Annotated in this window: 112 protein-coding genes and 3 tRNA genes (2 of these 115 only partly in view); 38 read left to right on the top strand and 77 right to left on the bottom strand. The window is 71.3% G+C overall.

All coding sequences use genetic code 11. The annotated features are described in order from the left end of the window. The 3 genes in view from MTO99_RS16770 to MTO99_RS16760 are tightly spaced (at most 35 nt apart) and all read right to left on the bottom strand, a layout consistent with a single transcriptional unit that may run on beyond the window. Positions 1–636, bottom strand: partial view of a demethylmenaquinone methyltransferase gene (locus MTO99_RS16770; protein ID WP_243555033.1) — the 5' portion only. The gene continues 81 nt to the left of window position 1, outside the view; the window shows 636 of its 717 coding nt (coding positions 1–636); it begins with the start codon at positions 634–636; its stop codon lies beyond the left edge, outside the window. A 35-nt stretch (positions 637–671) separates the two neighbouring features. Then, on the bottom strand, positions 672–2480 hold the full coding sequence (locus MTO99_RS16765; protein ID WP_243555032.1) for a DUF4012 domain-containing protein: 1809 nt from the start codon (positions 2478–2480) through the stop codon (positions 672–674). A gap of 10 nt (positions 2481–2490) precedes the next feature. Continuing rightward, positions 2491–3150 (bottom strand): cell wall protein, encoded by a 660-nt coding sequence (locus tag MTO99_RS16760; protein ID WP_243555030.1) that lies wholly within the window; start codon positions 3148–3150, stop codon positions 2491–2493. Between the two features lie 160 nt (positions 3151–3310). Here MTO99_RS16760 and MTO99_RS16755 point away from each other — a divergent pair, with 160 nt between their 5' ends. Further along, on the top strand, positions 3311–4582 hold the full coding sequence (locus MTO99_RS16755) for an isochorismate synthase (RefSeq protein ID WP_243555028.1): 1272 nt from the start codon (positions 3311–3313) through the stop codon (positions 4580–4582). A 3-nt stretch (positions 4583–4585) separates the two neighbouring features. Here MTO99_RS16755 and MTO99_RS16750 read toward each other — a convergent pair whose 3' ends face one another. The 3 genes from MTO99_RS16750 to MTO99_RS16740 all read right to left on the bottom strand — a co-directional run bounded on the left by MTO99_RS16750 (position 4586) and on the right by MTO99_RS16740 (position 7912). Beyond that, positions 4586–5440: a polyphosphate kinase 2 family protein gene (locus tag MTO99_RS16750; protein WP_243555027.1), complete on the bottom strand. Its 855-nt coding sequence runs from the start codon at positions 5438–5440 to the stop codon at positions 4586–4588. Positions 5441–5556: 116 nt separating this feature from the next. After that, positions 5557–7482 (bottom strand): 2-succinyl-5-enolpyruvyl-6-hydroxy-3-cyclohexene-1-carboxylic-acid synthase, encoded by a 1926-nt coding sequence (menD, locus tag MTO99_RS16745; RefSeq protein ID WP_243555025.1) that lies wholly within the window; start codon positions 7480–7482, stop codon positions 5557–5559. Beyond that, entirely contained in the window at positions 7475–7912 is a 438-nt protein-coding gene (locus tag MTO99_RS16740; RefSeq protein WP_243555023.1) for a PLD nuclease N-terminal domain-containing protein, read from the bottom strand. Before MTO99_RS16740 ends, menD begins: the two co-directional genes overlap by 8 nt. 110 nt (positions 7913–8022) lie before the next feature. On the opposite strand from MTO99_RS16740, the gene MTO99_RS16735 reads away from it, so the two are divergent. Beyond that, entirely contained in the window at positions 8023–8361 is a 339-nt protein-coding gene (locus MTO99_RS16735) for a DUF4229 domain-containing protein (RefSeq protein WP_243555021.1), read from the top strand. A gap of 28 nt (positions 8362–8389) precedes the next feature. On the opposite strand, the gene MTO99_RS16730 is transcribed toward MTO99_RS16735, so the two are convergent. The 3 genes from MTO99_RS16730 to MTO99_RS16720 are packed head-to-tail and all read right to left on the bottom strand — an operon-like array spanning position 8390 to position 11463. Beyond that, on the bottom strand, positions 8390–9397 hold the full coding sequence (locus MTO99_RS16730) for a 1,4-dihydroxy-2-naphthoate polyprenyltransferase (protein ID WP_435520770.1): 1008 nt from the start codon (positions 9395–9397) through the stop codon (positions 8390–8392). 9 nt (positions 9398–9406) lie between these two features. After that, on the bottom strand, positions 9407–10546 hold the full coding sequence (locus tag MTO99_RS16725) for an AMP-binding protein (protein ID WP_243555019.1): 1140 nt from the start codon (positions 10544–10546) through the stop codon (positions 9407–9409). After that, positions 10543–11463, bottom strand: a complete 921-nt coding sequence (locus MTO99_RS16720) for a helix-turn-helix transcriptional regulator (protein WP_243555017.1) — start codon at positions 11461–11463, stop codon at positions 10543–10545. Before MTO99_RS16720 ends, MTO99_RS16725 begins: the two co-directional genes overlap by 4 nt. A 102-nt stretch (positions 11464–11565) precedes the next feature. Between MTO99_RS16720 and MTO99_RS16715 the strand changes: the two genes are divergently transcribed. Beyond that, positions 11566–12489 (top strand): oxidoreductase, encoded by a 924-nt coding sequence (locus tag MTO99_RS16715; protein ID WP_243555015.1) that lies wholly within the window; start codon positions 11566–11568, stop codon positions 12487–12489. A 52-nt stretch (positions 12490–12541) separates the two neighbouring features. Here MTO99_RS16715 and MTO99_RS16710 read toward each other — a convergent pair whose 3' ends face one another. Next, a complete protein-coding gene (locus tag MTO99_RS16710; protein ID WP_243555013.1) occupies positions 12542–13669 on the bottom strand; it encodes a 1,4-dihydroxy-2-naphthoyl-CoA synthase in 1128 nt (375 codons plus the stop codon). Between the two features lie 158 nt (positions 13670–13827). Between MTO99_RS16710 and MTO99_RS16705 the strand changes: the two genes are divergently transcribed. Together MTO99_RS16705 and MTO99_RS16700 are read left to right on the top strand one after the other, a co-directional pair. After that, positions 13828–14481: a hypothetical protein gene (locus MTO99_RS16705; protein WP_243555011.1), complete on the top strand. Its 654-nt coding sequence runs from the start codon at positions 13828–13830 to the stop codon at positions 14479–14481. Between the two features lie 53 nt (positions 14482–14534). Continuing rightward, complete coding sequence (locus tag MTO99_RS16700) at positions 14535–15551, top strand: o-succinylbenzoate synthase (protein ID WP_243555009.1); 1017 nt, start codon at positions 14535–14537, stop codon at positions 15549–15551. 72 nt (positions 15552–15623) lie between these two features. On the opposite strand, the gene pulA is transcribed toward MTO99_RS16700, so the two are convergent. Further along, complete coding sequence (gene pulA, locus MTO99_RS16695) at positions 15624–21917, bottom strand: pullulanase-type alpha-1,6-glucosidase (RefSeq protein WP_243555008.1); 6294 nt, start codon at positions 21915–21917, stop codon at positions 15624–15626. Between the two features lie 228 nt (positions 21918–22145). Further along, positions 22146–22628, bottom strand: a complete 483-nt coding sequence (locus tag MTO99_RS16690) for a DUF1772 domain-containing protein (protein WP_243555006.1) — start codon at positions 22626–22628, stop codon at positions 22146–22148. Between the two features lie 59 nt (positions 22629–22687). Here MTO99_RS16690 and MTO99_RS16685 point away from each other — a divergent pair, with 59 nt between their 5' ends. Continuing rightward, positions 22688–23260, top strand: coding sequence for a TetR/AcrR family transcriptional regulator (locus tag MTO99_RS16685; RefSeq protein WP_243555005.1), 573 nt, complete (start codon positions 22688–22690; stop codon positions 23258–23260). A 59-nt stretch (positions 23261–23319) separates the two neighbouring features. On the opposite strand, the gene ccsB is transcribed toward MTO99_RS16685, so the two are convergent. The 5 genes from ccsB to MTO99_RS16660 are packed head-to-tail and all read right to left on the bottom strand — an operon-like array spanning position 23320 to position 28396. Next, the gene (gene ccsB, locus MTO99_RS16680) at positions 23320–24381 is read right to left on the bottom strand and encodes a c-type cytochrome biogenesis protein CcsB (RefSeq protein WP_243555003.1); all 1062 of its coding nucleotides are present in this window, start codon (positions 24379–24381) and stop codon (positions 23320–23322) included. Continuing rightward, positions 24378–26255, bottom strand: a complete 1878-nt coding sequence (gene resB, locus MTO99_RS16675) for a cytochrome c biogenesis protein ResB (protein ID WP_243555001.1) — start codon at positions 26253–26255, stop codon at positions 24378–24380. The genes ccsB and resB overlap by 4 nt, the downstream gene beginning before the upstream one ends. Next, a complete protein-coding gene (locus MTO99_RS16670) occupies positions 26233–26985 on the bottom strand; it encodes a cytochrome c biogenesis CcdA family protein (RefSeq protein WP_243554999.1) in 753 nt (250 codons plus the stop codon). Before MTO99_RS16670 ends, resB begins: the two co-directional genes overlap by 23 nt. Beyond that, positions 26985–27596 carry a TlpA family protein disulfide reductase gene (locus tag MTO99_RS16665; protein ID WP_354002490.1) on the bottom strand — a complete coding sequence of 204 codons (612 nt, stop codon included), beginning with the start codon at positions 27594–27596 and terminating at the stop codon, positions 26985–26987. The genes MTO99_RS16670 and MTO99_RS16665 overlap by 1 nt, the downstream gene beginning before the upstream one ends. An 8-nt stretch (positions 27597–27604) precedes the next feature. Continuing rightward, positions 27605–28396 (bottom strand): histidine phosphatase family protein, encoded by a 792-nt coding sequence (locus tag MTO99_RS16660; protein WP_243554996.1) that lies wholly within the window; start codon positions 28394–28396, stop codon positions 27605–27607. Between the two features lie 71 nt (positions 28397–28467). Here MTO99_RS16660 and MTO99_RS16655 point away from each other — a divergent pair, with 71 nt between their 5' ends. The 3 genes from MTO99_RS16655 (at position 28468) to MTO99_RS16645 (ending at position 31607) form a co-directional block, all read left to right on the top strand. Further along, positions 28468–29151 carry an amino acid deaminase gene (locus MTO99_RS16655; RefSeq protein WP_243554994.1) on the top strand — a complete coding sequence of 228 codons (684 nt, stop codon included), beginning with the start codon at positions 28468–28470 and terminating at the stop codon, positions 29149–29151. Positions 29152–29244: 93 nt separating this feature from the next. Continuing rightward, positions 29245–30597: an aspartate--tRNA(Asn) ligase gene (gene aspS / locus MTO99_RS16650; protein WP_243554992.1), complete on the top strand. Its 1353-nt coding sequence runs from the start codon at positions 29245–29247 to the stop codon at positions 30595–30597. Positions 30598–30680: 83 nt separating this feature from the next. Continuing rightward, the gene (locus MTO99_RS16645) at positions 30681–31607 is read left to right on the top strand and encodes a formylglycine-generating enzyme family protein (protein WP_243554990.1); all 927 of its coding nucleotides are present in this window, start codon (positions 30681–30683) and stop codon (positions 31605–31607) included. Positions 31608–31640: 33 nt separating this feature from the next. On the opposite strand, the gene MTO99_RS16640 is transcribed toward MTO99_RS16645, so the two are convergent. Next, positions 31641–31910, bottom strand: a complete 270-nt coding sequence (locus tag MTO99_RS16640) for a glutaredoxin family protein (protein ID WP_243554988.1) — start codon at positions 31908–31910, stop codon at positions 31641–31643. A 121-nt stretch (positions 31911–32031) separates the two neighbouring features. Continuing rightward, positions 32032–32130 carry a 30S ribosomal protein bS22 gene (locus MTO99_RS16635; protein WP_003792170.1) on the bottom strand — a complete coding sequence of 33 codons (99 nt, stop codon included), beginning with the start codon at positions 32128–32130 and terminating at the stop codon, positions 32032–32034. 164 nt (positions 32131–32294) lie between these two features. On the opposite strand from MTO99_RS16635, the gene MTO99_RS16630 reads away from it, so the two are divergent. Beyond that, positions 32295–32804 carry a GNAT family N-acetyltransferase gene (locus tag MTO99_RS16630; RefSeq protein ID WP_243554986.1) on the top strand — a complete coding sequence of 170 codons (510 nt, stop codon included), beginning with the start codon at positions 32295–32297 and terminating at the stop codon, positions 32802–32804. Between the two features lie 38 nt (positions 32805–32842). Here the strand turns inward: MTO99_RS16630 and MTO99_RS16625 are convergent, their stop codons facing one another. Then, the gene (locus MTO99_RS16625; RefSeq protein ID WP_243554984.1) at positions 32843–33280 is read right to left on the bottom strand and encodes an ArsR/SmtB family transcription factor; all 438 of its coding nucleotides are present in this window, start codon (positions 33278–33280) and stop codon (positions 32843–32845) included. Between the two features lie 74 nt (positions 33281–33354). On the opposite strand from MTO99_RS16625, the gene MTO99_RS16620 reads away from it, so the two are divergent. The 5 genes from MTO99_RS16620 (at position 33355) to MTO99_RS16600 (ending at position 38781) form a co-directional block, all read left to right on the top strand. Beyond that, positions 33355–34797 (top strand): TrkH family potassium uptake protein, encoded by a 1443-nt coding sequence (locus MTO99_RS16620; protein WP_243554976.1) that lies wholly within the window; start codon positions 33355–33357, stop codon positions 34795–34797. Further along, a complete protein-coding gene (locus MTO99_RS16615) occupies positions 34790–35458 on the top strand; it encodes a potassium channel family protein (protein WP_243554975.1) in 669 nt (222 codons plus the stop codon). Before MTO99_RS16620 ends, MTO99_RS16615 begins: the two co-directional genes overlap by 8 nt. Positions 35459–35718: 260 nt before the next feature. After that, a complete protein-coding gene (locus MTO99_RS16610; RefSeq protein WP_243554973.1) occupies positions 35719–36672 on the top strand; it encodes an ABC transporter ATP-binding protein in 954 nt (317 codons plus the stop codon). Then, positions 36669–38291, top strand: a complete 1623-nt coding sequence (locus tag MTO99_RS16605) for an ABC transporter permease (protein ID WP_243554971.1) — start codon at positions 36669–36671, stop codon at positions 38289–38291. Before MTO99_RS16610 ends, MTO99_RS16605 begins: the two co-directional genes overlap by 4 nt. 13 nt (positions 38292–38304) lie before the next feature. Next, complete coding sequence (locus tag MTO99_RS16600) at positions 38305–38781, top strand: GbsR/MarR family transcriptional regulator (protein ID WP_243554969.1); 477 nt, start codon at positions 38305–38307, stop codon at positions 38779–38781. A 36-nt stretch (positions 38782–38817) separates the two neighbouring features. Here MTO99_RS16600 and MTO99_RS16595 read toward each other — a convergent pair whose 3' ends face one another. Together MTO99_RS16595 and MTO99_RS16590 are read right to left on the bottom strand one after the other, a co-directional pair. Beyond that, complete coding sequence (locus tag MTO99_RS16595; protein ID WP_243554968.1) at positions 38818–39216, bottom strand: hypothetical protein; 399 nt, start codon at positions 39214–39216, stop codon at positions 38818–38820. Between the two features lie 24 nt (positions 39217–39240). Further along, a complete protein-coding gene (locus MTO99_RS16590) occupies positions 39241–39819 on the bottom strand; it encodes a DUF402 domain-containing protein (protein ID WP_243554966.1) in 579 nt (192 codons plus the stop codon). 130 nt (positions 39820–39949) lie between these two features. Between MTO99_RS16590 and rlmC the strand changes: the two genes are divergently transcribed. After that, positions 39950–41083 (top strand): 23S rRNA (uracil(747)-C(5))-methyltransferase RlmC, encoded by a 1134-nt coding sequence (gene rlmC / locus MTO99_RS16585; RefSeq protein ID WP_243554963.1) that lies wholly within the window; start codon positions 39950–39952, stop codon positions 41081–41083. 57 nt (positions 41084–41140) lie between these two features. Here rlmC and MTO99_RS16580 read toward each other — a convergent pair whose 3' ends face one another. The 4 genes from MTO99_RS16580 to proC form a co-directional block, all read right to left on the bottom strand. Next, positions 41141–42448: a DUF6596 domain-containing protein gene (locus MTO99_RS16580; RefSeq protein ID WP_243554961.1), complete on the bottom strand. Its 1308-nt coding sequence runs from the start codon at positions 42446–42448 to the stop codon at positions 41141–41143. After that, positions 42445–42831: a YciI family protein gene (locus MTO99_RS16575; RefSeq protein WP_243554960.1), complete on the bottom strand. Its 387-nt coding sequence runs from the start codon at positions 42829–42831 to the stop codon at positions 42445–42447. The genes MTO99_RS16580 and MTO99_RS16575 overlap by 4 nt, the downstream gene beginning before the upstream one ends. A gap of 251 nt (positions 42832–43082) precedes the next feature. Further along, entirely contained in the window at positions 43083–44420 is a 1338-nt protein-coding gene (locus MTO99_RS16570; RefSeq protein WP_243554958.1) for a beta-N-acetylhexosaminidase, read from the bottom strand. 275 nt (positions 44421–44695) lie between these two features. Continuing rightward, complete coding sequence (gene proC, locus MTO99_RS16565) at positions 44696–45541, bottom strand: pyrroline-5-carboxylate reductase (RefSeq protein ID WP_243554956.1); 846 nt, start codon at positions 45539–45541, stop codon at positions 44696–44698. Between the two features lie 23 nt (positions 45542–45564). Between proC and MTO99_RS16560 the strand changes: the two genes are divergently transcribed. Both MTO99_RS16560 and MTO99_RS16555 read left to right on the top strand, forming a co-directional pair. Beyond that, positions 45565–46527 (top strand): cation diffusion facilitator family transporter, encoded by a 963-nt coding sequence (locus MTO99_RS16560; RefSeq protein ID WP_243554954.1) that lies wholly within the window; start codon positions 45565–45567, stop codon positions 46525–46527. Beyond that, positions 46524–47264, top strand: a complete 741-nt coding sequence (locus tag MTO99_RS16555; RefSeq protein WP_243554952.1) for a glutamine amidotransferase-related protein — start codon at positions 46524–46526, stop codon at positions 47262–47264. The genes MTO99_RS16560 and MTO99_RS16555 overlap by 4 nt, the downstream gene beginning before the upstream one ends. 144 nt (positions 47265–47408) lie before the next feature. On the opposite strand, the gene tadA is transcribed toward MTO99_RS16555, so the two are convergent. Continuing rightward, positions 47409–47870, bottom strand: coding sequence for a tRNA adenosine(34) deaminase TadA (gene tadA, locus MTO99_RS16550; protein WP_243554951.1), 462 nt, complete (start codon positions 47868–47870; stop codon positions 47409–47411). A gap of 43 nt (positions 47871–47913) precedes the next feature. Here tadA and upp point away from each other — a divergent pair, with 43 nt between their 5' ends. The 3 genes from upp (at position 47914) to MTO99_RS16535 (ending at position 50522) form a co-directional block, all read left to right on the top strand. Continuing rightward, positions 47914–48546: a uracil phosphoribosyltransferase gene (gene upp / locus MTO99_RS16545; protein ID WP_243554949.1), complete on the top strand. Its 633-nt coding sequence runs from the start codon at positions 47914–47916 to the stop codon at positions 48544–48546. Between the two features lie 507 nt (positions 48547–49053). Further along, entirely contained in the window at positions 49054–49827 is a 774-nt protein-coding gene (locus MTO99_RS16540; RefSeq protein ID WP_243554947.1) for a winged helix-turn-helix domain-containing protein, read from the top strand. 308 nt (positions 49828–50135) lie between these two features. Beyond that, a complete protein-coding gene (locus MTO99_RS16535) occupies positions 50136–50522 on the top strand; it encodes a MarR family winged helix-turn-helix transcriptional regulator (RefSeq protein ID WP_243559159.1) in 387 nt (128 codons plus the stop codon). 319 nt (positions 50523–50841) lie between these two features. Here MTO99_RS16535 and MTO99_RS16530 read toward each other — a convergent pair whose 3' ends face one another. Together MTO99_RS16530 and MTO99_RS16525 are read right to left on the bottom strand one after the other, a co-directional pair. Continuing rightward, entirely contained in the window at positions 50842–51135 is a 294-nt protein-coding gene (locus tag MTO99_RS16530; protein ID WP_243554945.1) for a GNAT family N-acetyltransferase, read from the bottom strand. A 44-nt stretch (positions 51136–51179) separates the two neighbouring features. Further along, entirely contained in the window at positions 51180–52430 is a 1251-nt protein-coding gene (locus tag MTO99_RS16525) for a DUF998 domain-containing protein (protein WP_243554943.1), read from the bottom strand. 651 nt (positions 52431–53081) lie between these two features. Here MTO99_RS16525 and MTO99_RS16520 point away from each other — a divergent pair. From MTO99_RS16520 to MTO99_RS16510, 3 genes are read left to right on the top strand one after another with little or no spacing between them, the layout of a single operon-like run. Next, positions 53082–53606 carry a hypothetical protein gene (locus MTO99_RS16520; RefSeq protein ID WP_243554941.1) on the top strand — a complete coding sequence of 175 codons (525 nt, stop codon included), beginning with the start codon at positions 53082–53084 and terminating at the stop codon, positions 53604–53606. 11 nt (positions 53607–53617) lie between these two features. Continuing rightward, positions 53618–54493: a tyrosine-type recombinase/integrase gene (locus MTO99_RS16515; protein WP_243554939.1), complete on the top strand. Its 876-nt coding sequence runs from the start codon at positions 53618–53620 to the stop codon at positions 54491–54493. Beyond that, on the top strand, positions 54493–54738 hold the full coding sequence (locus tag MTO99_RS16510) for an AsnC family protein (RefSeq protein ID WP_243554937.1): 246 nt from the start codon (positions 54493–54495) through the stop codon (positions 54736–54738). The genes MTO99_RS16515 and MTO99_RS16510 overlap by 1 nt, the downstream gene beginning before the upstream one ends. On the opposite strand, the gene MTO99_RS16505 is transcribed toward MTO99_RS16510, so the two are convergent. The 15 genes from MTO99_RS16505 to MTO99_RS16435 form a co-directional block, all read right to left on the bottom strand. Further along, positions 54739–55098 carry a hypothetical protein gene (locus MTO99_RS16505; RefSeq protein ID WP_243554936.1) on the bottom strand — a complete coding sequence of 120 codons (360 nt, stop codon included), beginning with the start codon at positions 55096–55098 and terminating at the stop codon, positions 54739–54741. Continuing rightward, on the bottom strand, positions 55095–55751 hold the full coding sequence (locus tag MTO99_RS16500) for a M23 family metallopeptidase (protein ID WP_243554934.1): 657 nt from the start codon (positions 55749–55751) through the stop codon (positions 55095–55097). The genes MTO99_RS16505 and MTO99_RS16500 overlap by 4 nt, the downstream gene beginning before the upstream one ends. After that, positions 55748–56509, bottom strand: coding sequence for a tail fiber domain-containing protein (locus tag MTO99_RS16495; RefSeq protein ID WP_243554932.1), 762 nt, complete (start codon positions 56507–56509; stop codon positions 55748–55750). The genes MTO99_RS16500 and MTO99_RS16495 overlap by 4 nt, the downstream gene beginning before the upstream one ends. Beyond that, positions 56506–58215 (bottom strand): hypothetical protein, encoded by a 1710-nt coding sequence (locus MTO99_RS16490; protein WP_243554930.1) that lies wholly within the window; start codon positions 58213–58215, stop codon positions 56506–56508. Before MTO99_RS16490 ends, MTO99_RS16495 begins: the two co-directional genes overlap by 4 nt. After that, a complete protein-coding gene (locus MTO99_RS16485; protein WP_243554929.1) occupies positions 58212–58565 on the bottom strand; it encodes a hypothetical protein in 354 nt (117 codons plus the stop codon). The genes MTO99_RS16490 and MTO99_RS16485 overlap by 4 nt, the downstream gene beginning before the upstream one ends. Beyond that, entirely contained in the window at positions 58565–59800 is a 1236-nt protein-coding gene (locus MTO99_RS16480; protein WP_243554927.1) for a hypothetical protein, read from the bottom strand. The genes MTO99_RS16485 and MTO99_RS16480 overlap by 1 nt, the downstream gene beginning before the upstream one ends. Beyond that, positions 59793–60311, bottom strand: a complete 519-nt coding sequence (locus tag MTO99_RS16475; RefSeq protein WP_243554925.1) for a hypothetical protein — start codon at positions 60309–60311, stop codon at positions 59793–59795. The genes MTO99_RS16480 and MTO99_RS16475 overlap by 8 nt, the downstream gene beginning before the upstream one ends. Then, positions 60311–60733, bottom strand: a complete 423-nt coding sequence (locus MTO99_RS16470; RefSeq protein WP_243554923.1) for a hypothetical protein — start codon at positions 60731–60733, stop codon at positions 60311–60313. The genes MTO99_RS16475 and MTO99_RS16470 overlap by 1 nt, the downstream gene beginning before the upstream one ends. A gap of 2 nt (positions 60734–60735) precedes the next feature. Next, positions 60736–61104 carry a hypothetical protein gene (locus MTO99_RS16465; protein WP_243554922.1) on the bottom strand — a complete coding sequence of 123 codons (369 nt, stop codon included), beginning with the start codon at positions 61102–61104 and terminating at the stop codon, positions 60736–60738. Then, a complete protein-coding gene (locus MTO99_RS16460; RefSeq protein WP_243554920.1) occupies positions 61101–61703 on the bottom strand; it encodes a hypothetical protein in 603 nt (200 codons plus the stop codon). The genes MTO99_RS16465 and MTO99_RS16460 overlap by 4 nt, the downstream gene beginning before the upstream one ends. Before the next feature lie 75 nt (positions 61704–61778). Then, positions 61779–63581: a hypothetical protein gene (locus tag MTO99_RS16455; protein WP_243554918.1), complete on the bottom strand. Its 1803-nt coding sequence runs from the start codon at positions 63579–63581 to the stop codon at positions 61779–61781. Between the two features lie 2 nt (positions 63582–63583). Further along, complete coding sequence (locus MTO99_RS16450; protein ID WP_243554916.1) at positions 63584–64648, bottom strand: phage portal protein; 1065 nt, start codon at positions 64646–64648, stop codon at positions 63584–63586. A gap of 31 nt (positions 64649–64679) precedes the next feature. Continuing rightward, a complete protein-coding gene (locus MTO99_RS16445) occupies positions 64680–64886 on the bottom strand; it encodes a hypothetical protein (protein WP_243554914.1) in 207 nt (68 codons plus the stop codon). Next, the gene (locus MTO99_RS16440; protein ID WP_243554913.1) at positions 64883–66568 is read right to left on the bottom strand and encodes a hypothetical protein; all 1686 of its coding nucleotides are present in this window, start codon (positions 66566–66568) and stop codon (positions 64883–64885) included. The genes MTO99_RS16445 and MTO99_RS16440 overlap by 4 nt, the downstream gene beginning before the upstream one ends. Beyond that, on the bottom strand, positions 66562–66858 hold the full coding sequence (locus MTO99_RS16435) for an HNH endonuclease signature motif containing protein (protein ID WP_243554911.1): 297 nt from the start codon (positions 66856–66858) through the stop codon (positions 66562–66564). Before MTO99_RS16435 ends, MTO99_RS16440 begins: the two co-directional genes overlap by 7 nt. Positions 66859–66875: 17 nt before the next feature. On the opposite strand from MTO99_RS16435, the gene MTO99_RS16430 reads away from it, so the two are divergent. Beyond that, positions 66876–67073 (top strand): hypothetical protein, encoded by a 198-nt coding sequence (locus MTO99_RS16430; protein WP_243554909.1) that lies wholly within the window; start codon positions 66876–66878, stop codon positions 67071–67073. 14 nt (positions 67074–67087) lie between these two features. On the opposite strand, the gene MTO99_RS16425 is transcribed toward MTO99_RS16430, so the two are convergent. The 5 genes from MTO99_RS16425 to MTO99_RS16405 form a co-directional block, all read right to left on the bottom strand. Further along, positions 67088–67432 carry a hypothetical protein gene (locus MTO99_RS16425; RefSeq protein WP_243554908.1) on the bottom strand — a complete coding sequence of 115 codons (345 nt, stop codon included), beginning with the start codon at positions 67430–67432 and terminating at the stop codon, positions 67088–67090. Next, positions 67432–67572: a hypothetical protein gene (locus MTO99_RS16420; protein WP_243554906.1), complete on the bottom strand. Its 141-nt coding sequence runs from the start codon at positions 67570–67572 to the stop codon at positions 67432–67434. The genes MTO99_RS16425 and MTO99_RS16420 overlap by 1 nt, the downstream gene beginning before the upstream one ends. Further along, positions 67569–68267, bottom strand: a complete 699-nt coding sequence (locus MTO99_RS16415; protein ID WP_243554904.1) for a hypothetical protein — start codon at positions 68265–68267, stop codon at positions 67569–67571. The genes MTO99_RS16420 and MTO99_RS16415 overlap by 4 nt, the downstream gene beginning before the upstream one ends. A gap of 62 nt (positions 68268–68329) precedes the next feature. Next, a complete protein-coding gene (locus tag MTO99_RS16410) occupies positions 68330–68599 on the bottom strand; it encodes a hypothetical protein (protein WP_243554902.1) in 270 nt (89 codons plus the stop codon). Continuing rightward, a complete protein-coding gene (locus MTO99_RS16405; protein WP_243554900.1) occupies positions 68575–68838 on the bottom strand; it encodes a hypothetical protein in 264 nt (87 codons plus the stop codon). Before MTO99_RS16405 ends, MTO99_RS16410 begins: the two co-directional genes overlap by 25 nt. Before the next feature lie 76 nt (positions 68839–68914). Between MTO99_RS16405 and MTO99_RS19200 the strand changes: the two genes are divergently transcribed. Continuing rightward, on the top strand, positions 68915–69256 hold the full coding sequence (locus MTO99_RS19200; RefSeq protein WP_354002536.1) for a helix-turn-helix domain-containing protein: 342 nt from the start codon (positions 68915–68917) through the stop codon (positions 69254–69256). Here MTO99_RS19200 and MTO99_RS16395 read toward each other — a convergent pair. From MTO99_RS16395 to MTO99_RS16370, 6 genes are all read right to left on the bottom strand, one after another. Further along, positions 69215–69287 (bottom strand) — tRNA-Arg (locus MTO99_RS16395). The two genes, MTO99_RS19200 and MTO99_RS16395, sit on opposite strands and share 42 nt — an antisense overlap. A 112-nt stretch (positions 69288–69399) precedes the next feature. Next, the gene (locus MTO99_RS16390; RefSeq protein ID WP_243554897.1) at positions 69400–70395 is read right to left on the bottom strand and encodes a carbohydrate ABC transporter permease; all 996 of its coding nucleotides are present in this window, start codon (positions 70393–70395) and stop codon (positions 69400–69402) included. Then, positions 70392–71372, bottom strand: coding sequence for a carbohydrate ABC transporter permease (locus MTO99_RS16385; RefSeq protein ID WP_243554895.1), 981 nt, complete (start codon positions 71370–71372; stop codon positions 70392–70394). The genes MTO99_RS16390 and MTO99_RS16385 overlap by 4 nt, the downstream gene beginning before the upstream one ends. A 127-nt stretch (positions 71373–71499) precedes the next feature. Continuing rightward, positions 71500–72867 carry an ABC transporter substrate-binding protein gene (locus MTO99_RS16380; RefSeq protein WP_243554893.1) on the bottom strand — a complete coding sequence of 456 codons (1368 nt, stop codon included), beginning with the start codon at positions 72865–72867 and terminating at the stop codon, positions 71500–71502. Between the two features lie 72 nt (positions 72868–72939). Further along, positions 72940–74619, bottom strand: a complete 1680-nt coding sequence (locus MTO99_RS16375; protein WP_243559158.1) for a glycoside hydrolase family 13 protein — start codon at positions 74617–74619, stop codon at positions 72940–72942. 386 nt (positions 74620–75005) lie between these two features. Continuing rightward, positions 75006–76013, bottom strand: a complete 1008-nt coding sequence (locus tag MTO99_RS16370) for a LacI family DNA-binding transcriptional regulator (protein WP_243554891.1) — start codon at positions 76011–76013, stop codon at positions 75006–75008. A gap of 108 nt (positions 76014–76121) precedes the next feature. On the opposite strand from MTO99_RS16370, the gene MTO99_RS16365 reads away from it, so the two are divergent. Continuing rightward, positions 76122–76445 carry a DUF7882 family protein gene (locus MTO99_RS16365; protein WP_243554889.1) on the top strand — a complete coding sequence of 108 codons (324 nt, stop codon included), beginning with the start codon at positions 76122–76124 and terminating at the stop codon, positions 76443–76445. A gap of 110 nt (positions 76446–76555) precedes the next feature. Here MTO99_RS16365 and MTO99_RS16360 read toward each other — a convergent pair whose 3' ends face one another. Further along, on the bottom strand, positions 76556–76723 hold the full coding sequence (locus MTO99_RS16360; protein ID WP_168209126.1) for a hypothetical protein: 168 nt from the start codon (positions 76721–76723) through the stop codon (positions 76556–76558). Positions 76724–76978: 255 nt separating this feature from the next. Between MTO99_RS16360 and MTO99_RS16355 the strand changes: the two genes are divergently transcribed. Genes MTO99_RS16355 through MTO99_RS16345 form a run of 3 tightly spaced genes read left to right on the top strand, consistent with a single transcriptional unit; the run spans position 76979 to position 79186 of the window. Further along, the gene (locus MTO99_RS16355; protein WP_243554887.1) at positions 76979–77863 is read left to right on the top strand and encodes an SDR family oxidoreductase; all 885 of its coding nucleotides are present in this window, start codon (positions 76979–76981) and stop codon (positions 77861–77863) included. A 49-nt stretch (positions 77864–77912) separates the two neighbouring features. Further along, complete coding sequence (locus MTO99_RS16350) at positions 77913–78179, top strand: DUF7218 family protein (RefSeq protein WP_243554882.1); 267 nt, start codon at positions 77913–77915, stop codon at positions 78177–78179. 5 nt (positions 78180–78184) lie between these two features. Next, entirely contained in the window at positions 78185–79186 is a 1002-nt protein-coding gene (locus MTO99_RS16345) for a DNA topoisomerase IB (RefSeq protein ID WP_243554880.1), read from the top strand. A 28-nt stretch (positions 79187–79214) separates the two neighbouring features. Here the strand turns inward: MTO99_RS16345 and MTO99_RS16340 are convergent, their stop codons facing one another. Further along, entirely contained in the window at positions 79215–79616 is a 402-nt protein-coding gene (locus tag MTO99_RS16340) for a DUF7882 family protein (protein ID WP_243554878.1), read from the bottom strand. A gap of 98 nt (positions 79617–79714) precedes the next feature. After that, positions 79715–82159: an ATP-dependent DNA ligase gene (locus tag MTO99_RS16335; protein WP_243554877.1), complete on the bottom strand. Its 2445-nt coding sequence runs from the start codon at positions 82157–82159 to the stop codon at positions 79715–79717. Between the two features lie 235 nt (positions 82160–82394). On the opposite strand from MTO99_RS16335, the gene ku reads away from it, so the two are divergent. After that, positions 82395–83360: a non-homologous end joining protein Ku gene (gene ku, locus MTO99_RS16330; protein ID WP_243554876.1), complete on the top strand. Its 966-nt coding sequence runs from the start codon at positions 82395–82397 to the stop codon at positions 83358–83360. 69 nt (positions 83361–83429) lie between these two features. Here ku and MTO99_RS16325 read toward each other — a convergent pair whose 3' ends face one another. Next, positions 83430–83864, bottom strand: coding sequence for a hypothetical protein (locus MTO99_RS16325; RefSeq protein WP_243554875.1), 435 nt, complete (start codon positions 83862–83864; stop codon positions 83430–83432). Positions 83865–84039: 175 nt separating this feature from the next. Here MTO99_RS16325 and MTO99_RS16320 point away from each other — a divergent pair, with 175 nt between their 5' ends. Together MTO99_RS16320 and MTO99_RS16315 are read left to right on the top strand one after the other, a co-directional pair. Next, on the top strand, positions 84040–85773 hold the full coding sequence (locus MTO99_RS16320) for a cation:proton antiporter (protein WP_243554874.1): 1734 nt from the start codon (positions 84040–84042) through the stop codon (positions 85771–85773). A 61-nt stretch (positions 85774–85834) separates the two neighbouring features. Then, on the top strand, positions 85835–86611 hold the full coding sequence (locus MTO99_RS16315; RefSeq protein WP_243554873.1) for an ABC transporter permease: 777 nt from the start codon (positions 85835–85837) through the stop codon (positions 86609–86611). Between the two features lie 72 nt (positions 86612–86683). Here the strand turns inward: MTO99_RS16315 and MTO99_RS16310 are convergent, their stop codons facing one another. Next, positions 86684–87400: an SDR family NAD(P)-dependent oxidoreductase gene (locus tag MTO99_RS16310; protein WP_243554872.1), complete on the bottom strand. Its 717-nt coding sequence runs from the start codon at positions 87398–87400 to the stop codon at positions 86684–86686. Positions 87401–87501: 101 nt separating this feature from the next. Here MTO99_RS16310 and MTO99_RS16305 point away from each other — a divergent pair, with 101 nt between their 5' ends. Continuing rightward, positions 87502–88422, top strand: a complete 921-nt coding sequence (locus MTO99_RS16305; RefSeq protein ID WP_243554871.1) for a helix-turn-helix transcriptional regulator — start codon at positions 87502–87504, stop codon at positions 88420–88422. A gap of 89 nt (positions 88423–88511) precedes the next feature. Here MTO99_RS16305 and MTO99_RS16300 read toward each other — a convergent pair. From MTO99_RS16300 to serS, 5 genes are all read right to left on the bottom strand, one after another. Continuing rightward, a tRNA-Ser gene (locus MTO99_RS16300) sits at positions 88512–88600 on the bottom strand. Positions 88601–88713: 113 nt separating this feature from the next. Then, complete coding sequence (locus MTO99_RS16295; RefSeq protein WP_243554870.1) at positions 88714–90009, bottom strand: LCP family protein; 1296 nt, start codon at positions 90007–90009, stop codon at positions 88714–88716. Positions 90010–90046: 37 nt separating this feature from the next. Further along, a tRNA-Ser gene (locus MTO99_RS16290) sits at positions 90047–90131 on the bottom strand. Positions 90132–90280: 149 nt separating this feature from the next. Further along, positions 90281–91099 carry an HAD family hydrolase gene (locus tag MTO99_RS16285; protein WP_243554869.1) on the bottom strand — a complete coding sequence of 273 codons (819 nt, stop codon included), beginning with the start codon at positions 91097–91099 and terminating at the stop codon, positions 90281–90283. Beyond that, positions 91096–92361 (bottom strand): serine--tRNA ligase, encoded by a 1266-nt coding sequence (gene serS / locus MTO99_RS16280; protein WP_243554868.1) that lies wholly within the window; start codon positions 92359–92361, stop codon positions 91096–91098. Before serS ends, MTO99_RS16285 begins: the two co-directional genes overlap by 4 nt. A gap of 31 nt (positions 92362–92392) precedes the next feature. On the opposite strand from serS, the gene MTO99_RS16275 reads away from it, so the two are divergent. Further along, positions 92393–93400 carry a diacylglycerol/lipid kinase family protein gene (locus tag MTO99_RS16275; RefSeq protein ID WP_243554867.1) on the top strand — a complete coding sequence of 336 codons (1008 nt, stop codon included), beginning with the start codon at positions 92393–92395 and terminating at the stop codon, positions 93398–93400. Here the strand turns inward: MTO99_RS16275 and MTO99_RS16270 are convergent. From MTO99_RS16270 to pheA, 8 genes are all read right to left on the bottom strand, one after another. Next, positions 93378–93761, bottom strand: a complete 384-nt coding sequence (locus MTO99_RS16270; RefSeq protein WP_243554866.1) for a hypothetical protein — start codon at positions 93759–93761, stop codon at positions 93378–93380. The two genes, MTO99_RS16275 and MTO99_RS16270, sit on opposite strands and share 23 nt — an antisense overlap. Beyond that, positions 93758–94468 (bottom strand): hypothetical protein, encoded by a 711-nt coding sequence (locus tag MTO99_RS16265; RefSeq protein ID WP_243554865.1) that lies wholly within the window; start codon positions 94466–94468, stop codon positions 93758–93760. Before MTO99_RS16265 ends, MTO99_RS16270 begins: the two co-directional genes overlap by 4 nt. Positions 94469–94519: 51 nt before the next feature. Next, a complete protein-coding gene (locus MTO99_RS16260; protein WP_243554864.1) occupies positions 94520–95644 on the bottom strand; it encodes an ROK family transcriptional regulator in 1125 nt (374 codons plus the stop codon). A gap of 59 nt (positions 95645–95703) precedes the next feature. Next, positions 95704–97407, bottom strand: coding sequence for a beta-N-acetylhexosaminidase (locus MTO99_RS16255; protein WP_243554863.1), 1704 nt, complete (start codon positions 97405–97407; stop codon positions 95704–95706). Between the two features lie 3 nt (positions 97408–97410). Next, positions 97411–98265, bottom strand: a complete 855-nt coding sequence (locus MTO99_RS16250; RefSeq protein WP_243554862.1) for a carbohydrate ABC transporter permease — start codon at positions 98263–98265, stop codon at positions 97411–97413. Further along, positions 98262–99329, bottom strand: coding sequence for a carbohydrate ABC transporter permease (locus MTO99_RS16245; protein WP_243554861.1), 1068 nt, complete (start codon positions 99327–99329; stop codon positions 98262–98264). Before MTO99_RS16245 ends, MTO99_RS16250 begins: the two co-directional genes overlap by 4 nt. Positions 99330–99333: 4 nt before the next feature. Continuing rightward, positions 99334–100656 (bottom strand): extracellular solute-binding protein, encoded by a 1323-nt coding sequence (locus tag MTO99_RS16240; protein ID WP_243554860.1) that lies wholly within the window; start codon positions 100654–100656, stop codon positions 99334–99336. A 418-nt stretch (positions 100657–101074) separates the two neighbouring features. Further along, positions 101075–102034 carry a prephenate dehydratase gene (gene pheA, locus MTO99_RS16235; RefSeq protein ID WP_243554859.1) on the bottom strand — a complete coding sequence of 320 codons (960 nt, stop codon included), beginning with the start codon at positions 102032–102034 and terminating at the stop codon, positions 101075–101077. Positions 102035–102084: 50 nt separating this feature from the next. Here pheA and MTO99_RS16230 point away from each other — a divergent pair, with 50 nt between their 5' ends. Next, on the top strand, positions 102085–103401 hold the full coding sequence (locus tag MTO99_RS16230) for a DUF445 domain-containing protein (protein WP_243554858.1): 1317 nt from the start codon (positions 102085–102087) through the stop codon (positions 103399–103401). 380 nt (positions 103402–103781) lie between these two features. On the opposite strand, the gene MTO99_RS16225 is transcribed toward MTO99_RS16230, so the two are convergent. Then, on the bottom strand, positions 103782–104252 hold the full coding sequence (locus tag MTO99_RS16225; protein ID WP_243554857.1) for a DIP1984 family protein: 471 nt from the start codon (positions 104250–104252) through the stop codon (positions 103782–103784). A 185-nt stretch (positions 104253–104437) separates the two neighbouring features. On the opposite strand from MTO99_RS16225, the gene pgm reads away from it, so the two are divergent. Continuing rightward, positions 104438–106066 carry a phosphoglucomutase (alpha-D-glucose-1,6-bisphosphate-dependent) gene (gene pgm / locus MTO99_RS16220; protein WP_243554856.1) on the top strand — a complete coding sequence of 543 codons (1629 nt, stop codon included), beginning with the start codon at positions 104438–104440 and terminating at the stop codon, positions 106064–106066. A 261-nt stretch (positions 106067–106327) separates the two neighbouring features. Here pgm and MTO99_RS16215 read toward each other — a convergent pair whose 3' ends face one another. The 3 genes from MTO99_RS16215 to MTO99_RS16205 all read right to left on the bottom strand — a co-directional run bounded on the left by MTO99_RS16215 (position 106328) and on the right by MTO99_RS16205 (position 110169). Further along, positions 106328–107791 carry an amidase domain-containing protein gene (locus MTO99_RS16215; RefSeq protein WP_243554855.1) on the bottom strand — a complete coding sequence of 488 codons (1464 nt, stop codon included), beginning with the start codon at positions 107789–107791 and terminating at the stop codon, positions 106328–106330. A 129-nt stretch (positions 107792–107920) separates the two neighbouring features. Further along, entirely contained in the window at positions 107921–109285 is a 1365-nt protein-coding gene (locus MTO99_RS16210) for an MFS transporter (protein WP_243554854.1), read from the bottom strand. 44 nt (positions 109286–109329) lie between these two features. Continuing rightward, positions 109330–110169, bottom strand: coding sequence for a M15 family metallopeptidase (locus tag MTO99_RS16205; protein WP_243554853.1), 840 nt, complete (start codon positions 110167–110169; stop codon positions 109330–109332). Between the two features lie 187 nt (positions 110170–110356). Between MTO99_RS16205 and MTO99_RS16200 the strand changes: the two genes are divergently transcribed. Beyond that, a protein-coding gene (locus MTO99_RS16200; protein ID WP_243554852.1) for an ABC transporter substrate-binding protein crosses the window boundary here: on the top strand, positions 110357–111243 show its 5' portion. 418 nt of this gene lie beyond the right edge of the window; 887 of the gene's 1305 nt are visible here — the first part of the coding sequence; it begins with the start codon at positions 110357–110359; its stop codon lies off the right edge, out of view.

The following is a 111243-nucleotide window of genomic DNA, read 5'->3' as shown; positions in this document are numbered from 1 at the left end:
GTCCCAGCCCGCCGCGCGGAGCCGCGCCGCGAGGGCCGGCTGGTCGGGCCACGCCCCGATCGACTCGTTCAGGTACTCGTACGCGGTGTCGTTCGAACTCGTGAGGCGCACCAGCGAGGGCATGATCCAGCGCTGGTAGACGTCGTACCCGGTGCGCACGAGCGAGGCCTGCGGGTGCGAGAACTCGCACACCACGAGCCGGCCGCCGGGCTTGGTCACGCGCAGGAACTCGCGCAGCGCGTGCTGCGGATCGTTGACGTTGCGCAGCCCGAACGAGATGGTCACCGCGTCGAACTCGTCGTCGCCGAACGGCAGGTCGGTCGCGTCGGCCTCGACGAACACCAGGTTCGGCACGTGCGCCTGCCGGCGCCGCCCGACCTCGATCATGCCGGGCGAGAAGTCGGCGGCGACGACGGATGCCCCGCTGCGCGCGAGACTCGCACTCGACGTGCCGGTGCCGGCCGCGACGTCGAGGATCTTCTCGCCGGGCTTCGGGTCGACCGCACGGGTCGTGGCGACCCGCCAGAGCGGGGCGTTGCCGACCGAGAGCACGTTGTTCGTCAGGTCGTAGCGGGCCGCGACCCCGTCGAACATGGCCGACACCTGCGACGGGTCCTTGCCGAGGTCTGCACGCATGCGTCCAGCTTAGGCGGCGGGCCCCGCGGGGAGGCTCACGGGCCCTCGCAGGCCGGCGCCCAGGTGCCGACCGCGACCGGGTTGACGGTCGGCGTGTGCCGCACGACGGGCTGCACCGCGCCCGGCTCGGATGCCACGTACCGCACCTCGAGCACGGAGGTGCGCCCGGGCAGCATCTGGACGCGGGTGTAGGCGACGGGCCGCCCGCTGTCGGTCGTCGTGACGGCGGGCACCCGCTCGCCGTCGACCAGCACCGAGCCCTGGTACGAGCCGGGTGCGCCGTAGACGGCCACGTCGACCGCCAGCACGCCGACGTCGACGCCGTAGCCCTGGGGCCGCCCGGCGGTGACGTAGCGGGGCAGGCTCTGCCATGCGTCGTTCGGGGCGGTGCTCGTCGCGGTCACGCGCACGACGACCTCCTGCCGGCCGTCGGCCCGGCATTCGACCGTGCCGGCGTCGACCGCGAGGTCGAGGAACGGGTCGAACTTGCCGCCGGTCGCGTCGTTCAGGTACACCCCGTACGAGTCGGGCCCGGCCGCGTCGAGCGCGGCGAGCGGGCCGCCCAGGGCGGTGCCGGCGAGCACGGCCTGCTCGTCGGCGTGGGCGCTCCAGATCGAGACGCGCCCGTCCTGTGCCGATGAGACGGCCGCGTCCACCAGCGAGCGGGGGTCGTGCCCGCCCGAGGTGACCGCCGCGAACACCGCGTGCCCGACATCGGCGAAGAACGCGTCGAGCTCGCCCTGATCGTCGATGCGCAGATACGAGTCGACGAGCAGCTGGCGCACGACGTCGTCGGAGGTGAGCGTGAGACCGTCGGCCTCGACCGGCCCGACGGCGCGGAGGAACGCGGAGAGCACCCCCGGGTCGACGGCGATCACGCCATCGACCTCGACTCCGGTCGCCGCGGCCCAGAACGCGCGCGCCAGCCGGGCCGTCTCGTCGAAGTCGGGCGTCATGGTGACGTCCTGCACGAACCGGCCCGGCAGCGAACCGAACAGCTGCTCGGTGCCTTCGCCGAGCGGCAGGATGGGCGCGTCCAGTGCAGGGACGTCTCCGTTGGAGCGGATCGGCGCGAGGTCCATCGTGCCGCCCTCCACGTGGACGACCGCGAGCGCCCCGGGAATCCCGCCGGTCGCCCGGAGTTCCGCATTGTTCAGGATCAGCACGAGGTAGTCGCGGGGGCCGTCGAGGCCGAGCATGGGTCCGATGAGGGGCGCCGCGGTCGAGACGGCGTCCGCGTACGGGCGCACCTGTTCGAGCATGTCGGAGAGCCGCTGCCGCGCCGTGGCGACCGGGCCGATGAGCCCGCTGGGTTCGATCGCCTGCACCGCGTCGGCGGCGTCGGCGATCTCGCCGGCGACCCCGGACGCGACGGTGCCGAGCGCCGCGAGCGGCTCGGGGTCGAACCGGCCGTCGCGGATCCGCAGTCCATCGCCCGACAGCTCGCCGGCGACGCTGCCGAGCGGGCGTGCGACGTGCTCGGCGAGCCGGTCGGCCACTTCCGCGAGCGTCCGCACGGCGGCGAGGTCGTCGCCGACCCAGGGCGCGGACTCGGCGAGGCGCCAGACGGGGTCGCCCGTGAGCTCGACCGCGCGCCCCGTGTGCCCGGCGAGTTCGTCGACCGAATCCGCGAGCTCTCCGGGGTCGGCCTTGGCGACATCGACGATGCGCTCCACCACGGGCGCCGCGGCCTCGAGCTCCGCTTTCGCGGCCATCCCGCGCACGCCGATCCACGCGGCCGCGGCGACCGCGGCGACGACGAGCACGCCGAGCACGCCGCACGCCCACCACAGCAGCGGACGCAGACGCGAACGGCGCGAGTGCGGGTCGTTCGCCTCGGTCATGCGACCCGGGTCACTCGCGGACGCGTCGACGCCGCGCGAGCACGACCCCGATCACGCCGAGCGCGATCAGCCCGGCCGCGCCGATGCCGACGCCGGCCCACATCGGCCCGTCGAACCCGGTCGACGCGATGCCGGTGGCGGTGGTGCCGGCCGGCGTGGATTCGCGAGGCGGATCGGTGAGGCACTGCGGCGTCGCGGGCGGGTAGCTGAGCGCGACGGGGATCGACGGGTTGACCTCGATGCGGGCGTCGATGGAGCCGCGCGTCCAGGCGAAGTTGCCGTCGGTCTCGACCCACTCGCCGCCGACGAAGGCCCACCCGGGCCAGCCGTCGCCTCGGCCGTCGGGACCGACCGAGGCGCCCGGCCAGAGCACCCGGCCCTCCAGCACACCGGACGGGCCGATGGTGCCGAGCGGGACGGTGTGCGTGTTCGACCCGTCGCTGAGCACCAGCGTCGCGTCGCGCGACGTGCTCAGCGACTCGGGGTCGGTCAGCACCACCCGGAACTGGATCCACGGCACGTCGGCCTCGCACGCGGGCGAGACGGTGGATCCGGCGAGCGTCGGATCTTCGGGTGCACCGGGGACGTAGTCCTCGGCATTCGCCGCCGCCGGTGCGGCGAGCAGCGTCGCGCACACGACGGCGAGGGCAGCGAACAGTCTCGGGAACACGGCGTCCTCCGTTGGGATGCGGCAGATTCGGGTAACGGGTAATGCCGACTCGGCAAAGCTACGCGGTCGCCCGACCGCCCGCCATCCCCCGAGCAGGGGGCAGAACGGGCAGCGAACCCCCGCCGGCCCCGGCGCTCGGCGGTCGTCATAGGCTGGGACGGTGAACCACCCCCGCCTGACGGTGCGCACCATCGCGGTCGACGAGACCGAACCGCTCATCCCCCGCACCGACCCGCGCAACCCTCTCGTCTGGTTGCGACGCGGCGAGGGCATCGTCGGGCTCGGCGAGGTGCTGCGCATCGAGTCGTCGGGCGCCGACCGCATCGACGACGCGGCTGCGGCGTGGCGTGCGCTGGCCGCCGACGCCGATGTCGACGACCGGGTCGGGCTGCCCGGCACGGGCCTGGTCGCGTTCGGCGCGTTCGCGTTCGCCGACGCGTCGGCCGCGCCGAGCGCGCTCATCGTGCCCGAGCTCGTGCTCGGCCGCCGCGACGGCCGCGCCTGGGTCACCCGCATCGCGCTCGCCACGGGCGACATCGATGCGGCGGATGCCTCGGGCGACGAGGCATCCGCGACGCCCGTGCTGCCCGAGCCCGCGCCCCGCCGGCGTGTGCCGCGGGTCGCGTTCGCACCGGGTTCGGTGACCCCGGCCGGATACGAGCGCGCGGTCGCCGACGCGGTGCGCCGCATCGACGCCGGCGACCTGCAGAAGGTCGTGCTCGCCCGCCAGCTCGTCGGCGAACTGCACGAGGACGACGGCCTGCGCGCCACGATCAACCGGCTCGCCGAGGACTACCCCGATACCTGGGTCTTCGCCGTCGACGGGCTCATCGGCGCGAGCCCCGAAACGCTCGTCCGCGTCGACCACGGGCAGGTCTCGTCGCGCGTGCTGGCGGGCACGATCGCGCGGGGCGCCGGCGAGGCATCCGATCGCGAACGCGCCGCGACCCTGCTCGCCTCGGCGAAGGACCTCGACGAGCACGCCCTCGCCGTCGCGAGCGCCGTGCAGCGGCTCGAACCGCACACCGCCCGGCTCGACGCGAGCCCCGAGCCGTTCACCCTGCAACTGCCGAACCTGTGGCATCTCGCGACCGACCTGAAGGGCACGCTCGGCGACGGGTCCAGCTCGCTCGACCTCGTGCGGGCGGTGCATCCGACCGCGGCCGTGGCCGGCACCCCGCGCACGACGGCGCTGCACGTCATCGACGAGCTCGAGGGGTTCGACCGCGGCCGCTACGCCGGGCCGGTCGGCTGGGTCGACGGCGACGGCGACGGCGAGTGGGCGATCGCGCTGCGGTGCGCGCAGGTCGACGCCGACGGCACCGTCACCGCGTACGCGGGCTGCGGCATCGTGCACGACTCGGTCCCCGCCGACGAGCTCGCCGAGACGGTGATGAAGTTCCGCCCCATCGTCGAGGCGTTCGGCGGCTGAACCTCAGCTCGCCGCGAGCCGCCGCTTCTGCTCCTCGACGTCGTAGTCGGCCTTCGGCCACTCGAGCTCCATGCGCTCGAGCGCGTCGATGAGCAGGTGCTGCACGGCGAGCCGGGCGTACCACTTGCGGTTCGCGGGCACGATGTACCACGGCGCCTCGGGCGTCGAGGTGCGCTCGAACACGGCCTCGTAGGCACGCTGGTAGTCGTCCCACAGCTCGCGCTCGTCGATGTCGCCGGGGTTGAACTTCCAGTGCTTGTCGGCCCGGTCGAGCCGATCGCCGAGCCGTTCGCGCTGCTCGTCGCGCGAGATGTGCAGCATCACCTTGATGATGGTCGCGCCGCCGGCGACCAGGCCGCGCTCGAACTCGTTGATCGCCTCGTAGCGGCGCTGGATCTCCTCGGGCGGGGCGAGCTCGCGCACGCGCCCGATCAGCACGTCCTCGTAGTGCGAGCGGTCGAACACGCCGATCATGCCCGGACCGGGCGCGGCCTTGCTGATGCGCCACAGGAAGTCATGGCCGAGCTCCTCCTCGGTGGGTTTCTTGAACGAGGTGAGCTGCACGCCCGCCGGGTCGACGGCGCTCATGACGTGCTTGACGATGCCGCCTTTGCCGGCGCTGTCCATCGCCTGCAGCACGAGCAGGATGCGCCGGCGGTCGCCGAGCCGGCTGTTCGCGAACAGCAGCTCCTGCAGGTCGGCGAGGATCTCGGCGCCCTCGACCAGCTCCTCCTGCCCGTCGGACTTCGAGCCGTGGATGCCGGGGTGCGAGTCGGGATCGACCTCGGTGAGGCGTATCCCGGGTCGTGCCCGCAGCAGTTCGCCCGGGTCCTGCTTCCAGTACGACTCCCTGCCCATGGAACGCCCTCCCTCGTCGCGTGCTCCCATCCTGTCGCCTGCGGCCCGATTGGGGAATGCGCGATGCGCGATTGCGCGGGGCGGGAAGCGGGCGCGGGCGGCGCAGCGCGCCGACGTCAGCGCGCGAGCGGCACTTCGAGCAGGCTCGGGCCGGTCACCGCCGTGCCCAGCGCCTCGGCGAGCTCGCTGCGGGTCGCCGCGCGGCGGTGCTCCCACCCGTAGGCGGCGGCGAGCGCGGCGAGGTCGACCGTCTGCGGCGTGTACTGCACGCGGTCGAACCGGTCGGGTGCGGCGCTCCCGGCGACTTCGAGCGCGTCGAAGATCGTGCCGCCGCCGTCGTTGCCCACGATGAGCTGCAGGCGCGGTCGCACCTCCCCGGGCGCGAGCAGCAGCGAGCCGACGTCGTGCAGCAGGGTCAGGTCGCCGATCACGGCACGCGTGATCCCCGCCGCGGCGGGCGGCGGAGCATCCGGTTCGCCCGCGCCGTCGGTGCGCCCGAGCGCATCGCGACCGGCGCCCGGTCGCGGCACCGCCTGCTGGCTCGCGATCGCGATGCCGATCGCGGTCGCGACGGTGCCGTCGATGCCGCTGAGACCGCGGTTCGCGTGCACCCTGATGCGCCGCCCGGGCACGGTGCGGTCGGCGTCGCGGATCAACCGGGATGCTCCGAACAGCAGCCGATCGTGCGGCCAGGTCGCCGACCAGACGGCCTCGACCAGCATGCGGCGCGTCACCGGCGCGTGCATGCGGTCGAGCTGCGCCTTCAGGTACGCGCGCTGCGCGGCGAAGTCGGTGACGTGCCCCGTCTCGTCGACGCCGCTCTCGAGCGAGTCGGCGGGGTCGGGTTCGTCGAGGGCGTCGATCAGCGCCCGGCTCGCGTGCACCCAGCGGCGCAGCCAGCTGCGGTCTTCGGCGGTCGGTTCGTGGGATGCCGCGTGCACGGCCCGCTCGAACCGGCGCACCCGGTGGCCCGGATTGAACCACTCGATGCCGCTCGGGGCGACCACGATGGTCTCGACTCCGTCGCGGCGGATGAGTTCGGGCACCTCGCGCGTCAGGGTGGGGTGGCCGAACACGACGACCCGTTCGACGCGGTCGCCGAAGCCGGGCTCGCGCAGCAGCTCGCGCGCGGCCACGACGAGGTTCGGCCCGAATCGGGCGCCGCTGGACACCTCGGCCAGCAACGGCCACCCGCCCTCGCGGGCGAACGTCTCGGCCCGCTCGCCGGCGCCGGCTCCGGCGACCACGACGGTCAGCGGGCCGGGTTCGATCGGGTTGCCCACGGGATCGGGGCGATCGGATGCTCCGCCGGCACGCGGCCCGTCGGGTACGTCGACCGGCTGCGCGGCGAGCGTCGCCGCCGGCCGGTCGGACGCCGCGGCATCCCGGTCTCGGTCGGCGGGCTCGGCGGCATCCGCCTCGTCGCCGACCGCACCAGACAGCGGTTCGCGCAACTGCAGGTTGAGGTGCACCGGGCCGGGCCCCGGGTGCGAGATCGCCACGCCGAGATCGTCGGTGCCGTATGCGGCCGCGAGCACCCGACGCGCGAGCGCGGCGGCCCGCTCGGGTTCCTCGGGCGCGCCGACCGGTGCGGCGACGTCGCGGTCGAGCCGCACCGCCTCGCCGAAGATCCCCGGCTGCACGGTGGTCTGGTTCGAACGGATGCGACGCAGCTCGTCGGGGCGATCGGCGGTGAGCGCGATGAGCGGCACGCCCGTGTGATGCGCCTCCAGGACGGCCGGGTGCAGGTTCGCCACCGCGGTGCCGCTCGTGGTCACCACGACCGCGGGCCGCCCCGACTCGAGCGCCAGCCCGAGGGCGAGGAACCCGGCACCGCGCTCGTCGATGCGCACGTGGAGGCGCACCCGCCCCTCGGCCTCGAGGTCGGCGGCGGCGAGCGCGAGCGCCTGCGACCGCGACCCGGGGGCCACGACGATGTCGGTCACGCCGCCGCGCACGAACTCGGCGAGCAGCGCGGACGCGTACCGGCTCGCCGGGCTGAAGGGTGCGGGCCGCCCCTCGGGGGCGCCCGCCTCAGGCATTCGGCCGACCGTTCGGACCCGTCTCCCCGGCGGCGCCGTCGGTGCCGGGATCGCGGTGCGGCCGCGGATCGTGCCGGCCGCCGGGATCGTCGCGCGGGCCGGATGCATCGTCGTCGAGTTCGGCGAGCTCCTGCTCGAGCCGGCGGATGCGCTCGTCCTGCGCGGCGTCGCGCTCGAGTCGGCGCAGGAAGTCGGGGTCGTCATCGGGGGCGATCGGGCCGCCGCGGTGGCCGCCGACGCGGGCGGCGGGGCCGCGGCCGATCCAGAACCACAGGATGCCGCCGATCACGGGGACGAACACGATGATGAGGATCCACCAGCCCCGAGCGACCCCGCGGATCCGGGTGCGATCGAACAGCGCGCAATCGACGACCGAGTACACCATGAACACGGCCGCGGCGACGGCAAGTCCGAACCAGACGCGGAGCATGCCCTGAGTATAGGCACGCGGCGGTCACGACCGGCTGGGAGTTGACGGGCCCGAGCCGCTGTGCTCCACGCGCGGCGGATGCTCAGGCACGGCCTGCCTAGACTGACGGGGTGAAATCCGTGCCCGTCTGGATCTGGTACACCGTGCTGCGCGTGGCCCTGTTCGCCGTGCCGCTGGCCGTGCTGCTGGCCGCCGGGGTCGACTGGTGGATCGCGGTGGCCGTCGCGGCACTGTTCGGGCTCGCGGCGTCCCTGGTGTTCCTGCGCCGGGCGCGCGATGCGATGTCGAGCGACCTGTACGCGGCGCGCCACCGCGAGCAGCCGGTGAAGTCGGTCGACGACGAGGTCGAGGACGCCGCGATCGACGACACGGCGCCGGGCGAGTCATCCGACCGCGCCGCATCCGACCCCGCTGCGCGGCCCGCGTCGCGCGAGCCCGAGGCCGAGTAGCCGACCCCTCGCCGGTGTCTCCGCGCGGTTACAGCGCGAACACCAGCCCGAGCCCGATGCCGTAGACGAGCGACGTGACGCTCGCCAGTTGCAGCGCGATGATCAGGTCGCGCGGCGTGCGCCCCATCGCCACGATGAGGCACGCCGGGATCGCCGCGAGCAGCGCGAACAGCACGAGCACCGCGGTCGGGTAGAGCAGCGACCAGAACACCACGATCACGAACGGCAGCAGCAGGAACAGGCAGAACAGCACCCGCCCGGCGACCGGCCCCACCAGCACCGCGAGCGTGCGCTTGCCCGCCGCGCGATCCTGCGTGACATCCCGCAGGTTGTTGGCCATCAGCACCGCGCACGCGATGAGCCCGAGGCCCACGCCGCCTAGCCACGCCTCGAGGTTCACCCACAGCGCCTGCACGAAGGCGGACCCCGCGGTGGCCACCAGCCCGAAGAACACGAACACGAACAGTTCGCCGAGGCCGAAGTAGCCGTACGGCCGTTTGCCGCCCGTGTAGAACCACGCGGCGACGATCGCGACCGCGCCGACCGCGAGCAGCCACCACTGCTGCGTGATGATCGTGAGCGCGAGGCCGGCGACCGCCGCGACGGCGAAGAACGCGAGCGCGACGGCGAGCACGTGCTTGGGGTTCACGCGCCCCGACCCGGTCAGGCGGGCGGGCCCGACCCGGTGCGCGTCGGTGCCGCGGATGCCGTCGGAGTAGTCGTTCGCGTAGTTCACGCCGATCTGCAGCGCGAGCGCGACCACGAGGGCGAGGGCGAAGCGGGTCGGATGCCACGCGCCGTCGACGACCGCGACGGCACCGGCGCCCGTGCCGAGCGCGACCGGCGAGATCGCGAGCGGCAGGGTGCGCAGCCGGGCGCCGGCGACCCAGTCGCGCCAGGTGACGCGGCCGGGCGCGGCGGCGACCGGACCCGTCACGGCAGCGCGGGCGGGGTTTCCGGATCGGCCGTACGTGCGCGACTTCGCGCGCGCGCCGGACGCAGCGGGGGTGTTCGTCTTGGAGTTCGGGCGTGCCACCCGCACATGTTAACGAAGCGGGGCTATGGATGCTCTGATCGCGCGCCGGTCGGGTTTGCCCGAGGCGAGCATCGGCAGCGGGTCGAGCACCTCGAAGCGCACCGGCCGGGCCGCCGGGTGCAGCCCCGCGGCATCCGTCGCCTCGGCGAGCGCATCGAGCGAGACGGATGCTCCGCCGCTCACGACGGCGGCCCGCTCGCCCCACTCGGGGTCGGCGACCGGCACCACCACCGCGTCGCCGAGGCCGGGCAGCGCGCGCACCGCGCGTTCGACCTCGCCGAGCGCGACTTTCACGCCGCCCGAGATGATGACGTCGTCGGCGCGGCCGCGGATGCGCAGCCGCCCGTCGGCGTCGAACGCGCCGAGATCGCCGGTGCGGTACCAGCGGGTGCCCGTGGCATCCGTCTCGAACGCGCGCGCCGTGCGCTCGGGATCGCGGAGGTAGCCCGCCGCGAGCATCGGCCCCGTGAGCTGCACCTCCTCGTCGACGATGCGGATGCGCGCGCCCGGCAGCGGCACCCCGTCGTACACGCACCCGCCCGCCGTCTCGCTCGAGCCGTAGGTGCGCACGACCCGCGCCCCGAGTGTCTCGGCGCGGGCGATGAGCTCCGCGGGGGCGGCCTGTCCGCCGAGGAGCACCGCGTCGAACGATCCGAGTGCGGCCGCGATGAACCGGTCGCGTTCAGCGGCGTCCACCACGCGGGCGAGTTGCACGGGCACCAGCGAGGTGTAGCGCGGGATCGTCGGGTCGAACGAGACGGATGCCTCGGCGAATGCGCGTGGATCGAACCCCCCGGCGCCGAGCGACACCGGCTCGGATCCCGCGAGCAGGCTGCGCACGATCACCTGGGCGCCCGCGATGTAGTGGCCGGGCAGGGCGAGCAGCCAGCGCCCGATGCCGCCGAGGACGTCGTGCGTGGCGTCAGCGCTCGCCGTCAGCGCGTCGGCGGTGAGCAGCACGCGCTTCGGGGCATCCGTCGACCCGCTCGTCTCGACGACCAGCGCGAGGTCGTCGTCGACCTCGGCGGCCGGGGCGACCAGGTCGCCGGCAGCGACGGGGAAGACGGCCGCACCGCCGTCGAGTGCCGCGGCGAGCGCGCGCGTCAGCGCGGGGACATCCGATGCCGAAACCGGCAGGAGGGGTTTCATCGCTCACCCCGTAACCGGCTCAGCAGGTCAGCACTCGGGTTCATGAGGATCATCGATCTCGTTGCGACGTCGCGGGTCGCGTCGCTCGCCTGGAGGCTGCCGAGGAGTCGGATGCGATCCTCGTGGCCCGGTTGCGGCGTGAACACGATCATCGTCGGACCGGTCGCCCCGAGCAGCGGGTACGCGTCCCATTCGACCCCGATGGCGCCGATCCGGGGGTGGTGGACCGTCTTCGCGCCGTGGACGGTCTCGCGGACCTCATTGCGCGCCCAGAGGCGGCGGAACTCGGCGCTGGACACGCTCAGCGCCCCCACGACCGCGATCCCACGCGGATGGCCGGGATCGTGCGCGACCGCGGCGCGGAGCATGCCGATGTAGTCGAGCGCGATCGCCTCGCAGTCGGGGAACCGCACGCGCGCCTCGTCATGGAACACGGCGAACAGCACGTTGCGCTCGTTCGGCGGGAGTTCGAGGGGGTCGCCGAGGAGTTCGGCCGCGAGCGGGTTCCAGGCGAGCACGTCGAGGTGCCGGCTGACCACCAGGGCCGGCAGCGTGATCGCTTCCAGCAGCGCCTTGGCGTTCTTCGGCACCCGCTCCGGCCCCCGACGCACGCGTGTCGCCGGAGACCGCGCCTCTCTCGCGAGCTGCACGAGATGGCGGCGCTCGACATCGTTCAGGTCCAGGGCGTCGGCGAGCGAGTCGAGGATCGCATCGGAGGGTCGCACGTTCCTGCCTTGCTCCAGGCGCTGGTAGTAGTCGGCGCTGAGGCCGGCGAGGGCGGCGACCTCCTCCCGCCGCAGGCCGTCGACCTTGCGTCGTGGTCCGGGCTCGAGTCCGAGGTCCTCCGGTTTGAGCTGTTCCCGCCGGGAGCGCAGGAACGCTCCCAGCAGGCGAGCAGAGGAGACATCGGATCCCATGCGTCGATTCTGCTCCCGCGCGCGCCGTTCAGGGTGGTCTTGCGCAACCGAGGATCGGCCGGACGCCCCCGATCGGTGGAGGACGGCTTAGCGTGAGTCGCCATGACCGCCTCGAATGCCCCCGCCATCCCCGACCAGACCGGCCGCACCGCGATCGTGACCGGCGCGAACTCCGGCCTGGGGCTGGTGACCGCGACCGAGCTCGCCCGGCACGGGGCGCAGGTCGTCCTCGCCGTGCGGAATCCGGCCGCAGGTGAGCAAGCCGCGCGCTCGATCCGCTCCACCGCTCCCGGATCCGCGATCACGGTGCGACGCGTCGACCTGGCCTCCGTCGCCTCCGTGCGGGACTTCGCCGCCCGGATCGCCGGTGAGCACGAGCGCGTCGACCTGCTGATCAACAACGCCGGCGCCCAGAGCCTCGGAACCCGCCGCACCACCGTCGACGGACACGAGTTCCATCTCGGCACCAACATGCTGGGCCACTTCGCGATGACCGGGCTCCTGCTGCCCGTCCTCTCGAAGGGCCGGAGCCCCCGCGTCGTGTCGCTCAGCTCCATCACGCACAGGTCAGCGCACCTCGACTTCGACGACCTGCAGCTCGAGCGCCGGTTCAACCCCGTCCGGGCCTACGGCGCGTCCAAGCTCGCGACCACCATGTTCGGACTCGAACTCGACCGGAGGCTTCGCTCCGCGGACTCGCCGATCACCAGCGTGCTCGCGCATCCCGGCCTGTCCCGTTCGAACTTCATCGACCACGCATGGAAGGAGCGGGGCATCATCGGCCAGGCCATGGGGCGGCTCTTCTCGCTGGTCGCGACCCAGCCCACCGAGCAGGGCGCGCTCCCGCAGCTGCACGCAGCGACGGCACCCGGCGTTCGGGGCGGACAGTTCTTCGGACCACGTGGTGCCGGCGAACGACGCGGCGAGGTCACGGAGGTGCATCCGTCACGTGAGGCAGCCGACCCTGCGGCTGCCCAACGGCTCTGGAGCATCGCCGCAGTACTCACGGGAGTCTCGTACCTGTGAGGCCGACCGCCCGGCCGTGCGGGATCACCGGGTCAGCATCGGGCGACACACCCTAGAAGTGCCACGGGTAGGGGCCCCAGTCGGGGTCGCGCTTCTCGAGGAACGCGTCACGGCCCTCGACCGCCTCGTCGGTGCCGTACGCGAGACGGGTCGCCTCGCCCGCGAACACCTGCTGGCCGACCATGCCGTCGTCGACCGCGTTGAACGCGAACTTCAGCATGCGGATCGCCGTCGGCGACTTGGTGAGGATCGTTCGGGCCATCGCGATCGCCTCGCGCTCGAGGTCGGCGTGCGGCACCACCCGGTTCACGGCCCCCATCTCGTACGCGCGGTCGGCCGAGTACTCCTCGGCGAGGAAGAACACCTCGCGCGCGAACTTCTGGCCGATCTGCCGGGCGAAGTAGGCGCTGCCGTAGCCCGCGTCGAACGAGCCGACATCGGCATCGGTCTGCTTGAAGCGGCCGTGCTCGCGGCTGGCGATCGTGAGGTCGCAGACCACGTGCAGCGAATGGCCGCCGCCGGCCGCCCAGCCGGGCACGACCGCGATCACGACCTTGGGCATGAAGCGGATGAGCCGCTGCACCTCGAGGATGTGCAGGCGGCCGAGCCCCGCCGAGTCCGCGACGGCCCCTGAGCTCGCCGAGCCCGTCGAAGCGACGGCCCCTGAGCTCGCTGAGCCCGTCGAAGCGACGGCCCCTGAGCTCGCTGAGCCCGTCGAAGCGACGGCCCCTGAGCTCGCCGAGCCCGTCGAAGCGACGGCCCCTGAGCTCGCTGAGCCCGTCGAAGCGACGGCCCCTGAGCTCGCTGAGCCCGTCGAAGCGACGGCTGCGCTCCCTTCGACGGGCTCGGGGACCGAGGCTTCGTACTTGTACCCGTCGCGCCCGCGGATGCGCTGGTCGCCGCCCGAGCAGAACGCCCAGCCGCCGTCCTTCGCGCTGGGCCCGTTGCCGGTGAGCAGCACCACGCCGATGCGGGGGTTCGTGCGCGCGTCCTCGAGCGCGCGGTACAGCTCGTCGACCGTGTGCGGGCGGAACGCGTTGCGCACCTCGGGCCGGTCGAACGCGACCCGCGCGATGCGCCCGTCGGTCGAGTGGTGGTACGTGATGTCGGTGAACCCGGCGCCGGCCGGGGCATCCACCCACTCGGCCGGATCGAACAGCTCGGAGACCTGGTCTGCCATGCCCTCCAGCCTAGTTTCCGCGCTCACGCCCCCGCCCGGGGACCCTCGTGGTCCCCGTCCGCCTCCGCAGGGGGACGGTGAGTTTCCACCGGTCGGGGGATCCGGGATCAGGGCTGACCCTGAGCAGGCTCCTCCGGCGGGCTGGTTACGTCCCACGCATGATCCGACACATCCGCCGGGCGACCACCCTTCTGGTCGCCGCCGGCATCACCAGTGCCCTGGCGGGCTGCGCGGCACCCTTCGCCGTGTCCCTGCCGTCGCAAGCGCCGGACACGCAGTCGAGTGTGCGGCCACCCGAGTCCGACGCGGCGACGATCATCGTCGCCGCCGACGGCTTCACGGTCATCGCCGACGACGACACCGCGCTGCTCGAAGCGGCGTACGACGATCCGCTCGACGCGGTGGTGGAACGACTCGCCGCCGTGCTCGGCGAGGAACCCGTCGTCGGCGATGACCCGGGCCACGCCGAGCGCCCGCCGTACACGACGTACGGCTGGGGCGGGTTCCGGCTCGGCACGGCGCACGAGACCTCCGATCTCGCGTTCGACGTGCTCGCGTCGGGCCCGGCGACCGGCGACGTCGAGGTGCGCACCGCCGAAGGCATCGCGATCGGGTCGTCGACGAACGCGGTTCGCACCACGTATCCGGCGACCATCGCCGAGTTCGACGACTTCCTCGTCGCGCACGGGCCCGACGTGGTCGTCGGCGAGGCGCAGGATCCGCCGCGCACCCTCACCGTCGCCGTCTACATCGACGCGCCGGCCCAGGGCGTGACCCGCATCTTCGCGCCCGTCGACAGCTATGGGCCGTGACCGAGCCGTGACCGGGCCGTGACGGCGCGGGCGGCGCGTGCCACGATGACGGGGTGAGCCCCGCCATCGCACCGCCGCCCGCCGCCCTCCCCCCGCTCGCCGAGATACTCGCCACCGCCCGCGTCGTCGCACTGCCGCTCGTGACCCGGTTCCGCGGCATCGACGTCCGCGAGGCGGTGGTGTTCGAGGGGCCCGAGGGGTGGACCGAGTTCAGCCCGTTCGCCGAGTACGGCGACGACGAGGCCGCGACGTGGCTCGAGGCATCCGTCGATTTCGGCTGGAACGCATCGCCGCCCGCGCGGCGCACCACGATCCGCGTGAACGCGACCGTGCCCGCCGTCGACCCCGACAGCGTCGCCGCCGTGCTGGCCCGGTTCCCGGGGTGCCGCACCGCGAAGGTGAAGGTGGCCGGTTCCGATCAGACGCTCGCGCAGGACGTCGCCCGCGTGCGCGCGGTGCGCGAGACGCTCGGGCCCGAGGGCCGGGTGCGGCTCGACGCGAACGGCGGATGGAACGTCGACGAGGCGGAGCACGCGATCCACGCGCTGGCGGCCTTCGACCTCGAGTACGTCGAGCAGCCGTGCGCGACGGTGCCCGAACTCGCCGAGATCCGCGAACGCACCCGCTACATGGGCATCCCGATCGCCGCCGACGAGAGCGTGCGGCGTGCCGCGGATCCCCTCGCGGTCGCGTCGGCCGGGGCGGCCGACCTGCTGGTGATCAAAGCGCAGCCGCTCGGCGGCATCCGCCGGGCGCTCGCGATCATCGCCGAGGCGGGGCTGCCGGTGAACGTGTCGAGCGCGCTCGACACGAGCGTCGGCCTCGCGATGGGCGCGCATCTCGCGGCCGCGATCGGCGACCTCGAGTTCGACTGCGGGCTCGGCACCGCGTCGCTGCTCGCCGCGGATGTCACGGATGCTCCGCTCTCGCCGGTCGACGGAGCCGTGCCCGTGCGGCGGGTCGACGTGTCATCCGCCCTGCTCGACCGGTGGGCGGCCGACGCCGACCGCACCGCGTGGTGGCTCGCACGGCTCGAGCGCTGCCACGCGGTGCTCGGCGAGCGCGCCTGACTCGCCCTCCACCGGTCGAGGAGCGCCGACGCGAAGCGGCGACGCGTCCGAGCGCTCCTCGACCAGGGGTGATCAGCGAACCCGCCGCGCCAGCCGCGGCCCGAGCACGATCGCGCCGGCGGCGAGCAGTGCCAGGGCGAGCAGCAGGGCGAGCCACGTCTGGGTCCCGGTGAGGCCGAGCGGCCCGAGCACGACCAGGGCGGCGGATGCCTCGAGCCCCGAGTCGACACCGAGCACCCGGATCACGTGGTCACCGGTCGCGGTGTCGAGCGGAATCGTCGCCTGCACCGAGATCGCGCCCTGCGCATCGGCGGTCGCGCCGACGAGCAGTCGCGGCGTCGAGTGCAGCCACACCTGGACCGCCTCGCCCGGCGCGAAGCCGGTTCCGGTGATGCCGATCACGTCGCCCGGGCGCGCCGTGCCGGCCGAGAGGTGCAGCGTCGGGGTCGCCTCCGGCTCCCCGGGCTGCCCCGGCTCACCCGGCTGCCCGGGCTCCCCAGGCTCGCCCGGTTCGCCAGGCTCGCCCGGCTCCTCCGCCTGTGCCTCGACCAGCACCGCCGCGGTCCGCGCCGGGATGGTCACCGTGCCGGTCGCCGCGTCCCACGACGTCGACGCGGTCACCGCGTCGGCGCCCCCGGCCTGCACCGCGTTGAGCGCGAACTCGCGGCCGGCGAGCCCGTCGATCGCCTCGGTGATCGGCTCGGGCGACGAGTTGAACACGACGAGGGCGCCGTCGAGGTCGGCGTCGGCGTCCGCACCGAGGCGGTCGTCGATGAGCATCGCGATGAGGCCGGCCGTGGCATCCGGCCCGCTGTTCGGGAACGTCACCTTCTGCTCGATGAGCTCGGCCGAGCCGAGCTGCAGCAGGTCGACGCTGGATCGCACCCGCAGCAGGTCGAGGGCGGATGCCTCGGCTGCCGCGATGTCCGCCGCGGTCGGCTTCAGCGCGGGGTCGGCGAGCAGCGCCGCCATGTCGGCCCACTTCGCCCCGTTGTCGGCCTCGGGCGGCAGACCCGACCCGAAGGTCGACTCCTGGCCCGTCCAGTCGATGCGGTTGAACCAGTCGCCCGAGTTGTAGCTGTTGCGATCGAGCGACTTCGAGCGCAGCAGCTCGGTGCCGGCGTGCCAGAACGACGGGGTCTGCGCGAACGCGACGGTCGCGAGCGACAGCGTGTTCATGCGCACGCGGTCGGCCATCGACGTACCGGTCGGCAGCTTCCAGATGCCGTGGTCGAACAGCGTCTCGTTGTCGTGCGCATCGACGTAGGTGATGACCTCGTCGGGCTGGTCGGCGTAGCCGGCGGGCTGCCCGTTGTAGTCGACCTCGTCGCCGCGCTTCACCGTGCCGTCGGACGCTTCGAACTCGAACGCCCGCAGGTTGCCGGCCAGGCCGAGCTTCACCAGGTCGGTCTGCTGGCCGAGCGTGCGCGTGCCCTCGCGGGCGGGGTGCCCGTTCGGGTCGCCCGCGAGCCCGGTGCCGAAGCCCTGATCGTAGGTCGACGACCCGTCGACCGGGCTGCCGCCGTGCACGCCGTCGCGCAGCCGGTCGTTGAAGGTGCCGATGCCGGTGCCGCCGAGCTGGCCCTGGGTGGCCTGTTCGAACAGTGCGTTGTCGGCCACCTCGCCGAAGTTCCAGCCTTCGCCGTACAGGTACACGGCCGAACCGTCGACGCCGTCCTCCTCGAGCGTCAGCTCGTCGAGCGCGGCCCGCACCGCGAGCAGGTTCTCCTTCGAGTGGTGCCCCATGAGGTCGAAGCGGAACCCGTCGACCTTGTACTCCTTCGCCCAGAGCACCACCGAGTCGACCATCAGCTGCTGCGCCACCGAGTGCTCGGTCGCGACGTTCTGGCAGCACGTCGAGGTCTCGACGGCGCCGGCCGCGTTCAGCCGCTGGTAGTACCCCGGCACGACCCGGTCGAGCACGCTGGTCTCGGACTGTCCCGACGCCGAGGTGTGGTTGTACACCTCGTCGAGCACGACCTGCAGGCCCATGCTGTGCAGCGCGCCGACCATCTCGCGGAACTCGCCGACGCGCGCGCCGCCGTCGGGGTCGACCGCGTACGAGCCCTCGGGCGCCTGGTAGTGGTACGGGTCGTAGCCCCAGTTGAAGCCGTCGAGGTCGCGGATGGACGCGAGGCACGCCTGCTGCTCGGTCGACGCCGGCCCGAACGACGCGAGGTCGCAGTCGGCGGTCGCCTGCGCGTCGCGCCGCTCCTCGATCGTGGCGATGTCGAACGTCGGCAGCAGGTGCACCGTGTTGATGCCGGCGGCGGCGAGCTCGCGCAGCTGCGCGGTGCCGGCCGAGTCGCGCGTGAACGCGCGGTAGGTGCCGCGTTCGGCCTCGGGCACGGTCTCGTCGGTGATCGAGAAGTCGCGCACGTGCAGTTCGTAGATCGCGCGATCGACCGCGTGCTCGACGACCGGCGTGGGCGTGTCGGTCCACAGCTCGGGCGAGATCGACGGGTCGTCGAGGTCGACGACGACGGTGCGCGTCGAGTTCACGGTGAGCGCGGTCGAGTACGGGTCGGTGACCGAGTTCGTCTCGACCGCCCCGGTCGAAGGCTGGTAGACCTCGAGCCGCCAGCGGTACTCGTCGCCTGCGTCGAGCGCACCCGGCGCGGTCGCCCAGGTGCCGGTCGACGGGTCGAAGGATGCCTCGACGAGCGCCGGGTCGCCGGTCGCGCCGGCGTCCCACCGCTCGAGCACCACCGATTGCGCGGTCGGCGCCCACACGGTCGCGACCGTGTCGTCGCCGCGCCCGCTGACCCCGAGGTCGACGGATGCCACGGCCTCCGCGTAGAGGTCGTCGAGCACGCCGGGCACCTGCACGCCGGTGAACGCGGTGAGGCTCGCTGAGCCTGTCGAAGCGGTCGCCCCTTCGACAGGCTCAGGGCCCGAGCGCTGCGCGACGACGAGCTGCTCGGTCAGCAGGCCCGCGACCGTCGCGCGGTCGAGCCCGTCGGCCTTCAGCGCCAGGTACGCCCCGCCGCCCAGCTGCGGGAACCGCGCGAGCTGCGCCTCGGTGAGTCCGCCCGCATCGAGCGTCAGCGGCACGCCGTCGCCGGTCGCCCCGGTCACCGCGCCCTCGTCGCCGATCGCGAGCCCTGCGTCGGCCGAGTGCTCGAGCGTCCACGAGAGCCCGTCGGCCGAGGCGCCGCCGAGCAGCGCGGCCGGCCAGGCGATCGTGTCGGCGTCGATCCACTGCGCGCGCGCCTCGCCGGCGCCGGGCAGCGGCGGGTTCGCCACCTCGATCTCGAGCACATGCGTGGCGAGCGTGTACCGGAACGTCACCTGCTCGCCGTCCTTCGTCGTGAACGTGGAGTTCGCGCCGTCGCGCACCCCGCCGACGCCGTAGTTCTCGTCCCAGCTCATGCCGTGCGCGACCTTCGCCTCGTACGCGCCCGCCGGGATCGACGTGGTCGTGAACTCGTACACGCCGTCGCCGTCGGAGTCGAAGAGCATCGACGCGAGGCAGTCGGGCGCCCAGTCGCCGGGGCATCCGATCTCGCTCTGGAACGAGCCGGGCACGGTGAGGATCGGCCCCTGGGCGGTGGAGGTCGCCAGGTGCGTCACCGGGTTCCAGTAGAACGTGATCGGCCCGCCGTCGTGGTGGTAGGCGATGTTCGCTCCGCCGGGTACGCCGCCCTGGCCGTAGTTCACGTCCCACGAGCCGTTGATCGCGACCTTGTACTCGTAGTCGCCCGCGGGCAGGTCGAACGTGCCGGCGTAGACGCCGTCGGCGCGCAGCGTCAGCTTCGCCGCCTCGCAGCCGGGTGCCCAGTCGCCCGCGCAGCCCATCGCGGCGTTGTGGTTGCCCGGCACGGTGACCAGTTCGATCGGCTGTTCGGGCTCGTCGACCTCGACGAGGTTCACCGCGTTGCCGACCGACGCGTAGGTGGACGCGGCCGAGCGGTGGCCCGCGGCATCCGTCGAGATCGCGCGGTACTCGACGAGCGTGCCCGTCGCGAGGCCCGCGGTGTCGTGGAAGACGCGGGGCGAGGTGTCCTCGGCGGTGCCGAGGGCGTGCCACGCGGCGTCCGACTCGTCGCCCGCGATGCGCCAGGCGAAGCTGGTCTCCTGCCAGGTGCCGGGGTCGACGTCGGCCGCGACCGGCGTGACGCCCCGCACGCCGGCGCCGGCGGCCGGCGTCGCGACCGAGATCGCGAGCGCCGCGTCGGGCGCGGTGACCGGTCGGTCGGCCGTGTAGACCACCGCGCCCAGGGCGGGCACGGTGACGGATGCCACGCCGTCGGCGTCGGCCGTGACGGATGCCTCCCCTTCGACAGGCTCAGGGAGCGAGGAGTCGTAGAGCGGCGAGAACACGCCCGCGTCGGTGAGCGTCGGCACCTCGACCGTGCGGGTCTCGGTCGCGTTGTTCACCGCGACGAGGTACTCGACCTTGTCGGCGCGGTCGACGCGGCTGAACGCATACACGCCCGCGCCGCTGTCGACGTACCGCTCGACCTGCGCGCCCGTCGCGAGCGCCGGGTGCGCCTGGCGCAGCGCCGAGAGTTCGGCGATGTGCTCGTAGAGCGGAGCATCCGTCGACTGGTGCGCGCCGGTGCCGAACGGCTCACCGGTGACGAGCGACTGACCGGTGTACTCGTCCACCTGGGAGGCGAACATCGTCTGCCGGGCGCTCTGGTCGCCGCCCGTGCCCGCGAAGCCCTGCTCGTCGCCGTAGTAGACGACCGGCTGGCCGCGGGTGAGGAACAGCAGGTCGTGCGCGAGTTCGTCGCGCGCGAGCGGGGCATCCGTGTTCTGCAGGAAGTACCCCACGCGGCCCATGTCGTGGTTGCCGAGGAAGGTCGGCAGCGCCGTCGCCGACGAGTGCGGGGTCGTGTAGTAGTCGTCGCCCGCGAACAGCGACTGCAGGTTCTTCGCCGAGTTGCCGGCCGCGAAGCTCACCGCCTGCGACTGGAAGGTGAAGTCGAGCACCGAGTTCATGTCGGTGTCGCGCACGTACGGGCTGAGCTTCACGGGGTCGGCGTCGTAGACCTCGCCGAACATGAAGAAGTCGGGCTTGCCGGCGACCGTGCGCGCGTAGTCGAGCACCTGGGCCGACCACTGCTGCCAGAACTCGAAGTTCACGTGCTTGGCGGTGTCGATGCGGAACCCGTCGATGCCGAGGTCGATCCAGTCTTCGTACACGTCGACGAAGCCGTTCACCACGGTGGGGTGCTCGGTCATCAGGTCGTCGAGGCCGACGAAGTCGCCGTACGTGACCGACTCCCCCTCCCACGTCGAGTCACCGCGGTTGTGGTACAGCGTCGGGTCGTTCAGCCAGGCCGGGACCTTCAGCGTCTCCTCACCCGCATCGAGCACCGGCGTGTACGGGAAGCTGGTCGCCGCGTCGAGCGCCGGGAAGGGCTGCGACGCGTCGGCGTAGTCGGCGAGGTCGATCGGGTTGCCGTCGGCGTCGAGGTACGGGCTCGTCGCCTGGTCGATGTAGGCGTACTGCTGCTCGGCGTAGTCGATGACGTCGGCGGTGTGGTTCGTGATGATGTCGAAGTAGACCTTGATGCCGCGGTCGTGCGCGTCGGCGATCAGGTCGCGCAGCTCGTCGTTCGTGCCGAGGTGCGGGTCGATCTGCGTGAAGTCGGTGACCCAGTAGCCGTGGTACCCGGCGCTCGCGTTCGCGCCCTCGCCCTGCACGGGCTGGTTCTTGAAGCTCGGGGTGAGCCAGATCGCGGTGGTGCCGAGGCCCTCGATGTAGTCGAGCTGCGAGCGCAGGCCGGCCAGGTCGCCGCCCTGGTAGAAGCCCTTGTGCGTCGGGTCGTACCCGGTGGTGAGCGCGTCGCCCGTGAGGCCGCCCTCGTCGTTCGACGGGTCGCCGTTGTCGAACCGGTCGGTCATCACGAAGTAGAAGACCTCGTCGCTGCCGGCCTGGCGCACCGGGGCGTCGACCAGGGATGCATCGGATGCCTCGTCGTACGCACCGCGCAGCGTCGCGTCGGTCGCCTCGAGACCGACCTTCTTCAGCGTGTCGTCGAAGACCACGCGGATCTCGGTGTCGCCCGCCACGGTCAGCGGGATGTTGTCGCCGCCGCCGTTCAGGCCGTACGCCTCATCCCACGCGTCGTTCACCGCGACCTTGTACTCCCAGTCGCCGGCCGGAATGGTGAACTCGGCCGCGTACACCCCGGCGGTGTCGGTCGGGAGCAGTTCGGTCGCGGCGCATTCGGGCTGCCAGTCGCCGGGGCATCCGAGCTCCGACTGGAGGCTGCCGACCAGGGCGAACGTGCGCGCCTCGTCGGCTGCGGCCGCGCCCGGCACCGCGATCACCGCGGCGCCGATGAGGGATGCCCCGAGGGCACCCGCCACGATCGTCGCCAACCATCTGCGCACCCTCGCGCTCCGCGTCATCCTCGACTCCTGCCCCTGGCGATGGCGCGCCCGTGCGCCATCCGACTGGGGCGACGGTAGCAGCCGAGGTCGCCTGATTGCAAGCGCTTACACAGGTACTGCCGCTCACCGACACGGATGCCACGGCGCACGTCGCGCCCTCATGCAAACGCTCTCACGCTCCGTGCCCCCTCACGCCCCATGGGCCGGGGTGCGGGTGGGGGTGGGCAGGCGCGGGGCGGGCAGCGCTCAGGCGGCCGCGATCAGCGCGAGCGCCACGCACAGCCCCACGACCGCGACCCCCTGCAACACGCTGCGCAGGACGATGATCGACTCCCAGCGCTCCTGCAGCGCACGGGCGTCGGCGGGCACCTCGTCGGCGAGTGCGGCCGCGGTGAGCCGCTTGTTGATCGGGGCCGAGATGCGCGCGAAGAGCATCAGCCACACCGCCAGCGAGACGACCGCGATCGAGGCGACCACAGCGGCGGGCACCGATTGCGCGAGCACCGCGAGCGCGACCGTCGCGACGCTGAACACCACGCTCAGCACGCCGACCACCGACAGCCGTCGGTCGCCATAGCGGTGCGATCGCCCGGTGAACTGCACGAGCGCACGGTCGTCGATCTCGGCGAACGCCGCGCGCGACACCAGAGCGGTGAGCGTGTCGGTGCCGAAGATCACCGCGGTCGCGACGATCGCGATGGTGACAGTGATGGTGTCGATCCAGAACATGTATGACTCCTCGCAGTTTCTAGCGTTGCTAGTATTTTTAGCGATGCTAGCATGAAGCCATGGCCTCCACACCCCGCATGCAGGAATTGCGTTCCGAACGCTCACGCCGCGTCGTCGAGGCCGCGCGATCGATCGCCGAGGAGGAGGGGTGGCCGGCGGTCACCATCCGGCGACTCGCCGAGGCCATCGGCTACAGCCAGCCAGTGCTCTACTCAGACTTCCCCGGCGGTCGCGACGAGATCGTCGGCGCCGTGATCATCGACGGGTCGCGTCGGCTGACCGCCGCGATCGCTGCGGCCGCCGAACGCGCGCCGGCCGATGGTCGGCTGCGTTCGCTCGTCGAGGCGTACCTCGAGTTCGCCCGACGGAATCCCGCCGTCTCCGAGGCGATGTCGTCGATGTCGTCGACCGTCGCGTTCGCCTCCGACGACACGCCCGCCGAACTGCGAGCGGCGTTCGCCCTGCTGCACGGCGCGGTCTCGGGCGGCGACGACCGCGCACGTTCCGTGCGGGCCGAGGTGCTCTGGGGCACGCTGCACGGCCTCAGCCGGCTCGAGGCGTCTCAGCGTCTCGACCCCGCACTCGACGTCGATCGCGTCGATGCGGTCGTCGCCCTGTTCGGCCCCGGGTGAGCCGCGTGTTCGCGCAGGCGTGTCCCCACCCCCTCGCCCGAGCGCGAGCGAGCGCCGGCCTACAGGCCGCTGTACGCGTGCAGCCCCTTGAAGAAGAGGTTCACGATCGTGAAGTTGAACAGCACCGCGCTGAACCCGATGATCGCGAGCCACGACGAGCGCGTGCCGCGCCAGCCGCGCGTCGCCCGCGCGTGGATGTAGCCGGCGTAGATCACCCAGATGATGAAGGTCCAGACTTCCTTCGTGTCCCAGCCCCAGTAGCGGCCCCACGCCTTCTCGGCCCAGATCGCGCCGGCCATCAGGGTGAACGTCCACAGGATGAACCCGATGATGTTGACCCGGTAGGCGAGGTTCTCGAGGGACACCGAGTTCGGCAGGGTCGCGAGGAACGACTTCTTCGCGGCATCCGCGGTCGCCACCACCGCCTCGCGCCGGGCCTGCATGAGCTGCAGCACCGACAGCGCGAATCCGAGCGCGAAGAACCCGACCGACGTGGTCGCGACGAACACGTGGATGACGAGCCACACCGACTGCAGCGCCGGCGGCAGCGGGGCGACCTCGACGTAGAAGTTCACGGCGGCCACGCCGAGCAGCACGAGCACGAGGCCCGTGACGAACGTGCCGAGGAAGCGGAGGTCCTGCTTGGCGAACAGCAGCACCACGAGGTAGACGGTGGTCACCACGAGCGTGCCCGTCAGCGCGAACTCGTACATGTTCGCCCACGGCACCCGCCCGGCGGCGATTCCGCGCAGGATGTCGGCGGTCAGGTGCAGTGCCCACGCGAGCACGGTCATCGCGACGGCGACGCGCAGCGCGGGCGAGCGGCCGTACTCGACCGAGGCGCCGGCGTCGAGCGCGCTGCGCCAGCGGCCCCCGCTCGTCGAGGAGCGCCCGACGGAATCCGACGCGTCTCGAGACGCAGCGACCCGGTCTCGGGTCGCGGCGTCCTCGCTGCGCTCGGGCGCTCCGCCCCCTGCGGTGACCACGACCGGCTCGGCCGCCGCACCCGCTGCGACCCCGCGCTTGGCGAGGTCGATCGCGTACGCGACGAACGCGATCGCGTAGACGGCGATCGCCGAGTACACGCAGAGGATCGAGAGCTGATCGAGGGTGAAGGTCACGCGTCCACCTTACTTCCGGGAGTCGAGGGATCATCAGCGTCGTCGGCCGCCGGCCCGCCGTGCGCATCCGCGAAGGCGCGCACCGCGTCGTCGAGCCCGGGGTCGTCGCCGCGGGCCAGCCCCGCGTACTCGAGCACCACACGGCCGTCGCGGCGGCGCACCGCCTTCACCCACATCCGGCGACGCGGCACGAACAGCGAGACCAGCAGGCCGGCGATGATGAGGATGGCGAAGACGAGCACCCACCCCTGCGTCGGGTCGTGGTGGATGTCGAACGACGCGAACCGCTTGACGCTGTGCGACAGGTCGCCGTCGGCGGTGCCGGCCGGCGAGGCATCCTCGAGCGTCACCGTGCCGCGGCCGCCGGGCAGCTCGGCGGTCTCGCCGGGCTTCAACTCGATCGAGTCGACCCCCGTGGTGCCGCCGGTGAGCTGGGTCATGCCGCTCGGGTCGAGCGCGTACACCGAGGTCGGTGTGCCGTCGTCGATGCCGAGGTCGCCCTCGTAGACGTTCAGCGTCAGCACCGGGTACACGAGGTCGGGATAGGTCGAGGCGTACGCGCCGGTCGAGAGCACGTCCTGCGTCGGATAGAAGAACCCGACCATACCGAGTTGCTCGTCGAGCCCGTCGGTCACCTTGATGACGCCGATCGAGGTGAGGTTCGCGTCCTGCGGCAGGAACGGCACCGAGTCGGTGAACACGATCTCGCCGTCGGGGTTGCGCACCGTGACGGTCGGCGCGTAGCCGTTGCCGAGCAGGTAGACGTCGGTGCCGTGCGTGCGCAGCGGCTCGTTCACCTTCACCGTCTCGTCGACCGCGCTGCCGCCGTCGTCCTCGACGACCACGTGCGCCGTGAAGTCGATCGGCTGGCCGATCGCGTCGGCGTTCTGCGTCTCGTACACCGCGTCGAGCCCCTCGAGCGAGAGCCGGTAGGGCGACAGCTGCGCGTCGTCGAAGAAGCGGCCCGGGTTGAACGAGTCGTACGCGCCGAGCGTGTTCACGAACGACTGCCCTTCGACCACGACCCGCTGGCCGGAGAACCCGAACCCGCCGCCGATCGCGACGGTCGCGAGCACGCCGAGCAGCGCGGTGTGGAAGACCAGGTTGCCGGTCTCGCGCAGGTAGCCGCGCTCGGCCGAGACGGATGCCTCGCCGCGCAGGTCGTACCGTTCGACCCGGTAGCCCGCCCGCTTCAGACGCGCAGCGGCGTCCGCGATCGACGCCTCCGCCCGCTCATCCTCCGCCCGCTCATCCTCCGCCCGCTGAACCTCCGCCCGCTCATCCTCCGCTCGCTGAACCTCCGCTCGCTCTTTCTCCGCCCGCTGAACCTCCGCTCGCTGAGCCTGTCGAAGCGAGCCGGCCCCGCCTTCGCTTCCGTCGGCGAGCTCGGGCAGCGACCGCACCGTGTAACCGGCCAGCCGCGACAGCCGAACCGGGGTGCGCGGCGGGCGGGCCCGCAGCGCCTCGAGGTGGTGCTTCGTGCGCGGGATGATGCAGCCGATGAGCGAGACGAACAGCAGCAGGTAGACGGCCGAGAACCAGGCCGACGTGTACACGTCGAACATCTGGAACGAGTCGAGCACCGGCGCGAGGTCGGGGTTGTCCTGGAAGTACTGCGTGACGCCGTTCGGGTCGCTCGAGCGCTGCGGCACGAGCGATCCCGGCACCGCCGCGATCGCGAGCAGCAGCAGGAGCAGCAGCGCGGTGCGCATGCTGGTGAGCTGTCGCCAGGCGAAGCGCAGCCAGCCGACGGGGCCGAGCTTCGGCTGCGCGACCCCGGATGCCCCGCCGTCGGGTTCGGGCGCCGAGTCGACGTGGTCGGCGGGGCGCAGGGGGTCGTGAGCGGTGCGCTCAGAGGACGAGGTCGATGCCACTCATCACTCCCTGGAGTTCGTTCATCCACGCCGTCCAGAGCCCGCTGACCATGACCAGTCCGATCACGATCAGCAGCCCGCCGCCGATGAGGTTGATGGTGCGGATGTGCCGCCGGAGGAACGTCATCGAGCCCGTCACCCAGCCGAAGCCGAGCGCGACGAGCAGGAACGGGATGCCGAGCCCGATGCAGTACGCGAGCCCGAGCACCGCGCCGCGCCACGCGGACTCGCTGTTCAGGCTGAGGCTCAGCACCGCGGCGAGCGCCGGTCCGATGCACGGCGTCCAGCCGAGGCCGAACACCACGCCGAGCAGCGGCGCACCGGCGAGGCCCGTCGCGGGCCGCCAGGACGGTTTGAACTGGCGCTGCAGGAACGTGAACTGCCCGACGAACACCAGCCCCATGACGATGAGCACGACGCCGAGCACCCGGGTGATCGGATCCTGCCAGGTGCGCAGCCACGCCCCGGCGACCCCCGCGAGCACCGTGTAGGTGAGGAAGATGACGGTGAACCCGGCGACGAACAGCGCGACGCCCGCGAGCAGCCGCCGGCGGTTGCGCCGTTCGACCGCGGCGTCGGCCGAGGCATCCGTGAACCCGCCGAGGTACCCGAGGTATCCGGGCACGAGCGGCAGCACGCACGGCGAGAGGAACGAGATCAGCCCCGCGGCCAGCGCGATCGGGATCGCGACCAGCAACTGCCCACTGAAGACGAGCTCGCCGGGGCCCATCAGGCGGCCTCGTCGAGCAGGCCGTCGACGATCGTCGTGAGGATCGAGGCATCCTTCACCTGACCGAGGATGCGCGCCGCCACCCGACCGTCGCGGTCGAGCACGAGTGTGGTCGGCACCGCCGCCGCGGGCACCTTGCCCGCGAACGCGAGCTGCACCCGACCCTCGTCGACGTCGAGGATCGACGGATACGTGATGCCGAAGTCCTCCTCGAAGGGGCGCGCGGTGCCGGCCTGGTCGCGCACGTTGACGCCGACGAAGGCGACTTCGTCGCCGTACTGCTCGTGCACCCGCTGCAGGATCGGCGCCTCGACGCGGCAGGGAGCGCAGCCCGCGTACCAGAAGTTCACGACCACGACCTCGCCGGCCGCGTCGGCCGAGTCGAAGGAACCGCCGTCGACGGTCGCGCCCTCGAACGACACCGGCTCCTCGCGGGAGTCGGGCGCGAACTCGGCGATCGTGCCGTCGCCCGCGATGTAGTTCTTGCCGCTGCCCTCGCGGTACTGGTCGGCGAGCGGGTCGGACGTGCAGCCGGTCAGCAGCAGCGCGAGCACGGCTCCGCCGGCCGCGTAGCGTGCGAAGCGAGCGAGTCGAGACCCGCTCCGAGGCATCCGGTGCATCACACGGCCCCCACGTCGGTCGCGTGCGCACCCAGCCCGGCCGCGGGGTCGACGTACCCGACCTCGACGAAACGGTGCCCGGTCCCTGAGCCTGTCGAAGGGCTCCCTGAGCCTGTCGAAGGGCCCCCTGAGCCCGTCGAAGGGCTCCCTGAGCCTGTCGAAGGGCTCCCTGAGCCTGTCGAAGGGCCCCCTGAGCCTGTCGAAGGGCCCCCTGAGCCTGTCGAAGGGCGCCGCTCGAGCGTCGTGATGCTCGACAGCGCGCAACGCCGCCGGCGCGGATCGTGCGCGAGGCCCTTGCCGGCGAGCCGGCGGTGCACCATCCAGATCGGCAACTGGTGGCTGACGAGCACGACGTCGCCGCCGTCGACGCTCGACCAGGCGTCCTCGATGGCGTGCAGCATGCGCGTCGCGATCGAGCGGAACGGTTCGCCCCAGCTCGGCTCCCACGGGTTGATCAGGTACGCCCAGTTGCGCACGTCGCGAAGCGCGGAGTCGCGGCCGGTCATGCGCTTGCCCTCGAACCGGTTCTCGGGTTCGATGAGGCGCTCGTCGATGGATGTCTCGAGCCCGAATGCCGCGGCGATCGGCTCCGCCGATTGGCGAGTGCGCTGCAGCGGCGAGCTCACGAGCGCCGAGACCGGCCGCTCGCGGGCGAGGAGGTCGTCGGCGGCGGCCTGCGCCATGCGGTGGCCGAGCTCGCTCAGCCCGTACCCCTCGAGTCGCCCGTAGAGCACGCCCTGCGGGTTGAACACCTCGCCGTGGCGCACGAGATGGATCTGGTCGGCCGGCACGGGCTCCAGTCTACGGAGGCGATTCCTTCGAATTCGCCGAGGGGCGACGGGCCATCCGGTATCGTCCCCGCATGTCCGCCGACCGTCTCGCCGCCCTGGATCGCGCCGCCGAGCTCGCCGGCGCCGACGATCTGCCCGGCGCGCTCGCACTGCTGCCGTGGCTCGTGTCGTCGATCGCGCTCGACCGGGCCTCGGGCCGGTTCGACGCCTGGGGCCGGTCGACCGTGATCGACGAGCACGCCGGCGAGGTGCTGCGCCGCACCACGTTCGACGGCCTGCACGCGATCGCGGGGCTCGGCGAGGACGCCGCCTGGCCGATCGGCAACGCCGGCCTGCTGCACGTCTACGGCTACCTGCTGTCGACGGTGCCGACGCCGTGGGGTCTGAAGCGCGAGCGATGGCTCGGCGCGCAGCTCGCCGACGCCTACGGCGGGCCGCCCGAGCGGTTCCATCCGTGGGCGGGGCCGGGCACGCTGCTCGAGCGGGTCACGGCGGATGCCTCGAAGCTGCTGTCGCGCGCCGACGCGCGCCGCCGCACCCGGCGCGTCGACGGCGTGGACACGGTGGTCGCCGTGTCGCCCGCAACCGACGCACCGGGACGGCCTGCGGCACTCGCCTACGGCCTCGACGACGGTCGCGGCATCCGGCTCATCACGACCTTCCCCGTGGCATCCGACCCGGCCGCGGTGCTCGAGGAGTTCGGAACCTCCGCGCCGCGCCTGCGCTGGAACGCCGCCCCGCCGGCCACGACCTGACCCGCCCCGGCCGCCCGACCCGTTGCGCCCGTGAACGGTGAGCGGGGTCCACCCCGATCAGGGCGCGAAACCGGGCGGGTAGGATGGTCGTCCGTGACCGACCGCACCCTCGTCAAGCAGCTCGCCGCCCAGACCGACGGCCCCGTGACCGTCGCCGGATGGGTCGAGACCGTCCGCGATCAGAAGAAGGTGCAGTTCGTCATCCTCCGCGATGAGTCGGGCGCGGTGCAGCTGGTGAACCCCGCCACGCGCGAGCTCGCCGAGGATGCCCCGGCCGAAGGCGCCGGCTCGGCCGCGGCCCTCGCGCTCACCGAGGCGATCTCGGGTCTCTCGCACGGCTCGTTCGTGCGCGTGACCGGTGACCTCAAGCACGACGAGCGGGTGAAGCTCGGCGGGCTCGAGGTGAAGATCGGCTCGCTCGAGATCGTGACCGAGGCCCCCGCCGAGCCGCCCATCGCCGCCGACTCGTCGCTCGACAAGCGGCTCGATTGGCGCTACCTCGACCTGCGCCAGCCCAAGCACAACCTGATCTTCCGCATCCAGACGACGCTCGAGCACGCGTGGCGCACCTGGTGGGTCGACAACGGCTTCATCGAGATCCACACGCCGAAGCTCATGTCGAGCCCGTCGGAGTCGCGCGCCGAGCTGTTCCAGCTCGACTACTTCGACCTCGGCACCGCGTACCTCGCGCAGAGCCCGCAGCACTTCAAGCAGATGGCGCAGGCGGCCGGCTTCGGCAAGATCTTCGAGATCTCGCCCGTGTTCCGCGCCGACCCGTCGTTCACGTCGCGGCACGCGACCGAGTTCATCTCGGTCGACGCCGAGATGAGCTGGATCGACTCGCACGACGACGTCATGGTCATGCAGGAGCACCTGCTCGCCGCCGGCTTCGAGGCCGTGGTCGAAAAGCACGGCGACGAGATCCGCGAGCAGTTCGGCATCGAGCTGACCGTGCCGGCGCTGCCGTTCCCGCGCATCCCGCTCGCCGAGGCGCGCGAGATCGTGCAGGCCCGCGGGTACGAGATCCCCCGCACCGACGGCGACCTCGACCCCGAGGGCGAGCGCCAGATCGCCGCGCACGTGAAGGAGACGTACGGCCACGACTTCGTGTTCGTGACCGACTACCCCACCGGCATCCGGCCGTTCTACCACATGGTCGACCCCGAGACCGGGCTCACCAAGAGCTACGACCTCATCTACAACGGCACCGAGATCACGACCGGCGCGCAGCGCGAGCACCGCATCTCCGTGCTCGAGGAGCAGGCGAAGGCGAAGGGGCTCGAGCTCGAGGGCCTCGCGCACTACCTCGACTTCTTCCGGTACGGCATCCCGCCGCACGGCGGATTCGGCATGGGCCTGGCGCGCGTGCTCATGCTGATGCTCGGCGAGGCGTCGATCCGCGAGGTCACGTTCCTGTTCCGCGGGCCGACGCGCCTCGCACCGTAGGCGCGTCGCTCGCGCGGGTCGGCTGGGGTGAGGCGGATGCCGCGTCCGGCGCCGATCCGCACCCGCCGACGTAGGCTCGGAGCATGGTCGACCTGACCCCGCTGGTGCCGATCCCCGCCGGGCGGTTCCTCATGGGCTCGGCCGAGTTCTCGGCCGACGAGACGCCCGTGCACGTCCGCGAGGTCGCGGCGTTCGAGATCGAGCAGCACCCGGTGACGAACGAGCAGTTCGCCGCATTCGTGGCCGACACCGGGTACGTGACGGTCGCCGAGCGGGCCCTCGACCCGGCCGACTTCCCGGGCGTCGACCCCGCCGACCTCGTGCCCGGCGGCCTCGTCTTCACCCCGACCGCCGGGCCGGTCGACCTGCGCGACTGGTCGCAGTGGTGGCGATGGGCCGCCGGCGCGACCTGGCGTGAGCCCGGCTGGCCCGGGCCGACGGCCGACGAGCGGCCGCGGCATCCGGTCGTCATGGTCGCCTACGAGGATGCCGCGACCTACGCCGCGTGGGCGGGCCGCCGCCTGCCGACCGAGGCGGAGTTCGAGTACGCCGCGCGCGGCGGGCTCGACGGCGCCCGGTTCGCGTGGGGCGACGAGGAGTTCCCGGGCGGCCGGCTGATGGTGAACCGGTGGCAGGGGCGGTTCCCCTCCGAGAACACCGGGGCGGCGGGGTGGATCGGGCCGTCGCCGGTCGGCACGTTCCCGCCGAACGGGTACGGTCTGGTCGACATGACGGGCAACGTGTGGGAGTGGACGACCGACGTGTACACCCCGCGGCACGTCGTGCCGGGGCTCGCCGACGCGGCGGTCGATGCCGGCGGTCGGCGCGACCTGCTCGGCGGCGCGGCCGGCGAGGCATCCGGCCCGGCCGATCGCGAGCGGCGCCGCGTGCTCAAGGGCGGGTCGCACCTCTGCTCGCCCGACTACTGCCTGCGCTACCGCCCGGCCGCCCGGTCGCCGCAGTCCGACGACACCGCGACGACGCACATCGGGTTCCGCTGCGCCCGCTGACGGGGCGCGCCGCGTGGCACGGCTCGGCGCGGGTCAGCCCAGCAGAGCCGATTTCAGGCGCACGGGGTCGACGTGCCAGTACGTGTGCACCTCGCCGTCGAGGAGCACCACCGGGATCTCCTCCGCGAACCGCTCCGCGAGCGCCGCATCGTCGAGGATCGACGCCTCGTCGTACTCGATCGTCGGCGCGGCGGGGGTGGCGGCGACCTCCCCGCGGACGGCGGCGACGACCTCGCGCGCGTCGTCGCAGAGATGGCAGCCGGGCTTGCCGACGAGGGTGAGGCGGATGGTGCGTGCGGTCACCGTCTCAGGGTACGCGGCGAGCGCCCCCGGCGAACCCGAACGGGCGGCGCGGGCCGCGAGGCATCCGGGCATGCAAAAAGCGCCGGACGGATCCGGCGCTCAGTGCGGAGCAGGCGCGAGCCTACTTCTTGTTGCGACGCTGGTGGCGCGTCTTGCGAAGAAGCTTGCGGTGCTTCTTCTTCGCCATGCGCTTGCGGCGCTTCTTGATGACGGAACCCATCAGAACCTCACTGGAAAATTCGGGCCCGGCGGCGCGTGCCGCGGGCCGTTGGCGGAAAAGCCTCCGCACAGTCTACCGGATCCGCCGACCGGTGCCGTCGCGCACCCGTTTCGGGACGAATCGCGGCAACGACACCGTGCTGCGAAGCAGGTTAGGTTCGAAGGATGCTCCGCGACGAACTCGTCATCCGCACCACCCGCGAAGAGGACTGGCAGGCGGTGCGCGCGCTGCGGCTCGAGATGCTGCGCGACACGCCGCTCGCCTACGCCGAGACGCTCGATCACGCGCTGCAGGTCGAGGAGCCCGAGTGGCGCCAGCGCGCCCGCCGCGGTGAGACGCCCGGCCAGACGTCGGTGGTCGCGATCGAGGGCGAACGCTGGGTCGGGCACATGGGCGGATGGCTCCCCCAGGGCGAATCCGTGCCGCTGCTGGTCGGCGTGTACGTCGCGGCCGACCGTCGCGGCGAGGCATCCGGAGTGGCCCGCGCGCTGCTCGAGGCGATCGAGGCGTGGGCGCGCGGCTACGGCGACACCCTGCGGCTCGAGGTGCACGAGCACAACCCGCGGGCGATCCGGTTCTACGAGAAGCTCGGGTTCTCGTTCACCGGTCGCAGCCGCGAGTACGAGCTCGCACCGGGCGGCCTCGAGCTCGAGATGATCAAACGGCTCGCCTGACGACGCGGCGGGGGCGCCGACGACGCGGCGGTCTCGCGTCAGCCCTTGCGCAGCGGCGCGACCACCGAGCTGACCGAGTGCGCCGTCTCGGCGAACGCCTTGCCCAGCTTCGACGCGAACGCGAGCTGCTCGTCGTTCAGCGCGCCGTCGAGCTCGTCGGCGGAGGCGAGCTTCGCGGCGTCCGCGGCCGCATCCTGCGCGAGGAACGGGATCAGCCAGTCCTCGAGCTCCTCCAGCGGCGCGCGGTCGAGCCGGTAGTACCGGTGCTGACCCTCCTCGCGCACGGCGACCAGGCCCGACTCGCGCAGCACCTTGAGGTGCTTCGACACGGTCGGCTGGCTCACGCCCAGCACGGCGACGATCTCGGAGACGCTGATCTCGCCGCCCGAGTGCGGAGCGTCCGTCTCGCGATCGAGCAGCACGGCGAGGATGTCGCGCCGGGTCGAGTCCGCCACCACGTCGAAGATGTCCGCCATGGGTCAAGGGTAGTCATTCGCACCGGGGAGTACCATGACACACGCGTTCAGCGGACACCGGGTTGGAGGAGCGCGTGAGGCGGAGGGGATCTGCGGCACTGCGGGCTCCCCAACGGAGCCGGCTGGGGCGACTGCGCGACGCCGTCGACGCCTTCGTACGCACCTCGCCCGCCCGGTTCGCGATCACCGTGTTCACCGGCCTGATCCTGCTGTTCACGCTGCTGTTCTCGCTGCCGGTGGCGCGCTCCGGCGTGGGCACGACCGTGCCGTTGCACGACGCGTTCTTCACCGCCGTCTCGGTGATCTGCGTCACCGGCCTGTCGACGGTCGACATGGCGACGTACTGGTCGCCGTTCGGCAACGCGCTCGTGTTCATCGGCGTGAACATCGGCGGCGTCGGCGTGCTGACGCTCGCGACCACCCTCGGCCTGGTCATCTCGCGGCGGCTCGGGCTGCGGGCGAAGCTGCTCGCGGCCAGCGACAGCAACCCGTCGCGCATCCACGTGGGCCCGGTGTCCGAACGGCAGGCCGTACGGCTCGGCGAGGTGGGCGGGCTGCTCGTCACCGTCGCGGTCAGCGCCCTGGTCATCGAGACGACGGTCGCCGTGGCGATGATCCCGAGCATGTTCGCGGCGGGGTACGACGCGTTCCGCTCGATCTGGTACGCGTTCTACTACTCGGCGATGGCGTTCACGAACACCGGCTTCATGCCGAACCCGGGCGGGCTCGAGCCGTTCCTGCACGACTACTGGATGCAGTCGTGGCTGATGGTCGGGGTGTTCCTCGGCAGCCTCGGCTTCCCCGTGATCTTCGCGCTCGCGCGCGGGTGGCGGCATCCGCGCCGCTGGAGCCTGCACGTGAAGCTCACGCTCACCACGACCGTCATCCTGTTCATCGCGGGTGCGGGCATGTACATCCTGCTCGAGCACGGCAATCCGGCGACCTACGGCCGGCTCGACGCCGGGCCCACGATCTTCCAGTCGATGTTCATGTCGGTGATGGCGCGTTCGGGCGGCTTCGCGACGGTCAACATGCACGACCTGTACGGGTCGAGTCAGCTCGTCACCGACATGCTCATGTTCGTCGGCGGCGGGTCGGCGTCGACCGCGGGCGGCATCAAGGTCACGACGCTCGCCGTGCTGTTCCTGGCCGCCTTCGCGGAGGCGCGCGGCACGCCCTCCATGGAGGCGTTCGGGCGGCGCATCCCCCGCGACATGCTGCGACTGTCGGTCGCGGTCGTGCTCTGGGGCTCGACGATCGTCGCGGCGGCGTCCATCGCGATCCTGCAGATCTCGAAGCAGCCGTTCGACTACGTGCTGTTCGACGTCATCTCGGCGTTCGCCACCTGCGGACTCTCGACCGGGCTCACCGCCGACCTGCCGCCGGCGGGCGTGTACGTGATGGCGTTCACCATGTTCTTCGGACGCGTCGGCACGGTCACCCTCGCGGCCGCCCTCGCCGCGACGACGCGTCGCCAGCTATACAAACGACCGGAAGAGAGGCCCATCGTTGGTTGATCGCATCAGACATGACGCCCCGGTGCTCGTCATCGGACTCGGGCGATTCGGCGCGGCCACGGCCGGTCAGCTCGACCGCCTCGGCCGCGAGGTGCTCGCCGTCGACACCGACGAGAACCTCGTGCAGAAGTGGGCCGACCGGGTCACGCACGCGGTCGTCGCCGACGCCAAGTCGGTCGACGCGCTGAAGCAGATCGGCGCGCAGGACTTCTCGATCGCGGTGTGCGCGGTCGGCTCGTCGGTCGAGGCATCCGTGCTCATCACCGCGAACCTCGTCGACCTGAAGATCCCGCAGATCTGGGCGAAGGCGATCTCGGCGTCGCACGGCAAGATCCTCGAGCGCATCGGCGCGAACCACGTCATCTACCCCGAACGCGAGGCCGGCGAACGCACCGCGCACCTGGTCAGCGGGCGGATGCTCGACTTCATCGAGTTCGACGACGACTTCGCCCTCGTGAAGATGTACCCGCCGAAGCCGATCCGCGGCAAGACCCTCACCGAGTCGGGTGTGCGCACCCGGCACCACGTCACGGTGGTCGGTGTGAAGAGCCCCGGCAAGCCCTTCACGTACGCCACCGAGCAGACCGTGGTCACCAACCACGACCTCATCATCGTGACCGGCACCGAGAGCGACATCGAGAAGTTCGCTGCGCTCGAATAGGGCGGATGCTCCGGAGCCCACCCAAGCCCGCTGAGCCTGTCGAAGCCCGCTGAGCTCGCTGAGCCTGTCGAAGCGCGCTGAGCCTGTCGAAGCGCGCTGAGCCTGTCGAAGCGCGCTGAGCCTGTCGAAGCGAGCCCACCTCCCTTCGACCCGCTCAGGGAACCTCCCTTCGACAGGCTCAGGGAACCTCCCTTCGACACGCTCAGGGAACCCGGTTCACCGTATTCACAAATTTGTGAAATGCGCGTATCGTCGCGTTCATGACCACTGTGATCCGCACGTCGGCGCTCGTGAAGCGCTTCGGCCGCACCACCGCGCTCGACGGTCTCGACCTCGAGGTCGCCCAGGGCTCGGTGCACGGATTCCTCGGCCCGAACGGGGCCGGCAAATCGACCACGATCCGCATCCTGCTCGGGCTCGCCCGGGCGACGTCGGGCGAAGCATCCGTCTTCGACCTGGAGCCCTGGACCCACGCGGCCGCCCTGCACCGCCGCATCGCCTACGTGCCGGGCGACGTCGCCCTCTGGCCGAACCTCACCGGCGGCGAAGCCATCGACCTGCTCTCCCGGCTGCGCGGCGGCGCGACCGACCGCGCCGCGTACGCGAAACGCAAGGCCGCCCTCGCCGACGCGTTCGAGTTCGACCCGCGCAAGAAGGGCCGCGCCTACTCGAAGGGCAACCGGCAGAAGGTCGCGCTCATCGCCGCGTTCGCGACGCCCGCCGACCTGTACATCCTCGACGAGCCGACGAGCGGGCTCGACCCGCTGATGGCGCAGGTGTTCGCCCGCGAGGTCGACCGGGTCGCCGAGGCGGGCGCCACCGTGTTGCTGTCGAGCCACATCCTGAGCGAGGTGGAAGAGCTCTGCGACCGGGTCAGCATCATCCGCGCCGGCCGCATCGTCGAGTCGGGCACCCTCGCCGACCTGCGACACCTCACCCGCACCGAGATCTCGTTCGCCGCCGACGACGTCGCGCCCGACGCGCTCGCCGGACTCGGCAGCGCCCACGACGTGCGCGTCGATCACGGGCGGGTGAGCTTCACCGTCGACTCCGACGAGGTGTCGGGCACGCTGCCCGAACTCGGGCGGCTCGGCGTGACGGGGCTCACGATCGCGCCGCCCTCGCTCGAGGAGCTGTTCCTCAGGCACTACGGCGACGAGATCGCCGCCGACGAGGCGGCGGCCCCGGCCGACCGGGCGGGGGCCCGCGCGTGAGCACCTTCCTCGTGCTGCTGCGGCAGCGCATCCGCCGCGACCGGCTGCAACTCGCACTGTGGATCATCGGCACGGCGCTGCTGGCCTACGCGTCGGTCGCCGCGGTGTTCGACACGTACGGTTCGGAGGACGATCGCCGTGACATCCTGGCCGTCGCGATCGCGACCCGCACCATCCTGATCTTCCGCGGCACGCCGAACGGCGTCGACGACGGCGCGTTCGCGTTCTTCCTGATCTACGCCTGGCTGGCGCTCATGGGCGGCCTGATGAGCACGTTCCTCGCCGTGCGGCACACCCGCATGGAGGAGGAACAGGGCCGCACCGAGCTGGTCTCGGCCACGCCCGCCGGGCGGGTGCTGCCGACCGTCGCGACGGTCGCGCACGGGGTGCTCGCCAACCTGGCGCTGGGCCTCGCGATCGCGCTCGCGTTCATCGGCAACGGGCTGGATGCCACGGGCTCGCTCGTGACCGGGGCGGCGATCGCCGCGCCGGGCATCGCGTTCCTCGCGTTCGGGTTGTTCGCCGCGCAGCTGTTCCGCACCTCCCGGGGCGCGAACAGCCTGTCGGTGGCGTTCGTGCTCGCCGCCTACCTGCTGCGCGGCATCGGCGACGCCGCCGGCACGCCGTCCGACGACCTGCTGCACCTGACGCCGGCCTGGCCGACCTGGCTGTCGCCGATCGGGTACGGGCAGTTCACCGGCGCGTTCGTCGAGAACGATCTCGCACCGCTGCTCGTACCGGTCGGGTTCGCGGTGCTCGTCGTCGCGGGCGTGTTCGGGTTGCAGTCGGTGCGCGATCAGGGGGCGAGCCTGCTGCCCGGTCGGGTCGGGCGCGCCGACGCGCGGGCCGGCCTGTCGAGTTCGTTCGGGCTGGCGTGGCGGCTGAACACGTCGATCCTGGCCGCCTGGGCCGTCGGCGGCATCGCGACGGGCCTGCTCGCCACCTCGCTGTCGTCGATCATCGGCGAGATCGCCGGCAGCACCCCGCAGGTCGCCGAGACGCTGAAGGCGATGGTCGGCGACGACGCGACGCTCGAGCAGGCGTTCGTGGCGACGTTCTACGGGCTGGTCGGCATCCTCGCGGCCTGCTGCGCGGTGCAGGTGGGCATCCGCGCCCGCCAGGAGGAGGCGCACGGCACCGCCGAACCCGTGCTCGCCACCCCCGTGCCGCGGGTGCGCTGGCTGCTCGAGTACTGGATCGTCGGGGTGATCGTGATCGTCGTCGTGCTGGGCGCCTCCGCCGCCGCCGGGCTGGTCGGCGCGGTGAACGCGAGCGACGCCGAGGCGCTCGTGCCGAACGTGCTCGAGGCCGCGCTCGCGCAACTGCCCGCCTGCCTGGTGTTCCTCGGCCTCACGCTGCTCGTCTTCGCGTACCTGCCGCAGGCGACCGTCCCGCTCGGGTGGGCGCTCGTCGGGCTCGGCGCGATCCTCGGGTTGTGCGGGCCGATCCTCGGGCTGCCCGACTGGATCGTCGACCTCTCGCCGTTCGCGCACTCGCCCGTGCCCGCCGGCGACGACACCGACTGGTCGGGCGGATGGTGGCTGCTCGGCATCGGGCTGGTCGCGGGCGGGCTCGCGGTGTGGTCGATGCGCCGTCGCGAACTCGCGACGGGCGGGTGAGAGACTGGCCCGGATGCCCCGCAGCCAGCCCCGAGACGAACGCGCGCTGAAGGCCGCGGTCGACCAGTCGGCCGCGGTGCTCACCGCCGCCGGGTTCCCGCGCATGCCCGCACGGGTGCTGATGGCCCTGCTCGTCGAGGACGGCGGCCTCACCGCCTCCGAGCTCGGCGAGCGCGTCGGGGTGAGCGCGGCGGCCATCTCGGGGGCGGTGCGCTACCTCGAGCAGCTCGGCATCCTGCATCGTGTCCCGGTGGCGGGCAGCCGCCGCGACCGCTGGGAGTTCCTCGACGACGCGTGGTACGCGGCACTCGTGTCGAAGAGCTCGATCTACGGCGTGATCGCCGACCTCGGCGACCGCGCGGCGGACGCCATCGGCGACGAGGCGCACCACGGTGCGCGGCGGGCGCGCGACATGGCGCGGTTCTACCGGTTCGTCGAGCAGAAGATGCCCGAGTTGTTGGCCGAGTGGGAGACGGAGCGCGAGGCCTGAGGGCCGGATGCTCCGCCCGACGCGGACCCGGATGCCTCAGCCGACCGTGAGCGACAGGATCAGCCCTGCGGCGAGCGCCACCGCGCCGACGGCGAGCAGGATGAGGGCGAGCAGACCCAGCACCCTCGCCGCGTGGCTGCGACGCTCGAACCGCAGCCGCCCGCCGCTGGCCCAGGCGACCGCGTCGTCACCGACCGCCTCGAGCTTCGCCAGCTCGTCGTCCTCGAGCGGGCGCTCGTGCAGTTCGTCGCCCGCGAACCAGCGTGCGACCGGAGCATCCTGCCCGATCCCGGGCACGACCACGACCTCGACCTCGCGCCACCCGCCGTCGGCACTGCGCGCCGCGATCCACGCGATCCCCAGCACCGCGCCGGCTCCGAGGCCGACCCAGCTCAGCACCTCGAGCAGCAGGCCGATGACGTCGAGTGCGGGCACGAGCCGAGCGTAGCGGGCGGCGGGTCACTCGGCCGTGGTCGACTCCCCCGCGAGGGCGCGCAGTCGAGCGAGCCAGCCCGCCGCCGTCGCGCCGTCGAACGGCGGCTCGCGCCGGCGCACCGCGGCGAGCACCGCGTCGGCGTCCGCTCGCACGCGCGCGACCACCTCGGCCGGGTACCCGAACGCGACGGCGTGGTCGGCGAACTCGTCCTCGTCGTCGATGTACGCGGGCGCGCCGGCGCGCTCGACGACGTCCAGGTCGAGGTCGATGTACGTGATCGTCCAGACGCCGTGCCCGTCGGTGCCGACGTCGAACCGCCACTCGGGCACGCTGGCGAGGTCGATGTAGATGCCGAGTCCGCGCGGATGGCCGTCGTTGAACGCGGGGGCCCAGCCGGCACGCGGGAACATCCCGACCGCCGGCCAGTCGGCGACGAACGACTTGCCGGGGCGGGCATAGCTCGTGCCCGGCGGGAATCCGAGCCAGTCGCCGTGCCGGTCGGCGCCGAGCCAGATGCCGTCGAACGCCCAGTGCGGTGAGCCGTCCCACTTCGTGACGCGCACGCGCACCGGGGTGCCGGCGTGCAGGTCGTTCGGACGCATGCGCCGAGCCTACGCCCGGGCTGCGCGCTCACCGTGCGTTCGGAGATCCGCGTCGGATCGGAGCCGGCCCCCTCGTCTGATCCGCGGTTGCGCAGATCTCCGAGAACGTGGCGGCGCCTACCCTGGAACGGTGGACTGCGCGTACTTCGACGCCGGCGTGTGCCGGTCGTGCTCGCTCATGGGCGACCCGTACGACGCGCAGCTGGCGGGCAAGCAGCGGCACGCCGAGCAGCTGCTCGCGCCGTTCGGCGTCGGCACGTGGCATCCGCCCGTGGCATCCGGCGAGCGCGACTACCGCAACAAGGCGAAGATGGTGGTCGGCGGCACCGTGGATGCGCCGACCATCGGCATCCTCGACGCCGACGGGTACGGCGTCGACCTGCAGGCGTGCGGCATCTGCTCGCCCGGGCACCGGGCGGCGTTCCCGGTGCTGGCGCGGTTCATCGCGCTCGCCCGCATCGCGCCGTACGAGGTCGCGTCGCGCCGCGGCGAGCTGAAGCACCTCATCGTCACCGAGTCGCCCGACGGCGAGCTGATGATCCGGTTCGTGCTGCGCTCGACCGAGCCGGTCGCCCGCATCCGCAAGCATCTGCCCGCACTGCTGGCCGAGCTGCCGCAGGCACGGGTCGTGTCGGCGAACATCCTGCCCGAGCACAAGGCGGTGCTCGAGGGCGAGCACGAGATCATGCTCACCGATCAGCAGACGCTGCCGATGCGCCTCAACGACGTGACCATGCACCTGCGCCCGCAGAGCTTCTTCCAGACGAACACGGCGATCGCGGCGGCGCTGTACGCCGAGGCGCGCGACTGGATCCGCGACCTTGCGCCGGACTCCGCCTGGGACCTGTACTCGGGGGTCGGCGGCTTCGCGCTGCACCTCGCGACCGCGGGCGGCGCGCGGGTGACGGGCATCGAGACGAGCGTCGAAGCGGTCGCGAGCGCCGAGCTGAGCCGATCGGATGCCGCGCTCGAGCGTGTGCGGTTCGAAGCGGGCGACGCCACCGCGTTCGCGCTCGGCGCGGCGCCGCACGAGGCGCCGGCGCTCGTGGTGGTGAACCCGCCCCGCCGCGGCATCGGGCCCGAGCTCGCACGCTGGCTCGAGGCATCCGACGTGTCGCACGTGCTCTATTCGAGCTGCAACGCGGCCTCGCTGGCTCGCGACCTGGCCGCGATGCCGTCGCTGCGGCCGGTGCGGGCGCGCGTCTTCGACATGTTCCCGCAGACCACCCACTTCGAGGTCATGACGCTTCTCGCCCGCTCCTGACGCCTCCACCCCGGTTTCTTCAGGGGCCGGACCCCGCCCGAAGAACGCGACGCGCGCTCAGGCGTCGGGCGGCGGGGGCGAACCGGCGCGGGCCAGGCAGAACCGGCGGACCGGGTCGGTCGGCACGAGGTCCGCGAGGCGCGCGTACTCCGTCGCGGCCTCCTCGCGGCGGCCGGTGCGCCACGCGAGGTCGGCGAGCGCGAGGCTCGCGTCGAGTGCCGCGTACGGCGCGGAGCCGCGAGCGAGTCGGCGCAGCTCGAGCTCGATCGTGCGCAGCGACGCGGTGCGCTCGCCCGACTCGGGTGCGAGCAGGCTGCGGTGCAGTTCCGCGGCGAGCCGGCCCGCGGTGACCGACGGCGAGCCCCACACGCGTTCGAGCGCCAGGTAGAACGCGATCACCCGATCCCAGTCGGTCTCGGCGAAGCTCGGCGCCGACGTGTGCAGCCCGGCGATCGCGGCCTCGAGCACGAACCGCCCGTCGCCGCGATCGGCCGCGGCCGCGGCGTCGTCGAGTCCGGCCTCGATCAAGCGTCGGTCCCATCGGTGCCGATCGACCTCGTCGAGGGGCATCGCCGCACCGCGGTCGTCGAGCCGGCCGGGCCGACGCGCGAGCCCGAGCCGGATGACGGCGCGGAGCCCCCGCACCTCGGCGTCGTCGGGGTACTCGGCGACGAGCGCATCGGCGATCGACAGCGCCTGCCGGCCCAGGTCGTCGAGCGCGCTCTGCGGGTCGAGGATGTCGCGGTGCGCGACGGTGAACATGCCGGCCACGCTCGCCAGCACGACCGGCAGCCGAACCCGGCGTTCGGGCGCCTCGGGCACGTGGAAGCGACCGCGCGCCTCGGCGAGTGCGCGCTTGGCCCGGGTGAGGCGCGCCGCCGCGGTCGACGGCGACACGCCGAGGTGCGCGGCGATGCGCGCCACGTCCAGGCCGCACACCACCCGCAGGGCGAGCACGAGCCGGGCCTGCTCGGTCAGTGCGGGATCGCAGGCCACGAACAAGAGGGCCACGCGGTCGTCGAGCGCGTCGCCGAGCGGGGCGTCGAGCACGGATGCCTCGTCCGAGACATCCACTCGACCCGCTTCGCCGCGCAGCTCGCCCGCGAGACGTTCCGCGTGGCGCTGCTCGACGGCCGCGCGCCGCCGGTCGTCGATCCACGCCCGCTTGCCCACGGCGGTGCACCAGGCCGCGAGCGACCCGAGCGGCCGCTCGTCGTGGCCGACCCGGGCGACGGCGCGCACGATCGCCTCGGCCGCGTACTCCTGCGCGTCGTCGAGGCTGCCCGTGTAGGCGGCCAGCGAGCGCACGATCCGCGGCCAGGCGTCGACGAAGTCCTCGCCCAGGTCGGCGATCGGATCGGTCACGGCGTCGGGAACACCTTGCGCCACTCGATGTGGCCGCCGGTCGGCACGAGCGCGGCGATGTGCCGAGCCTGCGCCTCGTCGGCGACCTCGACGAGGTAGAACCCCGAGACGACCTCGCTCGTGTCGGGGTAGGGCCCGTCGGAGTAGACCGCGTCGTCGACGGCGCGGTCGCCCGAGCCCGGCGTCACCCGGCCGCCGTATCGGGCGTTCTGCAGTGCGGCGGCTCCGACGATGCGGGCGCCGAGCTTCGCGACCGCCGCCTGGAACGCCTTGTGCTCGGGGAAGTTCATCTCGGGGTTCCCGCCGGGCACCCCGCCGCCGCCGAGGAACGCGTCCGAGTCCCAGTCGGGCTCGTGGATGAGGAAGGCGTACGTATCGGTCATGGCAACTCCTTGGTCAGCACCCCGCGGGGCCGTGACGAGGTTCGTCACACCATGGTGACGAACTCGCGCCCCAGAAGTCGACACCACCGGAACGCACTCCGCCACCACCGGAACGCAATTCAGGAGAGGAGTCGGCGTGTCGTCGCGACACGCCGTCGCCCGAGGCGCGACACGCCCTCCGTACCTGAATTGCGTGCAGGGCGGGGCGGGGCTGGGCGGGGCGGGGTGTGGGGCGGGGTGGGGCGGGGTGCTCAGAGGAGGTCGGCGGTGAGGCGGGCGAGTTCGGCGAGGCGCGACGCCCGGTCGCGCGGCACGCCGGGCACGCCGGGCCGCTGCTGGTCGGGGCGCGGGCCGTCGAGCGGGCGGAAGTCGACCCCGCGCGACTCGAGCCACGCGAGGTAGCCGGGCAGCCGCTCGGTGAACGAGTCCCAGTCGAGCGGGCCGCCGTTCCAAGCGACCTCGGCGAACGCCCCGAGCCGGGGGAACACCGCGTAGTCGAGCCGCTCGCGCGAGTCGAGATGCTCGCACCACACGTTCGCCTGCACCCCGACGACGTGCGAACGAAGCGCGGCCGACGCCCCGGCGAGCGGATCGAACGACGCGACGTCCTCGAGCGCCAGCACCGTGCCGACCGGGATCGGCTCGCGCGGATCATCCGACTGCCGGTAGTCGAGGTAGGTCCACAGGTCGGGGCAGAGCACGACGTCGTGCCCGAGGCGGGCGCCGAGCTCGGCGCCCACCGGCCCGCGCCACGAGGCGACGATCGCGTCACCGGGCAGGTGCGAGGCATCCGCGCCCTCGAGCATCTCGTCCCACCCGAGCACCCGGCGTCCGCGGGCGGCGAGATGCGCGGCCACCCGCCCGAGGAACCACGCCTGCAGCTCGCGCTCGTCGACGAGGCCGCGCTCGCGCATCAGCCGCTGCGTGCGCGCGTCGCCGCGCCAGCGCTCCTTGCGCACCTCGTCCCCGCCGATGCCGATCACGTCGGAATCGAACACGTCGCACACCTCGTCGAGCACCGCGCACGCGAACGCCACGGTCGACTCCTCGACGTTCAGCACCTCCTCGGAGACGCCGAACCGCGTCCACGGCTCCGCCACGCGAGCCCGCACCGCCTCGGCGCCGCCGACGCCGAGCTCGGGATACGCCGCCAGGATCGCGGTCGCGTGCCCGGGCAGGTCGACCTCGGGGACGATCCGGATGCCCCGGGCCGCCGCGTAGGCGACGAGCTCGCGCAGTTCGGCCTGCGTGTACCACCCGGTGTGCGGCACGCCGTCGAGCGTGGCATCCGGCCCGTGCCCGAGCTGCGTCTGCGACCGCCGGCCGCCGACCTCGGCGAGTCGCGGGAACGCGCGCACCTCGATACGCCAGCCCTGGTCGTCGGTGAGGTGCAGCTGCAGCACGTTCAGCCCGTGCGCGGCGAGCAGGTCGACGAACCGGCGCAGCTCGGGCAGCGGGCGGAACCGCCGCGCCACGTCGAGCATGACCCCGCGCCAGGCGTACGCGGGCTCGCCGTCGAGCCGCAGCTCCCTGACCCGGTCGGAGGGAGCCGCACCCGCTTCGACAAGCTCAGCGAGCGACGTACCCACCGGCTCCCTGAGCCCGTCGAAGGGAGCCGCACCCGCTTCGACAAGCTCAGCGAGCGGGACACCCGCAGGCTCCCTGAGTCCGTCGAAGGGAGCCGCACCCGCTTCGACAAGCTCAGCGAGCGGGACACCCGCAGGCTCCCTGAGCCCGTCGAAGGGACCCGCACCCGCTTCGACAAGCTCAGCGAGCGGGACACCCGCAGGCTCCCTGAGCCCGTCGAAGGGACCCGCACCCGCTTCGACAAGCTCAGCGAGCGACGTACCAGCGGGCTCGCCGCTCATGCGCCCGCGGCGAGCTCGCGCGCCCGCGCGAGCGCGGCCTGCGTCGCGCGGTCGAAGGTCTGCTTGAGGGATGCCTCGTCGAGCACCGCGATCGCCCGCTCGGTGGTGCCCTTCGGGCTGGTCACGCGGCGGCGCAGCTCGGCCGGCTCCTCGCCGGAGTGGGCGAGCAGTTCGGATGCTCCGCGGAAGGTGCCCTGCACCATCAGCGCCGCCTGCTCGGCCGTGAACCCCAGGTCGATCGCGGTCGCCGTGAGCTGCTCGATCAGGAAGAAGACGTACGCCGGCCCCGATCCCGAGATCGTGGACAGCGCGTCGAGCTGCGACTCGGGCACGACCAGCACCTCGCCGACCGTCTCGAACAGGCTGACGACGAGCGCGACGTCGTCGTCGGTCGACCGGGTGCCGGCCGACACCCCCGTGACCGCCCGCCCGACGACCGCCGGCGTGTTCGGCATGGTGCGCACGACGGCGACGTGCTCGGGAAGCAGCTGTTCGAAGGTGGCGACGGTGACGCCGGCGGCGACGGACACCACGATCGCGCCGGGTTCGAGCGCGTCGGCGATCTCGCGCAGCAGGTCGGGCACCATATGCGGCTTGACCGCCACGACGACGAGCTTCGCGCCTGCGACCGCGCGGCGGTTCGCCGCGGCATCCGTCTCGGTCGCGTACGCGACCACCCCGTCGGAGGCGAGCGAGGCGGCCTTCTCGGCCGACCGATTCGTGGCTCGGATGTCGGGCGCGTCGACCTCGGGTCGCAGCAGCCCCGACAGGATGGCCCGGGCCATCGAGCCCGCTCCGAGGAAGGCGATCGGGGGCAGGGTCACGGGGTCAACGGCGCTCATGCAGCCATCCTAGGATTGGGCGCATGAGCGCATCCGGCGGCACCAAAGCGATCGTGGCGGCCTTCCTCGCGAACCTGGGCATCGCGATCACGAAGTTCATCGCGTGGTTCTTCTCGGGGTCGGCGTCGATGCTGGCCGAGGCGATCCACTCGGTCGCCGACTCGGGCAACCAGCTGCTGCTCATGCTCGGCGGTCGCCGCGCGGCCCGCGCCGCCGACAAGGAGCACCCGTTCGGCTACGGCCGCGAGCGGTACGTGTACGCGTTCGTCGTGGCGATCATCCTGTTCTCGGTCGGCGGCGTGTTCTCGATCTACGAGGGCGTCGACAAGCTCACCCACCCGCACGAGCTCGAGAACGCCTGGCTGCCGCTGCTGGTGCTCGCCATCGCTATCGTGCTCGAGTCGTTCTCGCTGCGCACCGCGGTGAAGGAGTCGAACCACGTGCGCGGCAAGCAGAACTGGGTGCAGTTCGTGCGCCGCGCGAAGGCGCCCGAGCTTCCCGTCGTGCTGCTCGAAGACGTCGCGGCGCTCACCGGCCTCGTGTTCGCCCTGCTCGGCGTCGGCCTCACCGTCATCACCGGCAACTCGGTGTTCGACGCCGTCGGAACCCTCATGATCGGCACGCTGCTGGTGCTCGTCGCGATCGTGCTCGGCGTCGAGACCAAGAGCCTACTGGTCGGCGAGGGCGCCAACGAGGAGGATGCCGCGGCCATCGAACGGGCGATCGTCGACGGCCCCGAGATCGAGCGGCTCATCCACATGAAGACCCTCTACCTCGGCCCCGACGAGCTGCTCGTGGCGGCGAAGGTCGGGTTCGTGGCCGACCAGCCGCTGCTCGAGGTCGCGGCGGCCACGAACGTGATCGAACAGCGCATCCGCGCGGCGGTGCCGGCAGCCCGCGTCATCTACATCGAGCCCGACGTGTACGTCGACCCGAACCAGGCGGCCCCGCCCACCGACGCGATCGTCATCAAGGGTCTCGAGTGAGCGCAGGCGCGGGTGCGCCGGTCGCGCTCGTGCTGCGACACGACCCTGCGATCGGGCTCGGCAACCTCGAGCCCGTGCTGCGCGGGCGCGGCTTCGACGTGCGGGTGGTCGACACCCCGCAGACGGATGTCTCGCAGCTCGACGCCCTCGCCCCCGACCTGGTCGTCGTGCTCGGCGGCGAGGAGGCCGCGTACGACACCGACCGCCACCCCTACCTCGCCGACGAGATCGCGCTGCTGCGTTCGCGCATCGCGGCCGAGGCGCCCGTGTTCGGGGTGTGCTTGGGCGCGCAGCTCATCGCGGCGACGCTCGGTGCTCGGGTCTACCGCGGCGAACGCAAAGAGGTCGGATGGCTCGAGGTCACGCCGACCGACGCCGGCGCCGACTCGCCGGTGCGCCACTTCGCGGGCGTGCCGACCGTGCAGTGGCACGGCGACCACTACGAGCTGCCCGAGGGCGTGGAACTGCTGGCGTCGAGCGCGCAGTACCCGAACCAGGCGTACCGCCGGGGCGACTGGCTGCTCGCGGTGCAGTTCCATCCCGAGGTCGACGAGCGCATCCATGCCGACTGGCTCGCCGCGTGGGGCGACGAACTGCCCGCCTACGGCTGGACTCGCGAGCGCATGCTCGACGCCCAGGCGGCCGAAGGCCCGCGTGCGGCCGCCGCATCGGCCGCACTGCTGAACGAGTACCTCGACGGCATCGCGCCGCCCCGCGCGTCCTCCCCGGTCGAGTAGCCCCCGCGACGGGCAACCCAGTTCCCGAACGCGGGGAACGCAATTCAGGAGCGGAGTGCGTGTCGCGCCACGGCGTACAGCGTGTCGGGCGGACACGCCGACTCCGTACCTGAATTGCGTACAGTGCGGGCGGGAGGGGTTTGGTCAGGTGCGGCGGGCCTGGAAGAAGTCGAGCAGCAGGGCGGCGGATGCCTCGGCGTCCACTCCCCCGAACACCTCGGCGCGGTGGTTGAGGCGACGGTCGCGCAGCACGTCGTAGACGCTGCCGGCAGCGCCGGCCTTCTCGTCCCACGCTCCGAACACGACGGTGGGGATGCGGGCGGCGAGGATCGCACCGGCGCACATCACGCACGGCTCGAGGGTGACGACGAGCGTGCAGCCGGGCAGCTGCCAGTCCTGCGTCGTCGCCGCCGCTTCGCGGATCGCGAGCACCTCGGCGTGCGCAGTGGGGTCGTGGCGCAGCTCGCGCTCGTTGTGTCCGCGGCCGATGACCGACCCCGTGGCATCCACCACGATCGCCCCGACCGGGACGTCGGCGGAGTCGGACGCGAGCCGCGCCTCGGCGAGCGCGCGGCGCATCCAATCGAGGTGCTCGCTCCGATGCATCCGCCCCCTCATTCCGACAGCCCCGCGAACTAGACTCGAGCCTATGCGAGTCCACGTTGCCGACCACCCGCTGATCACGCACAAGTTGACGGTGCTCCGCGACGTGAAGACCCCGTCGCCGGTGTTCCGGTCGCTCGTCGAGGAGCTGATGACGCTGCTCGCGTACGAGGGCACGCGCAACGTGCGAGTCGAGCCGGTCGACATCGTCACCCCGGTCGCGCCGACCACGGGGGTGCGCATCGCCGATCCGAAGCCGCTCATCGTGCCGATCCTGCGGGCGGGCCTGGGCATGCTCGAGGGCATGGTCAAGCTGCTGCCGAGCGCCGAGGTGGGGTTCCTCGGCATGGCGCGCAACGAGGAGACTCTGCAGCCGACCACGTACGCCGAGCGGCTGCCCGACGACCTGAGCGATCGGCAATGCTTCGTGCTCGACCCGATGCTGGCCACGGGCGGGTCGCTGAGCGCGGCGATCAGGTTCCTCCTCGACCGCGGGGCGACGGATGTCACGGCCATCTGCATCCTCGCCGCGCCCGAGGGGCTCGCGGCGGTCGAACAGGCGCTGCACGGGCTCGATGTGTCGATCGTCGTCGGTGCCGTCGATGAGCGGCTGAACGAGCACGGGTACATCGTGCCGGGCCTCGGCGACGCGGGCGACCGGCTCTACGGCACGGTATAAGCGCGGGTCGGCCCCGGCGGCGGCGAAGATCCTTCAACCCTCGACACGCCGTGCCGCGAAACGAAGCGAGAAGATTCTTCAAATTGACCTACTGACGAAGATGCTGCGAAGGGTGGCATCCTTCGAGGGGATCCTTCCGGATGCCGCGACCCATCGCGCACCGCGTGCGACGTCACTCGGCGTCATCGGGGCGTCATGAATTGACACACCCGCGCGACTCGGTTTTACTGACGCCCATGACTGACAACGCACGCACCCTGATCGCCGCCGAGGCTCTCAGGACGACCGGCATGATGATGCCGGCGCGCGCGTCGATGTGTTGTCGAATGTGCCGCTGACCCGCGACCCCTCCCGCCGAGTCCCGCCGCCGACCACATCCAGGTCGCCGGGCTCCGTTGAACCGCTCAGGTTCTGAACCGACTCAGGTTCGCCAGGCCACCGCCGGCCATTCGTTCTCGGCCCCGCCGCTCGGGGCCGGTCAACGCACCCTCCGTTAGGACTTCCGTCATGTCTCTCGCGCTCGCTCCGATCCGCACCGCTCCCACCGTCTCGAACCCGACGCCCGTCGCGCCGGGTGCCCTGCGCCGCATCGCCGGCGTCTCGACCGCGCAGGCGGCGCCCGCCCAGACCGCGCCCGCCGCTGCGCAGCCCGCCGCACCCCGCGTCCGCGCCGTGCCCGACGGCACCGAGGCCCGCGGCTTCGTGCTGTACGTCGGCATCGACGAGGCCAAGGCCGTCGCCGACGGCACCACGCTGCACCGCATCGTCGAGGCGCTGCGCAAGCTGACCGCCGAGGTCGCGCCGTCGGCCGAGACGTACGCCGCGGTCGCTCTCGCTCCCGAGGGCGCCGGCGGCCGTGACGTCGACGTCGTGCGCCTCGCCCTGCAGGACCCGGCCGCGCTCGCGAAGCAGCGCGAGCAGACCGGTCACGACGACACCGACCGGCACCCGAACGGCGTGATCATCGACATCTCGCGCAAGCGCGTGCTGCTCGACGCCGAGCCCGCCGGCCTCACCTACAAGGAGTTCGAGCTGCTGCAGTACCTCGTGCTGCGCGAGGGTCGCACGATCGACCGGCACGAGCTCATCGAGCGCCTGTGGGCCGACGACGAGGAGGCGCCGAGCGAGCGCACGATCGACGTGCACGTGCGCCGGCTGCGGTCGAAGCTCGCCCACTACCAGGACATCGTGCGCACCGTGCGCGGCGTCGGCTACCGGTTCGATCGTCACGCGGATGTCTCGATCCGCCAGGCCTCGACGCCCAGCCCCGACGTCTTCTGATCGCCTTCCTCCGGCCGCACGGAAATCGCTTCCAGTTCGACTAGCGCCTGTTACCGATCTGTTATATATTCGGTAGTGCATCGGCTGTTTGCTGTGGCGGCCGATGCGGAATGTGATTGCAGGACACTCTTGGTGCAAGGGAGAGGGCCGGTCGTCAGCCTCTACGACCGGCCCTCAACCGTGTCCGGCCCCTATTCTGGGAGACATCGATCGGGCGAAAGCCCGCTGGTCTTCGAGGGGGTCATGTGTCCGAACGCGCCCGCACCGTCACTGCGTGGGAATCGCTGTTCCGCGCGCAGGTCACCGTGATGCGTGCGTTGGCGGCGGAGTTCCCATCCGACCGCATCTCGCTGAACGAGTACGACGTGCTGTTCAACATCACGCGCGCACCCGGCCGGCAACTGCGACTTCGCGATCTGAACCGCACGGTGCTCATCACCCAGCCCAGCGTCAGCCGGCTGGTCGACCGGTTGGCCGCGCGCGGCCTGGTGCGCAAGACGGATGACCCGACCGACGGGCGCGGCACCATCGTCGCCATCACACCCGAGGGGTTCGAACTGTTCCGGGGCGTCGCCGTCTCGCACATGGATGCCATCACCCGGCACGTGGGCGGCGCGCTCGACGACGATGACCTCACGACGTTGGCGGAGCTCTGCGATCGCCTCCGCAGCTCGGTCGCCGGCGACACGAACTGAGGCGCGCCTGCCAGGCGCTCCACGAGCCGCCCGGTGATCCGCGCGCGGTCGCGTCGACGCACCATCGGGGCACGGCTCCGACGCGCACGAGACGGCGGAGCGGGAACCCTACCTCCCGCTCCGCCGCGGCCTCGCAAGGAGGCCACCTCGCCGGGCGACCCGAACTGAGCCCGGCGAGCCAGATCCCGGTCGTCGTGATCGAGATCACGACGAGCACTCCGCGCGAAGCGGTGCGGCCGATCGGGTCGACTCGGGTTGGTTCAGATCTTAATCCGAGCGGGGCTCACCTCGATCGCCCCCATTGAGGGGGCGAGCCGCGTCACTCCGCGGGCGACGCGCCGACGACCGAGTCGGCGTACTCGGGATGCCGGCGCAGATAGGCGGCGATGAACGGGCACTCGGGCACGATCTCGAGCCCGCGGGCCACCGCGTCATCGAGCGCGAACTTCGCGAGGCGCCCGCCGAGCCCACGACCCTCGTAGGCCGGCAGCACCACCGTGTGGGTGAAGACGATGCGCCCGGGCTCCTCGCGGAACACCGCGAAGCCGGCACGGTCGCCGTCGACCCGCAGCTCGTACCGGTGTCGTTCGTCGTTGCGGACGATGTCGCTCATGTCGTTCCCCCTCGGCGGCCTGCGGTCGGCACGGACCCGTTCCCTCATCCTGCCCGACCCGTCGGCCGCGCGCGTCGATCAGGAGGCTCCTCGGCGGGCGCGCGGCGCGTGCGGCGCCCTCGCGACCGGACGATCCGTCGCCGGCGCACCGCGGCATGCTCGCGGGGCGACGGTCGTGTCCGTCGGACGGCGAGCGCCTGGCGACCGACGACCGTGCGTCGTGTCATCCGGTGCACCGAATCTCGCCGGGCGGCACGACCGCGACTGCTGCGCCGAACCGACCGTCGACCCGATCGCGGATGCCCCGCGGTCGTGGCGACCATCGCGATCAGCCAGGCGAAGACGAGCGAGAAGGCGACGATCTCGAAGACCGTGAGGTTGAACAGGTCGAGGCCGTCGTACCCGACCATCGCCGCGATCTCGATCGCCAGCGACGCATACGACCACACGAGGAACCGCTTCGGCGGCCGCCGCACCCACCACGCCATGCCGATGGTCGCGATCGCGAATGCCGCGGCCGCCGCACAGGCGAACACGTTGTGCACCGTCGGGTCGCGATCGATCGGCACCAGACCGACGCCCGCGAGACTCAGCCCGATCACCACGATGAGGCCGCGCAGCACCAGCACCCCGCTCGGGCGCGGCGCGAACCTGCGCTCGGCAAGATCACGGCTCAGCACGGGCGCAAGGCTCGCCATGCCGAGCCCCGCGACGACGATGGCGACGTTGAAGTACGCCGCGGCGAGGTCGTCGGAGGTGCCGAGCGTCGAGAAGTTGACGGTCCACCACTCCCCGGTCGGGGTGATGGACATGCTCGCCAGGCTGCCGATCGCCAGCAGCATCGCCACGAGGTTGAAGGTGCGGTACGACTCGTGCGCCAGCGCCACACGGTGCAGCCGCGCCGTCAGCACGCCGAGTCCGCTGCCGAGGATCAGCCCGACCGCGGGCGCCCCACCGGGCCACGCCGCGAACGCCGGGGCCGTGTACGCCACCGCGAGCATCGCGATACCCGCCCAGACCGCGCCGTTCGAGATCGCCCGCACCCGGTTCGGAAGGGTCGGCAGACCGCTCGCGGCGACCCGCGCCACCGCGTCCTGCGACGCCGACGCCGACAACAGCAGCACCGCGATGCCGACGCCGCCGACCGCACCCGGCAGCGCCCACTCGATCGGCACCTCGGTCCGCACCGACAGGAGCCGGGGCGGGGCAGCGGCGAACGCGGTGGCGGCGCCGATGCCGATGAGCAGCGCGAGCAGCCGCCGCAGTGCGGCGAGCGAGTGGCCCGGGCGCGACACCGCGAGCAGATCCCCGAGCAGCGCCCAGCGCCGGTCGTGCTCGTGACGACCGGCTGCGCCGGAGGAGAGGCCAGTGACGCGAATCCCCCGGGATGACGTTGGCAGGCCTCGGCCGGCGCGCATTCCCCTCACCCGACTCTCGAATCCGGGAATCAGATGTCCCGAGCCTAACCGCCGCCCCCGACACGACAGCAAGCCCGATGCGGCGCGAACCGAACGATCCTCAGCCGATTCACAGCGGCGGGCGAGCGGGCGGGTATGCAGAAAGCCCCGGCCATCGGCCGGGGCTTTCGCTACTGTCTCAACACAGTTCGTTCTGCAGATGCAGTGCGCGCCCGGAGGGACTCGAACCCCCAACCTTCTGATCCGGAGCCGATCGGGCTCGTCGCGATGCTGTGGCTGGCGCTGACGATTCAGTCGATGGTAACTCGTCGTGGCTGAGCGTCTCCGCCTCGTGTACCCGCCCGATACCCCGAGCGAAGAGATCGAGCTTTGCAGCATGTGCCGGCAGCCGATCCGGGCGGGGTCGTGGGTTCGGGCGAACTGGCTGCTGTGGTGCTGCTACGTGACGTGCTCGCCGTGCGCGCGGACGGTCGCTGGCAAGCGACGCCCCGTACTGGAGCATGCCGAGTTCGTCTCTGAGGCTGCGGCGTGAGCGGGCCAACCCTGTTCGACGTCGACCTCGCGACCGGCGACATCCTGCCGCCTCGAGCGCGGCAGATGCTCCCGTGCGGGCGACACGAGCGGTTCGACCGGGCCGACCTCGACCACATCGCCGAGTGCCTGGAGATGCGGTGCCCCTGGTGCGGCGAGGTCGAGCGCAACGCGTGGGAGTTCCAGGAAGTGCACGGGTCGCCGTCCGGGTATCTCTCGGGCTACTGCCTCGCCCAACGGTACGCGTTCGAGCGCCGCGCCGAGTGCGTCGGATGTCACTCGACGCTGTGGGGCGCGACGGGATGCCGTAACTCGACGTGCCGGTTCTTTGATCCGACCGCCGCCCCGGAGCCGGCCGTTCGCGATTGGGTTATCTGGTTCGAGGCATGTGCCGACGGTGTGCATCGACTCGCCCCGTGCGGGCATTGCGAGCGGTGCGGCGTGCCGCTGCTGAGCATCGTCGACGAACTCGCGAGCCGGTGCCCGGGGCATCCTGACAGCGACTCTCCGCTTCGCGGCTGAGGATGCCGCTCATGTGTATCTCGGATGATTGGGCGTCGGCGATCGACGCCTACCTCGCGTACCTCCGCTCCGTCGGCCGCTCGGCGACGACCGTGCGGGCTCGCCGCGAGCAGTTGCAGCACCTCGCCCGCCGCGTCGAGGTCGGCCCGTGGGCGCTCGACGCCGACGGCCTGACCGACTACCTCGGCGCCCAAGAGTGGGCGCGTGAGACGCGCCGCTCCCGCTCAGCGGGCATAGCCGGCTTCTACGCGTGGGCCGTGCGCCGTGGGCACGTCGAGGCATCCCCCGCTGACGAGCTCGTGCCGCTGCGACCCGCCGAGCCGATGCCGCGACCGGTGCCCGACCGGGTCTACCTCGAAGCGCTGATCCGGGCCGACGCCGACGAAGCGCTCTGGATCGACCTCGCCGCCGAGCACGGCCTCCGCCGAGCCGAGGTCGCCGGCATCCACTCGAACGACATCGTGCCGACCCTCCTCGGGCATGACCTGATCGTGCACGGCAAGGGCGGCAAGCTTCGCACGGTGCCTCTCACCCGGCCAATGGCGCGAGCGCTCCTCGAACGGGGGCCGGGGTTCCTGTTCCCGGGCGAGGACGGCGGGCATGTCTCGCCGCGGTGGCTCGGGAAGCGGGTCGGCCGGCTACTCGCCGGGGACTACACGATGCACAAGCTTCGGCATCGCGCCGCTACCCGGTTCTGGGTGCTCGCAGACGGCGACCCGTACGCGGTCGCCGACCTCATGGGGTGGGCGAACCTCAACATGGTGCGCGTGTACGTCGCTCAGCCCGACGGCCGGCTGCGCCGCATCGTCGAGGGCGCGTCGCGATCCGGCGACCCGCTTGTCAAGGACCCCTTGACACTGGAATCGCGAACGGTGGCGATGCACTGATGGTCGAGACGACGGAGTTTCTGAGCATGGTGCGGCGCATGCTGCGCGCCGCCGCCCGCCGTGTGGCTGACGCCGACGAGCCCGAGCTCGCGACCCTGATCGAACTCCGAGAGGAACTCGATCAGGCAATCGCGACCGCCGTCGAGGGTCAGCGCGCCCGGGGCGTCTCGTGGGCCGGTATCGCCAGGGCAACCGGCACGACGCGGCAGGCCGCCCACGCCAGATGGGGACGGCCTGCCGCCTGATCATGCGACGTGCCTGCCCGGGTCGTCGGCCGAGTGCTGCACCTGGATCTCGGTCGTGTCGACGCCTCGCTCCTGCAGGAGCAACGTGAGGCGCTTGTTCTCCTCGACGAGGGTCGAGAGGGTGCCGTTCGTGTTCGACTCGATCTTCTTGAGCTTCTCCCCCTGCGTGCCGAGTCCGTAGAAGGTGACGACGGCCGCGGTGCCGACGCCGAGGATCGTCACGACCGAGCCGTTGAACGTGTCGAGCGCCTCGGGCCGGACGACCGAGAGCACGATGTCGCCGACGATCGCGCCGAGGATAAGGATGAGGAAGCCGAGGGTGATCAACGTCTTGTTCATCTGGGGGTCGTCCAATCTCATGCCGTGAGCGCCTTGACGAGCGCGGCACGGTTGCGGTCGCATCGACTCTTCAACCAGTTGATCTGGTAACCGTTGACCTTCGTGGCGGCTGGCGTGCCGTTGAGCATGAGCGCGAGATGCTTCGCCTCCTGCGGGTCGGAGATGTGCTGCCAGCCGGTATCGAAGAACAGGTAACAGGCCCCGCCCTCGTCAGTGTTCGAGTAGATGCGCATGGTGTCCTCCTGCGGGGTGTCCTTGATGGGGGTGGTGTCGCCGCCGGCGGGCGACGAGCTGAAGTAGTGCCAGGGGTTGCGGCGGGCGCCCTTCGAGTCGACTCGGTGCCAGTGCACGTGCGGCGCGTAGTCGCCGCCCGAGCGACCCGAATAGCCGATGAGGTCGCCCTGCTTCACGTCGCCGGCGATGGCGACCTGGTCCATGTGCATGAACTCGTCACGCCAGCCTCCCGCCTGCCAGAGTCGGGCGGTGAGGCCGCCGGTTCCGAGCCATGCCGAGTCGAGTCGCCCGTCGGTGGGCGCGTAGACCGGGGTGCGCATCGGGGCGACGCAGTCGACACCGCCGGCCGAGCCGCGGTCGAGGTGGTGCTGCCATGAGACGTCGGGGTCGCGGTCGTCCGCGAGGATGACGACGAACCGGTTCACGTTCTCGTACGTCATGCTGCTCCTTCGAGGGCGGAGAGGCGGGCCTCGAAATCGTCGAATCGGCGCGCGAGGTCTTGGAGCGCGCCGATCGCGACGAGCGCGAGTCGCTCGTAGGCGACGTTGAATGGTTCGCCGTCCGGGTCGAAGTTCACGAACTCGGCGAGGCCCGCGTCGACCAGCTGCTCGGCGATGACACCGACGAGGGTGTCCGCTTCGTCGCCGAGCTCGTCGACGGCGGCACGGAGCCGGTAGGTGACGATGTTGATCGCGAGTAGCTGGTCGAGGGTGTACCCGTGCGCGTCGATGTCTTGCTTGAACCGCGCGGCGGAGGGATCGGCGCCGAGCCGCCCGTCGGCGTTGAAGTAGGCAGACACGTAGGAGGATGTGACCGGCGTGTTCCGGCCGGGCAAGTTGGTGAGATTCCCGGTGATGTTCGCGGCGCCCACCGTGAGCCCGAAGCCGCCGTTGTTGATCGCGCCGGGGCCGATCTGCGGGTACGAGTGCGTGTGCGAAGTGTTCGCCTTTCCGGCGAGCCCGGCGGTGAGGTCGCCAGTGCTCGGCACGTCGAGGTTCGTGCGCGCGCCTGCCGCGGTGCTGGCGCCGGTGCCGCCCATCGCGATGCTGAGGATCGCGCTCGTGCGCTGGGCGATGTAGTCGAGGGCGTGGTTGATCCACCGCCACACGTCCTTGCGCTTCTCCAGGCCGGTCATTGTGTCCATGCCTGCCGACGCTGCGTCGTCGCCGGCGGTCGGGAACCATACGGGGTCGCTCATGGGGTGATGTCCTCCAGGATCGTGAGTGTGTCGGCGGCGAGGTCGGCGAAGGTCTCATCGGATGCGAAGCCGAGCACGAGCCACGAGCCGTCGGGAACGTCGGTGAGGCCACGCGAAGCGACGCGCATCGCGCCGGCCGTGAGGTCGTAGACGACGGCGCGCACGACGCCGAGCAGGGCCGGGGTGTCGGGAAGGTTCACGCGGAGCACCTGGGAGGGCTTCACGGTGAGGTCGGCGAGGGCGTCGAGGTCGACGGTGCGGCCGCGTCCTTCGGCCCGCTTGACGGCGTAGGCGGCGAAGCCGGGGCCAGGATAGGCGCGCTCGAGCTCGAAGAGCCTGACCTTCGTGTAGCCGGGCGGGGCGTAGGAGTCGATGCGCTCCTGCTGTGTGCCGTCAGGTGCCCGCCAGCGGTAGCGGACGACCGCCGCGTCGTGCCATTCAACGTCCCGGCTCGTCGTGTCGGTCGCGGTGTGGAGGTTCCCCGGCATCGTGAGTTGCAGCACGCCGTCAGCGACGAACGTGGAGCCGTCCACGAGCCACCACTTCCGCTGCTCGTCGCAGAAGAGGCGGAGCCCGACCGACTGGAACAACGGTTGCAAGAAGCTCCACGCCGAGGTTCCGGGCTGCCAGGCGAGCAGGTCGGGCGATCGGTCGACGAGCGCGATGCGGGCGCTGGTGCTCGCGTTGGGGGTGCCCGTCCAGGTGTACCCGTAGTCGGTCGTGTCGGCCGTGTCTCCGCTGAAGGATTCCTCGTAGTCGATGCCGACGGTACCGCGGTTTTCGACGAGGGTAACGTCGTCCCACTGGATCGTTCCCGCAGTACGGCCGAGGTAGGCGCGCAGAATGATCCCAGTGACACCGGCTGGCACGTCGAATGTGATCGAGACGCGGTCGGTTGTGCCGTTGACGTTAGCCAGCTTCGCCGACTGATACGTCGTCGTACTCCCGGCTGTTACGGCCACGTACAGACCGCGTTCGCGGCCGTTCGTGTCGGCGACACCCGACAGCGCAGTCACGACTCGCCCTGTCGCCGCGAGCGTGTATCGCCTGCCCGCCTGCATCCCCATCAAGCCCGAGCCGATCGTCGCGAAGCTGTCGGCCGTGCCGTTGCCGACAAGCTGGAGCGCCCATGCCCCAGTGCCGAACGTCGCTGCCGCTCGGGTCATCGCGCAGCCACCGGCGGTGTAGCCGGTCGTGTTCGTCTCGATCGAGGGGTTCGGGTTCAGGTTGGTCGCGTCTTCGAGGACGTAGAAGGTCGCGTCCGCGCTCCCGGGTTCGAGGGATGCGCCGATGCGGTCGAGCATCCCATCGACGATCGTGCGGAGCGATGCCTGATTCAGGGTCGCGCTGTAGTCGGGCTCGTCGTCGGTGAGCACGTCATCCATGAGCAGCGCCTCATCCGAGGCCAGCGAGAGACGCACCTCGGCGCGCTCGTGGTCGATGACCCGGTCACGGAGCCCCAGATCGAAGCTGCGCGATCGGTCGGGGATGAAGCTGCCCGGGTAGGTCGCGCTCGCGGCGATCGTGACGCGGTGCGCGCTGCGCGGGTCGAGGTCTTCCAGGGTCGCCTCATCGGGCAGCGCGATCGTGAGCTCGGCCTGCACATGCGGAGCCCACGACTCATCGAGCGTCGCCTGCCCCTCGACGCGGCCGAGGTCGGTCGTGCCGTCGAGGGTTGCCGTGATGCCGTCGCGGGTGATCGTCACGCGTCGACCTCCTGCCACCCGAAGCTGACGAGCCACACGTCGCGCGTGTCGCGGTCGAGGGTGCGTGTGATGCGCTCGGCGACGATGAACGACATGTCGACAGTGCCCCGGTCGGTGACGAGGCTCCACACGTGAGCGCCCCTGAGGGCGTCCTCGGCGGCGGCGGCGCTCGCCTCGTTGCCCATGACGAGGACCATCGTCCCGGTCGGGAGGGTCGCGGGGCGAAGCACAACGTCCACGTCCTCGCTGCCAAGGATCGGGTGCACGACGTTGCGCGCCTCGCTCGTCGACTCGTACCCGTCGATGAGGTCGGGGGTGATGGTGTCGGTGCCGTTCGTGAGGATCGCCATTAGATCACCTGGGTCCCACGGCGCTGGTTCACCGTCACGGTCAGGTCGATGCTCGCCGCGCGCCGGCGGAGCGCCTCGAGCTCGCGGTCAACGGCAGACGTGTCGGCGGTGACAGGGACACGAACCTCAGGAGGGCTCGCGGCCTTCTTGTAGTACTCCTCGAGCGCCTTCCCGCGCTCAGCGATCGCATCCTTGCCCCGCTGCGCGCTCTCGGCCTCCTTCCGGGTGACCTGCTCCACGGCACCCTGCACGGCCTTCGTCTTCTCAGCGGCAGTGTCGGTGTCAGCTTGAATCTGTCGGAGCCAGTCCGTCGTCTCTGCGTACTCCAGATTCACGGCGTCGATCGCCGCCGCGCGCTCCTCGCCGGCCTTGCTCGACCGGTCGATCAGGTCGAGCTCTTCTTGCCGCTTCCGGTTGAGCTCGTCTTGAGTTGCCGAGATCGCCGACTGATCGCCCGCCATCGCGCGGAGCACAGTCCCGATTTCGAGGCCTGTATCCTGCGCGCGCTTTTGCGCCTCGTTCCACGAATCGGTGTCGTCGGCGAGTCGGGCGACTTCCTTCGAGATGAAGTCGGCCTGGAGGTACTTGTTGCCCGACTCGAGCATCGCGTCGAACATGCGAGACACACGCTGCTCAGACTCCTTCGCGGCGTCGTCCCACGACTCGACCCAGTTGCCGACGATGCCCGAGATGCCCTCGCCGATCGCGGCCGCGAGCGCGCCACCCGCGCCGGCGAACAGGCCGAGCGCGGAGAGTGCACCGATCGCGGACTCGGCCGCGCCGCCGAAGTCGCCCTCGAGCACGGACTTCGCGATATCGCCGAGGGATTCGACCTTGGTGCCGGTCTTCTCCGACTCGTCACCGACCGCCTTCGCGGCGTCGGCCGCACCGTCAGCCTTCTCTTCGACTTCCTCGTACGCGGTGGCGGCCTTCTCGACCTCGCGGGCGGCGCGCTGCCCCTCACCCATCTCATCCCAGACGGCGTGCACTGCACGTTCGGCGTCCTCGGCAGACAGGCCGAAGTTGCGCAGGTCGCGAACCATGTCGTCTTTGGTCTTGCCCGACTGGGTGCCGAGCTTCACGACCGCACGGATGACCTCCTCGAGCTTGCGTGCGACGACCTCGGCGGAGTCACCGGAGGAGGCCTCCCACTCGTCGATGGCCTGCTCGGCCTGCTTCACGCCCGCGTCGAACGCGGTCGGGTCGGCGCGGAGGTTGACGGTGATGTCAGCCAAGCTTTCCCTCCATCCAGTCGTGGGTGACCTTGTGCACGAGTTGGGCCCACATGCGGAACACGCGGGCTCCGGTCGCGTTCGCGGCCGGGTACGCAATCCAGCCCTGTGCCCGCCGTTCGGGAAGCTGACGGCGAGTGCGTCGGGTCACGGACGTGGTGCGTCGGGTGCCGGGGATGCGGCGCCGGTAGGTCGTGGTCTTGTCGCGGTTCTTCGTGCCGAACTCGTAGATCCGGGGCAACGGTGCGTTGTGCCCCCAGTCGTCGCCGGTCGTGACGGTGAGGCCGGCGGCGTTCGGGATCGCCTCGGCCTCGGCGAGCACGAACTTCTGCTGCGCGCCGCTCGCGGGCCGCTTCCCGAGTTCCTCACCCCAGACGCCCGAGAGTTGCTCGCGGGCGGTCGCGTCGAGGAGCCGAGCGAGTTCCGCAGGAGCGGCCCGGACGGCGCGAGTGACGGCTTGGAGGTCGGCGGCGGCCTCTGCGCTCACGATGCCGTGCCGGCTCCTGGGGGCCATCAGGGTTCCGGATCGACGATGGGGTCGAGCACCGGCTTACCCTTCACGCCGAGCGAGACCTGCGCGGTAGCGACCTGGTCGACCTGCCCGCCGATCGCGCCGGGCGCGACGATGAGGGTCGCCGTCACGCCGGGGCCGCCTGCCACGGGCTCGAAGGTCACGTCGATCTCTTCGCCCTCGTGCTCGTACAGGTAGCGCGAGAGCGAGTCGGCTGTGGACCAGTCCTGCGCGAACGTGAGGTTCGCGACCCACGTCGCTGCGGTGCCGAAGCTGAACACGGCGGCCGGGGTGAGTCCCTTCCACGTCACGGTTTGCGACGTGGGCGAGAACTGCACCTGGGAAACGTGCGCCTCGTACTGGTCTGCCTCGACCTGGAAGAGGCAGTCCTTCATGAGGAACGGGTTGACATCGACGGAAGCCATTTCTACTCCTTGTTCGAGATGACGTTGACGGTGATCTGGTAGGCGATGCGCTTGGAGCCCTTGGTCTGCACCTTCTCGGCGTTCGACCATGCGATGCCGATGCTGTCGAGCGCGTGGATGAAGTCGTCGACCTGCTCGTCGAGGGTGTCTTCTGCGTGCTTCATCGACTGCTCGGGAACGCTGATCATGAGCGTCATCCCGACGAAGTGGCGTCCGATCGGCGCGGCCGGGAGCCGGGTGATGGTGCGCTGGATGATCTGGACGACGGTGGTCGGGATGTCGTCGACGGTGCGGGCGCTTTCGACGATCGCCCACGACTTCGGGAGGATCGGCTTGAGCGATGCGGCGAGCACGGTGCGGGGGGCGGTCATCCGAACACCGGGATTCCGTGCTTGGGGCGAAGCGTCTGCTTCACCTGCCAGTCCAGGGGGAACGGGCGGATCACGAACGATCCGGCACCGTCGTCGCCGGTGGATGGGTCGACGCCGGCCGCGTTCAGGATGTTGCGGGCCTGCATCAGCTGCCCCTTCCGGTATCGGATCGGGACCGGGGCGTCCTCGGCGAGGGCCGGGGCGAACTCGAGCACCTCGCCCTTGGCGACCTCGAGGAGCTCGTACAGCACCGGGTCTGCGAGGTGTTCGGCGTCGGCCCATTCGGCGCGAGCGGTGTCGAGGGTGTGCCACTTGCTGTCGGGGTCCTGGACGACGAGCCGAATCTCGGGGAGCATCCTCACGCCGCCGTCACCGTCGAGCACGAGCCGGAGCCGGTAGATGCCCTCCAGGTTGAGGGGTGCGTCGATGTCGACGAGGATCGCGCCGGCCTCTTCGTCGAAGAGTGATTCCATCGTTTCGGTGCCGCCCGCAGGGTCGACGAGCACGGCGGTGACGGTGTCGAACTCGTCGAGGTCGATCGTGTCGGGAGGTTCGATCACGAACGGCTGTGCGGGGGCGTCCCCGATGTAGAAGGCCACGTCATCGCCTCCCTTCTGGTTGGGTTCCGGGGCCGCGCGTGTGGGGTTACGCGCGCGGCCCCGGAGTTCGGGGGGTTACGCCTCGTCGGCGGTGCCGACGAGGACGACGGCCTCGGGGCGAACCTCGAAGGTCTGGAGGTAGCCGTGCACGGCCCGGTCGATGCCGCCCTTGGCGAGTTCGAGGGCGTCGATGCGGAGCGGGCCGCCGGGGAGCTCGTCGAACTCGATCGCGCGCTTGTCGCCGACGATGACCGAGGCGGTGTCGTCGATGCCCGTCTCGCCCTGCACGACGGTGACGGTGCCGTCGACCGTGCCGGTGCGGTCGGAGGAGACGGCGATGTTGACGAACGCGGGGAGGTTCTGGTCGCCGCCGGCCGCGTAGACCAGCTGCGCGAACGCGACCTCGTTCGCGATCGCGAACGTGGGGGTGTCGCGGCGCTGGTTGTTCGGCTTGCGCTTCTTGACGGCCAGGATGCCCTGGATGAGCATGCCGAGCGCGTCGGGGTAGTCGTCGGGGAACAGGGCGGTCGCGGGTGCGACGGGCGTGCCGGCGGCGGTGACGATGTCCGCCAAGGCGTTCTGGTCGGACCAGTACGCGTGCTCCTCGATGAGGAGGCGGATGTAGGACTCGACCATCTCCTCGCCGCCGGGCAGGTCGACCCATTCGCGGGCGAAGTCGTTGCCGCGCGCGAACCGGCGAAGCGACGAGGTCTTCGGCGCGGTGAAGCCGGAGTGCGACGGGAGCTCGGTCTTGTTGCCGGCCCACGTGCCCGAGCCGGATCCGGTCGCTGCGAGCGCCATCTCGGTGGTGCCGGTCGTCGCGGCGCGGCGGAAGAGGCCATAGCCCTTCTTGCCGGTGAGGGTGATGTCGGTGCCGAGCGTCATCAGGTGGATGTACTCGCGCGTGTACTCGATGCCCTGGTACAGCTGCCCGACCCAGTTGGGCGGGATGACCGAGGCGGTGCCGTTCGCGCCGGTCGGGAGCGAGCCGTTGCCGCTGACGTTCACGTCGGCGAGGGCGGCGAGCACCTGCTCGGCGTCTCGGTCGAACGGGTTCGCCTTCAGAGCGGCGATCGCGGCGAAGACCTGGCGGGCTTCGGTGGGGCGGGGCGAGGCGGTCGCGGGGGTCGTCGCGATGAGGCCAGCGGCCTGCGCGACGGGTCGGGGCTGCGCCCCGGCGAGCACCTCGGTGTTCGTGTCGGTCACGGTGGACTCTCCTTCGGTGTTGTCCTCATCCGGGGCGGATGCAGGTTCGGTGATCTCCGTCACGGTGGTGACCGTGCGGGTGATGCGCTTCTTGCCGTCGCCGAGGTCTTCGATGTCTTCGACGGTGGTCGTCTCGTCGGCGTACTCGTGGCCGTTGTCCAAGCTCGACGAGTAGCTCGACGAGCTCTCGGTGTGCGCGGGCCGCTCGTACCCTTCGACCTCGACCGTGTCGGTGTCGGCGGCGAGCACCTGCGCGGACGGGAACGCGCCGGCCGGGACGAGCGCGGCGCCCCAGAGCTTCGCGTGTCCGGCGACGAGTCGGCCTGCCTTGATGACGGCAGGCCCGAACTCGGCGGACAGCTTGCGCCGGGTGGGGTCGGCGAGGGCGGCGTCGCCCTCGGGGGTGTTTGCGATCTTGAACGACGCCATGACGCCGCGGGGCTCTTCCCAGATGCGCACGGCACGGCCGACGACGTCGGAGCGGATGTGGTCGCGGTTGATGCCGACGACGGCCGGGTCGGCGGGCAGGGCGACGGCGGATGCCTCGACCTGGAACCGGCCGATGTTCGTGCGGCCTTCCTCGCCGAACGGGATGAGCAGACCGGTGATGGTGCGCTCGTCGAGGTTGGCGAGCACATCGCCGCCCTCGAACTCGATCAGGTTGTCGGTCATGGTCAATCCTCCACGGTGGGGCCGGCCGGGGACGCGGTCGGCGTGATGAGGTCGGAGAAGTCGAACCGAACGCGCTGCCCGCGCGGGACGACGTTGTCGAGCGAGAGGGCATCCTCGATGGGGCCGGACCAGTACGGCACGGTGAGGTCGAGGAAGTCGTTGCGGCGGCCTTCCTGCGTCGAGTACGTCAGGGATGCCTCGGCGACCGATCCGTCGAGGAGCGCGGTCGGCATGTTGAAGAAGTTCGCGAAGTCGATGCGGATCGCGTTGCGGCCCGACTCGAACAGGTCGGTGGTGTCGGCCGCGTGCGACTCGATCCGGTTCCCGTACGGCACGAACATGACCGCCGCGTCGATGCTGCGGCGTGCAGCGGCGACGGAGTCGACCATGTCTTTGACCTCTTCGGGTTCGAGCTGCACGTCCTCTTCCTGGAAGATGACCATCGCGGGGAACGGGTTGCGCACGCGCTGCTTCCACGCGGCCTCGGTCGAGAGGGCGGCGTCGATCGTGTCGGCCGCGATCCGGCGTAGGCCGGGGCCGGGGCCGGGAATCCAGATCACTTCGTCGCGGTCGACGGGCTGCTTGTCGATCGAGATGATGCCGGTCTCGTCGACCTCCCAGCGCGAGTAGTCGACGTGGACTGCGTCGAGGATCGCGTTCTCGGCGCCGCGCGTCACCCGGAGCAGGGATGCCTCGTCGAAGATCAGGTCGTCGAGGATCAGCTTCGTGCGGAGCCGAGGCGCGATGTACGAGTCCGAGCGGTAGAGCCACGTCGGCTGCTCGGGCTCGGGGCGGAGCTCATCGCCGCGGTAGGCGCGGAGAGGCCGGGTCGCGATGACCGCGTGCAGGAGCGCGCGCGCCTTCACGACGGCCGGCACCTTCATCGCCTGCGCACGAGTCACAGTCGGGAGAGTCACGCCGAGGATGTCTTTCGCGACGAGCTGCTCCAGCACGCCGGTGTTGTCCGTCCACGGCGAGACGATGCCCATCGACGGGCGCTTCGGGAACGGCACGACGTTCGAGCCGGCTACACCGGATGCGAAACGAAAGCCGTTGAAGATTCCCACGGGAAGAATGCTCCGCAGAATCGACCACGTTTCAGACTGCGGCGGCGTGTCGCATCCGACGTGCGCGTTCGCGCTCGGCCTTCCGAGCCTTCGCTTCGGGCATGTCGTGCACTGTCATCTTGTGCCGGATCGCGGCGGCTTCGGCGAGCTCGGCCTCGAAATTGAACGCGTACCAGTACGGGCATTCGGTGCACGTCGTGACGATCGAGGTGGTGCTCTTGTCGTGGCGGACGGTCATGCTGCGATCACTACTCCTGTCGATGCTCGGCGGGTGCCGAAGTGCTGGTCCCAGTTGCGCAGTGCCCGGGTGGCGGCGTCGAGGCAGGTGATGTCCTCGCCGCGTTCGGCCGGTGTCCACAGCCACACACCCTGGTCGTTGCGTGTCTCACGTTTCGCGGCGCGCGCGGCGGCCGCGTTCAGCCCGGTCTGGTCGAAGTGGCGGAGCTTGCCGCGCTCGAGGTCGCGGAGGATCTGGACACAGCCCGCCGCGGTCTCGCGGTACGTCTGCATCCGCAGTCTCGGCCGGCGCGGCAGGGTGAGCATCTCGGTTGCGGTGGCCTTGCCCTCGGCGATGTCGTCGTAGGCGATCGTCGAGCCGCGGTACTTGGTCGTGAGCTCGGCGGCGCGCTCGGGCATCCACGCAGTTCCGGAGCGGTGCTCGACGACCTCGATGTACGCGACGCCCTTCGCGTTGCGCCATGCGGCGACGATCGCCGCGACGCCGCCGCCGGGCTTGATCGCCATGCCGAACGCGACACGCTGCGGGATCGGGACCCGCCGCGACATCGCCGCGTCGGCCCACTGCTCGGCCGGCACAGCGCGGACACCGAACGTCTCGGGCCACAGCGAGAGGTACTCGCGTGCCCACTTCGGCTTGTCGAGCTTGTGCCAGTTCTTGCGCATCTTCTCGAGCGTGGTGAGCGTCCCGATGCCCGGGTGCACCGTCTGGAGAAGTTCCATCGCGCGCTCTTCGTCCTCGACAAGCTCCCACGGCGTGTCCTCGGGGGCGCAGAAGTCGAGGCCGCCGATGCCGTCGCCGCGTCGGAGGCGTTCGACGCGCTCCCAGAACGGGCCGACGCGGGCCTCGCCGGCGGTGCCCGAGCACACGATTAGACCGCCCTCCTTCGTGTCTTGGAGCGGGACGAGGCCGGCCATGAGGTCGGCGCCGGCCTCGGGGTCGAGCTCCTGCATCTCGTCGATCCATGACACGTCGCCGGCCTCGCCGCGGTACGCCTCCGCGTCGGGCTTGAGGACGAGGAACGTCGACCCGTTCTCGTAGTAGATGCCCTTCCCGACCTCGCCGAGCATGATCTTGAACCCACGTCGAGTCGGTTCGTCGCGTGGTAGCTCGATGTCGAACAGGGTGGCCGCGCGCGTCTGCTGCCGGGTCTGTCGCGGGCCACGGTTCCGGAGCCACGGCGGCAGGTCCTGGTCATCGGGCGGGGTGACGGCGTCGAGGCGCGTCTTCCACTCCCGAAGACGGGCGGAGCCCTTCACGCCCGACTGCGCGGAGAACGTGACCTGGTATCCGGGCCGGCACTTGCATCGGCCATGACACCAGATCATGATGCTCGTCGTCTTCGAGCCGCGACGCACGATCTCGATCGCGGCCTCGTCGACGGCGGCGTTCAGCGCGTCCGCGATGAGCAGCTGTTGCGGCTGCAACGGGAATCTCGGCGGCGACATCGCCCGAAGGCGTGCGACTTCGGCTTCATCGTCGAGGTCGACGAGCTCGAAGCCGAAGTCCCGGGCCCCGACGAGGAACTCGAGGCGAAGTTCGGGGTCATCCGAGAGGGGGCCGGCGAACGTGGGCGCGATTCCGCGGTTTCGGACGCGATCCCACAATTCGAGAGAGAATTCCTTGCTGCCGTAGGCGGAGGTTCGGGAGCCGTCCTCAAAAACCGGAGTCGCGCTCACCATTTCCTGATCCCTTCGCCCGAGTCGCGGACCGCCCGACGGCGTCGGTTCGTGACGGCCGCGCCCATGCGCCCGCCCGACTTGAGGTTGCAGATGCTGTGCGCGGGGCCGCAGTTGCTGATCGTGGTGCGTCCACCCTGGGATGCCGGCACGATGTGTGCCACATGCCACGACTGCTCGGCATGGACCGGATGGCCGCACTCGACGCACGGGAGCGGGAGGCGGGCGGCGATCTGCTCGCGGACCTTCGGCGCGTGGGTCGTGTGCTTCGTGCGACGGTGGTGCTGGCTCATGGCGCTACCATCCGGGCATGGACATCATGCTGATCCTCGGCTGGATCGTCGGGCTTGTGCTCGGTCTCCTCGCCCTCTACCTCGTGATCCGCCTCGGCGTGCTCCACGCGCTGCGCGACCACGATCGCCCGCGCCGCGCGTCGCTCTCGGAACACCACGACGCCGTAGAGCAACCACGCACCAAGGCTTGGTGGGAGCAGAACGAGGGGCGGTAGCTCGTCGAGCGTCATCATGCTGCGGTCTCCTCGATCTCGGGGCCGCTGGTCACGGCACGGTGGCAGTCGCAGTCACATGTGGTGAGGGTGCAGAGCTTGTGCAGGTCATACCGGCATGCGATGCCGGTGAGCGCGAGCTCGCGGCGCACGAGGGTCGTCACTGCTGCTGCTGCTGCTGCTGCTGCGTGCATCTCACGGGCGAAGGCCTCGTCGGCCTGCCTCGTGGCGAAGTCGATCGCTTCGGGCCACGTCGTGAAGTACGCGCCGACGCCGTCGCCGCTCGTCGCGAGCCACCCCCGGAGGAAGCCTCCGGTCGGTGCGCCTGCGCGCTCGACGCGCCACTTGCGGGTCTTCGTCATCAGATGCCTCCCAGCCATGCGAGAACGGATGCCGCGAGGAGCACGGCGATGAGGGTGCCGGTCGCGATGAACGCGGCCTGAGCGGTAGGCGACTCGAACGGCTCGCGCACCGGACGCCATGTGGTGCGTCGGCGACTCACGCGTGCACCACCTCGGGGACGCGGGTGCCGCAGTCGCGGCAGTACCCGGATTCAAGCCAGACGTGCGGCTGGGTGCCGCGCCGCCTCGGGCACGCCCATTCGGCTGGGAGCGCGTCGGAGGGAGTGGCGCTTTGCGCCTCCGCATCGCCTTGAACGCCAGCCGACTCCGGCGAGTTATCCACAGGCTGCTCTGTGGTTACCTCTGGAACAGAACCAGTAGAAGTGTTCTTTAGATAGTTCTTCTTAAGTGTCCGGGTTTTCAGGATCTGGTTTTCCGTGTCCGGGTTTTCCGTGTCCTGAAAACCCGGACGTGGGGCCGACCTGGGGTTTTCGTCGGCCATCGTGTCGAGGTCGAACGATGCCTGACCGGAGTTATCCACAGGCGCATGCGGGTCGCAGAGGCGGTAGCGGTAGCGCTTCATGCCGTGCACACGGCGCTCCTCGCGCACGATGTACCCGGCCCGGATGAGTTCGTTGAGTTGCGCCTGGATCGCGTCGCGGCCGTTGATAGCGCCGCTGACCAGGGCTCGGATCGAGACCTGGAACCCGGGCTTGTGGCTCGTGATCTGCAGCAGCAGGCCGCGCGCCTGGTGCGTGATCATCGGATCACGCGCCCACGAGTTCGGAACCGTCACGAACCCGTCTTCGAACCAGAGCCGATCGCGGATCAGCTCGCCGTCGCTGTCGATGGTCATTTGGTGTGTTCTCCAAGAGCAGGGCGGCCCGGTCGCCAGCGTCAGCGACCGGGCCGCGAGGATCAGTAGCCGTAGCCGTCGCCGTCGCCGTAGCCGTAGCCGTAGCCGTAGCCGTAGCCGTCGCCGTCGCCGTCGCCGTAGCCGTCGCCGTCGCCGTCGCCGTAGCCGTAGCCGTAGCCGTAGCCGTAGCCGTCGCCGTCGCCGTAGCCGTAGCCGTAGCCGTCGCCGCGATCCATCACCAGGCGGTGACCGACCTCGACGAGCGACAGCGCCGACGGGCGAACGTCGCCCGACTGCACGGCGAACGTCACGCCGTCGCCGCCGGAGTCCACTTCGCCTCGTTCACGTCGATCGACAGCACGACCGCGAGCGGGTGCACCCGCACCGTGCCGGCCTTGTCGAGAACCGTCGACTCCGTCGGCCCGTCGACGAGCTCGCCGAGACCCTTCGTCGTACCCCAGCGCCGGATGACCGCCGCGTCCTCGATCACGAGCTCGTCGAGCGACTCCCCGAGCTTCACGTCACCGACGACGACCCAGCCACGCTGGAGAACCACAATCTGCTTTGCCATTTCAACCCCTTTGGATTGCGCAACGGTTGCGCATGGCCCAACCATCGAGACCACGCGGCACGTTGCCTGGGATTGAATGCGGCGTGTCGCACAACTATTGTGCGAAGATGACGACATGACCATCGTCGAAGAGATGACCTTCCAGGCCGGAGATCGGCTGCGGAAGGTGATGCAGGTGAGAGGCATCGGGGTTGGCGAACTTGCCGACGAACTCGAAGTCGCCCGGAACACGATCACGAACCTGACAACCGGTCGCTCGCCGATGGACAAGCGAAGCGCTCTCGCGCTCTCGGTCGTCCTCGACGTGCCCTACGAGTGGCTGCGGTTCGGCGTTAACGACGAAGCGGCCCCAGTCGAAACTGGAGCCGCTATCTCGCGCGCCCGGAGGGACTCGAACCCCCAACCTTCTGATCCGTAGTCAGATGCTCTATCCATTGAGCTACGGGCGCATGGGTCGTGCCTGCCGCTTCGTCTGCGATCAGGCAACCACGAGAGTCTAACCCACGACGGCCGCCGAACGCGAATCGGTGCCGACGTGCCGGCGAGGCATCCTGACCGGCATCACCCCTTGACCGCTCCCCCGAGGCCCGCCGACCGCAGGAACACCCCCTGGAACACCAGGAACAGCGCGATCGGGATGATCGTCGCGATCGCCAGTGCGGCCAGGAACACGTCGAGCTCGGTCTGCGACTGCACCGCCGGCAACCGCACCGACAGCGGCTGCACGGCGGGGTTCGGCAGCACCAGCATCGGCCAGAGGTAGTCCTTCCAGGCGGCGATCACGGCGAACACCGAGACCACGCCGAGGATCGGCTTCGACATCGGCAGCACCACCGACCAGAACAACCGGAACGGGCCTGCGCCATCGGTGCGCGCCGCCTCGAACACCTCGCGCGGCAGCCCGTCGAAGAACCGCTTCACGAGCAGGATGTTGAACGCGTTCGCCGCCATCGGCAGCCACACCGCGGCGTAGTTGTTCAGCAGCGAGAAGTCGCGGCCGAACAGCGGCGGATTCACGATCGTGAGGTAGAGCGGCACGAGCAGCACCACCGACGGGATGAACAGCGTCGCGAGCACGAGTCCGTTCAGCACCTTCGCGTACGCAGGCCGCAGCACCGACAGCGCGTAGCCCGCGGTCGTCGCGACGAGCAGCTGGAAGAACCACGCACCTGCCGCGATGACGAGCGTATTGAAGAAGTACTGGTCGATGTGGATGTCATTCCACGCGGTGGAGAGGTTCTCCCAGTCGATGCCGTTCGGCCAGAGCGCGAACGGCTGCCGCAGCGTGTCCTGCGTGGGGGTGACCGCGGCCTTCGCGAGCCACAGGATCGGCCCGAGGCCGGCGACCACGAGCCCGACGAGCAGGAACACGTGCACCGCCGACATGCCGACCCGGGTCGAGCCCTTGCGCCGGTCGAACTCCGAGACGATGCCGCGGTCGCCGACCGAGTCGGGGTCGACGCGCTTGGGGCGGCGGCGGGGCCGCAGCGCTGCCAGCGAGCGCCGCGAGCCCTCCTTGCGGGTGAGCTCCGACGCGGAGCCGGTGGTGGTCGTCATGAGGTGCTCCAGCGGTCGGTCAGCTTGAAGTACAGCCAGCTCAGCAGGGCCAGCACGATGGCGAGCATCACCGACAGCGCGGTCGCCTCGCCGTAGTTGCCGCCCAGCGAGTTCTGGAATGCGTAGCGATAGATGAGCAGCAGCACGGTGACGGTCGCGTTGTTCGGCCCGCCGCCGGTGAACAGGAACGGCTCGAGGAAGACCTGCGCGGTCGCGATGACCTGCAGGATGAGCATGATGAAGAGGATGCCCCGCAGCTGCGGCAGGGTGACGTGCCAGATCTTCTGCCAGATGGTGGCGCCGTCGACCTCGGCGGCGTCGTAGAGCTCGGGCGGCACCGCGAGCAGGGCGGCGAGGTAGATGATGATCGATCCGCCGGCGGCGGCCCAGGTCGCCTCGAGCACGAGCGAGGGCATCGCGGTGTCGGGGCTCTGCAGCCACGGCTGCGGCGGAATGCCGACCCAGCCGAGCACCGTGTTGAACACGCCGGTGGGGCTGGCGTCGTAGAAGACCTTCCAGAGCAGCACCGCGACGACGGGCGGCACCACGACGGGCAGGTACGCGAGCGCCGAGTACAGGCCCTTGCCGCGCTTGACCTCGCTCATCAGCACGGCCATGAAGATCGGCAGCGGGAACCCGAACAGCAGCGCGAGCACCGCGAAGTAGAGGGTGTTGAGGACCGCGCGACCGAGCAGCGGGTCCTCGAGCACGTTGATGAAGTTGTCGAGCCCGACGAACTCGCTGGTGATGAGGTTCGTCTTCTGGAAGCTCATGATCACCGACTGCACGATCGGCGACCAGCTGAAGATGCCGAAGACGACGAGCATCGGCAGCACGAACACCAGGTTCGCGAGGCCGCCGCCCTGCAGCCAGGTGCGCGGGTTGCGGGTGCGCCGACGACGCGGCGATGCGGATGCCTCGGACACCTGCTCGGCGGTGTCGGGAGCGGCCGGCGGCGGCTCGGCGGTGAGCGTCATGAGGTCCTCTTCTCGATCTGCGCGGTGTGCAATTCAGGATGCGCCCGGCGTGTCGCCGGCCGCGCTCGGCGTGCCGGGCCGACACGCCGAGCGCGAACCTGAATTGCGAACAGGGCGGGTGGGCTGCCTAGTTGTCCAGCAGCGCCTGCGCCTCGTCGTTGACCTGCGTCAGCAGGGCGTCGATGTCGGCGTTCTGGTCGGTGAGCACGGCCTGCACCACCGGGTCGAGCAGGGCGTAGATCTCCTGCGTCTTGCCCTTCGGCTCGCCGACGGGCGTCTGGTCCCAGATGCCGTCGATGAACGGCGCCATCTGGTCGCGGGGCACGTTGATGTAGTCCTCGATCCAGATCAGCGACTGCTCGTACTGCTCACGGCTGACGACCGGCAGCAGCGGGGTGCCGACGGCCTGGTCGCTCGCGGCGAGCGTCTGGGCGTCGAGCACGGCGGCGTCCTCGTTCAGCAGCTTCTGCATGTAGTACCAGTCGATCCACTTGACGCCGGCGGCCTTGGTCTCGTCGTCGAGCGTCGGGCTCATCACGGCGATGTCGCCGCCGCCGAGGGTGCCCGGGTCGTCGCCCTCGAGCGGCACGACGGTGAGGCCGTACTGCTCGGAGGGCATGCCGAAGTCGCGCACCAGGGCGGTGTAGACGTCGGAGCCCGAGGTGTACATGCCGATGTTGCCGGCCGCGAACTCCTGGTTGATGGTGCCCCAGTCGAGGTCGAACTTCGCGCCGAACGAGTTGTCCTCCCAGCGCAGGTCGTGCAGGAACTGCAGCGCCGCCTTGGTGGCGTCGTTGTCGATCGTCGACGTGTAGGTGCCGTCGCCGTTCGCCTCCTGGATCCGGCCGCCGCGCGCGGCGGTCGCCGCGGTGAGCTGCCAGCCGCCCGTGTTGTTCATCGCCATCTGGGCGTACCCGGCCTTGCCGGTCTTCTCGGCGATGGTCTTCGCTGCGGCGCGCACCTCGTCCCACGTGGTCGGCGGGCTGTCGGGGTCGAGCCCGGCCTCCTCGAACAGGTCGCGGTTGTAGTGCAGACCCATCGCGTACGCCTGGCGCGGGAACCCGAAGATGTGCCCGTTCGCGTCGGTGACCTCCTCGATGATGATCGGGTTGAACGAGTCGGCGTAGCCGAGCTCGGTGATCTCGTCGGTCACGTCCATCAGCTGGCCGTTCTCGAGCAGGGTCTTCGAGTCGGTGAACGGCACGGTGAACACGTCGGGCAGGCTGCCGCCGGCGAGCTGCACGGCGAAGGTCGGGCCCTCCCACTCGTATTCGACGCCGATGATGTCGATGTCGGGGTTGGCCTTCTCGAACTGCTTCTCCTGTTCGGCGAAGGCCTCGTACGCCGCTGCGTCGGCGCCGGGCGGGAACGTGGCGACGCGCAGCTCGGTCTTGCCGCTCGACGCGTCGTCGCCGCCCTGGCTGCACGCGGCGAGCGTGCCCGCCATCACGAGCGCGGTGAGCCCCGCGATCGCGACCTTGCGTGGTGACTTCATTGTCCAGTCCTTTCGGTGCTGTGTTGAGGTGGTGTTGCGGGGTGCAGCCGCGGTTCGCCGCGGCTTCTCGGGTCAGCTCGTCGTACGGAGCCAGACGGTCGAGTCGGTGGGCAGCAGGCCGCCGGCGAGCGGCGTGCTGGAGAGCAGGATGCTCTCGTGGTCGGGCAGGTCGATCGGCTCGGCGCCGAGGTTGGTGACCGAGACGAGGTCGTCGCCGCGTCGGAACGCGAGCACGTCGGGCGCACTGTCGAGCCACGCGAGCGTGCCGTCGCCGAGCGCGGCCTCGCGCTTGCGGATGCGCAGCGCCTGGCGGTACAGCCACAGCATCGAGGACGGGTCGGCCTCCTGCGCCTGGACGCTGAGCGCGGCCCACGCGTCGGGCTGGGGCAGCCAGGGCTGCGCGGATGCTTCGCCGTCGGGCGTGCGGTCGGGGCTGAACCCGAACGGCGCCGACGACCCGCGCCACGGCAGCGGCACGCGGCATCCGTCACGACCGGGGTCCACTCCGCCGGAGCGGAAGTGCATCGGGTCCTCGAGCACCTCGCGCGGCAGCTCGACCTCGGGCAGGCCGAGCTCGTCGCCCTGGTAGAGGTACAGCGACCCGGGCAGGGCGGCCGTGAGCAGCGCGGCGGCGCGGGCGCGGCGCGCGCCGAGCTCGAGGTCGGTCGGCGTGTCGAACCGCTTCTTGGCGAACGCGAACGACGAGTCCTCACGGCCGTACCGGGTGACGGGCCGGGTCACGTCGTGGTTCGAGAGCACCCAGGTGCTGGGGGCGCCGACCGGTGCGTGCGCCGCGAGCATCAGATCGATCGAGGTGCGCAGCTCCGTGGCATCCCAGGCTCGCGACATGAAATCGAAGTTGAAGGCCGTGTGCATCTCGTCGGGGCGCAGGTACGCGGCGAAGCGGGCCGCGTCGGGCACCCAGACCTCGCCGACCAGCACGCGCGTGCCCTCGTACTCGTCGGCGATGCGCCGCCACGACCGGTAGACGTCGTGCACCTCGTCGCGGTCCTCGGTGGGGTGCTGACCGGGAGCGACCGACTCGGGCACCTCGGGCAGGGTCGGGTCCTTGATGAGCAGGCCGGCGGAGTCGATGCGCACGCCCGCGACGCCGCGGTCGAACCAGAACCGCAGGATGTCCTCGTGCTCGGCGCGCACGTCGGGGTGGTTCCAGTTCAGGTCGGGCTGCTCGGGGGTGAACAGGTGCAGGTACCACTCCCCCGGCGTGCCGTCGGGGTCGGTGGTGCGGGTCCACGTGTCGCCCTGGAAGTTCGAGACCCAGCGGGTCGGCATCTCGTCGCCGTTCGGACCCTTGCCCGGGTGGAACCAGAAGCGCTCGCGCTCGGGGCTGCCGGGGCCGGCTTCGAGGGCGGCCTGGAACCACGGATGCTCCGAGCTGATGTGGTTGGGGACGATGTCGATGATCGTGCGGATGCCCAGCTCGAGGGCTTCGGCGATGAGCTGCTCGGCGTCCTCGAGGGTGCCGAAGGCGGGGTGGATGTCCCGGTAGTCGGCGACGTCGTAGCCGCCGTCGGCGAGGGGCGACGGGTACCAGGGGTTGAACCAGAGCGCGTCAACGCCGAGCTCCTTCAGGTAGCCGAGCCGGCTGCGCACGCCGCGCAGGTCACCCGTGCCGTCGCCGTCGGAGTCCGCGAAGCTGCGCACGTACACCTGGTAGATGACGGCGCTGCGCCACCACAGCGGGTCCTCGGTGAGGGCCGGGGGAACCGGGCGGGCACCGGTGAGTGGCATGGTCACGCTTGGTCGCTCCTCGTGTCGGAAGGGGTTCGCGCGACACCGATCGGAGGACGACGGCGTCGATGCCCGTCAACGTAATGAGAGCAACAGAATGATGCAACTATTCAACAATCAAGCATCAGTTTGCGACGACTTGCGTGAACTTGCGGATGTCACTTGCAGATTCCGCGCAAGCCCGCCCCACGCGCACCCCTGCCCCCACCCCGCTTCGTACGCAATTCAGGTTCGGAGGTGTGTCGGGCATCCGAATGCTGCCCCGGAGGGCGACACGCCGTGCGCGAACCTGAATTGCGTACAGTCGCGGGCGGGCCGCAGGGCGGCGGGGCGCGCCGGCGGCGCGCCGGGCGCCGGGGGCGCGCGGCGCGGAGCGCGGGGTGGGGTCAGCGCGGCGCGGGGGCCGTGGACGCGCGGACCACGAGCTCGGGTGCGAAGAGCACCTCGTCGCCGATGCGGCGCTCGCTCGACATCTGGCGCATGAGCAGCTCGATCACCATCTTGCCCATCGCCTCGATGGGTTGGCGCACGGTGGTGAGCGGCGGCTCGGTGCAGTTCATCAGCGCCGAGTCGTCGTACCCGATGACCGAGACGTCCTCGGGCACCCGAAGGCCCGCCCGGCGAACGGCCCGCACCGCGCCGAGCGCCATCGGATCGCTCGCGCACACGATGCCCGTGACGCCCGCCGCGAGCAGTTTCGCCGCGGCGGTCTGCCCCGATTCGAGCGAGTAGAACGAGTGCACGATGCGGTCCTCGCCGAGCTCGAGGCCGTGACGTTCGGCCATGCGCAGGGCGGCCTCGTACTTGCGCCGCGAGGGCATGTGGTCGCTCGGGCCGAGCAGGATGCCGATGCGCTCGTGCCCGAGCTGCACGAGGTGCCCGAACGCCTGTTCCATCGACACCGCGTCGTCGCACGACACGGTCGCGAACCCGATGCCGTCGATCGGTGCGCTGACCAGCACCGTCGGCAGCTTCAGCTCGCGCAGCCGCTCGTAGTGCTCGTGGCCGGCGTCCGCCTGCGTGTACGCGCCGCCCGCGAAGATCACGCCCGACACCTGCTGGTGCAGCAGCAGCTCGACGTAGTCGGACTCCGAGATGCCGCCGGCGGTCTGGATGCACAGCACCGGGGTGAAGCCGTTCTGCGCGAGCCCGCCGCCGATCGCCTCGGCGAGCGCGGGGAAGATCGGGTTCTGCAGCTCGGGCATCACCAGCCCGACCAGGCGCGCCCGTTCGCCTCGCAGTTTCGTGGGTCGTTCGTAGCCGAGCACGTCGAGCGCGGTGAGCACCGCTTCGCGGGTGGAGGCGGAGACGCCGGGCTTGCCGTTCAGCACGCGGCTGACCGTGGCCTCGCTGACTCCGACCTTCCGCGCGACATCCGCAAGTCGTCTCGACATGGCTGCAATCGTAGGACGCTGGACGCAAGAACACGACAATCTGCCTCCGGGTACCGGTGCGCTTCCACGGCTGCGCCGTCGCGCATCGCGACGAACTACGCTTCCTGCATGGGCAAGCTCATCTACAACTCCTCCGCGCGCGAGCTCGAGATCGACGACCGCACGCTCGCCCACTTGCGGGTGGCGATCCTGAACAAGCTGCGCCGCTCCGAGAGCTTCGCCATGACCTGGGAGCACGGACTCGAGAACGGCAGCGGGCGCACGACGATCTGGCTGCACGAGTCGATCCCGCTCCAGTTCGTGTTCAGCGGCAATCGCCAGCCGAAGCTGAACCGGCTGTGGGTCGAGCAGTTCCTGCTCTCCGCGAACAGCACGGGCGGTCTGCACTGGGTGCCCGAGCCCGAGCAGCAGGAGGAGTTCGACGGCGACTGAGCCGTCACGCGCGGATGCCGCGCACGAGTGCCGCGGCGGCATGGCGAAGGGGCGCCCCTCACGGGGCGCCCCTTCGAGCGTCGACGCGGGCCGAGGACCCGGAGCGCTGGCTACACCGCCTTCTTGCCCCCTGAGATGTAGCGCACGAGGAACACGATCGCGGCGATCACCAGCAGTGCGATCCCGACCCAGAGCAGGAAGTTCAGCGATTGCACGAACCCGCCCGTGAAGAGCAGGACGATGGCGACGATGGCGATGATGGCGATGAGGATGTTCATGGCATTCTCCTTGGGAAGTCCCGGCCCGCGGTGGCGGATCGGGCCGGCCGCTCGGGCCGGGCGGAGGGCGCGTTCAGCTCCCACGTCCTCGACGCTACGGCGGGGCGTCCACGTCGGATAGGCCTTGACCGCCGCTCCCGAGCGGTGCTAGTCGCGAGCGCGGCGGCGCGCCCGGCACGCTCCGGCGAGGGCGTGTCAACCCTTTGATGGCATGACCCCCGGGGCCTACCGTCGGGCGAAGAGGGAGGATCCGCCATGCACAACGACCACCTCATCGATCCGACCACCAAGCACACGACCGAACCGTTCCCCCGCCAGGAGCAGCGCCCTCCGGGACTCACCGACCAGATGCATCCGCTGCCCGATCACGGCGAGCAGAGCTACCGCGGGGCGAACCGCCTCGTCGGGCGCAAGTCGCTCATCACCGGCGGCGACTCGGGCATCGGTCGCGCCGTCGCGATCGCGTTCGCGCGCGAGGGGGCCGATGTCGCGATCTCGTACCTTCCCGAGGAGGAGGCCGACGCCGAAGAGACCGCGCGCTGGATCGAAGACGCCGGCCGGATGCCGCTCATGGTGCCGGGCGACTTGCGCGACGAGTCGTTCTGCGACGACCTGGTCGCGCGGGTGCGCTCAACGTTCGGCGGCATCGACCTGCTCGTGCTGAACGCGGCGCACCAGCGCAACCGCGGCGGCATCGACGAGATCCCGACCGACGACTTCGAGACCGTGATGCGGGTGAACCTGTTCGCGCCGATCTTCCTGACCCGGGCGGCGGTGCCGCACCTGCGCGGCGGGTCGTCGATCATCACGACGACCTCGATCCAGGGGTTCGACCCGTCGAGCTCGCTGGTCGACTATGCGATGACGAAGGCCGCGCTGGTCGCCTTCACGAAGGCGCTCGCGGAGGAACTCGGGCCGCGAGGCATCCGGGTGAACGCGGTCGCTCCCGGCCCGATCTGGACGCCGCTGATCCCGGCGACCGGATGGCCCGACAAGCTGCCCGAGTTCGGGCACAACACGCCGCTCGGCCGGGCGGGGCAGCCCGCCGAGCTCGCGGGCGCGTACGTGTACCTCGCCTCCGACGACGCGTCGTACGTGTCGGGCGCCATCCTGCCGGTCACGGGCGGCCGCCCGCTCTGAGCGGAGCCGCGCACACCAAGCCGAGAAGCAGATCGAGAAGGAGGAAGCCATGCCAGGCTCACGAAACCGTTCGCTGAAGGACCCCGAGCTCTACGAGAAGCTCCGCGACGAAGGCGACTCGAAGGAGAAGGCCGCGCGCATCTCGAACGCGGCCGCCGCGAAGGGTCGCAGCGCCGTCGGACGCAAGGGCGGCAAGTCGGGCGATTACGACGACTGGACGGTCGACCGGCTGAAGAAGCGCGCGAAGGAGCTCGGCCTGAAGGGCTACAGCTCGAAGCGCAAGTCCGAGTTGATCAGCGCGCTGCGCAACCACTGACGCGCATGCCGCGCCTGCGCCGGGTCGAGCCGTACGCGTCGCCGGGCTACCGCAGGGTTCGCCGGGGCACCGGGTTCGCCTACGTGCACACCGACGGCGGGCTCGCCGGTCGCGCCGAACGGGCGCGCATCGCCGAACTCGCGGTGCCGCCCGCATGGACCGAGGTCTGGATCTCGGATGCCCCGAACGCGCACCTGCTGGCGGTCGGCGTGGACGCGGCGGGCCGGCGCCAGTACCTCTACCACCCGGCCTGGCGCGAACGGCAGGATCTCGAGAAGTTCGAGCGGATGACTCGACTCGCGCTCGCCCTGCCGGCGGCGCGTCGCACGGTGGTGCGCGACCTCGCGCTCGGCGAGCTGCCGCGCGAGCGCGCGCTGGCGGCGGCGTTCCGCACGCTGGATCTCGGTGCCATCCGCATCGGCTCGGAGGAGTCGCTCGCGGGCGCCCGCAGCCGCGGGCTCACCACCCTGCTGGTGCGCAACGCCGCCGTCGCCGACGACGTCGTCGAACTGCGGTTCCGCGCGAAGGGCGGCATCGCCCAGCGGGTCGAGATCGCGGATGCCCCGCTCGCGGCGTTCGTCGAGCGTTCGGGCCGACGCTCGCCGGCGTCCCGGCTGTACGCCTGGCACGGCGACGTGGGGACGGACGCGAGACGGATGCGCGCGCTCGGCGCCGCCGAGGTGAACGACGACCTCCGCGCCCGCACCGGGGGCGAGTTCACCGCGAAGGACTTCCGGACGCTGCGGGGCACGCTCGTCGCCGCGGGAGCCCTCGCCGAGATCGGCACCGCGCCCACGGCCCGGGCGAGAGCCGCGGCGGTGCGCGACGCGATCATCGCCGCCTCGACCGTGCTCGGCAACACGCCCGCGATCGCGAAGGCGAGCTACGTCGACCCGCGCATCGTCAGCGCGTACGAGGCCGGCCGGGTGCTGTCGCGCCGCGGGGCACCGGAGCGGGCGCTGCTCGACCTGCTCGCGGTCGACGAAGCGACCGTGACGGTCGGCTGAGCCCGCCGCCGACGGGTGCGGCGGCCGCTCAGCTGGTCGTCGCCGGATCGACCGCGACCAGACCGACCGGGGTGTCGGGTGCGCCCGTCGACAGCACGGGCTGCGTCTCGACCGCCGGAATCGGCTCGGTGTCGATGTGCTCCTCGATGAGCTGGATGCCACCCGTCGAGTTGGCCGACCGCATCAGCTCCTCGATCCACTCGCGGCTGAGCTCGGGGGTCACGGGCGTATCGAAGACGAACCGCAGCGGGATCGACTGGTGGATCCACAGCGTGCTGCGCCCGCGCGGCTGGTCATCGGGGTGACGCCAGGACAGTGTGAAGGCTTCCCCCCGCCGGAGCTTGGTCACGATCGCGACCTTGAGGTGCGCCAGCGCTCGATCCTCGATGCCGATCGGGGTGCCGGAGTCGCCGTAATAGAGGGTTCCCATGTGCGCATGGTACCCCCGAGACATCCGAACATCTGTCCCCCGTTCGAAAGCGGATGACGGTGGTGTCTTTCGATCACCTCTTCCCGCCCGTTCGGGGGTCAGGTCTCGCGCACGACGTCGCCGGGCGACTTGTCGGGCCGCAGACCCCGCCAGCGCGGATGCCTCGCCACCCCGGTGCTCGTCCACTCCCCGAACTCGAGTTCGCCGACGAGCACCGGTTCCACCCACTGCGCGTCGGCGACGTCGGCGGCGGGCACCACGACGAAGGGCGAGGCATCCGTCTCGAGCTCGCGCAGCGTGGCGAGCAGCTCGGCGGACTGCCGCTCGCCGATGCCGCTGCCCACCCGGCCGACGTACTCGAGCCGGCCGTCCTCGCCGGGGATGCCGACGAGCAGCGAGCGGATCTTGCCCGTCCTGGAGCCGATGCCCCGCCGGTACCCGCCGACGACGACCTCCTGCGTGCGGCTGAGCTTCAGCTTCACCCAGTCGGGGCTGCGCACGCCCGGGCGGTACCGCGACCCGAGCCGTTTCGCGACGACGCCCTCGTATCCCCGTCGGGCGGCCTCGGCGAGCGCGTCGGCCGGCGTGCCGTCGGCCTGCGGCGGCACCTCGACGGGCACCTCGGGGCGGCGGCGCAGCAGCTTCTCGAGGCGTGCGCGGCGCTGCTCGTACGGTTCGTCGACCGTCGGGATTCCCGCGATCTCGAGCACGTCGAAGAGCAGCAGACGAACCGGCACGGATGCCACGAGCCCCGCGATCTCGCGCGCGTCGACGACGTTCATCCTGGGCTGCATCCGCTCGAAGCTCGGCCGACCCTTCTCGTCGAGCGCGACCAGCTCGCCGTCGACGACCGCGTCGGCGCGCAGCGCGTCGGCGAGCCCAGCGAGTTCGGGGTAGCGCGCCGTCTCGTCCCGGCCGCTGCGGCTGGTGAGCCGCACCTCGCCGTCCTCGACCCGGGCGAGCACCCGGATGCCGTCCCACTTCCACTCCAGCGCCCACCCGCCGCCCGACACGAGCCCCGCCGTGCCCGGTGTGGCGAGCATCGGCCGCAGCGTCGGGTGCGGCTCCGCTTCGACAGGCTCAGCGGGCTTCGACGGCTCGGCGGGCTTCGGTCGAGGGCTCCCTGAGCTGGTCGAAGGGCGCCCGACCGCCGGTGCCGCGGGCTGCTCCTTCATGCGGTGCAGCAGCCAGCTCGACTTCTCGCCCTCGCCGTCGGTGCGGATGAGCGCGAGCCGCACCGTGCCGAGCGGCCCGCCCGGGCGCCCGGTCAGCGTCGCGATGATCTCGTCGTCGCGCCATTTCTCGGCATCGTACGTACCGGTCTCCCACACCGTCATCGAGCCGGCGCCGTACTCGCCCGTCGGGATCGTTCCCTCGAACGTCAGGTACTCGATCGGGTGGTCTTCGGTCTGCACCGCCAGATGGTTCGTGCCGGATGTCTCGGGCACGCCCTTCGGCACCGCCCAGCTCTTCAGCACGCCGTCGCGCTCGAGCCGCAGGTCGAAGTGGTGCGCCCTCGCGTGGTGGTCCTGGATCGTGAACCGCGGGGTTCCGTCGTTCGGCACCGCCCATGCCGATGCGGGCATGGGCTCGGGCGTGGCATCCGCGCTGCGCATCGCGAGGTACGTCGCAAGCGGACCCCCGCCGCCCACCCGCGAGATCGGCGCGAACGGGTCGACGCCGTCGGCCACTCGGGCGAGCACCTCCGTCCACTCGAGTTGGCGCAGCCCCGGGTCATCCAGCTCGTCCCAGGTGCGCGGGGCCGCGACCGTCGGCCGCAACCGGCCGCGCAGCGAATACGGGGCGATCGTGGTCTTGTTCGCGTTGTTCTGGCTCCAGTCGATGAGCACCCGGCCGGTGCGCAGCGTCTTGCGCATGCTCGACACGATGAGGTCGGGGTGGTCGGCCTCGAGCGCGCGGGCCAGCTCGTGCGCGACCTCCGACGCCTGCTGCGAGGTCTGCGAACCGTCGAGCGCCGCGTACAGGTGGATGCCCTTGCTGCCGCTGGTCACCGGGATCGGGTCGAGCCCGATGGGCTGCAGGATGTCTCGCACCAGCCGCGCCACCTCGGCGCACTCGACCAAACCCATGCCCTCGCCCGGATCGAGGTCGAACACCAACCGGTCGGGGTCGCCCGCCGACCCGTCGGGCCGGAACCGCCACTGCGGCACATGCACCTCGAGCGACGCCTGCTGCGCGAGCCACACCAGGGTCGCCCGGTCGTCGGCGATCGGGTAGTCCTTCGGGCCGTCGGAATGGCGGATGGTGCCGCGCCGCACCCACTCGGGTGCGTGCTCGGCGAGGTTCTTCTCGAAGAACACGTCGCCCGGGGCATCCGCGGTTCCGACCCCGTGCACCCAGCGCTTGCGCGTGACCGGCCGGCCCGCGACCACCGGAACCATCACCGGCGCGATCTGCGCGTAGTACGACACGACCTCGCCCTTGGTCATGCCCGTGGAGGGATACATGACCTTGCCGAGGTTCGTGAGGCGCAGCATCCGCCCGTCGACCTCGACCGTCTGGCGTTCCTCCCCCGCGGCCATGCGCCCATCCTCGCACCCGCCCGCCCCGCCGCGCCCGGCCGCCCCGCCTCGCCCGCCATCCCGTGCGCCCATCCTGTACGCAATTCAGGCTCCCCCTCGGCGTGTCGTCGTTTCGGAGCCCGAATCGCCGCACGACACACCTCCGTACCTGAATTGCGTACATGGGCGGGGCGGGAGGGCGGGGCGTGGGCCGCGAGGGGTTCCCACGGGGCATCCGGGGGTGTGTACTGGGGGGATGCGAGCCGTCTGGAAAGGGGCGGTCACATTCGGCCTCGTCAATGTGCCCGTGAAGCTCTACAGCGCCACCGAGGACCACGACGTGAGCCTGCATCAGGTGCACGCCGCCGACGGCGGACGCATCCGGTACCAGCGCGTGTGCGAGATCGACGGCGAGGTCGTGGCCTACCAGGACATCGACAAGGCCTACGACGACGGCGAGCGCACCGTCGTCATCACCGACCAGGATCTGAAGCAGCTGCCCGCCGAGCGCAGCCGCGAGATCGAGGTCGTCGAGTTCGTGCCGACCGCGCAGATCGACCCGATCATGTTCGACCGCAGCTACTACCTCGAACCCGATTCGGCGTCGTCGAAGGCGTACGTGCTGCTGCGCGAGACGCTCGAGTCGACCGACCGAACCGCGATCGTGCGGATGGCGCTGCGGCAGAAGACCCGGCTCGCGGCGCTGCGCGTGCACGGCGACGTGCTCATGGTGCAGACGCTGCTCTGGAGCGACGAGGTGCGCGCCGCCGAGTTCCCGGCGCTCGACGAGAAGGTCAAGATCTCGGACAACGAGCTGAAGCTCTCGAAGCAGTTGGTCGAGAGCCTGGTCTCCGACTTCGATCCGACGCAGTACGTCGACGAGTACCAGCAGGAACTGCGCACCCTGATTCAGGCGAAGCTCGAGCAGGGCGACGCGATCGACACGGCCGCGACGTTCGGCGAGCAGCCCGAGGAGGGCGGCGCCGAGGTCATCGATCTGATGGAGGCGCTGCGGCGCTCGATCGCCGCGAAGCGCGGCGGCGGCAGCAGCGGCGCGGCCGGCGAAGCGGCCACCGACGAGGAAGAGGGCGCGCAACCGAAGCGCTCGGCGACGAAGAAGAAGAAGACCTCGACTTCGTCGAAGTCCTCGAAGCGATCGGATGCCGCGGACGAGCCAGCGCCGAAGCGCAAGCCTGCGGCGAAGAAGAAGGCCGCGTCCTAGGACGCGGCCCCGCTTCGCCGTGGCCGAGCGGCAGGCGGCAGATGCCGCCTGCCACCCGTCGACGGTGCGTCAGTCGGTCGTGCAGACCTCGGTGACCTTGACCGCCGCAGCCTGGATCGACTCCTGCTGGGCGGCGATGCCGTCGGCGTCGAGGCCCTCGGGCTCTTCGGCCTCAGGGTCGGGGGTCGGCTGCTCGTCGGCCCAGCCCGCCGCGTTCTCGATGCTCGTGCTCAAGTCGCCGAGGGCCGACTTCACGTCGTCGTTCGGCGCCTCGCTCTCGAGCGTGGTGACGCGCTCGGACAGGCCCGACAGGTAGTCGGACAGGGCGGCGGGGTCGCTTTCAGCGGCGAGGGTGTTCTGCGCGCCGTTCGAGATGTCGCGGACCTCGACCTTGATCACGTCGCACGAGCTCGCCTCCGACGATCCGTCGGTCGAGGCGCATCCGGCGAGCAGCAGGGCGCCCGCGATGGCGGCGGTAGCTGCGGGCATGGTGAACCGATGCATGTTGGTCTCCCAGGTTGTGGTTTGGGGTCAGTCTATCCGTGACCCCCGACATGGGGATTGCGCAGATGGCAGGCATCCGCTGCGCGCACTCACAGCGGGCAGGGTGGAGTCACCGCCCGGTCGGATGCTGCGCCCGATTCGGCGTGCAGCCCGATCTGTCGATACCGTCGAAGGCATGCTCGACTTCGGTGTGATCGCGGTACTCGGCGTCGCCGTGATCGTTGCGGTCACGGCCTTCTCGAAACGGCTCGGCATCGCGGCGCCGATCATCCTCGTGCTCGTGGGCATCGGCATCTCGTACATCCCCACGCTGCCGTCGTTCGAGGTGCCGCACGAACTCATCCTCGACGGGCTGCTGCCGCCCATCCTGTACGCGGCCGCGATCTCGGTGCCGACGATCGACTTCCGCCGCAACTTCTCGACGATCGCGAGCCTCTCGGTCGCGCTCGTCATCGTGTCCGCGTTCGTGATCGGTCTGGTGCTGAATGCGATCATCCCCGTCGGCTTCGCGGTCGCGCTGGCCGTCGGCGCGATCGTGAGCCCGCCCGACGCGGTCGCCGCGACCTCGATCGGTCGCCGGCTGGGCCTGCCGCCGCGCATCCTCACGGTGCTCGAGGGCGAGGGGCTCGTGAACGACGCGACCGCGCTCGTGCTGCTGCGCTCGGCCGTCGCCGCGGCGGCGGGCGGCATGCTCAGCCCGTGGGAGATCAGCATCGACTTCCTCTACGCGGTCGTCGTCGCGATCGTGATCGGTCTCGCGGTCGGCTGGCTCACGGTGCGGGTGCGCAGCCGATTCGTCGATCCGGTGCTCGACACCGCGGTGTCGATCGTCGTGCCGTTCGTCGCGTTCATGCCCACCGAGCAACTGCATGCATCGGGTGTGCTGGCGGTCGTGGTCGCGGGCCTCTACACGGGTCACGCGAGCCCCACCGCGTTCTCGGCGCAGGCCCGCATCAGCGATCGCATCAACTGGCGGACCATCCAGTTCGTGCTCGAGAACGCGGTGTTCCTGCTCATCGGGCTCGAGATCCGCTCGCTCGTCGAGCACGTGCACTCGACGGAGTTCGGCGTGTCGGCCGCCATCGGCGTCGGGGCCCTCATCTCGGTCATCCTGGTCGCCGTGCGGTTCGCCTGGGTGTTCCCGATGCTCTTCTTCATGGGGCGGGATGCGCAGCGCGCCGAGGTGTCGGTCTATCGGATGCATCTGGCACTGCTGGCCGCTCGCGACCACCCGCCCGCGAACGCGGCCGAAGCGCGCCGCCGCGAACGGGCTCGGCGGTTCTACGAGCGCAGGCGGGCCGACCTCGACGAGCTGCGACGGGAGCACATCGACTGGCGCGGCGGCGTCGTGCTCGGCTGGTCGGGCATGCGCGGGGTCGTCACCCTCGCCGCGGCGCAGTCGTTGCCGCCCTCGACGCCGTACCGCGAGCAACTCGTACTCATCGCGTTCACCGTCGCCGTGCTCACGATCGTGGTGCAGGGCGGCACCCTGCCGCTGCTCATCCGACTGCTGCGGATCAGCGGACGCGACGAGCTCGAAGACCGCCGATCCCTCGCGAGCCTGCTCGACGAGCTCGGATACGCGGGGCTCGCCGCGCTCGACGACCCCCTGGCGAACGCCGGGGTCGACCCGGCACCCGACGTGATCGAGCGCGCCCGGCAGGCGTCGTTCCTCCGCGCCGAATCGGCGTGGGAGGCGGCGCACGACGACCAGGACGGTGTCGACGTGCTCGACGCCGCCCCGCACCACGAATACCGGCAGCTCCGCCTCGCGATCGTCGACGCCGAACGCGCCGCGCTCGCCGAGGCGCGCAGTCACGGCGCGTACCCGTCGCGGATCCTCGCGCAGGCGCAGTCCATGCTCGACCTGGAGGAGACCCGCCTGCGGCCGGCCCGCGAGGGGCACTGAGCGGAGCGCACTGAGCGGAGCATCCTCACGCTCGGATGCCGCGCCCGGCTACGCTTCCCGCATGGCCGACGATCTCGCCGCGCAGCTCATCCCCACGATCGCGGGCGTCGTGCTGCTGGCCGCGATCGCGACGGCCGCGCTGTGGTGGTTCCGGGTCCGCGCCAGGTGGGCGCCCGCGATCGCGATCCTGCGTGCCGCGGTGCAACTCGCGGCGGTGAGCCTCATCCTCACCGGCATCATCTCGAGCCCGGGCTGGATCACGGTCGCGCTGGGCGTCATGGTCGCGGTCGCGATGGCGGTCGCGACGGGCCGCATCGGATGGTCCGTGCCGCATGCCGTGACGATCGGCGGCTCGATCGCCGCCGGCGTGGCCGTCGCGGGCGTCGCCGTGTTCGCGACCGGTGCACTGGAGTTCTCGACCCGGTACGTGCTCGCACTCGGGGCGATCGTGATCGGCAACGCGATGTCGATCGCGACCCTCACCGGCCGCCGGTTCGTCGGCGCGGTCGGCGAACGGTGGGGCGAGGTCGAGGCGTGGCTGTCGCTCGGCGCGACGCCGCGCCAGTCGACGCGGGCGCTCGCGCGTGACGCGGTCCGCGAGGCGCTCGTGCCGACCGTCGATCAGACCCGAACGACCGGACTCGTGGTCTTGCCCGGCGCGTTCGTCGGCGCGATCTTCGCCGGCATCTCGCCGGTCGAGGCGGGCCGGTTCCAGCTCATCGTGCTCGCGTCGATCCTCGCCGCCGGCGCGATCACCGGTGTGCTCGTCGCGGTGGGGCTGGGGCCGGTGCGCACGCGGCCGGGGGCCGGTGGGGCGGACGGGCGCCGCGCGACCTGACGGTGCGCCGCGTCGAGGCGCATCGCGGAGGCGGCGGGACTCGAACCCGCGGCCGAGCACCGGGATGAACGCTCACCAGCCGAGCACTCCCCCGTCCTCCCGGAATGTCCCGGTCGGTCCGTCCGGCCCGATCGTCGCGAGATCGGCGACGATGCGGGCGCTGACCGCGGCGGGGCGGCCGGGGTGGCTGCCGGGATCGCCGCCGCCGAGTTCGGTGGCCGTGATGCCGGGCTCGACCGCGTTGAACTTCACGTCGGGGTGCGCCTTGGCGTACTGGACGGTGAGCATCGAGACGGCCGCCTTGCTGGAGCCGTAGACGAGCGACACGAAGTGCGACGCGGGACGGGACGGCTCGTGCGTCGCCCAGAACGATCCCAGCGCGCTCGACACGTTCACCACGACCGGGTTGGCGGACTGCTTCAGCAACGGCAGGGCCTGCTCGGTCACCCGAACGATGCCGACCGCGTTCGTGTCGAACACTTCCAGCACGCTCGGCCCATCGAGGTCTTCGCTCGTGCTCGCGCCGCCGTTGCGCTTGGCGATACCGGCATTGTTGACGAGCACGTCCAGGCCGGTGCCGGCGGCTGCGACGGTCGCGAACGCGGCGGCGACGGACGCGTCATCCGTGACGTCGAGCTGTACGAAGCGTCCGCCGACTTCGCCGGCCGTCTCGCGGCCGCGGGTCTCGTCTCGGGTGCCGATCCAGACCGTATGCCCCGCTGCGATGAGGGCACGGGCGGTTTCCTTGCCGAGGCCCTTGTTCGCCCCGGTGATGAGGGTGGTTGTCATGCATCCAGGTTCGCGTCAGGGAGAGCTCGGAGGCAGTCGTCCGGTGTTCGTAGGACTGCCGGTACCACGACATCCAGCCCGCGTGCGCGCAGACTGGAGGCATGGAGACGTGGGAGTTCGGGCGTGCCGTTCGGCGCTGGCGCGACCGTGTCCCGCCCGAGGCCGTCGGGATCCCCACGAGTGGTCGGCGTCGAGCATCGGGGCTGCGCCGGGAGGAGCTCGCCGGCCTCGCCGGCATCTCGGTCGACTATCTGACGCGTCTCGAGCAGGGCCGGGCCACGTCGCCGTCGGAGCAGGTCGTCGAGTCGCTCGCCCGCGCACTGCGGCTCGGCGACGCCGAGCGCGAGCACCTCTTCCGCCTCGCAGGCCGGGCCGCACCGGGTTCCGGCGTCGTTCCCACGCGGCTCTCCCCGAGCGTGCAGCGGCTGCTCGACCGCTTCACCGGTATCCCCGTCGCCGTCTACGACGCCGCCTGGACACTCGTCGTCGCCAACGCAGCCTACGACGCCCTCATGGGCCCCACCTCGGCGCTTCGCGGGAACGAACGGAACGGCGTGTGGCGCAACGCCGTCGGCCCGGGCTCGCGTGCGAGACAGACGCCCGAGGAGCGCGACGACCAGGTCGCCGCCCTCGTCGCCGATCTGCGAGTCACGGCGGCGCGTTACCCCCACGACGGGCGATTGCGCAGGCTCGTCGCCGAGTTGCGCGCCGCGAGTCCGAGGTTCGCCGAACTCTGGGAGGGCGGCACCGACTCGCCGCCGGCCGTGCAATCCCGCCACAAGATCATCGACCACCCCGACGTCGGCCCCATCGCCCTCGACTGCGACATCCTCGTCGTCACCGGCGACGACCTGCGCATCATGATGTACACCGCCGAGCCCGGCTCCGCCGACGCTGATCGCCTGCAACTGGCCATCGTGCTCGGCACGCAGTCGCTCACCGAGACGACGCAGCCGACCGGACGGCAGCCGACGTCATCCGCCCGCGCCGGATCCGAGCGTCGGCGCGGCGCCCCAGAGTGAGCCGCCGACTGCACGCTCGGGACGAAGTCGCGCTCCGATCCCGTCCCGCCGTGGAGCCGCAAGAAATGGGCTCTCACCGGTTATTTCAGCGGAGACGGCGGGATTTGAACCCGCGGTCCCCGTGAGGGGACTCCACCTTAGCAGGGTGGTGCACTCGACCGGACTATGCGACGTCTCCATGCGAACGCCTGCGCGCACGCGGTTGCCATCATAACCTGCCGACCGCCCGAAACACGATTCGAGGCGGCGGCATTGGGTGAGGACAGCGCGAACTGCCCGCACCAGCAAGCCTCACCCGTCGTTCGCGACGGAGCAGCGAACCTCTGCTGCCGACTGGCCCGTCACATCAGACGGCAAGGTCTCGACGGGCGGCGCCGCAGGAGTTTCGGCGGCAGGCGCCTCAGCAGCGGGCGCCTCGGCCGCTGGCGCCTCCTCGGCGGACGGATCCGCGGGCGGAGCCGCGTTCGGGTCAGTCGCAGACGTGAATGCGTTGTCCTGGCCCGCAGCATCCAACTGGACGGGAACGTCCTGCTGAAGCGCCAGGTTCACGGCATCGGCTGAAGCTGTGGGAGCGACCGCACCGCCGCCCTCGACATACGCGGTCGGGTACTGGATGAAGGCGATCTTCGACAGGTCGACGTCCTTCATCGCCTTCGCGATCGAGATCATGTACGTCGGGTTGGCGAGCGCGTTCGACAGGGTCATGTTGTCGAGCGCGGCCTTCGCGATGCCGAAGAGCGTCGCCGGGTTGTTGAGCGTGCCGTCGGCCTGGAGTTTGCGTGCGAGCGCCGAGAGGAACACATACTGGTTCGAGATGCGACCGAGGTCGGAGCCGTCGCCGACGCCGTGCCGGGTGCGGAGGAACTGGAGGGCGGGCACGCCGGACAGGGTGTGCACGCCCGGGTCGAGGAAGATGCCGGTGTACTCGTCCTCGATGCGCTCGGCGACGCAGACGTCGACGCCGCCCACCGCCTCGGACAGGCCCGCGACACCCATGAACTGCACGACCCCGGCGAGCGGAATGGTGATGCCCACGAGGTTCTCGACCGTCTTCACGACGCAGTCCATGCCGCCGTAGGAGAGCACGGTGTTGATCTTCACGCTCGACAGGGGTGAGAGCGGGTCCTCGGGATCCTCGGGATCGGGGCACTCTGGCACCGACACGAGCATGTCGCGGGGGAAGCTGATGACCTCGACGTGCGTGTGATCCTGCGAGATGTGCAGCAGCATGGTCACGTCGTTGAGCACGGCGGTCTCTTCGTCGGGGTCACCGAATGCCATGCCTTGACCCTGGCGGCTGTCGCTGCCGATGACGAGCAGGTTCACCCCGCCGTCGATGGCGCCGATGTCGGGGACGCCCTCGAGCACCTTCTCGCTCTCGAGCTTGACCGTGGGCTTCGCCGTCTGCACGAGGTCGAGTGCGGCGTACGCGCCGACGGCGGTGCCGGAGACGAGCAGCACAGCGAGCACGGAGGCGGCGCCCTTCGCGAGCGTCTTCCAGAGGGTGTGCCGCTTCAGGCGCCCGTGGCGGGCCACTGACGGCGACTTCGCGGCTCGGCGCGAGCTGGGTGGCAGTGCTTCGTTCACCGGGCTCCTTCCGTCTGTCGTCGTACCGGCAGTTGCGCGGAGGGCGTGGGATTCGAACCCACGAGGCATTGCTGCCCACTGGTTTTCAAGACCAGCTCCATCGGCCGCTCGGACAGCCCTCCCTGCCGCACGCCTCGAGCTCTGCGAGGGTTTCGCAGAGACCGTCGTCGGGCGGTTTGGCTCAGAGTCTAGCCGACACGCAACTTCACCAGCCTTCCAGCGGCGCCTGTGAGGGCGCTGAATCGCGTCGCCGGATGCCTCGCGGCCGGCGTCAGGGCAGCGAGTCGAGCACCGCCGCGAGCCCGGCCTCGGCGACGGGCGCGGTGACCTCGTTGGCCGCCGACCTGACCTCGTCGGGGGCCTGGCCCATCGCCACGGCGCGACCCGCGACCCCCGCCCAGGTGAACATCTCGATGTCGTTGCGGCCGTCGCCGACCGCCACGACGCGGTCGAGGGGGTGGTCGAGCCATCCGCGCACCCGTTCGAGCGCGGTCGCCTTGTTCACGCCGTCGGGGGCGATGTCGAGCCAGGCCGTCCACCCGATCGCGTACGAGACGTGGTGCAGGCCCATGCGGTCGACGATGCCGAAGAACCCGTCGAGGTCGTGCTCGTCGCTGGTCACGACGACGCGGGTCGCCCGCTGGTCGAGCAGGTCCTCGAAGACCACCTCGCGCGCGTTGTCGAGCAGCCAGTCGCCCATCGTCGCCGTGTAGAGGCGGAATCCGTCGGCGAGTTCCACCATGAAGTTGCCGGCGGGCAGCACACCGCGGATGCGCTCGAGCACCTCGGTCGGGTCGAAGGTCTCGACGTGCACCCGCTCGTACCCGCCCTCGACCGCGTCGTTGCGACCCAGCGTCACCGCGCCGTTCGAGCACACCACGTAATCGGGGCGCAGCCCGAGTCGGCCGAGCACCGGCGAGGTGCCCGCCCACGAGCGCCCGGTCGCGAGCGTCACGTGATGGCCGCGATCACGGGCGGATGCCACGGCGTCGACGACGACCGCGTCGATCGACTCGTCCTCGTGCATGATCGTGCCGTCGACGTCGAGCGCGACGAGCCACGGTTCGGGATGCGGGGCAGGGGAGCTCATGCGATCGGCTCAAGCACCTCGAGTCCGCCGAGGAACCCGCGCAGCGGCTCGGGCACCAGCACCGAGCCATCCACCCGCTGGTGGGTCTCGAGGATCGCGACCAGCCAGCGCGTGGTGGCGAGGGTGCCGTTGAGGGTCGCAACCGGCGACGTCTTGCCGCCCGCGCCGCGATGGCGGATGTCGAGCCGTCGCGCCTGGAAGGTCGTGCAATTCGACGTCGAGGTGAGCTCGCGATAGGTGCCCTGCGTCGGCACCCACGCCTCGATGTCGAACTTGCGGGCGGCGCTCGAGCCGAGGTCGCCGGCGGCGGTGTCGATGACCCGGTACGCGAGCCCGAGGTCGCGCATCATGCCCTCCTGCCAGGCGAGGAGGCGCTCGTGCTCGGCCTCGGCGTCGGCGGGATCGATGTACGAGAACATCTCGAGCTTGTCGAACTGGTGCACGCGGATGATCCCGCGCGTGTCCTTGCCGTGGCTCCCGGCCTCGCGGCGGTAGCACGTCGACCAGCCGGCGTACCGGATCGGACCCTTCGAGACATCCAGGATCTCGCCCTGGTGGTACCCGGCGAGCGCGACCTCGCTGGTGCCGACGAGGTAGAGCTCGTCGTCGGGCAGGTAGTAGACCTCTTCGGCGTGCGCGCCGAGGAACCCGGTGCCCTGCATGACCTCGGGCCGCACGAGCGTGGGCGTGATGAGCGGCGTGAACCCCGCTGCGATCGCCCGGTCGAGGCCCATGTTCATGAGCGCGAGCTGCAGTCGCGCGCCGACGCCCTTCAGGTACGAGAAGCGGGCGCCCGACACCTTCGCGCCGCGCGGCATGTCGATCGCGTCGAGCAGTTCGCCGAGCGCGAGGTGGTCGCGCGGCTCGAAGTCGAACACGGGTTTCTCGCCGACCTCGCGCAGCACGACGAAGTCGTCCTCGCCGCCGGCGGGCACCCCGTCGATGACGACGTTGCCGAGCTTCTGCACCGCGGCGGTGAACGCCGCCTCGGCGTCGGTCGCGCGCTGGTTGGCGGCCTTCACTTCGGCGGCGAGCTGCTGCGCCTGGGCGACGAGCGCCGGCTTGTCGTCCTTGGATGCCTGGGCCACCCGCTTGCCGAACGCGTTCTGCTCGGCCCGCAGGTTCTCGAACGCCGAGATCGCCGCACGCCGCTCGGCGTCGGCGGCGACGGCGTCGTCGACGTGGGAGGTCGGTTCGCCGCGCAGCTCTTGCGAACGCTTGACCAGGTCTGGATTCTCGCGAAGGAGCACGGGGTCGATCACTCTGCAAGTCTAGATGTCGTACGGTTGCAGCGTGGGTGGGGATCAAGGGGCTCAGGGGGCGGATGCCACGGGCCGGGCGCGTGCGGCGATCGTCGCGAATCCCTCGAAGCAGGGGTACGACCGGTTGCGCGCGGCCGTCGAGGAGACCGAGCAGCGGCAGGGGTTCGCGCCGAGTCTGTGGATCGACACGACGGTCGAGGATCCGGGCAAACGGCAGACCCGCGAAGCGCTCGCGCAGGGGGCCGATCTCGTGATCGCCGCGGGCGGCGACGGCACCGTCCGGTCGGTCGCGGCGGGGCTGCGCGGCAGCGGGGTGCCGATGGGCATCGTGCCGCTCGGCACCGGCAACCTCTTCGCACGCAACATCGGGATCCCGGTCAACGATCTCGCCGACGCCGTCGTGCTCGCGTTCGTCGGCATCGACCGGACGGTCGACGTGCTCGTCAGCGACATCCGGCGAGCCGACGGCACCGAGGAGTCGCATTCATCGCTCGTGATGGCCGGCGTCGGCATCGACGCGTCGATGATCGCGAACACGAACTCCGACCTGAAGAAGCGGGTCGGCTGGCTCGCGTACGTCGACGCCGGGCTGCGCGTGCTGCCCGCGTCGAAGCCGTTCCGGGTGAGGTACCGCATCGACCGGGGCCGCATCCATCGGCCCCGGGCCTCGAGCATCCTGGTCGCGAACCTCGGCTACCTGCCGGGCAACATCGAGCTGATCCCCGACGCCGAGATCGACGACGGCCGTCTCGACGTCGTCGTGCTGCAGCCGCGGAACCTGCTCGGCTGGCTGTTCATCTGGCGGCGCGTGACGTGGGAGAACCCGGTGCTGCGCAAGACCGCGGTCGGGCGGCAGTTCCTCGACCTCACGGGCGGGGATCGCCGGCGCGAGATCGTCTACGGGCGCGGCCGGTCGGTGTCGATCCGGATCGACGGCGAGGCCGAGGAGTTCCAGATCGACGGCGACGAGTTCGGGTCGGTGGTGGCCGCCGACTTCCGGGTCGACCCCGGCTCGCTCATCGTGCGGGTGGCCGAATAGGCCGCAGAGTGTCCGCGACGTCGGCCGCGTGATCGGCGGCGTGCTGCGCGGCGCGTTCCGCAGCCCAGTGCGACCACCGCACGGCGAGCGGGCGCGAACCGACGACCAGCAGTCCGAACGCCGACGCGATGGCGAGGGTGCCGGCCATCGGGGTGACGATCGCCCACAGGTACTGCTGCACGTTAATCTGCAGCAACACCTCGGCCGACGGCTCGCCCGACCAGTTCCAGACCTGGTTGTTCCGGTCGGTCGCGGTCTGCGCGGCCCACTGGGCGACGGCGGCACCGGCGATCAGGCAGACCACGAGGGCGACGATCGCGACCCGGGACGCCGTGATCCGCCGGCCGAGTGCGGTGCTCACGCGTCCACCTGCCGACCTGCCGCCGAGGCATCCGGAACCTCTGCCCCATCCGGCGCCCCGCGCGTCCGCGCGGTCGACCCGATGATGGCCCAGCCGACCAGGCTCGCGACGACGCCGATCACGCCGAGTTCGACGGCGGCGGGCGCGGCCGACGAGATGATCAGCATGGTCGCGGGGTCCATGGTCGAGACCGCACCCGTGTACGGGTTCTGCGCCGTGAGCGACTGCCAGTAGGCGAGCGCGCCGCCGATCACGAACACCAGCGACAGCCCGAGCACCAGCCACAGCCACCGCCCGGCGACGCGCCGCACCGACTCGGGCGGCACCAGGTCGGATGCCTCGACCGGCACGCCGTACGCCGACGGCGCGAAACCGGCGACCTGCACCTCGGGCAGCCCGGCCCCGCCCCGCGGCGCGAGCTGCGACTGTTCGCGGCCGCCACGGGGGTCGCGGGGGTCGCGGGGCTCGGAGGACTCGGGGGCGATGAGTTCGGCGAACAGGTCCTCGGCCCGCGCCGGAGCAGGATCGTGGGCGGGATCCTCGGCGGACTCCGGGGCGGGCCGCGCGGGTCGCGCCTGCTGCGGTGCCTGCCGGTGCGACGGCGGGTCGGCGTGGGGCGGGGCATCCGCACCGCCCTCGGGCTCGACCCAGCCCCGCTGGAACCGCGGGTCGTAGCGCGGGTCGAAGTTCGGCTTCGTCTCGGTCATGCCGGCTCCTTCGTCGGGTGGCGACAGCCTAGCCGCGATGCACCCGCGCGCTCAGGGCCGCGGCAGTTCCAGCACGGCGTCGCGGACGTGCTCGAGCGAGCGGGCGAGGGCGCCGAGCGCGACCGCGCGCGTGCCGAGCGAGGTCGGCTCGATGCGCGGCGTCGACAGGCAGAGCGACGAGAGCGCGCGCCTCAGCGGCACGAGGAACGCGTCGCCGGCGAGCACCGCTTCGCCGGCCACGACGACCACCTCGGGGTCGACCGTGAGCGCCAGCGCCGCGACGCCCTCGGCGATGTCGCGGGCGAACACGGCGACGGCGCCGACCGCCGCCGGGTCGGCTTCGGCCGCCCGTTCGAAGATCTGCTCGATGGCCAGGGGCGGGTCGAACGAGTCGGTCAGCCGCACGGGCGCCGACGCCCAGTCGACCGAGTCGAGCCCGCCGATCTCGCCCGCCGCGCCGTTCGCACCCCGGGTGAGCTCGCCGTTCACGATCAGCCCCGCGCCGATCTGCCGGCCGGCGAGCAGGAAGATCGCGTGTCGCGCGTCGCGCAGCCCGCCCCACTCGGCCTCGGCGAGGGTCGCGAGCTTCACGTCGTTGTCGAAGAAGGTCGCGTCCGACGGGAACGACGACGAGATGAGCGACGGGATGCCGGCGCGCAGCCAGCCGGGCACGACGACCGAGTACGCGATGACGCCGTCGGGGCCGACGACCGCCGGCACCCCCACCGTCGTCGCGAGCACGCGGGTCGCCGACACCGCGTCGAGCGCCCGCTCGACGACCGCGCGGATCACCGCCCACGCCGTCGCCGCGTCGCCGTGGTCGTCGTACCGCTCCTCCTCGGAGTGCACGACGGCGCCGGCGAGGTCGGAGATGAGGCAGGTCACGGCGTGAGGCCCGACATCCACGCCCATGAGCAGCCCGGCCGCCGCGTGGAACCGGAACCGGCGCGCCCGCCGGCCCGCCCGATTCGGGACCGCCTCGGGCGGCACCTCCTGCACCCAGCCCATCTGCACCAGCTCGGCGAGCGCGGCCTCGACGGTCGGCCGGGTCAGCCGCACCTCGCCCGCGAGATCCGCGACGGTGCGCGCCTCGTCGGAGCCGTGCAGCGCGGCGAGCACGTCGCGGGCGTTCATGCTCCGCAGGCCCGCGCCGCCGCTGCCGACCTGCCGGTTCATCCGGGTGCTCCTCCCCGCCCGCGCGACGGCGTGCCCTCCCATCTTGGCCCGTCCGCCGGTCACACGCGCGGCAGCTGCGCGACCAGTGCGGCGATGTTCGCCTCGCGCTCGGCGCGGGTCTCGGGCCGGCCCGGGATGCCGGGGCGACGCTGCCACGGGCGCGGCCCGTCGGCACGCCGGTACTCGACGCCCATCGCGTCCAGGCGGGCCAGGTGCGCGTCGAGCCGGCGCAGGAAGCCGGCCTCGTCGCCGCCCGAGCCCGACCAGAGCGCCTCGGCGATCGCCGCGAGCCGCGGGAAGGCGAAGAAGTCGACGGTGCGCGGCGAGTCCATGTACTCGCTCCACAGGTTCGCCTGCCCGCCGAGTACGTGGGCCGCCTCCTCGGGCGAGAGCCCCGGCGGCACCGGGTCGAACCGGAACGCGTCGACGACCGTGACCGGCACCGACACCGGGATCGGCTCGTCGGGGCCGTCGGACTGCCGATAGTCGAGGTAGGCGACGTCGTCGGGGCAGGCGACCACGTCGTACCCGAGCCGCGCGGCGATCGTGATGCCCGCCGAGCCCCGCCACGACGCCACCACGACGTCGTGCGGCGGTTCGCCCTCGAGCAGCTCGTCCCAGCCGAACGCCCGCCGCCCGCGGGCGCGCAGGTGCTCGGCGAGCCGGCCCGTGAACCAGCCCTGCACCTCGCCCTCGTCGGCGAGGCCGAGCTCGCCCATGCGCTGCTGCACGCGTGCGCTCCCCCGCCACTGCACGCGCGGGCACTCGTCGCCGCCGATGCCGATGTACGGACCGGGGAAGAGGTCCATCACGTCGTCGAGCACGTCGCAGAAGAACCGCACCGTGGACTCCTCGGCGTTCAGCACGTACTCGCTGATGCCCCACCCCGTCCAGACGTCGACGTCGGGGCGGTCGACGCCCAACTCGGGGTATGCCGCGATCGCCGCCTGCACGTGCCCGGGCGACTCGATCTCGGGCACGATCGTGACGAACCGTTCGGCGGCGTACGCCACGATCTCGCGCAGGTCGTCCTGCGTGTAGTAGCCGCCGTGCGGCCGGCCGTCGCCGGGTGCACCGGGGGCGGCGCCGACCTGGCTCTCGTGCCGCCACGCGCCCACCTCGGTGAGCCGCGGGTACCGCGGGATCTCGATGCGCCACCCCTGGTCGTCGGTGAGGTGGAAGTGCAGCCGGTTCAGCTTGTGCGCGGCCATCAGGTCGATGAACCGCAGCACGTCCCGCACCGGCAGGAAGTGCCGGGCGACGTCGAGCATCGCACCCCGCCACGCGAACCGCGGCGCATCGTCGATCTCGACGGCCGGCAGCCGCCACGCGGCATCCGTCACCCTCGCCCGCCGGTGGATCGCCGGGGGGAAGAGCTGCAGCAGCGACTGGCATCCGGCGAAGACCCCGGCCGCACCTCCGCCGATCACGTCGACGCCCTCGGCGTCGACCCGCAGCCGGTACCCCTCGGCCGGCAGCGCATCATCGATCGCCAACCGGATCGACCCGGTGAGCCGGCCCGCGATGGGCCGAACCGGCAGCGCGAACCCGGTCGGCGGGCGCAGCGCGCCCTGCAGCCAGACGGCGACCGGCGCGAGCTCGGCGTCGGCGGTGATCGCGCTCGACGCGGTGAGCTCGAAGCCGGCGCGGCCGGCACCGGCGGCAAGGCCGGTACGGCCGGCACGTCCGTCACGGCCGGCACCGGCGGCGCCGCCGCTCGACGGGCCGGCGGGTGCTGCGCGGCGCGGTCGGGGAACGAGCATCGATCAGCCCTTCACGGCGCCGGCCGACAGGCCGGTCACCAGGTTGCGTTGGATGAGGAGGAAGAAGACGATCACCGGGAGCGAGAACAGCACCGAGCCGGCCATCTGCCCGCCGAAGTCAGTGCCCGTCGTCGGCGTCGTGAACGACGCCAGCCAGACCGGCAGGGTGTACATCGCCTGGTCCTTCATGAACGTGTACGCGACGAGGTAGTCGTTCCACGCGGCGATGAACGCGAAGATGCTCGTCGCGATGACACCCGGCCCGACGAGCGGGAACCAGATGCGCAGCAGCACCGCCCAGGTGCTCGCCCCGTCGATGCGCGCCGCCTCCTCGATCTCGGCGGGGATCGCGACGAAGAACCCGCGCATCACCCAGATCGAGAACGGCAGCACCGCGGCGACGTAGGCGAGCACCAGCCCGGCGAACGTGCCGAGCAGGTTCAGGCTGTTGAACATCAGGAACGTCGGGATGAGCAGCGCCGTGCCCGGCAGCATCTGCACCGCCAGGATCGCGACGAGCACCGCACGCCGCCCCCGGAAGCGGAACCGCGACAGCGCCGCCGCCGCGAAGAACCCGAGCACGATCGACAGCAGCACCGTGCCGGTGACGACGATGAGGCTGTTGCGCAGGTCGGTCAGGAAGCCGGTCTGCGTGATCGCCACGATGAAGTTGTCGATCGACGGATGCTGCGGGAAGAAGATCGGCGTCGCGGTCAGGATCTCGCTGCGCGGCTTGAACGCCGTGTTCACCATCCAGTAGACGGGGAAGATCCAGACGGCGCAGAACGCGATCGCGATCAGGTTCGGGATGCTCCGCCGCCGACGCGCGGTGCGGCGTGGCTGGGCTGCGGTGCTCACAGGTCCTCCCCCGATCGCACGAGGCTGCGGATATAGACAGCCGTGAGCACGAGCAGGATGAGCGTGGTCACGACCGAGATCGCCGAACCCGCGCCGAGCTCGAACCCGACGAACGCCGTCTTGTACGTGAAGATGCCGAGCGTCGTCGTCGCCTGGTCGGGGCCGCCCTGCGAGACGAGCCAGATCTGGTTGAACACGTTGTAGTCCCAGATGATCGAGAGGATGGTGATGAGCCCCAGCGTCGGGCGCAGGAACACGAGCGTGATCGATCGGTAGACCCGCCATTCGCTCGCGCCGTCGAGGCGGGCGGCCTCGTAGTACTCGGTCGGGATCTGCACCTGCGCCGCGTAGAGGGTGAGCGCGATGAACGGCACCGCCTGCCAGACGATGAGCGCCCAGATGCTCGTCGCCGCGAGTACGGGATGCTGCGACCACGCGACATCCGTCAGATCGCCGAAGACCCGCACCTGGGTGAGGAGCCAGTTGACCACGCCGTAGCCGGGCTGGAACAGCCAGTTCCAGACCAGCGAGGATGCCACGTTCGGCATCGCCCACGCGCAGATCAGCACGACCGTGACCAGGTAGCGCATGCCCGGGCGCAGCAGCGTCATGAGGTGGGCGACGCCCATGCCGACGAGCACGCTGCCCGCCACCATCGCCGCGGTGAAGACGACGGTGCGGGCGAGGGCGAGCCAGAAGTCGGGGTCGGCGAAGACCGTCGCGTACTGCTCCAGTCCGACGAACGAGAACGCGCCCGTGAACAGCGACCGCTGGTCGAAGTCGGTGAACGAGATGCCGACGAGCAGCACGATCGGTGCGGCCGTCACGACGGCCATCACGAGCCCGGCGGGGCTCAGCAGCCAGAGGGGGGCGCGATCCCGGCGGCGGGCGGTCGGATGCTCCGGGCCGGCGGGTCGCTTCGAGCGGGGCCGCTTCGAAGCATCCGGATGCCTCGGGCCGGCGCTCCCGCCGGCCTGCTGGTCGGCCGCGGGCGGGCCGGGCCGCCGGGCAGGAGCGTCCTGCCCGGCGGCCCGCGCTCGCGCGGCCGGATCGACGACGGTCACGACCTCAGCCGTTGAGCACGTCGGCGAGGTGCTCGTCCATCGCATTCGCGGCGTCCTCGGCCGACTTCGAGCCCGACGCGACGGCGCCGAACAGCTCGGCGATGCTCTTGTCGCCCTCGATCGTCGGCCAGTTCGCGGCCGCCGGAGTCGCCTTCGAGTTGAGCGCCGCGGCGAAGAAGCCCTCCTGCTGCGGGGTCAGGCCGCTCGCCTGGGCCGCTTCGACGGCCTGCGTGCTGTTCGGGATCCAGCCGTCGACGCCGAACACGTAGTCCTTCTGGATCTCGGGGCTGCCCGCGATCTTCGCCCACTGCAGCGCGAGGTCGCGGTGCTGCGACTTGGCGGAGATACCCCAGACCGAGCCGCCGAGCATCGCGGGCTGGTTCTGCCCCGAGAGACCGGGCAGCGGGAAGGTGCCGAGCTGGTCGGCGGTGATGTCGGGGTTCGCCTTCGTGATGCCCGCGATCGAGCCGCCCGTGCTCAGGATCGCCGACGTCTTGCCGTCGGCGAAGATCTGGTTCTGGTCGGGCGTGATGTTGTCGAGCGTCGCGGATGCCCCGGTCGAGTACGTGTTCTGGAACTCGGCGAACTGCTCGAGCCCCTCGATGCCCTCGGGCGTCGAGAACCCGCCCGTCCACTCGCCGCCCTCGCTGGTCGCGATCTCGGCGCCCGCATCCCACACGAACTGCATGCTCGACTGCCAGTACTGGCCCGGCAGGTAGAACGGCGCGAAGTCGGGCTCGGGGTGCGCCGCGGCCACCGCATCGAGGGCGGCGATGAGGTCATCGTGGGTCGTCGGCACCTCGGTGACGCCCGCGTCGGCCCACATCGCCGTGTTGTAGATGACGGCGCGGGCGCCCGCGAAGCCGGGCACCGCGTAGAGCGAGCCGTCGATGCGGGCCGGGTCCTCGAGGCCGGCGAGCCAGGTCGCGCCCTGCTTCAGGTCGTCCTCGTAGTTCGTGAGGTCGAGCAGACCGCCGTTCGCGGCGTAGCCCGGCACCTGCGTGTTGCCGATGTCGATGATGTCGGGCGGATTCGACGTCGCGAGCGCCGTGCTGATCTTGGTCGTGATGCCGTCCCACTGCTGGATCTGCAGGTCGACTTCGGCGCCGGTCTGCTCGGTGAACGCGGCGTTGATGGCCTCGAGCGTGGCGTCCTGGTAGTCGCCCTCCATCGCCCAGACGACGAGCGTCTCGCCCTCGCCCTTCGTGGTGGGCACGGGCTGCGGACCGTCGGCGCCTGCGGTCGCGCCGGTGCCGGCGCACGAGGCGAGCGTGAGCGCCGCGACCGCGGCGAGCGCCCCGAAGGCGGTGATTCGTGTGATGCGCATGGTCTCTCCTGGGGAGGTGGGCGGCGACGATGCCGCGTGGATGAGTGACTGCGGATGGTGCGTGGTGAGTGCGTGGTGCATGGTGCGTGTGGTGCGGAACGCATTTAGTAAACGCTTTGCATAACTCTGCTGTCAAGAGGCAGTTTGCAGCCTCGTGACGCCGAATGCGCCGGGAGCGGCACACTCCGTGGCATCCATTACGCAACTCGTTTGGAAAACTGCGCGACGCGACCGCCCGTCCCTCCGCGGCCGCGCCGCGCACTGCGCCATCTGCGCGCCCTCCGCGCCACATCGACTGGCGCAGACGGCGCGGAGTTGGCGCAGCGGCGGAATCGGTGGGGGGCGGCGGGCCGGCGAGGGCGCGCGCGCACGCCGAGGCGGGTAGCGCGGTGCGGTGGGCGCGTGCGGCGGCCCGGGGTCAGGTCTCGGGTTCGCCGCTCAGGATGCCGCGCAGCCAGTCGCGCGCTTCGATGTAGACCTCGTCGTCGTACTTCGAGTGGTACTCGACCTCGAGGTGGTCGGCGCGGGGGTACGAGCCGAGGTAGATGACGCCGGGGCTGAACCGGCGCAGACCGAGCAGGGCGTCGGCGACGCGCTCGTCCTCGATGTGCCCGTCGAGGTCGATGACGAAGCGGTACCGACCGAGGGCGTCGCCGATCGGCCGGGACTCGAGCAGCGACATGTTGACCCCGCGCGTCGAGAACTGCTCGAGCATCGCGAGCAGCGAGCCCGGCTCGTCGTCGGGCAGCTCGACGATGACGCTCGTCTTGTCGGCGCCGGTGCGCGGCGGAATGCGCAGCGACCGGCTCACGAGCACGAACCGGGTAACGGCGTTCGGGTTGTCGCCGATGCCCTCGGCGAGCACGTCGACGTCGAGCTGGTCGACGATGCCGGGCGGGGCGACCGCCGCGTCGGCGTTGCTGTCGTCGGCGAAGAGCGAGGTCGCGGCCTGCACGTTGCTCGCCGCGGGGATGTGCCCGTGGTCGGGCAGGTGCTGTTCGAGCCATCCGCGGGTCTGCGCGTACGCGACGGGGTGCGCGTTCACGACCCGCACGTCGGCGAGCGCGGTGCCGGGCCGGGAGACGAGCACGAAGTTCACCGGCACGAGGTACTCGCCGACGATCCGCAGCCCGGGCACGGTGGCGAGCGCGTCCTGCGCGGCCGAGACGCCGCCCTCGATCGAGTTCTCGATCGCGATCATCGCCGCGGTCGAACGCCCGGTCGTGACATCCGCCAGTGCCTCGCCCACGTTGTTGACCGACCGCCAGATCTTGCCCTGCGCCTCGGGCACCTGCTTCAGGGCCGCCTCGGTGAACGTACCGGCCGGCCCCAGGTAGGAGTACGTCTCCGAGGGCTGGGGGTCGCCGGTTGCGGTCATGCAGGCCAGCCTAGCCAGCGGGCTGCGGGGGGCGGCGTACCGTGACGGGCATGACGGATGCCTCGCGGCTCGCCGCGCAGCGGGAGGACGCGTCGGATGCCACGACCGACGCACCCCGCCTGACCGACGCCGCCCGCCGCATCGCGCTGCGCCGCATGAAGGCGCTCGCGACCTGGCTGCTCGTCGCCGCGGCCGTCGTGTTCGCGATCGCGTTCGCCCTGCAGGACGCGTACCCGTGGCTCGGGTACGTGCGGGCGGCCGCCGAGGGGGCGATGGTCGGCGCCCTCGCGGACTGGTTCGCGGTGACCGCGCTGTTCCGGCATCCGCTGGGGCTGCCCATCCCGCACACCGCGATCATCCCGACGCGCAAGGACGAGATCGGGCGCACCCTGGGCGACTTCGTCGAGCTCGAGTTCCTCTCCGACGAGGTGGTGCTCGGCAAACTGCGGTCGATCGGGCTCGCACGCCGGCTCGGCGAGTGGCTGCGGGTGCCGGCGAACGCCGAACGGCTCACCGGCGAGGCCGCCGCGGCCGCCCGCGCGGTGCTGCGCCTGCTCGCCGACGACGACGTCGAACGCGTCATCGACCAGCTCGCCCGGCGGCACCTGTTCGCGCCCGAGTGGGGGCCGGCGATCGGCCGGGTGGGAGCGCAGCTCGTCGCGGCCGATCAGCAGCGGCACGCGCTCGACGCGATCGCCGAGCAGGCCGAGGCGTGGCTCGCCGCGCACCCCGAGGCGTTCGGGGCGATGGTGTCGAGCCGGCTGCCGAAGTGGGTGCCGTCGGTCGTCGACCGGTTCGTCGACGAGCGCGCCCACCGCGAGGTGCTCGGCTTCGCGCGCGCGGTTCGGGATGATCCGCAGCATCCGGCCCGCCTCGCGATCGATGCCTGGCTCGCCGAGTTCGCCGAGCGTCTGCAGCACGACCCTGCGCTCATCGCGCGCGTCGAGGCGCTGAAGCTCGACCTGCTCGACAGCCCGCGGGTGCGCGAGTTCGCCGCCGAGGCGTGGTCGACGGTGCGCACCACGCTCGAGTCGTCGCTCGAGGATCCCGGCAGCGAGCTGCGGGCGGGGCTGCGCGACGCGGTCGCCGAGATCGGCGGGCGGCTCGCGACGGATGCCGCGCTGCAGGCGAAGGTCGACGACTGGGCGACGGATGCCGCGGCCCACCTCGTGCGCACCTACCGCCACGACCTCGCCGGCGTGATCGCCGAGACCGTCGAGCGCTGGGATCCGGCCGAGGCGTCCGCGAAGCTCGAGTTGCAGGTCGGCCGCGACCTGCAGTTCATCCGCATCAACGGCACGGTCGTCGGCGCGCTTGCGGGCCTCGCGATCTTCACCGTCGCGACCCTGGTGCACGCCCTCTTCTGACGGCCTCGGACTTCTGATGGCCTCCGACGCTCACCCAGGCGACATCGGCGCGATTCCGGGTCGATCTGCGAGGACCGTTCCGGCCGTGCGGCGATTCCCTCGACCTTCCGGTCGGCGCCGGCGCGGCCGCGTGAGCGGTCGATGTCGAGGTGCGAAGGTCCCCGATCCCTCCCTCACCGTTCCGGGTCTGCACGTGGTGATGCGATGTGCGCGTTGCGCCGTCACCGATGCGCTGTGCTGAGCCTGCGTTGTGGTTCGGGAGTCGAACCCGAGCGCTGCTCCCCGCGCGCCGGTGAGTGCCGGATCAGCCGCCGGCTCGGCTTGTGCACGCTCCCGGCCCGGCTACCGACTTCGCACCCGTACCGCGTCGAGATCTCCGTTCAGTCGAGCAGCGTCACCGTCCAGTTCGCTTCCTGGATCTCGAGATCGATCGCGCGCAGCTCGCGCGCGATCGCATCCGCACGCGAGCGCAACTCGGCGACCGGCAGGGCGGCGAGCACGCGCAACTCGGAACGGAGCTGGCGCGCGTACCCGCCCTGCCCCTGCCCCGACGCGGCGTCGGCCGCGGAGGTCACGATCGCGTGCTGCAGTCGCAGCACATCCCGCCGCGCGAGGGCGTCGGTCAGCGTGCGCCCGTCATCGAGCCGCACGCTCGCGTTGGTGCGGTTGATGCGGCGGATGAGCCGCTCGAGGCGTGCGAGCTCGTCGTCGGTCTCGGCGAGGAGCGCGGCCGAATCCTCGGCCGGCGTCTCGCCTTCTTGGTATCGCGCGTTGCGGACGATGCGATCGCGGAGCTGTGCCACCCGCTTCGTCGCGTCGGCGCGCTCGGCGAGCGCCTCGGCAAGCTTCATCGATGTGCCTCCAGTCGCGTGGTGTCCTCGCCCGATCGGGCACCCACGACGTTACCGGCACGACAGGCGCCGAAGGCGGTCGAACGCGAAGCTGTGGATGACCCGACCCGACCGCTCCACCGAGACGGTGGAAGATCCGACCAGAGGGGCTCGTGGGCGCGGCGAGGGCGCGGCAGACTGGGGGGATGCATGAGCGAGCGGGCACCACGGCGACGGCAGACGATCTCATCGACGTCGAAGGGCTCGTCAGGGCCTATTACGAGCTGAAACCGGATGCCTCGCAGCCGACGCAGCGCGTCGCGTTCGGCACCTCGGGGCACCGGGGGTCGTCGCTGAAGACCGCGTTCAACGAAGACCACATCCTCGCCATCACCCAGGCGATCTGCGAGTACCGGGCGGCGCAGGGCACCACCGGTCCGCTGTTCATCGGCGCCGACACGCACGCGCTGAGCGCGCCCGCGCAGACCACCGCGCTCGACGTGCTCGTCGCGAACGGCGTGCGCGTGCTCGTCGACGAGTTCGACGACTTCGTTCCGACGCCGGCTGTGTCGCACGCGATCCTGAAGTGGAACAACGACCCCGCCAAGCGCGCCGAGGGCGAGGCCGACGGCATCGTCATCACGCCGTCGCACAACCCGCCCGCCGACGGCGGCTTCAAGTACAACCCGCCGCACGGCGGCCCCGCCGACTCCGATGCGACGACGTGGATCGCGAACCGCGCGAACGAGCTCATCGAGGGCGGCCTGCGCGAGGTGAACCAGGCCGAGCCGAGCGGCGTCGAGACGTACGACTTCCGCACGAACTACGTCGACGACCTGGCGAACATCATCGACCTCGACGCGATCAAACGCTCGGGCATCAAGATCGGCGCCGACCCGCTGGGCGGAGCATCCGTGTCGTACTGGGCCGCCATCCGCGACCGCTACGGGCTCGACCTGACCGTCGTGAACGAGCGCGTCGACCCGACCTGGTCGTTCATGACGCTCGACTGGGACGGCAAGATCCGCATGGACCCGTCGTCGCCGAGCGCGATGGCATCGGTGCTGTCGCATCGCGCCGACTTCGACATCCTGACCGGCAACGACGCCGACGCCGACCGGCACGGCATCGTCACGCCCGACGGCGGGCTCATGAACCCCAATCACTACCTGGCCGTCGCGATCGAGTACCTGTTCGCGCACCGGCCGGGCTGGCGCGACGATGCCGCGATCGGCAAGACCCTGGTGTCGTCGTCGATGATCGACCGGGTCGCGTCGTCGCTGGGCCGACGACTCTGGGAGGTGCCGGTCGGGTTCAAGTGGTTCGTGCCGGGGCTCATCGACGGGTCGGTCGCGTTCGGCGGCGAGGAGAGCGCGGGCGCGTCGTTCCTGCGGTTCGACGGCACGGTGTGGACGACCGACAAGGACGGCATCCTGCTGTGCCTGCTCGCCTCCGAGATCCGCGCGGTCACCGGGAAGTCGCCGTCGGAGCTGTACCGCTCGCTGGTCGAGCGGTTCGGCGACCCCGCCTACGAGCGCACGGATGCCCCGGCCTCCGCCGAGCAGAAGGCGCGCCTCGCCAAGCTCGACGGCGACGCGATCGCGGCGACCGGCCTCGCGGGTGAACCGATCACGGCGAAGCTGTCGCGCGCGCCCGGCAACGACGCGGCGGTCGGCGGGGTCAAGGTCGTGACCGAGGACGCCTGGTTCGCCGCCCGCCCGAGCGGCACCGAGGACGTCTACAAGATCTACGCCGAGTCGTTCCGCGGGCCCGAGCACCTGCGCGAGGTGCAGGCCGAGGCGCAGCGCATCGTCGGCGACGCACTCGGCGGCTGACGCCGCCTCCCGGCCGCCTGCCGCGCCGGCCGCCGTCCGGCGCGCCGCCTACTGCCCGCCCACCCGCCCGCCCGTGTACGCAATTCAGGTTCGCGCTCGGCGTGTCGGCCGGAGCATCCGCTTTCCGGGGCCGCGACACGCCTCCCGACCTGAATTGCGTACCGGGCGGGAAGTGCGTACCGGGTGGGAAGTGCGTACCGGGTGGGAAGTGCGTGCCGGGCGGGAAGTGCGTGCCGGGCGGGAAGTGCGTGCCGGGCGGGGTCAGCGCAGCGAGAAGTAGGAGACCGAGCCGCCGCCCGTGGCGAGCGCGGTGTCGACGTCCCAGTAGTCGGCGTCCTTCGTGTGCCCGCCGACCCAGACCTTCGTGCCGGCATCGGTGTGCTCGACGCGCGTGACGACGGCGGTGTGGTCGCGGTCGCCGCTGTTGTCCCAGTCGAACTGGGCGATGTCGCCGACCTTCACCGCGGCACGCTGCGAGTCATCCAGCGGGGTCGCCAGATCGGGGCGCGTGTACAGCCAGTCGCGCATCGCGGTCGAACTGGTCCAGGTCGGCGAGGATGCTCCGGTGGCGAAGTCGTACCACCACGAGCCGTCCATCTGCCATCCGCGCTGCAGCAGCGACTGACTGGTGAAGTTCGCGCAGTCGTACCCTTCGATCACCATGAACTGGCCGCGGTTGTAGTCGTGCCAGTAGGTGAGCACGTAGTTCGCCTGCGCGTCGATGCGCGGGTCGCTCGTGTAGGTGAGGGTGAGCGCGGCGGGCACGATGGTGGTCGTCGCCGTCTTGGCCGCGGTCTTGGACTTGGTCTTGGCGGTCGAGGGAGTCGAGGTCGCCGTGGCGGTCGCGGCCCCGGTCGCCGTCGAGGTCCCGGTCGCGCCGGATGCCGCAGCCGAGGTGAACACCGCCGCCGGTGCGGCCGCGTTCTCGATCACGGTCGGCGTGCCGACGGTCGCGGGGGCGCTGGGCACCTCGATGCCGACGGGCTCGCCCTCGTCGTCGGCGAGCGCGACCTCGACGGTGCCGAGCGCGGTCGGCGCGGTCGCCGGAACGGCGAAGGTCAGGTGGTGATCGTCGGCCGCGACGATCGTGGCGGGCACACCGCCGACGGTCACGCTCGCCACCTCGTCGAGGTGCTCGCCGTCGACGCTGACCTCGGTGCCGCCGGTGAACGGCGCCTGGGTGGTCGACAGGCTGCCCGTGATCGCGGGCGGTTCTTCGGGTTCGGCGGCGGGTGCGGCGAGCGTGTCGACGACATCGCCGGATGCCTCGGGTGCAACCTCGTCCGCCTCGGCGACGGCGACCGCACCCCGGTCGGACGCCGCCACGCCGAGCACGCTGACGCTCAGCAGCGCGGCCGCGGCCGTCGCGGCGGAGAGCCGCCGAACCAGGCCGCTTGCCGCGGCACGCCGGTTGCCTCGGCGGTCGGCCCGGTGCCGGCCGTGCACCCGCGTGGCGGTCGCACCGTCCCGTCCGTCGGAGCCGGTCGCCGCGTCGGCCCCGATCGACGCTCGGTCGGCAGCGGCGGCAGCAGCAGCATCCGCAGCGGCATCGGCGGCGGCGGCGATGCCGGGCTCGTCGAGGCGGGCTTCATCGATGGAGCGCTCGCTCGCGGCGACGGCATCCGACTCGATCGGCTCGGGTGCGAGATCGCGGTCGATCGGGAGGTCGGCAGGGGGGCGATAGGTCGAACGGTGGCGGGCGGGCGTGGTGATTTCGGGCTGCACGATTCGGGGAGATCCAAGGGTGTGGGGGCAATCGGGGGCCCCACCAACCCATCACGCCAGTTTGTGAGGTTCCCTCTCGAACGCTGGGAGCACCGTGGGAGCGCGACCATCGGCGTCGACGAGCGGCGGTCAGGATGCTCCGTGCGACTCCCGGGGCGCGGCGGCCCGCCGGGACATGAGCGCCCGAGCCCAACCGATGGCCAGGGGCACGAGCACGAGCAGGGCCGCCACGTTCACCGCGGCGAATCCGCCGAACCCGAGCAGCACCCCCGAGAACGCCGAGGCGATCGCCGCCGAGAAGTTCATCGCGGCATCCGATGCGCCCTGCAGCGGCACCCGCAGGGTCGGTGCGACCGCCCGAGTGAGCAGCGCCGAACCGCCGATGAGTCCCGCCGACCAGCCGAGCCCGAGCAGCCCGAGCGCGACCGGGACGAGCAGCAGGTCGTCGGCGGGCGCGAGGATGCCGATCACCGTCGCGACGAACAGGATGATGCCGCCGGCCGCGATGACCCCGGCCGCGCCGACTCGGTCGACGAGCCATCCCATCACCGGGCTCGCGCCGTACATGCCGAGGATGTGGATGCTGAGCACGAGCCCCACGATTGCGAGCGATGCGCCGTGCGCGTGCAGGTGCACGGGCGTCATCACCATCACGCCGACCATGATCGTGTGCGAGCAGACGATCGCGAGCAGCGCGAGCAGTGCCTGCGGATCCCGCACCGCGATCCGCAGCGCCCGCCACGCGCCCGGCGACGGCTCGGGCGCGGGCTCGGGCTCAGGCTCGGCCTCCCCCACCCCGTCGGGGTCGCTGGTCGCCGCTTCCCCGGCCGCGGAGCGATCACGAGCGTCCCCGACGAGAGGAGCGGCGGGAAGGGCGGATGCCTCGGGCTGCGCGTCAGCGGCGAGGGTTCCGGGTGGCGGCAGCCGGAGCAGAGTGGAGACGAGCAGCGTCGAGAGCGCGAACACCGCGCCCGACACGAGGAAGGGACCGACGAGCGGCGGCAGCCCGAGCGCCTGCCCGAGCACGTCCCCGGCGTCGGCGAGGTTCGGCCCGGCGACGGACCCGATCGTGGTGGCCCACAGCACGAGCGACAGCGACCGCGCCTCGAAGCCCGGCGCGGCGACCTCGGCCGCGGCGAACCGCGCCTGCAGCCCGGCCGCGGTGCCGGCGCCGAACGCCGCGAGCCCGACGAATGCGAGCACCACGAGCCCGCTCACCGCGGCGCCGATGACGAGCCCGGCTCCGACGACCGCGAGCGCGTACCCGCAGGCGAGCGCGACGTGCCGGCCGCGTGCGACGGCGAGCCGGGCGAGCGGCACGGCGGCCAGCCCGGCGCCGAGCACCGAGCTCGTCTGGCTCAGCCCGGCGAGGATCGCCGTGCCGGTGAGGCTCTCGACGAGCAGCGCCGCGACCGCGATGCCGCTGGCCACGCCCACACCGGCGAGGAGTTGGTTGACGATCAGGACGGCGAGCGAGAGACCGCGTCGGGGCATCCGATCGTTGTCGGGACCGACGACGACCGAACCCCCGCCGCCGCTCATCGCTGCGGCGCGGCCGGCAGCCCGAAGAACTCCTCGAGCGTGGTGGAACCGGTGTTGTGCATCTCGGTCGCGAGGTCGACGCCGATGTACCGGTAGTGCCAGGCCTCGTGCGGGTATCCGGTGACGTCGACCTTGTCGGCGGGGTACCGCAATAGGAACCCGAACCGGTACGCGTTGTCGCGCAGCCACTGGCCCTCGGCGCTGTCCTCCATGCACTCGAATGTGCAGCCGCGTTCGGTGCCGATGTCGATGCCCAGGCCGGTCTGGTGCTCACTGCGGCCGGGCGGCGCGGTCGTGGGGTCGCTGCCGTCGCCGTAGAGATCGACCTGCGTGGAGTAGCTGCGGTAGGCGCTGTTGGATGCCAGGAAGAAGCCGGCTTCGTTCGCGGCGGCCTGGAACATCGCGACCACGGCGTCGGATGCCTCCTGCCGGAGTTCGGGCTCCCAGCTGTGTGCCACCGGCACCGAGACCAGGTCGGGCGGCACGAAGTCCTCGGGGTTCAGCGGCCGATCGCGGTTCACGACCACCCAGATGCTCATCGGATCGTCGAGCGATCTGGCCGTCTTGTCGAACCCCACGGGCGTCGCCGCCGGGGCCGCGCTCGGTGCCGGGCGAGGGGTCGCCGACGCGGTCGCCTCCCCGCTCGGCACGCTGCTCGGGTCGGCGGAGTTCGGCGTCGAACGGGTCGTCGCCTCGGCCGATTCGCCGCCTTCGGCGCCCGTCACCGCGCCGACGACGACCGCCGCGACCGCGACCAGGGCCGCGGTGAGCGAGAGCGCGACGATCATGCGCCGTCGCTGCACCGGCTCGCTCGGAGCTTCGCGGGGATCGGACATGAGGCGAGTGTAACCGCGGCCCCTTCGGGAGAGCCGATCGTCCCATTGGTGAGAGCGCTCTCTTGACAGCGCCGCCGGAACATGCCAAAGTCTCTCCCCGACAGGGTGAGAGCGCTCTCACGTCCCCCGAGAGAGCGCTCCCACGCGATCGCACCAATTCACACATCCACGCACAAAGGAGTGACCCGTGAAGCTTTCACGACGCACCCGGGCTGTCGCCGCCGTCGCCGGCGCGGCATCCATCGCCCTCCTTGCGACCGCCTGCTCGAACGGCAGCGGCGAGGAAGGCGGTGATGGTGAGGAAGTGACCCTCACCATCACCACGTTCGGCACCTTCGGATACGACGACCTCTACAAGGAGTACGAGGCCGCCAACCCCGGGGTGAAGATCGAGGCGACGAACATCGACACCGGCGGCAACGCCCGCACCGACGCGTTCACGAAGATCGCCGCCGGCAGCGGCCTCAGCGACATCGTCGCGGTCGAAGAGGGCTGGATCGGCGCCATCATGGAGGTCTCCGACCAGTTCGTCGACCTGCGCGACTACGGCATCGAGGACCGCAAGACCGACTGGGTCGACTGGAAGTACGAGGGGGGCACCGACCCCGAGGGCCGCGTCATCGGCTACGGCACCGACATCGGCCCGACCGGCATCTGCTACAACGGCCCGCTGTTCGAGGCCGCAGGCCTCCCGAGCGACCGCGAGAGCGTCGCCGAACTGCTCGAGGGCGACTGGCAGCACTACTTCGAAATCGGCAAGCAGTACAAGGCCGCCACCGGCAAGGCCTGGTACGACCAGTCGAGCTTCGTGTGGAACTCGATGGTGAACCAGCTTCCCGAGGGCTACTACACCCGTGACGGCGAGCTGAACATCGAGGGCAACGCCGAGCTCGAAGAGCGCTGGGGCTGGATCTCCGACGCCATCACGAGCGGCCTGTCCGCGGCCGACGCGCGCTGGGACTGGAACGGCGGCAAGTCGTTCGTCGACGGCAACTTCGCCACGTTCGTCTGCCCGGGCTGGATGCTCGGCGTCGTGCAGTCGAACACCGAGGCCGGCGGCGGCGACGCCTCGAC

The sequence above is a fragment of the Agromyces larvae genome, assembly GCF_022811705.1.
Classification (GTDB): domain Bacteria; phylum Actinomycetota; class Actinomycetes; order Actinomycetales; family Microbacteriaceae; genus Agromyces; species Agromyces larvae.
This window is presented reverse-complemented; position numbering and strand designations above follow the sequence as displayed.

What these genes read in the sequence shown, in the direction of transcription:
- MTO99_RS16765 (WP_243555032.1), bottom strand. Translation starts at nt 2,480, where the DNA reads ATGACCGAGGCGAACGACCCGCACTCGCGCCGTTCGCGTCTGCGTCCG.
- MTO99_RS16750 (WP_243555027.1), bottom strand. Translation starts at nt 5,440, where the DNA reads ATGGGCAGGGAGTCGTACTGGAAGCAGGACCCGGGCGAACTGCTGCGG.
- menD (WP_243555025.1), bottom strand. Translation starts at nt 7,482, where the DNA reads ATGCCTGAGGCGGGCGCCCCCGAGGGGCGGCCCGCACCCTTCAGCCCG.
- MTO99_RS16740 (WP_243555023.1), bottom strand. Translation starts at nt 7,912, where the DNA reads ATGCTCCGCGTCTGGTTCGGACTTGCCGTCGCCGCGGCCGTGTTCATG.
- MTO99_RS16725 (WP_243555019.1), bottom strand. Translation starts at nt 10,546, where the DNA reads ATGAAACCCCTCCTGCCGGTTTCGGCATCGGATGTCCCCGCGCTGACG.
- MTO99_RS16720 (WP_243555017.1), bottom strand. Translation starts at nt 11,463, where the DNA reads ATGGGATCCGATGTCTCCTCTGCTCGCCTGCTGGGAGCGTTCCTGCGC.
- MTO99_RS16715 (WP_243555015.1), top strand. Translation starts at nt 11,566, where the DNA reads ATGACCGCCTCGAATGCCCCCGCCATCCCCGACCAGACCGGCCGCACC.
- MTO99_RS16710 (WP_243555013.1), bottom strand. Translation starts at nt 13,669, where the DNA reads ATGGCAGACCAGGTCTCCGAGCTGTTCGATCCGGCCGAGTGGGTGGAT.
- MTO99_RS16705 (WP_243555011.1), top strand. Translation starts at nt 13,828, where the DNA reads ATGATCCGACACATCCGCCGGGCGACCACCCTTCTGGTCGCCGCCGGC.
- pulA (WP_243555008.1), bottom strand. Translation starts at nt 21,917, where the DNA reads ATGACGCGGAGCGCGAGGGTGCGCAGATGGTTGGCGACGATCGTGGCG.
- MTO99_RS16690 (WP_243555006.1), bottom strand. Translation starts at nt 22,628, where the DNA reads ATGTTCTGGATCGACACCATCACTGTCACCATCGCGATCGTCGCGACC.
- MTO99_RS16685 (WP_243555005.1), top strand. Translation starts at nt 22,688, where the DNA reads ATGGCCTCCACACCCCGCATGCAGGAATTGCGTTCCGAACGCTCACGC.
- MTO99_RS16670 (WP_243554999.1), bottom strand. Translation starts at nt 26,985, where the DNA reads ATGGGCCCCGGCGAGCTCGTCTTCAGTGGGCAGTTGCTGGTCGCGATC.
- MTO99_RS16665 (WP_354002490.1), bottom strand. Translation starts at nt 27,596, where the DNA reads ATGCCTCGGAGCGGGTCTCGACTCGCTCGCTTCGCACGCTACGCGGCC.
- MTO99_RS16655 (WP_243554994.1), top strand. Translation starts at nt 28,468, where the DNA reads ATGTCCGCCGACCGTCTCGCCGCCCTGGATCGCGCCGCCGAGCTCGCC.
- MTO99_RS16645 (WP_243554990.1), top strand. Translation starts at nt 30,681, where the DNA reads ATGGTCGACCTGACCCCGCTGGTGCCGATCCCCGCCGGGCGGTTCCTC.
- MTO99_RS16635 (WP_003792170.1), bottom strand. Translation starts at nt 32,130, where the DNA reads ATGGGTTCCGTCATCAAGAAGCGCCGCAAGCGCATGGCGAAGAAGAAG.
- MTO99_RS16630 (WP_243554986.1), top strand. Translation starts at nt 32,295, where the DNA reads ATGCTCCGCGACGAACTCGTCATCCGCACCACCCGCGAAGAGGACTGG.
- MTO99_RS16625 (WP_243554984.1), bottom strand. Translation starts at nt 33,280, where the DNA reads ATGGCGGACATCTTCGACGTGGTGGCGGACTCGACCCGGCGCGACATC.
- MTO99_RS16610 (WP_243554973.1), top strand. Translation starts at nt 35,719, where the DNA reads ATGACCACTGTGATCCGCACGTCGGCGCTCGTGAAGCGCTTCGGCCGC.
- MTO99_RS16600 (WP_243554969.1), top strand. Translation starts at nt 38,305, where the DNA reads ATGCCCCGCAGCCAGCCCCGAGACGAACGCGCGCTGAAGGCCGCGGTC.
- MTO99_RS16590 (WP_243554966.1), bottom strand. Translation starts at nt 39,819, where the DNA reads ATGCGTCCGAACGACCTGCACGCCGGCACCCCGGTGCGCGTGCGCGTC.
- MTO99_RS16575 (WP_243554960.1), bottom strand. Translation starts at nt 42,831, where the DNA reads ATGACCGATACGTACGCCTTCCTCATCCACGAGCCCGACTGGGACTCG.
- proC (WP_243554956.1), bottom strand. Translation starts at nt 45,541, where the DNA reads ATGAGCGCCGTTGACCCCGTGACCCTGCCCCCGATCGCCTTCCTCGGA.
- MTO99_RS16560 (WP_243554954.1), top strand. Translation starts at nt 45,565, where the DNA reads ATGAGCGCATCCGGCGGCACCAAAGCGATCGTGGCGGCCTTCCTCGCG.
- tadA (WP_243554951.1), bottom strand. Translation starts at nt 47,870, where the DNA reads ATGCATCGGAGCGAGCACCTCGATTGGATGCGCCGCGCGCTCGCCGAG.
- upp (WP_243554949.1), top strand. Translation starts at nt 47,914, where the DNA reads ATGCGAGTCCACGTTGCCGACCACCCGCTGATCACGCACAAGTTGACG.
- MTO99_RS16540 (WP_243554947.1), top strand. Translation starts at nt 49,054, where the DNA reads ATGTCTCTCGCGCTCGCTCCGATCCGCACCGCTCCCACCGTCTCGAAC.
- MTO99_RS16535 (WP_243559159.1), top strand. Translation starts at nt 50,136, where the DNA reads ATGCGTGCGTTGGCGGCGGAGTTCCCATCCGACCGCATCTCGCTGAAC.
- MTO99_RS16530 (WP_243554945.1), bottom strand. Translation starts at nt 51,135, where the DNA reads ATGAGCGACATCGTCCGCAACGACGAACGACACCGGTACGAGCTGCGG.
- MTO99_RS16515 (WP_243554939.1), top strand. Translation starts at nt 53,618, where the DNA reads ATGTGTATCTCGGATGATTGGGCGTCGGCGATCGACGCCTACCTCGCG.
- MTO99_RS16510 (WP_243554937.1), top strand. Translation starts at nt 54,493, where the DNA reads ATGGTCGAGACGACGGAGTTTCTGAGCATGGTGCGGCGCATGCTGCGC.
- MTO99_RS16505 (WP_243554936.1), bottom strand. Translation starts at nt 55,098, where the DNA reads ATGAGATTGGACGACCCCCAGATGAACAAGACGTTGATCACCCTCGGC.
- MTO99_RS16500 (WP_243554934.1), bottom strand. Translation starts at nt 55,751, where the DNA reads ATGACGTACGAGAACGTGAACCGGTTCGTCGTCATCCTCGCGGACGAC.
- MTO99_RS16495 (WP_243554932.1), bottom strand. Translation starts at nt 56,509, where the DNA reads ATGAGCGACCCCGTATGGTTCCCGACCGCCGGCGACGACGCAGCGTCG.
- MTO99_RS16485 (WP_243554929.1), bottom strand. Translation starts at nt 58,565, where the DNA reads ATGGCGATCCTCACGAACGGCACCGACACCATCACCCCCGACCTCATC.
- MTO99_RS16475 (WP_243554925.1), bottom strand. Translation starts at nt 60,311, where the DNA reads ATGGCCCCCAGGAGCCGGCACGGCATCGTGAGCGCAGAGGCCGCCGCC.
- MTO99_RS16470 (WP_243554923.1), bottom strand. Translation starts at nt 60,733, where the DNA reads ATGGCTTCCGTCGATGTCAACCCGTTCCTCATGAAGGACTGCCTCTTC.
- MTO99_RS16465 (WP_243554922.1), bottom strand. Translation starts at nt 61,104, where the DNA reads ATGACCGCCCCCCGCACCGTGCTCGCCGCATCGCTCAAGCCGATCCTC.
- MTO99_RS16455 (WP_243554918.1), bottom strand. Translation starts at nt 63,581, where the DNA reads ATGACCGACAACCTGATCGAGTTCGAGGGCGGCGATGTGCTCGCCAAC.
- MTO99_RS16445 (WP_243554914.1), bottom strand. Translation starts at nt 64,886, where the DNA reads ATGACCGTCCGCCACGACAAGAGCACCACCTCGATCGTCACGACGTGC.
- MTO99_RS16440 (WP_243554913.1), bottom strand. Translation starts at nt 66,568, where the DNA reads ATGGTGAGCGCGACTCCGGTTTTTGAGGACGGCTCCCGAACCTCCGCC.
- MTO99_RS16435 (WP_243554911.1), bottom strand. Translation starts at nt 66,858, where the DNA reads ATGAGCCAGCACCACCGTCGCACGAAGCACACGACCCACGCGCCGAAG.
- MTO99_RS16430 (WP_243554909.1), top strand. Translation starts at nt 66,876, where the DNA reads ATGGACATCATGCTGATCCTCGGCTGGATCGTCGGGCTTGTGCTCGGT.
- MTO99_RS16425 (WP_243554908.1), bottom strand. Translation starts at nt 67,432, where the DNA reads ATGACGAAGACCCGCAAGTGGCGCGTCGAGCGCGCAGGCGCACCGACC.
- MTO99_RS16415 (WP_243554904.1), bottom strand. Translation starts at nt 68,267, where the DNA reads ATGACCATCGACAGCGACGGCGAGCTGATCCGCGATCGGCTCTGGTTC.
- MTO99_RS16405 (WP_243554900.1), bottom strand. Translation starts at nt 68,838, where the DNA reads ATGGCAAAGCAGATTGTGGTTCTCCAGCGTGGCTGGGTCGTCGTCGGT.
- MTO99_RS19200 (WP_354002536.1), top strand. Translation starts at nt 68,915, where the DNA reads ATGCGGCGTGTCGCACAACTATTGTGCGAAGATGACGACATGACCATC.
- MTO99_RS16390 (WP_243554897.1), bottom strand. Translation starts at nt 70,395, where the DNA reads ATGACGACCACCACCGGCTCCGCGTCGGAGCTCACCCGCAAGGAGGGC.
- MTO99_RS16385 (WP_243554895.1), bottom strand. Translation starts at nt 71,372, where the DNA reads ATGACGCTCACCGCCGAGCCGCCGCCGGCCGCTCCCGACACCGCCGAG.
- MTO99_RS16380 (WP_243554893.1), bottom strand. Translation starts at nt 72,867, where the DNA reads ATGAAGTCACCACGCAAGGTCGCGATCGCGGGGCTCACCGCGCTCGTG.
- MTO99_RS16375 (WP_243559158.1), bottom strand. Translation starts at nt 74,619, where the DNA reads ATGCCACTCACCGGTGCCCGCCCGGTTCCCCCGGCCCTCACCGAGGAC.
- MTO99_RS16370 (WP_243554891.1), bottom strand. Translation starts at nt 76,013, where the DNA reads ATGTCGAGACGACTTGCGGATGTCGCGCGGAAGGTCGGAGTCAGCGAG.
- MTO99_RS16365 (WP_243554889.1), top strand. Translation starts at nt 76,122, where the DNA reads ATGGGCAAGCTCATCTACAACTCCTCCGCGCGCGAGCTCGAGATCGAC.
- MTO99_RS16360 (WP_168209126.1), bottom strand. Translation starts at nt 76,723, where the DNA reads ATGAACATCCTCATCGCCATCATCGCCATCGTCGCCATCGTCCTGCTC.
- MTO99_RS16355 (WP_243554887.1), top strand. Translation starts at nt 76,979, where the DNA reads ATGCACAACGACCACCTCATCGATCCGACCACCAAGCACACGACCGAA.
- MTO99_RS16350 (WP_243554882.1), top strand. Translation starts at nt 77,913, where the DNA reads ATGCCAGGCTCACGAAACCGTTCGCTGAAGGACCCCGAGCTCTACGAG.
- MTO99_RS16345 (WP_243554880.1), top strand. Translation starts at nt 78,185, where the DNA reads ATGCCGCGCCTGCGCCGGGTCGAGCCGTACGCGTCGCCGGGCTACCGC.
- MTO99_RS16340 (WP_243554878.1), bottom strand. Translation starts at nt 79,616, where the DNA reads ATGGGAACCCTCTATTACGGCGACTCCGGCACCCCGATCGGCATCGAG.
- MTO99_RS16335 (WP_243554877.1), bottom strand. Translation starts at nt 82,159, where the DNA reads ATGGCCGCGGGGGAGGAACGCCAGACGGTCGAGGTCGACGGGCGGATG.
- ku (WP_243554876.1), top strand. Translation starts at nt 82,395, where the DNA reads ATGCGAGCCGTCTGGAAAGGGGCGGTCACATTCGGCCTCGTCAATGTG.
- MTO99_RS16325 (WP_243554875.1), bottom strand. Translation starts at nt 83,864, where the DNA reads ATGCATCGGTTCACCATGCCCGCAGCTACCGCCGCCATCGCGGGCGCC.
- MTO99_RS16320 (WP_243554874.1), top strand. Translation starts at nt 84,040, where the DNA reads ATGCTCGACTTCGGTGTGATCGCGGTACTCGGCGTCGCCGTGATCGTT.
- MTO99_RS16315 (WP_243554873.1), top strand. Translation starts at nt 85,835, where the DNA reads ATGGCCGACGATCTCGCCGCGCAGCTCATCCCCACGATCGCGGGCGTC.
- MTO99_RS16310 (WP_243554872.1), bottom strand. Translation starts at nt 87,400, where the DNA reads ATGACAACCACCCTCATCACCGGGGCGAACAAGGGCCTCGGCAAGGAA.
- MTO99_RS16305 (WP_243554871.1), top strand. Translation starts at nt 87,502, where the DNA reads ATGGAGACGTGGGAGTTCGGGCGTGCCGTTCGGCGCTGGCGCGACCGT.
- MTO99_RS16285 (WP_243554869.1), bottom strand. Translation starts at nt 91,099, where the DNA reads ATGAGCTCCCCTGCCCCGCATCCCGAACCGTGGCTCGTCGCGCTCGAC.
- MTO99_RS16265 (WP_243554865.1), bottom strand. Translation starts at nt 94,468, where the DNA reads ATGACCGAGACGAAGCCGAACTTCGACCCGCGCTACGACCCGCGGTTC.
- MTO99_RS16260 (WP_243554864.1), bottom strand. Translation starts at nt 95,644, where the DNA reads ATGAACCGGCAGGTCGGCAGCGGCGGCGCGGGCCTGCGGAGCATGAAC.
- MTO99_RS16255 (WP_243554863.1), bottom strand. Translation starts at nt 97,407, where the DNA reads ATGCTCGTTCCCCGACCGCGCCGCGCAGCACCCGCCGGCCCGTCGAGC.
- MTO99_RS16240 (WP_243554860.1), bottom strand. Translation starts at nt 100,656, where the DNA reads ATGCGCATCACACGAATCACCGCCTTCGGGGCGCTCGCCGCGGTCGCG.
- pheA (WP_243554859.1), bottom strand. Translation starts at nt 102,034, where the DNA reads ATGACCGCAACCGGCGACCCCCAGCCCTCGGAGACGTACTCCTACCTG.
- MTO99_RS16230 (WP_243554858.1), top strand. Translation starts at nt 102,085, where the DNA reads ATGACGGATGCCTCGCGGCTCGCCGCGCAGCGGGAGGACGCGTCGGAT.
- MTO99_RS16225 (WP_243554857.1), bottom strand. Translation starts at nt 104,252, where the DNA reads ATGAAGCTTGCCGAGGCGCTCGCCGAGCGCGCCGACGCGACGAAGCGG.
- pgm (WP_243554856.1), top strand. Translation starts at nt 104,438, where the DNA reads ATGCATGAGCGAGCGGGCACCACGGCGACGGCAGACGATCTCATCGAC.
- MTO99_RS16210 (WP_243554854.1), bottom strand. Translation starts at nt 109,285, where the DNA reads ATGCCCCGACGCGGTCTCTCGCTCGCCGTCCTGATCGTCAACCAACTC.
- MTO99_RS16205 (WP_243554853.1), bottom strand. Translation starts at nt 110,169, where the DNA reads ATGTCCGATCCCCGCGAAGCTCCGAGCGAGCCGGTGCAGCGACGGCGC.